The organism is Mycobacterium paraffinicum, assembly GCF_001907675.1.
Lineage (GTDB): Bacteria > Actinomycetota > Actinomycetes > Mycobacteriales > Mycobacteriaceae > Mycobacterium > Mycobacterium paraffinicum_A.
Genome location: NZ_MPNT01000001.1, coordinates 288,358 through 403,700, shown reverse-complemented (window position 1 = coordinate 403,700; position 115,343 = coordinate 288,358). Strand labels below are relative to the sequence as shown.

The window sequence follows — 115,343 nt, the reverse complement described above, 5'->3', positions numbered from 1 at the left end:
CCCGTTCGACGCGGCGATCGCTTCGGTGCGGCGCGGTCGCGCACTGCTTAGACGGCGCCTGGGACGAGCTCGGTGGGATCGGGCCCATCCGGCTGACCTGCCGTGATGCCCGCGTGTTTGCGGGCGTCGGCCAAGTCGATTGCAGCCAGGTCGATGCCTTTGGTTTCAACGGTGGTAACGACGGCCACGGCGCTCACGGCGGCGGTCGCCGCCAGGTACCAGGAGATGGGCACCGCGGACTTGTAGGTCTCGAGCAAGCGCACCGCGATGATCGGTGCCAGCGAACCGGCCACGATCGAGGTCACCTGGTAGCCCAGCGACACCCCCGAATAGCGCATCCGCGTCGGGAACATTTCGGCCATGGCCGCGGGCTGGACCGCATACATGAGGCCGTGGATGACCAGGCCGAGAGCGATCGCCGACAAGATAGCGGCACTACGGCCGCTGTTCATCATCGGGAACGCGAAGAAGCCCCAGGTGCAGGCGCTGATCGCGCCGATGAAATAGATTGGGCGCCTGCCAAATCGGTCACTGAGACGTCCGGCCAGCGGGATGACCACGAAGTGGACGGCGTGCGCCACCAGCAGCCACCACAGGATGGTCTTGGTGGCGGCGTGCACGTGGACTTTCAGATAGGTGATGGAGAAGGTGACGACGAGGTAGTACATGGTGTTCTCGCCGAGCCGCATGCCCATCGCAGTGAAAACGCCACGGGGATAACGCTTTAACACCTCGACCACGCCAACCCTGGCGGTCCTGACTCGTTCGAGCTGCCGTTGCGCTTCGTAAAAGATCGGCGCGTCCGTCACTTTGGTGCGGATGTAATAGCCGATCAGCACGACGACCGCCGACAGCCAGAAGCCAACGCGCCAGCCCCAGCTCAGGAATGCCTTGTCCGAGAGCATCGAGGTGAGGACCAATAGCACGACGGTGGCCAGCATGTTTCCGCCCGGCACGCCGGCCTGCGGCCAGCTGGCCCAGAAGCCGCGACTGGACTTCGGGCTGTGCTCGGCGACAAGCAGGACTGCGCCGCCCCACTCGCCGCCGACGGCGAAGCCCTGCGCGAACCGCAGCACCACGAGCAGCGCGGGGGCCCAGTACCCGATCTGACCGAAGGTGGGCAGGCATCCCATCGCGAACGTGGAGACGCCGACCAACAACAGGCTGAGCTGCAGCAGCTTCTTGCGGCCGTACCGGTCGCCGAGCTGACCGAAGACGATTCCACCCAGCGGGCGCGCGGCGAAGCCGACGGCGTAGGTCACGAAGGCGGCGAGGATTGCGTCGAGTTCGTTGCCACCGCCGGGGAAGAACACCTTGCTGAAGACGAGGGTCGCGGCGGTGCCGTAGAGGAAGAACTCATACCATTCAACGACCGTGCCGGCCATCGAGGCTGCGACCACGCGGCGCAGATACGCCTGGCTTTCGAACAGCTTGCCACGCAGGCCGTTACGGTCACTCATCGGTCGCCCTCCTTGGCGAGCCCACCCAGGGTGCCGACCGAGTTTGCTAGACCGCGACGATGGGTGTGCAGGCGGATGGGAGCGTACCTGGCGTGGGCGCTCGACGCACGACGTTCCGGCCGTGCCCCGCGCGCCCGCGGCGGCCGTCGGGCTGACGCGTCAAGGCAGTCACTGCGAGGCGGACAGCCGCTCGCGTGGGTGATCGGCGGTAAGGCCCGCCGTATCGCCGACGATCGCTACGGAAGTGGCGGTGCCGGGGGCGCCGACGGGGCCGGCGGCGCCGAGAGGGTCGACGGCGGCGCCAGCGTCGTGAGCGGCGTCGGCGTGGTGGTGGGCGCCTGGGTTTCGGTGCCGGCCGGCGCCGCGGTCATCGCGGTGCCCGGGTGGTGGCCGAGCCACGCCGCAGCGGCGATAGAAGCGCCGGCGACCGCGAGAAGCGCGTTGCGCTGGATTGTCCGCTTTTTCATCAGAATCTCCTGCTCGATGGTGCGATCCGTATAGCGAATTCCTCGGAACCGTTATACGGATCTCGGTGTCACAGGAGGATAACACCGGCACCGGCGCCGGCAACAGCCCACAACGCGACGAAAGCGTCGCTCGGGTGCCGGCGGTGGACGGTGTTTGTGGGCCTGCAGCTCCGCAAATGTCGGGCGATTTGGGACATGACGCGATTAGCCCACGAGGTAGCGAAGCTAATCGACGAGGCGCAAGAGTTCGCCAGAACCGGCTCCGTTGCGACACGGTCACGGATGAATACCTATCGACGCATCACTAGTCACAAGCGCCGCAGCAATCACTATCGTCACATGAGCCAACTGCGGACGTCAACGCGGTGTCCCGCCGCTCGAAAGGTGTTACATGTCGGCGATTCTTCGAAGTGTGTCGCTAACGATGGCGTCGGCGGCCGCAGTCGGACTCGTCTTCGTGATCGGGCCCGCCCCGTCGGCTTTTGCCACCCCATGCGGCGCACCGGAAGCGAACGTGGAGCCGCCAGTGGCGCCGCCGGCGATGCCCGCACCCCAGCCGGTCGTCCAACCGCCGACCGGACGCCGGCCGACGCACACCAATGACCAGGCGCCCCTGCCCAGGCTGGGCCCGCTTATCTCCCAGTTCCTCAAACCGACGACTCCAGGTCGCCAGGTCGCGCCGATGAGACCGCAGGCCGAGGTGCTCCCGCCCGGGCCCAATCCGCCCGTCCCCGGGCTGCCGCAGCCACCGAACGCCGGTCAGTTGCAGCCCAACGCCGCCCCGGTCCCGCAGCCGCAGCCGCAACCCGCCCCACCGCCGCCGTCGATCGCCGGAGCGCCGACCTCGCTCGTCGACTGGGTGACCGGCCCCGACGGCCCGAATAAGACCCTGCAGCGTTTCAGCATCTCCGGCACCGACCTCGGAATTGCCTGGGACAACGGCGATCCGATGAACCGCCAGGTTCTCATGGCATTCGGCGACACCTTCGGCTACTGCAAGGTCAAGGGCCAGCAGTGGCGCTACAACACGTTGTTCCGCAGCTCGGACCATGACCTGTCGCACGGCATCCACATCTCCGACGGCGTGCCGAACGACCGGTATTCCGGGTCGCCGGTGTGGACGACGAGCCTGTCCAAGCAGGTCGTCAACACCATTCACAAGGCCGCGCACGAGACGGGGATCATTCCGACCGCCGGCATCTCGATCGGCCGGACGCAGTACATGAGCTACATGTCCATCCGGCAGTGGGGCCGCGACGGCGAGTGGAGCACGAACTACTCGGCGATCGCCAGGTCCAATGACAATGGCCAGAACTGGGGGATCTTCCCCACCTCGATCCGCACGGCCTCCGCGGACGCCATCCCGGGAGCCGGGTTCACTCCCGGCAATGAGAACTTCCAAATGGGTGCGTTCATGAAGGGCAACGACGGTTACCTCTACCAGTTCGGCACCCCGTCGGGGCGCGGCGGCGCGGCATTCCTGTCGCGAGTGCCACCGGGGCAGTTGCCGGACCTCACCAAGTACCAGTACTGGAACGGTGACGAGGGCGGTCGCTGGGTCCCCAACAACCCGGGCGCGGCGACGCCGATCTTCCCCGGACCGGTGGGCGAGATGTCGGCCCAGTACAACAGTTATCTGAAGCAATACCTGGTGCTTTACACCAACGGCGGCAGCAACGACGTGGTCGCGCGGACCGCGCCGGCCCCGCAGGGACCGTGGAGCCCCGAGCAACCGCTCGTGTCGTCGTTCTCGATGCCCGGCGGCATCTACGCGCCGATGATCCACCCCTGGTCGTCGGGCCGGGACCTCTACTTCAACCTGTCGCTGTGGTCGGCATACGACGTGATGCTGATGCACACCGTCTTGCCCTAATCGTGACCGTGTCGCACCCCAAATAGTCGGCAAAGCAGGCGCACCCTGAAGAAAGCGGGGGCCCAGCGAGAGAGGAGATCGGCGATGATCACCTTCGAGAATCCGGCCACGTCTACCGCCAGCAAGCCGCGGCGGCCAGACATCGAGGTGCGCATCGAGGGCGTGCACCGCAGAGATGGCGCCGTCCGCCTGGGCATCCTGCTCGACGGGCGGATGGCCACATAGCCGAGCGCGTTGCGGCCGGCCGCAGGGGCCGGGGCAACATATACGCGTGAGTTGGGCGAAGCGCGAAGCGAGGGCGCTCGCGGAGACGAGTCTGACCGGCGACGCGTTGCTCGCTGAGCTCGAAGACTATGTCCGCGCGCACAATCCGCACTTGACGGACGTCCGGCTGGAACGGGCCACTCCGACCGAGGAGTACGACACGGGCGCGCAACCGCCGAGACGGTGGTACGACGTCACCTACCTGGCCGACGATGGCGAGGGATACGGGGTTCGACCGTGAGCCTTGGCGTAGGGCGGCCGGCCGTCGCGCATCGGCGGAGGTAATTCCGGGGTACCGCCTCGAGTACCTCGGCGAGCATGGGCCCGGCAATGGGTGCTGCCGGCGTCTTTGCAACCGATGCCGCTGTGGCAGTGCGGAAGTCGGAACCCCCGTATCTGTCGAGCACTGCGTAGTCCGATCGACCCACCTCGCGAATCGTCCTGCCGTGGTGTAGAGTCGCCTTCGCGACGGAACTCGGGTTCCGTTCACGTCGCGAAGTGTGGTTCCGCGTTTGCCTGCGCTGTTGCGCGGTATCGCGACGCGCCGCCGTACGTCAGGGGAAGGTAATGCTTCGACTCGTCAAGAGGGCGTGGATACCGCTGCTGTTGGTGGTCGTGATCGCGTTGGGCGGTTACGCGGTCGTTCGGATTCGCGACACGTTTGGCGCCAACGGGGCGGTGTCGTCAGGCGAGGCAAACGCCGATAACACGAAACCCTTTAATCCCAAGCACATTACGTACGAACTAACCAGCGCGACGGCCGGGACGGTGAACGTCGATTACCTGGATGAGAACGGGCAACCGCACCTCGTCGACGCGGCGCCGTTGCCGTGGTCGTACACCATTGTGACGACCCTGCCATCGATGTCGGCCAACATCGTGGCCCAAGGCGCCGCTGGGTTGAATGCGATCCGGTGCCGGGTGATCGTCGACGGTCAGGTGCGTGATGATCGCCGCAGCGACGAGTACCAGCCATTCATCTACTGCTTGGTTAAAGCCGTATGAGCACGACCCATGCGCGGCAGAGTCGACCGGTTCTCGCCCGGCTGATTCGCGTCCTGGCGCTGCCAATCGTGTTGTTCTGGGTCTTGCTGGCAGTCGGACTGGGTGTGATTTCGCCGTCGCTCGATGACGTCGCGGCCCAGCACTCGGTGCCGATGACCCCCAAAGACGCACCGGCGTTCAAATCAATGATGCAGATCGGCCGGGTGTTCCACGAATTCAGTTCGGACTCTTCGGCGATGGTGGTGTTGGAGGGGAAGGACAAGCTCGGCGACAGCGCGCACGAATTCTACGACCGGATCGTGGCGAGGCTGAAGGCCGATACCGCCCACGTGCAGCATGTCCAGGACTTCTGGGGTGACCCATTGACCGCCGCGGGTTCGCAGAGCGCGGACGGTAAGGCCGCTTACGTGCAGGTGTTCCTCGACGGTGATCAAGGGACCACGCCCAGTCACGAGTCGGTAGCCGCGGTGCGCAAAATCGTCGCCGACGTGCCCGCGCCGCCGGGCGTCAAGGCGTACGTGGCCGGCAACACGGTGCTCAACGCCGATGTCAGTGTGGTGGGGCACAAGAGCATGGCGACCATGGCGCTGGTCTCGATCGTTGTCATCCTGGCGATGCTCCTGGTGGTCTACCGCTCGGTAGGTACGACCATCCTGAGCCTGGTCGTCATCGGTATCGAACTGTTTGCCGCACAGGGAGTTACGGCTACTGCGGGCAACTTGGGCATCATTGGCCTGACCCCATATGCGGTGAGCATGGTGACCATGCTGAGCATCGCGGCGGGGACGGATTACATCATCTTTCTCCTCGGCCGCTATCACGAGGCCCGGGCCCTCGGCCAGGACCGGGAGGACGCGTTCTACACCGCGTATCAGGGCGTTTCGCACGTGATCTTGGGTTCGGGTTTGACGATCGTGGGTGCCTGCGTGTGCTTGACGGCGACCCGGCTGCCGTATTTCCAGACCATGGGGCTGCCGTGCGCGATCGCGTTGCTTGTGATCGTATTGTCGGCGCTGACCCTGGCGCCTGCTGTCCTGGCGGTGAGCTCCCGATTCGGCCTGTTCGACCCGAAAGGCAATCTCTCGACGCGAAATTGGCGCAAGGTCGGGACCGCTGTGGTGCGCTGGCCCATACCGATCCTCATCGTGACGATGATGATCGCCGTCATCGGTTTCGTCAGCTTGACGACCTACGTGCCCAACTACAACGATCAAAAGTTCACGCCCCAAGATATGTCGGCTAACGTCGCCTACGCCGCCGCCGATCGGCACTTCTCACAGGCCCGCATGAATCCCGAAATGCTCATGGTCGAAGCCGACCATGACCTGCGCGACCCGGCGGACATGCTCGTCGTCGACCGTATCGCCAAGAGCGTGTTTCATTTGCGCGGGATCGAGCGCGTGCAGACCATCACCCGCCCGCTGGGCGCCCCGATCGAGCATAGCTCGATACCGTTTCAGATCGCGATGCAGAACTCCAGCACGCTGCAGACGGCAAAGTTCATGAACGACAACATGGCTCACATGCTCGAGCAGGCCGACGAGCTAGGCAAGACGATCTCCACCATGGAACACATGTACAGCGTCATGCGCGAGTTGACCGCGACCACGCACAGCATGGTGGGGAAGACCCATGACATGGTGGACACCACCAACCAATTGCGCGACCGCATAGCCGATTTCGACGACTTCTTCCGACCCATCCGCTCCTACTTCTACTGGGAACGGCATTGCTTCGACATCCCGATCTGCTGGTCGATGCGCTCGATCTTCGATGCGCTCGACGGAATCGACGATCTCGCCGACCAGCTGGAAGGGCTCAGCGGCGATCTCGACCACCTCGATCGATTGATGCCCCAACTGCTGGCCGATTTCCCGTCGATGATCGACACGATGAAGACGATGCGCGACTACATGCTCTCGACGCATAGCACCATGGCCGGCATCCAAGCCCACATGCAAGAGGCCGCCGAAGGATCCACCCTGATGGGGCAATACTTCGACGAAGCCAAAAACGACGACTCGTTCTATCTGCCGCCGGAGGTCTTCAAAAGCCCCGACTTCGAACGCGGTCTGAAGATGTTCGTCTCGCCAGATGGCAAGGCCGTCCGGTTCATCATCACCCACCAGGGCGACCCCGCCACGGTCGACGGCATCAAACACGTCACGGGTATCAAAGACGCCGTCGCTGACGCCATCAAGGGCACCCCGCTGGAGTCCTCGAAGGTCTACGTCGCCGGGATGGCATCGATGTACAGCGACATGCAACAAGGGGTGATCGTCGACCTGCTCGTCGCGGGAATATCGGCGATGATTTTGATCTTCGGGATCATGTTGCTGATCACCCGCAGCCTGATGGCCGCATTGGTGATCGTCGGCACCGTCGCCGCCTCATTGGGCACGGCGTGCGGCCTGTCGGTCCTGCTCTGGCAAGACCTCATCGGTCTGGGTGTGCAGTGGATCGTTCTGCCGCTGTCCGTCGTGATCCTGTTGGCGGTGGGTTCGGACTACAACCTGCTCGTGGTTTCGCGGCTCAAAGAGGAAATCCACGCCGGCCTCAACACCGGAATCATTCGCGGCATGGGCGCCTCCGGGCGAGTGGTCACCGCCGCCGGCATGGTGTTCGCGTTCACCATGATGTCGATGATTGTCAGCCAGCTACGTGTGATCGGGGAACTGGGCACCACCATCGGGTTGGGTCTGTTGGTCGACACCTTGATCGTCCGCTCGTTCATGACGCCGTCGATCGCCGCAGCCCTCGGGCGCTGGTTCTGGTGGCCCCTCAACACCTTCCGCACCGAACCGGGCTCGCGCGCAACCGACGACGCGCGCACGGCTCCCATTCCGCAGCTGACAGCCCCGTGAGGCGCACCCGCCGGTCTGCCACACTGTCGACGACGAGGTCGCCAGATGACGGAGCGGGGCTCATGACAGAACCGGAATCAAAACTGCGCCAACGCACTGACGGGCGCCTGGATCGGTCCCGCGATCCCGCGATGCTCAATGCCGCCCTGGCGGCGCTGACGGAACACGGCTATCACGCCACCAACATGAACGACATCGCCGCGCGGGCGGGCGTGGGGAAGGCCGCCATCTACCGGCGCTGGGCATCGAAGGCCGCGTTGATGACCGACGCTTTGGTGTACTGGCGGCCCGATCTGCTCAGCGCCGACGTCCCCGACACAGGCAGCTTGGAAGGCGACTTGGACGCCCTCGTCGAACGCGTCAAACGCGACGACAACAACCTGGTCAGCAACGACCTGGTATTGCGAGTCGCGATGGAAGCCGCACATGAGCCCGAACTCGCCTCCGCACTTGATGACCTCTTGCTCGGCAAGGGCAAACGCACGATCTCGGCGATTCTGAAGCAGGCCGCCGATCGGCGAGAAATAGCCGACGACCGCGACTGGTCGTTAGTGGCCGATGTGCTCGTGGCCATGGGGCTGCTCCAGGTTGCCCGGGGAAAGAGCGTCGACGCCGATTTCGTCCGCCAGGTCATAGACACCGTGATCCTGCCCGCGGTCCGCGCTCCGACAAACCCATAAGGGCCGACCCCCGATCAGATCGGGCGCGCCGCCGGTCGGCGCCCGGCAAAGACACCGCCCATGAGTGGTTTGACCGCTTCTGTCAACGGCGTAGCCACCCCACGCGCCGCCGCGAGCGCAGTCGCGGCATCAAGGTCCTTCGTTGCGACGTTGATTGCGTTGGCAATACGGTCCTGTGGCACTGCAACGGGGAATGTTCGGACTTCAAGCATCTTCAACGGTTGGGCGTGTTCGGCTTCAGTCTCGCGTAGTGCCTCGAGGAAGGTGGGCAAATCAACGCCACCCGCGACCGCCAGATCGGCAGCTTCGTCGACCGCCGCCCAAGTGGCATACGTGATGAGATTGCGGGCGATCTTCGCCGTCATCCCGGCGCCGACCGGGCCACAGTGCACGATCGCTCTGGCGAAGTCTTTCAAGACGGGCAGGGCGCGCGCGACGATGTGGTCGGGACCTCCCAGTAAACCGACGAGACCGTTGTGGGCGGCCTGATCACCGGGTGTGACGCCGCAGTCCAGCAGCGCGACGTCGTGCGCCGCGCACATGGTGTGAAACTCCTTCACCGCAGCGACGGGAACCGTTGACAACACCACCACGATCGAGCCTGGCAGCGCTCCGGCAAGAATTCCTCCCGGGCCGGCGAGGGCATGGCGAGCCTGTTCTTCATCGAACACCGCGAGCAGTACCACGTCGCAGCCGCGGGCCAGCTCGGCGGCCGAAGCCTCCTGCTGCGAGATCCCCTCGATTCCGTCGGCGGCGTCAGGGCGCACATCGAAGACCAGTGGAGTGCGCCCGCTTCGCAGAAGGCTGACCACAATTCCCGTGCCGATGGCTCCCAGGCCGACCACACCAACACGCAACGCGCTGGCATCTCGTGACTGTGTCACTGGGTTCGAGAATCGCGGCGCTGACATCCGGGCCTCTCTTTCCCTCGGCCCCTGCGGTCCGACGTACAGATTTTGTACAACGTACAGATTACCGTGTACAGTGCTGCGGCCTGACTGGCGGCACGCTCGTTCGGTTGCTGATCGGTTTCGTGCCCTGCGCGATACCCCTCGGGGCCCTTCGATAGGGGCCCCGTTCAGGGTCGCTCGTCACTGTGCCGCCGAGGCGTCCAGCGAAACTCGTTGTCGCTGGTGCGATCCGGCAATCGACGCTTGGCCCGCCGTTGTTCGCCCGATCATCGGGCGCAGCACCGCCCGGACGCTAGGGATTACCACAGAGCTCGCCGAAGTACTTCCGTCGCTGAGCCGCCGCGGCTACTCTGCTGAGAACACTGTTCTCGTACAGTGAGTACACCGAATCGGAAGGGCTGCCGGTGAGCGAGTTCGACTACGTCGTCGTGGGTGGCGGGTCTGCGGGATGCGTACTGGCTGACCGGCTCAGCGTGGACCCCGGCAACAAAGTGTTGCTCCTCGAGGCTGGCGGCACCGACCGCAACCCTTTGGTGTCAATGCCGAAGGGCTTCGCATTCTTGATGAAAAACCCACGCTACGTCTGGGAATACGACGTGGAACCGTTCGGGCCGCACCGACAGCAGGAGCATTGGGTCAGGGGCAAGCTACTCGGCGGGTCGAGCTCCATTAATGGGCTGGTCTACAACAGAGGTCAGGCGGCCGACTACGACGATGTCGTCGCCCGCGGCAATCCGGGCTGGGGGTGGGACCAGATGCTGCGCGTCTTCCGGACTATCGAGGACCATAGTCTGGGCGCCTCCGCGGTTCGCGGCGCCGGCGGCCCCCTTGGTGTCAGCGTTATCAACACCCACGACGAGGTCTCCGAGGCGCTGATGGATGCCGCGACCACCCTGGGTATCAAGCGCGTCGAGGACATCAATGCCTCCGACGAGGAGCGCACCGGGTACACGGCGGCCACGATGCGAAAGGGCAAACGAGTCAACTCGGCGAAGGCGTTTCTGCACCCGGCCATGAAGCGGCCTAACCTCACGGTGCTGACTGACACAATCGCCCAGCGAATCGTCTTCGAATCCGACCGCGCCGTGGGTGTGGAGGTGAGTACGGCCAAGGGCACGCAGGAGCTTCGAGCCTCCCGCGAGGTGATCATCTCGTGCGGGAGTTTGGCAACTCCGAAGCTGTTGCAACTGTCGGGCATTGGCCCGAAAGAAGTATTGAGCGCGGCCGGCGTCGACGTCAGGGTGGACAGCCCGCGAATCGGCGAGGGATTGCGCGAGCACCGGTGCATACCGCTGCAGATGCGGCTCAAAGAGAACAAAGGCTACAACCGGTTTCTGTCCACCCCCCTTGGCCAGGCGCGCGCGGGGCTGCGCTATCTGACCACCCGCAAGGGGCCGATCGGCACCGCCGCCTACGACATGCTCACGTTCGTCCGCGCCGACGCGGCCAGCGAACGGCCCGATGCGCAAGTGCTTATGACACCTTTCTCGTTGGGTGTCGGGCCCGTTGACGGTGGCATCGAAGGCCGGGCCGGCCTATCCCTCTTGGGCTTCGTTCTGCGGCCGACCAGTGAGGGCTCGGTGCACATTCAATCGGCCGATCCCGGTCGGCCGCCGCGCGTCGAGGTCGCGTACCTCGAAACCGATTACGACAAAAGGGTATCGGTGGCAATGTTTCGGCGCATGCGGGAGATCGTTGAGCAACATCCCGTCGCCGACATGATCTTTTCCGAGATCGAACCCGGGCCCGCGGTGGACGACGACGACAGCATCCTGCGGGCGGGACTGCTCTACGGCGGTGCCGGGTATCACGCGTCCGGGGCGTGCGCGATGGGTCCGGCGGAATCCGACCCGTTGGACGCCCGCCTGCGCGTGCGCGGGGTGCCCGGGCTGCGCGTCGTCGACGTGTCCATCCTGCCGACGATGGTGGCGGGCAATCTCAACGGCCCCATCATGGCGATGGCTTGGCGCGCCGCCGAAATGATCCTGGAGGACCGATGATCGATCGACAGTTAGGACAGTTGCCATGACCGCCGTGATGCAAGGGATTCGCGTCCTCGAGGTCGCCGAGCACACCTTCGTTCCCGCGGCGTCGGCGATCCTGTCCGACTGGGGCGCGGACGTGATCAAGGTGGAACCCGCCGAGCGCGGCGACGCGATGCGAGGCATCGTGTCGACCGGCAACATGGGCCTAGACGGTGGTGCATGGCATCCGCTGCTCCAACATTCCAACCGCGGAAAGCGAAGCATCGGTTTGGATCTGAGCACGCAGGAGGGCGTCGACATCCTCTACAAGTTGGCAGCGACCTGCGACGTTTTCCTGACCAACAAGCTGCCCGCGGTTCGATCCAAACTGCGGATCGACGTCGACGACATCCGGGCCGCCAATCCCAACATCGTCTACGTCCGTGGATCAGGGTTCGGCTCGCGCGGCCCAGACGCCGATCGCGGGGGATATGACGTGTTGGGTTACTGGTGCCGCGCTGGGGTCGCCTACGGGGCCAAACCCGTTGAATTCGATTCAATTCCAGGCCAACCCGCGCCCGCGTATGGCGACTCGATCGGCGCGATGACCATCGCGGGCGGCATCTCGGCGGCGCTGCTGCATCGAGAACGCACGGGACAGCCGCCGGTTGTCGACGTGTCGCTTCTCGCCACCGGAATGTGGGCGATGGGAGCCGCCATCGCGTTGTCGCACGAGTTGAACCATCCGTGGGGCCAGTTCCCGGTCGGCACAGATGTGGGCAACCCGCTGGTGGCCACCTACCGGACATCGGACGGGCACTGGTTGCAATTGGCATGCCTGCAGGGATTCCACTACTGGCCCGAGACTTGTCGGGTGATGGGCCTGACCGAGCTGGTCGACGACGAGCGGTTCGCCGATGTCGCAAGCTTCGCCGCGAATAGCCCCGTCGCGAGGTCGATCCTCGCCGAGCGATTCGCCTCTGCGCCGCTGGCCGAGTGGAAGCAACGCCTCGGCGACTTCCGTGGCCAGTGGGCGCCGGTGCAGGATTCCATCGAGGTGACCGCCGACCCGCAGGTCATCGCCAACGGATATGTGGTTCAGGCCGAGGCCGCCTCGGGTGAGCAGCACCCGCTGGTGGCCACGCCCGTTCAGTTCGACGAGGAGCCGGCACCGACGCGGCGCGCGCCCGACTTCAATGAACACGGGGACGCGATTTTGACGGACGACCTCGGGATGGACTGGGACGACATCATTGATCTAAAGGTCAAGGGTATCGTCGCGTGACCGCCGCCGACGCGTTGGTCGACGAGCTGCGGATCCGCGGGGTGATCGAGCGCTACTGCGCGCTACTCGACAGCGGAGCGACCGGCGAACTGCTCGAATTGTTCGACGAGAGTTGTTCTTTCGCCATGATGGGACGGACCTACCGAGGCCACTCCGAGCTGGCAGCGGTGTGGGCGGGTCTGCGCCCTACCGACCGCCCTGGCACCCTGCATGCTGTCGTCAATCCCGTCATCACTGTCGACGGCGACCGGGCGAGCGCCGTGAGTGGTTGGGCGATGTTGGACCGAAGCGGTCGGGGAGGTAGGACGGTCATTGCCCTGGCGGGGCGATATCTGGATAGCTTGGCCCGCGGATCCGACGGGGTGTGGCGCTTCACCGATCGCCGAGTGCAGACCCTTGCCCGGCCGGGGGCGACAGCCGAGCAGTCCTCATAGCGGATCGTGCGCCGTCGGTGCCCCGGGGGACGTTCTCATCAAGGACGCCGCGTGTATCCGCGAGCCGCGACGGACGTTATCCGCTAGCGGAAACGTCAACTCGCTAAGCTGTGGTGTGTGAGCAAATCGGGAACCGAGGTATCGGCGTGGTTGGCGTCGGCGCCGCGGCCTGATTCGCGTTGGCGGGCGCGCTCGACGGAGCGGGCAACCGAGGATGTGCGCAAACGCGCTCAGGCCCGCAGCGACCGGTTCATGCACATCGCGCTGGAATTGCTCAGTGAGGGAGGCGCGGAAAATCTCTCCGTCCGAAAGGTCGTTGAACGATCGGGCATGTCACTGCGGTCTTTCTACCAATCGTTCAGTGGGACCGACGACCTGTTCCTGGCCATCTACGAGGAAGCCACGCTCGGCGGTCTTGAGCGGCAGCTAGCCGCGGTCGCAGAAGCGGGCACTGACCCCCTGGATCGCCTGCGGGCCTTCATGCAAGCGGAGTGGTTGGCGTCCGATCCGGCCCCGCCACTGTTGCAGCGCTCGTTGGTCAGCTTTCATCAACGGCTCAGCGAAACCCGTCCGGCCGAACTTTCGGCCTTGCTGCAGCCCCAGCACCGAGCGCTGACCGAGCTACTTGCCGCGTGCCGTGGTGCCGGGATGCACAGTCCGCCGCTGGATGATTCGACGATCGCATCGATCTTGCTGCACACGACGATGGAGATGTTGCAAGCGCGTGTGCTCGGCTTTTACGTGGGCGAGAACGTCGCGTTCGACCAGTTCTGGACCTTCTTGGAAACTGCGTTTACCCGGCCCTGAGCAGCCCGCGGCGGGCGACCAGCCGGAAAGATCTGTACGCCGTACAGCAAGCATTGCCTGAGGCTGCGGCGTCGGCTAGCCTCGCATGAGAACGGTGTTCTTCTAAATCGGATACACCGAATCGGACTGCGAGGAGAGTTTGCGGTGAATCTGGACGACATGATCTTGGTGAGCATCGATGATCACGTGATCGAACCGCCGGATATGTTCGAAGGTCACGTCCCCCAGAAGTGGGCGGACCAGGCGCCAAAGGTCGAGCGCAGCCCCGAGGGCATCGATCGCTGGGTATTCCAGGGCATCGAGACCTCGACACCGTTCGGCATGTGCGCAGTCGTCACTTGGCCCAAAGAGGAATGGGGATTCAACCCCGGCGTCTTCTCCGAGATTCGGCCCGCCTGCTACGACGTCAACCTGCGGGTGCGCGATATGGACGCCGGCGGAGTCCTCGCGTCGATGAACTTCCCCACCATGGCGGGCTTCAACGCGCGGACGTTCTGCGAGGCGGACGATAAGGACCTCGCGCTGATCATGCTGAAGGCCTACAACGACTGGCACATCGACGAGTGGTGCGGATCGCATCCGGGCCGGTTCATCCCGATCGGCATTGTGCCGATGTGGGATCCGGAATTGTGTGCGGCCGAAGTGCGGCGTCTGGCCGACAAAGGCTGCAAGGCCATCAGCTTCCTCGAGGCGCCGCACGCGTTCGGTTTCCCCAGCTTTCACAACGAGCACTGGGATCCGATGCTCACCGCGATGTCGGAGACGGGCAGTGTGCTGTGCATGCACATCGGGGCCAGTGGCGGCCTGATCACGCTGGCGCCTGACGCCCCGGTGGACCACCACATCATCCTGCCCACCCAGCTCACGCTGATGGCCTTGCAGGACATCATGTTCGGCCGTACCCTGCGCAAATTCCCGGACCTGCGTATCGCCCTTTCCGAGGGCGGCATCGGTTGGATCCCCTACTACCTCGAGAGGGCCGACCGGCACGCCAAGAATCAGCTCTGGATCGGTCAGGACTGGTCGGATCGCATGCCCAGCCAGATATTTCGCGACCAGATCCTGGCTTGCTTCATCACCGACCCCGCCGGCGTCAAGCTGCGCAACGAGATCGGCATCGACAATTTGGCGTGGGAGTGCGACTATCCGCACACCGACTCGACCTGGCCTAACGGCCCGGAGCAGTTGTTTGGTGAGTTCACGGCCGCCGGTGCTACCGACGACGAAATCAACAAGATCACACACGAAAATAGCTGTCGTTTCTTCGATTTCGACCCCTTCAAGCACACCGCGAAGAAAGACGCGACGGTGGGGGCATTACGCGCCAGGGCCACCGACGTCGACCTGTCGACGGTGAGCAAGGCCGAGTACCGGGCCCGTGCCGAGGCGGCCGGCCGGGAGACGGTGCAGGTCTGATATGACGAGTACCGTCGATCTGCCCAAGATCTCGGCCGACGCGCACGTCGACGAGCCACATGACCTCTGGTATGAGCGCCTCAGCGTGGACTTGCGTGATCACGCGCCGCGCCGCATCCTGGCCAATGACGCGGGCGGGTGGAGCCTGGTGATCAACGGCAGCCCCATCGGCTGGAACGAACTGTCGGCAGAAGAGGCAGCGGCCAAGGAGGCCGAGCGCGTGGCGGCCGCGTCACCCGACGTGCGGCTCGACATGATGCGAACCGACCACATCAACGCCGAAATCGTCTTCCCCACCATTGGGCTGTACGCCTGGGACATCGCCAATCCGCTTGCCGGACAATCGGTATGCCAGGTCTACAACGATTGGATTCGAGAGCAGATCGGTGGACATGACCGGATCAAACTCGCGGCGATGATCCCCACCTGGGATGTCGACATGGCCATCGCCGAGGTCGAACGGGTGGCTGTCGATCCGTCGGTGGGCGGGCTCCTGTTGCCGCTGGTCGGCAAGCCGGAGTGGAACTCCAAAGAGTGGGAACCGCTGTGGGGCGTCATCGCGTCGACAGGCCGGCCCGCCGTCATGCATCAGGGCAGTGGCCACGACATGATCTTCTACCGCGGATGGGGGAGCGGCACGGCGAACCTTCTCGCCACGCAATCGATGGCACCGCGCGCAGCCGCCTTGTTGAGCTGCAGCGGGATCCTGGAGCGGCATCCAGACCTGCACGCAGTCTTCGTCGAGTGCAACGGCGGCTGGATCTCGTGGGCAATGCAGACGCTGGATTACTACTACCAGGCGCACGACGAGATCGGCTGGACCAAACCGAAACTTGCCGAACTGCCCAGCCACTACATCCGCCATCAGATCCACTCGACCTTTCAGGACGATCCCGTCGCGATCACGAACCTCGCCGATACGGGCGCCGAATGCCTGTTGTGGGGCAATGACTATCCCCATCCCGAGAGCACGTACCCAGAGTCGGAAAAGATCCTCGAGAGGCTCTTCGAAGGCGTCGACATCGACAGCGCGCGGGCCATCGTCGGCGGAAATGCGCACAGGCTATTTGGCTTTGACGAAAGCGTTCTCAAGGATATCCCCTGAGTGGTCGTCCAATGAGCGCAGAGTTCTCGCTTCGCCAACAGGATTACTCGCTCAGCGAGGAGCAGGTCGCACTGCGGGATTCGTTCCGGGCCTATTTCGAAAAGACGATCCCAACGACACGGGTTCGCTCGGCCGAACCGGAGGGGTTCGACGCGGCGCTCTGGGACGAGCTTCAGGAACGCGCTGTCGTTGAGATGGCGCTACCGCAATCGGTCGGTGGCGACGGTGCCGGCCTGGTCGAACTCGTGCTCGTGCTCGAAGAGGCCGGCCGCCGCGCGGCGCCGGTGCCGCTGGCCGAGGCGTTGGCGGCGGCCCGCGCGTTGGCTCGCATCGATCCGTCATCACCGCTGCTGGCCGCAATGCGCGATCGTGGTGCGGTTGTCAGCCTCGCCCCGGGCGCGGGCGACCGTCGGCTGGCACCGGCCGGAGCGATCGCCGAGGCGGTGCTGGCGCCGCGGGGGGCCAACCTGACGCTGGTCACCGGTCCGCCGACGCCGCCCCTGCCCAACTTGGCGTGCGCTCCGCTGGGCTGGCGTGAGGTTACCGGTGGCGCACGGGTGGGTTCGGCAGACGAGTGGGACCTAGCTGAACGGGAATGGCACGTCTTGACGGCGGCCGCGCTGGTCGGGCTGGGACAGGCCGCCCTGGACCTCGGTGTGCAATACGCCAAAGAGCGCACGGCATTTGGCACCCAGATCGGAGCGTTTCAAGCCATCGCTCATCCTTTGGTCGACGCCGCCAACAGCGTGGGCGCGGCACGTCGCCTAGTGTGGCGCGCTGCCTGGTTCTGCGACCATGAACCCGAATCCGTTGGTGCGCTGGCTTTGTGTGCCGTGCTGGCCGCCGGCGACGCCGCCGAGCAAGCCGGGGCCACCGCCATCCACACCCAGGGCGGCTTCGGGTTCACCCTCGAATCCGACGTTCAGCTCTACTACCGCCGGGCCAAGGGCTGGGCGCTGGCCGCTGGCGACCGTCGCAGCCTTCTGCGACGCGTCGCCCAGTGGGCGCCGCACGCGCTAAAGGATGCTCTCGCGTGAATTTCGAAACGCTCGACCTCGACGACGACACCCTCACGTTCTGGCGGGAGGCACGTGCCTTCTTCGACGAACACGTCACCCCGGCGGTGCTGGAAGACGAACGGTTACACGGCGGCGGATTCAACGAGGGCCTGCACCTGGCAATGGGGGCGCGCGGATGGGTCGCGACGCAATGGCCGACGTCAGAGGGTGGAGCGGGCCTGGACGCGGTGCGGGCGCGCATCGTCGCCACCGAATGGGCGCGCAGCGGTGCGCCTTACATCCTGGCCTCCACGACGTTGCTACCACCGATCGCCATCCGAATGTTCGGCTCGCCGGACATCCAGGCCGAGGTGCTGCCGCGGGTGGCTGACGGCACCGTTCGCATCTGCCTGGGTTACACCGAACCGGACTGCGGATCGGATTTGGCCGCGGTGCGCACCCGCGCGGAGCGGGATGGCGACGAATGGGTTATCAACGGGCAGAAGATGTTCACCACCGGTGCCCAGTTCAGCCAGTACTGCTTTCTCCTCACGCGCACCGACCCGTCGGCCCCCATGCACAAGGGCCTGACCGTCTTCCTGCTGCCGCTGGACACTGCGGGGGTGGAGATCCGGCCGATCGGCACACTGGGCGGAGAACGCACCAATTTCGTTTACCTGCAAGATGTTCGCGTCAACGACCGGTGGCGCCTGGGCGAGGTCAACGCGGGTTGGACCGTGGTCGCCGCCCCGCTGAGCCAGGAACACGGCATCTCCGCCGACGGCAGTGACCCGACCATCGGGGGGCCGTATCTGGCCGAGTGTGAGAAGCTCATCGCGGAGTTCGTTCGTTGGGCCGCAATGCAACCGGGGCCCGCCGGTAAATCCTTGCTCGACGACGCCGCGGTCGCCGAGCGCGTCGGCGAAGCGCTCGTCAAGGTCGAGATGACCCGTTCGGCGTCGGGGCCGCCGGCTCGCATCCTGTCCTCGGATCTGCTGGTGCAGACCGCGTCGGAGTTGATCGACCTCATCGGTCCGACAGCCCTTTTGGCGCGCGGTTCGCGGGGAAGTGCCGGCGACGGTGCATTCGAAGCCGGATTCCGATTCGCGCCGGGGACTGGCATATATGGCGGATCCACCGACGTGGCCCGAAATGTGATTGCCGAGCGATTCTTGGGACTCCCCCGCAGTACACCACGAAGGAACAAAAATGAGCGAAACGACAGCCCTGTCCGCTAGCCACGACGAGCAGTCCGAGGACGCCCTAACGGAGGGCATTGCCGCCGAGGCCGTCGGCGGTGATTTCGCGGCGATGCTGGCTGTCCCCGAGCCGCAGGAAGTGTACGCAGGAATCGGATCAACGCCGATAATCGTGATGGAGGGCAATCACATTGTCGGCGCCGCCAAGAGCGTCGACGCCCTCACCCGCAGCCATGATGTGCGCGGATCGGGGGCACTGGGCAATACGCAAAGCGCCGATCGCCCGCTGATTCCGCTGGACATCGACCGGCCCGAGCACACCAAATACCGCAAACTGCTTGATCCGATCTTTTCCGCGAAGGCGATCGCGCACCTGGAGACTGACGTAAGAACGCTCGCCGACGAGCTGATCGACAAGTTCATCGAACGCGGCCACGCTGACATCTACGATGAATTCTGCGCAATCCTGCCGTCCACGATTTTCCTGCGCCTCATGGGGATTCCGCTTTCCAAACTGAACTACTTCCTGCAGAACAAAGACGACTTGCTCCGCGACATCGAAGGGGAAACCGTCGCGCAACGCGAGGCCAGGTACAAGGCGGCGGGCAAACGGTGCTACGCGTACTTCAACCAAGTTCTCGACGAACGCGAAGCGAGTGGTGAACCCGGGGACGACATCCTCGGCCGCTTCATGACGGCGGAAGTCGACGGCCACTCACTGACCCGTGAGAACATTCTCGACATTTGCTTCCTGCTGATGATCGCCGGCCTGGATACCGTCGCGGCGTCGCTCTCCTGCATCCTGTCCTGGCTCGCGCGTCACCCCGACGAGCGCCGTCAGGTGGTGGCGAACCCGCAAATGTGGCCCGACGCCATCGAAGAGTTGATGCGTTGGGAGACCCCGGTGCCGGTGGCATCGCGGACTCCGACCGTGGACATGCAAGTCGGCGAGACGACTGTCGCCGCAGGAACGCAGGTGACGGTGCTGTGGGCCGCTGCCAACCTGGATCCGGAAAAGTTCAAAGATCCTCTCACCGTGGACCTGACCCGTCGGCCCAATCCGCATTACTCGTTCGCCAGCGGATTCCACCGTTGTCTGGGTAGCCATCTCGCCCGGATGGAGCTTCGGGCAGCACTCGACCAATTCCACAAGCGTATTCCCGATTACGAGGTCACTCCGGGTTCGGCGTTGAGATACGAGGCATTTCCGGTGCGGCTGGCGCGTCCGCTGCCACTGAGTTGGGCGGTGCGTGGATGAGGCTGGAACTCGACGGCGAAGCTTGCCAGGGACATGGCCGCTGCTACAGCCTCTCGCCCGGGTTGTTCGACGCCGACGAGGAGGGGCACAGCGTCCTGCTGGTAGCCGATGTGCCGGTCGGCGAGGAGCCCTCCGCCAGGCAAGCCGTGCAGTCCTGTCCCGAGGAGGCCATCGCCCTTCATGACTGACCAGGCCAGCGCAGCTGCGCGCAGCGACGCCGCGACGCCGACATCGTCGGATCGCCGGCAGATCCGAGCCGGATTCATCGGCCTCGGGGACCAGGGCAAGGGAATGGCAGATCGGCTCATCGCGTGCGGGGTGCCCACGATCCTATGGGCACGCCGGGCGGAATCGCTTGAGCCCTATCGCGGTTCCGCGGCGTCGTTCGCGGAAACCCGGGCCGAGCTGGGGGCCAACAGCGACGTCGTCGGGATCTGTGTGGTCGACGATGCGGGGGTCCAAGACGTCGTCCTGGGCGAATCCGGGGTGCTCGCGGGCATGTCGCCGGGGTCGGTGCTCGCCATCCATTCGACAATCAGCCTAGAGGTCTGTCACCGGATCGCGCGGATCGCGGGAGAACGGGGCGTCGGGGTGATCGACGCTCCGGTCAGCGGCGGCGGGTTCGCGGCCGCCGAGGGCAAGCTCACCGTCCTCGTCGGCGGCGAGCTCGAAAACTACGAAAAATGCCGCGCCGAGCTGGAGACGTTCGGGGGTAACGTGATTCATCTCGGGCCGCTCGGCAGCGGGTTGATCGCCAAACTCGTCAACAACACGCTGCACGCCGCACACTATGCCTTGGCGCGCGACGCGATGGTTGCCGGCACTCGGTTGGGCCTGGACGAGCAGGCGCTGGGCCGCGCTTTGTCGGTGAGCAGCGGCAACAGCTTTTCGCTGAACACCGCGGTCGCTGTCGGTGGCTTCGGGGTCTTGGCTCCAATGGTCGGACCCCTGCTCCGTAAAGACATCGGAATCTTCGACCGGCTGACTGGAGAACGCGATGCCGCCACCGGCTCGCTGATCGCAGTCGCCGACGAGGCGCTGCAACTATTCGGGTATCCGCGTGAGCGGACCGAAACCGAGGAGCGGACATGACTGCACCCCAAGTGGTCTCCGATCAGCATCCGGTAGTGCAATCCAGCGCTGAGGTCAACGACCGGGCCTCGGCGCGGGCGGAGTCTCGGATGCTGATCGCCGGTCGACTTGTCGAGTCCAGCAGCGGTGAGACGTTCGACAATGTCAGCCCCGCTACCGGAAGGGTGTTGGGTGCCACGGCTGCCGGCACGGCCGCTGACATGGATGCTGCCATCGCCGCCGCACGACGCGCATTCGACGACACCCAATGGTCCACCGACGCCGCGCTGCGCCGCCGATGCTTGATGCAATTGCAGGAGGCGCTCGAGGGCGAACGGGAAGAACTTCGAGACGAACTCGTCGCCGAGGCCGGCGCGCCTGTTATGACAACCCATATCGCCCAACTGGATTGGTCCCTGGCCGATGCGCTGTGTTCGGTCATCGAACTTATGGACACCTTCCCGTGGTCTCGCGATCTACATGGTGGGGGAGTGGGCGGGGACAGCCACCACCGTGTCGTGTGGAAGGAGGCCGTCGGCGTCGTCGGCGCGATCGTCCCATGGAACTTCCCGTTCGAGATTGCCGTCAACAAGCTCGCTCAGGCTTTGGCCACCGGCAACACCGTCGTGCTCAAGCCCGACCCGAATACGCCATGGACATCGACACGGCTGGGCAGGCTCGTCGCCGAGAACACCGACATCCCGCCCGGTGTGGTGAACGTCGTCCCAACGCCTGACAACCTCGTCGCCGAGCTGATGGTCACCGACCGCCGCGTCGACCTGATCTCCTTCACCGGCTCGACCGCGGTGGGCAGGTTGATTGCCGGCAAGGCAGCCGAGTCGCTCAAACGCGTCTTTCTCGAACTCGGTGGAAAATCGGCCGCAGTGATGCTCGAGGATGCCGATATCGAGACAGTCATCCCCAACATGGCCGGGGTTTGCCTGCACGCCGGCCAGGGATGTGGAATCACTACTCGGCTGTTGGTACCGCGCACGCGCCTGGACGACGCACTCACCCGGCTCGCCGCGATGTTCGAGATGATCCCGCCCGCGGATCCCGCGCTTCCCGACACGTTGCTTGGCCCGGTGATCAATCGGCGCCAACAGCAGCGGATCCTTGGCTACGTCGACCGTGCCCGTGCCGCCGGCGCAGATATCGTCGTGGGCGGGGCGGCCCCACAGCAATTGCCCGACGTGATCGCCGGCGGGACCTTTGTTCTGCCCACAGTGGTTGCCGGCGTGGATAATTCCGCCGAGATCGCCCGCGAAGAAGTGTTCGGGCCCGTCTTGGTGGTGCTGCCCTACGGCGACGAGGACGAAGCGCTGAAGATCGCCAACGACAGCGAGTATGGGTTGTCCGGGGCAGTGTTCTCCGGTTCCAGGGAACGCGGCCTGGCGTTCGCCAGAAGAGTCCGCACCGGATCGATGTCGGTGAACGGTGGAATCTACTACGGCGGTGACGCGCCGTTCGGCGGCTATAAGGCCAGCGGCGTCGGCCGACAGAACGGACTGGAGGGATTCGAGCAGTACCTCGAGACAAAGGTCGTTGCCTATACATGAACCGCAGCAATATATGAGTGACACAGGCCTGGCCGGCGCGGGAGTTTTGGTCGTCGGTGCGTCGTCGGGGATCGGACGCGCCGTAGCGATCGCCGCGGCCGCGCGTGGCGCGCGGGTTGCCGTGGCGGCCCGGCGGACCAACTTGTTGGAAGCCCTGGCCGTCGAGTTGGGTGGCACCGCGCACCAACTCGACGTCACCAGTCCCGCATCGATATCCCGGGCGGTTGCTGAAGCCGCGGAGGCGCTCGCTGGGCTCGACGTATTGGTCTGCAGCTGTGGAGTTTTCCCGCTCGCACGAGTGGAGCATGTCGACGCGGCCACGTGGAAGGAGGCGTTCGCAGTCAACACGATTGGGCCTGCGCTGGTGCTGAGTGCTGCATTTCCCTACCTGTCGCCAGACGCGGTGATCGCGGTCGCATCGAGCGACAAGGTGGGCCGGCCGCCCGCGGCTACCGCCGCTTACTCCGCCAGCAAGGCCGCTCTCGACGAGATCCTACGGTCATGGCGTTTGGAACACCCCGACCTGCGAGTGATACGGCTTGGCATCGGGCCAACCGCTGACACCGAGCTCATGCGCGGGGCCGATCAGGATCTCGTTGTGGAGTTGACCGAGCTGTGGCGCCGCGAGGGGCGCCTGCCCGAGACGATGGCCGCCGTCAGTGACGTCGCCGAACTGGTCGTCGCGACCATTGCTACCGCGCGTTCCACCGAAACCGTTGTCGCCGAGAGCGTTCAGTTCAGACCACGGCTCGCCACGGGAACCAACCCCGACCCGACCAGGAGGGAATCGGTATGACTGACGCCGCCGCCCCGTTGACATTCGGCGACATCGACAACCGCGACGCACCGCTGGCGATCTTGGTGCACGGTTTTCCCGACACCCCGTACACCTTCCGTTACCTCGCGCCCCAGTTGGCCGAGGCCGGATTCCGCGTCGTGGCGCCATGGCTACCGGGATATACGTCGGTGGTGGATCGACCGATCAGTACGGGCACATACGTCAAGCACATCCACGCGGTGCGTGAGGAATTCGGCGGTGACACGCGAGCGCTCCTGGTGGGCCACGACTGGGGCGCGATGGCTGCCTACGGAGCAGTCGCGTCGGCTCCGCGCGCCTTCCGTCGTCTGGTCACGCTGGCGGTGCCACCGACCACCGCGCTCACCGATGTCTTCGTCTACCGCCAAATCAAGCGTTCCTTCTACATCTGGTTTATTCAACAGCCGGCAATCCCAGAAATCGCGCTACTGAAAGACGGTTTCTGGGAGGGCCTTTGGGCGGACTGGTCACCCGGATATGACGCGAGCTCAGACATCGCGATGCTGCGTGGCTATGTGACCGCCGAGACCATCGGGGGCGTGATCGCGCCCTATCGCGCCCAGTTCAATCCCGCTTTCGCCGACCCCGATGCCCTCGACGAGGCGATCGCCACCTTGACCGAGCCGCCGGTGCCGACCCTTTACCTGCACGGTGCCCAGGACGGAGCCTTGGGTGCGGAGGTGCTGACCGACGTCGAAGCGCACCTTCCTGCTCCGGGCTCGGATTGTCAAATCATCGACGGGGCAGGCCATTTCCTGCATCTCGAACAGCCCGACGTGATCTGGGCGAAGATCCGGGACTGGTTACTGGACGGTCGGGAGGCGCCGACCGCCGTAACGTCCGGTGAGGCGACCCTACGGTGATTTATACTCTGTACAAATAGGTCGCGCGGTGGGACGATCGACACTGTGTGCTGTGCGCGATTTGGTAGAGAAAGGCCGGTGAGTCGGACATGACAAAGGTGGTGTTGCGCTCCCTTCCCTTTGCTTTCGACGCCTCGGTGCCCTTCCAGTGGCAGCCGGAGAACCCTAATTTCGGCGTTTTTTGCAACTCTTTCACCTTCTTCGCGGTGCCATTCGAGCGCTACATCGTGGCCGTGGTCCGGGAATTGAGCAAACGAATCGACGACGACGAGGTTGCGGCCGAGGCCGACGTCTTCCTCAAGCAGGAGGCTCAGCATGCGAGCGCCCACCGCAAGCACATGATCGCCTTGATCGAACAGTATCCCGGCCTGGACCAGGTGTACCGCGAGACCAACCGGATGTTCGACGAGCTGCGGGCGGCGCACCCGTTGGAATACCACCTGGCCTATATCGCCAACATCGAGGCCACTTTCACGCCGCTGATGACGGTCTTCCTCGACAACCGGGATTCGCTTTTCGCCGGCGGCGACCGACGGGTGGCCTCACTGATGATGTGGCACTTCGTCGAGGAGATCGAGCATCGCAGCTCGGCGTTGATCCTGAGCCGATACCTGACCCCGAGCCCCTGGTATCGCGTCAAGCGCCTCAAGAGCATTTTCGACCATGTCAATCAAGTCATGATGGCGATCGTCCAAGGCTTCGATCACCATGTGCCGCTGGCGGACCGGGGTGGTGTTACCGCCGTGGCGGCGCTGACCAGCGGCCTGTTCGCTGGCGAACTCAAACGCAGGTTGCCCTTCGTACCCACATCAGTCGGGGCCGAAGGAGTGCCTAGCGTTTTTCACGCCGTCCCGGCGAGATCAATCGCCAAAATGATGTGGAAGCTGGCGTTGTCTCAGACGCCCAAACACGACCCGGCCACGCATCCGCTGCCGGACTGGGTGCAGCTCTGGATGGAGGAGTACGAGCGCGGCACCGACATGACAGCGTTCTTCGGCGCCCCGCCCGCGCCGAGCCCATCGATTAATCGCTGAGGAGATTGCTCGTGACTTACGACTTGATCATTCGTGGCGGCACCGTCGTCGACGGCACCGGCCGCGCGGCCCGGACCGCCGACATCGCCGTGACGGATGGCTTGATCGCCGAAGTGGGCAAGGTCGACGGCTCCGCGCGACGGACGATCGCGGCCGACGGGCTCGTCGTCACACCGGGATTCGTCGACATCCACACCCACTACGACGGCCAGGCAAGTTGGGATCCTCACTTGACCCCGTCGTGCTGGCACGGCGTGACAACCGCGATCATGGGCAACTGCGGTATCGGATTCGCCCCGGTCCATGACGACCGGCACGACTGGCTGATCGACGTGATGGAGGGCGTGGAGGATATTCCCGGCAGCGCGCTATCCGAAGGCATTCAATGGAATTGGGAAACATTCGGCGAGTTCCTCGACGCGTTGGAACGTATGCCTCGCGCCGTCGATGTCGGCGCGCAACTGCCGCACGCCGCCATCCGGGGATACGTCATGGGCGACCGCGCACACGAGGTGGCGACCGCCACCGATATTGACGCGATGCGATCCATCGTCATCGACGGCCTGAAGGCCGGCGCGCTGGGCCTTTCCTTCGGTCGCACCGCCGGGCACAAGAGCCGGTCCGGCGAACCCGTCCCAGGCACATTCTCCGAAGAGGAGGAACTCAACGCGCTGACGGCGGCGATGGCAGAAGTGGGCACCGGCGTGTTGCAAGTCGTGCCGGCCGGTGTGGGTGGGGCGCTGGGTGGCGATCAGCGGCATTCGATCGACGCCGAGATCGAGTGGATCACCCGCCTGGGACAAGATCACCGCATCCCGCTGACCTTCTTGGCCATGGTCAACGAGGACGACCCGCACGACTGGGAGACCTGGTTCGCGGCGGTGCACAAAGCCAATGCCGCAGGGGCGCAGATCCGGCCGCAGATCGCGAGCAGGGCGTTCGGCATGCTGATGGGCCACCAGTCGCGGATGAACCCGTTCCGGCACCGGCCGAGCTATCGGTCGCTCATGGATCTGCCGCTGGGCGAGCGGGTAGCGCGACTGCGTGACCCCGACCTCAAGGCGCGCATCCTCGCCGAGCCCCCCGACGACCACTTCGGCCCGTCGGCCGACGCGTCCATCGACCGCATTTTCTCGCGGTTGTATCCGCTCGGTGACCGGTTGGACTACGAGCCCGGCCCGGAGCAGAGCATTGCGGCTATTGCCCAGCGCGAGGGCCGCGATCCCTGGGAGGTGACGTACGACGTCTTGCTTGGCGCCAACGGCAAGGAATTCCTTCTGTTCCCGCTGCTGAATTACGCCGGCAACGACTACGGCCACCTGCACAACATGATGTCGGACCCGGTGACCATCCAAGGCCTGGGCGACGGAGGCGCGCACTGCGGCATCGTCTGCGACGCCAGCATGACGACCTATCTCATCTCGCACTGGGTGCGAGACCGGTCCCGGGGACCCCGGATCCCGCTGGAGACTGCCGTGCATCGGCTCACCGCCGACCCGGCCGCCTTTTACGGGCTACGCGATCGAGGCGTGCTGGCCGCGGGTAAACGCGCCGACCTCAACCTGATCGACCTGGACAATCTCGGACTCGACTATCCCGAAAAGGTATTCGACCTGCCGGCCGGGGCGGGGCGGTTGATCCAACGGTCGACCGGTTACGTCGAAACTCTGGTGCGCGGCCAGACCGTGGTCGCCGAGGGCGAACTGACCGACGCGCGGCCCGGCGGACTGGTCCGGGGCGGCCAGACCGTCGCCGCCTGAGACCACGCGGGAGCGGCGCAGGTGGAAAAGGTCGTCTACGTAGCAACCCGGAACGACGGCACCCCGGCACCGTCGGCGTCGACCATCTTGAGCAATGCGCGCGAGGTGTTCGCCGACGATCGTTATCGAGGAGTTTCGGTGCAGCTGCCCCGGCGCGACGTCGAGGAAGAGCGCGACCGAGTTCGAGGTGGCGTGCTGTCCCAGATGTCCAGTGGCGAGCCGAGTCCGGAACCCCGCCGGCTGGTGGCGCTGGTGACGCTGTGGGTCGATTCCGCCGACGAGCTCGGCCAGGCCGGCGGCTTCCTCAACGAATTCTGTGACGAGGTAACGGGATACGTCGTCACAGAGACGGTCTCCCGGTGGTGGGTGACGGCTGATGGCCCCCCTGCAGGAGGTGTGAACGCCGTGAGCCTGCTCCACCGCAATCGCACGATGACCCGCGAGCGGTTCCTGCAACACTGGGCCGAGGTGCACATGCCGATCTCGCTGCGCTATCACCCCCAGTGGCGCTACGTGCGCAACCCGGTCGTCAGGACGTTGGTCGGCGACAGTACTCGGGCGCCGGACGCGATCGCCGAGGAAGGTTTCGCAACCCCCCGCGATCTCATCGATCCAATGCGCTTCTACGGCGTAGATGATGGCACGACGGAGACATTGGAAATTAACAAGAAGATCGTTTTCGACGATGTGCCAGTGTTTCTCGACGTGGCATCGACGGCCACTTTCGTCACCCAGGAACACGTCATTCGTACCCCGTGGACACCGTACGCCATCCCGGCCGCGGAGCCGGTGGCCGGAAAGCGCCGCTGACAGTGGACTTCCAGTGGGGTGTCGAAGAAGTCGAGTTCCGAAACCAGTTGCGTCAATTCCTGGCCGACGAACTACCGGACAACTGGGGCGAGCTGTCGCAGAACGGTCCGGGCAGCGAAGCGCAGGCCAAATATTCGCGGGAGTTCTGTCGCCGCCTGGCGGAAAAGGGTTGGCTGACACCGCATTGGCCGACGGAGTTCGGCGGCGGCGGAAAGGATGCGTGGTTCCACGCCGTTTTGGGCGAAGAAATGTGGGCGATCGGGGAACCCCGCGGGCCGCAGTACATGAACGTGAACTGGATCGGGCCGGCGATTCAGCGCTACGGCAGCAAAGAACAGCAGCGGATTCACCTGCCCCCGATCTCGAGTGGCTCGGTGCTGTGGTGTCAAGGATTTTCCGAACCCGACGCCGGATCAGACCTCGCCGCGCTGCGCACCCGAGCGGTCCGCGACGGCGACGACTACGTGATCAACGGCCAGAAGCTGTGGACCAGCTATGCCAACCACGCCGACTATTGTTTCCTATTGGCCCGCACGGACGCGGAAAGTCGTGGTGCCAAGGGAATCTCGGTATTACTCGTTCCGATGGCGGCCGACGGGATCTCGGTTCGTGAAGTGCCGTCGATGGTCGGCGAGCGCTACTTTCACGAGATCTATTTCACCGATGTGCGGGTGCCGGTGAGCGCTCGGCTCGGCCCCGAGCACGACGGCTGGCAGGTCGTCACGTTCGCGCTGGCCCAAGAACGTGTCGGGGCGGCGCGCTACGCGCGGGCCGCGCGCGTGATCGATCAACTCGCCACCGAGGCCGCGGCCCGCGGTCGGCTCGACGATCCCCTGCTGCAGGTGCGGCTTGGAACAGCCCGGGCCGCCTGCGAGGCGGCCCGCGTGCTGGCCTACAAGGTCACCGACCAGCGCGCCCGTGGCGAATCCCCGACACCGGACACCAACGTCGCCCGGGTGGCCAACACTCGCGCGGACCTCGCGGTGGCCGAGCTGGCGTTGGCCGTGCACGGCGCCGACGCGCTGGAATACGGCAGCGTCGCCGACGCGAACTACCGGCTGGCCATCACCGCAGGCGTGGCCGTCGGCGCCACCGAGGTGCAGCTCGACCTCATCGCCCGGCGGTTTCTGCGGCTGGACCCCGATGCGAAGACGCGCGCATGACATACCTGCTGAACGACGATCAAAAGAATCTTCTCGACGGCCTGTCGACCATCCTGGCCCGGTTGGCGGGCCCCGAGCGGGCGATGCAGCTGGGCGTCGGCGCCCACGATGACCGGCTCTGGCAGGCGTTGACGGATGGCGGTTACCTGGGCGTCGGTCGCGAAGAGGACACCGGTCCCTTGGAGGCGGCGCTGGTCGTGGAAGCCGTCGCCGGTGCCGGCGGCCTGGTGGCGGCCGCAGCGTCGGCGCTCGTCGCGCCCGCCGTGCTCGACGACGCGATAGCGGGTCCCGTCGCACTGGCCGAATGCGACGGTTCCCCGCTGGTGCGGTTCGCGCCCGTGGCGCGCACGCTGTTGGGTATCGACGGGGATGGAGCCGTGCTCGTCACCGATATTGGCGACGGTGAAATCGACACGGTGAAAACCACCTTCGGCGTCCCCATCGGCCGCGTGCCAGATCGAATTTGGGATCGCGGCACGCGGCTGGGCGCCGGCTCTGGTGACCGCGTTCGCAATTGGTGGCGTGTCGGAGGCGCGGTGGAACAGGCCGGCGGGCTCGCCGCCGCACTGAGGCTGACCGTCGACTACGTCAACCAGCGCGAGCAGTTCGGCCACCCGATCGCCCGATTCCAGGCCGTACGCCACCGCCTGGCGGAGTGCGCCGTGCTCGTCGAGGGCACCCGCTGGCTTGCCTTGGAAGCCGCAGCGCTGGGCGCCGCGCCGGAAACGGCTGCAACAGCAGCCAGCTATGCGAACGCGGCGGCCAAGCATGTGGTCGCCGAGACCCACCAGCTGACCGGCGCGATGGGCTTCACCACGGAATACCCTTTGCACGTGTACACCACCCGGGCGCAGGGGCTGACCCTCGAACTGGGCGGGCTCGAAGCGCACAGCCGCGCGGTGGCGACGGCCCGATGGGGAGCCCTGATGTCCAGATGACCCAGTCTGCCGCATTATTGACGCGTGATGGCCCCGTCTTGACGCTGACCTGGAATCGACCCGACAAGCTCAACGCGATAGATCGCCAGGCCGAGAACGCTTTGCGCACGGCGATTTCCACCTTCGCAGACGACAGCGCCCTCCGCGTCCTGTTGATCGCAGGCCGCGGCGAATACTTCAGCGCCGGTTTCGACGTTGGCCACCGGGTCGATGACGATCAGGACCCCAGCGGGGTCAAGTTGCGTCGCCGGTATCGCGAAATTCACGATCTATTCGACCTTTTCGAACAAGTCGAGAAGCCGGTCGTGGTTGCCGCCCACGGACCGTGCCTAGGCGGGGCGCTCGAATTGGCGCTGTCGTGTGACTTCCGCCTGGCTGCAACACCGGCGCGGTTCGGACTGCCCGAGATCAAGCTGGGTGTGCTGCCGGGCAGCGGCGGAACGAGCCGCCTGACGCGCACGGTCGGGCCGGCGTGGGCGCGGTGGCTGGTGATGGCGGGAAAGGCGGTGACCGCCGAGGAGGCGTTGCGTATCGGCTTGGTCCACGCGGTGTACCCGCCGGATTTGTTCGCGGACGAGGTGGCGGATTTTGTCGCCAAATTGGCGGCGTTGCCGGGTGAGGCGGTGGGCATGGCCAAGCTGGCCATCGACCTTGCCGACCGTTTGGACCGGGCATCCGGGCGTGACCTGGAGCGGATGGCGAACACCACGCTGATGACCAGCCAAGAGCATCGCAGTCACATCGATGCGCTCAAGAAGCGCCTGTCGCAGGATGGATAACCCGCCACCGCCAGCGGTGACTCCCCGCGGAGCGCGTTGTACGCTGTATAAATGATTGTGTATCGATGCGCTCCAGCTGATTGAGAGTCCGTGACCAGGCCCGATCCTGAATCCACACCGCTGTTCATGCAGCGACGCAACACCGACGAGTATGCGCCGCGGCGATATTCGGCGGCCGACCGCAGGGTGATCAGGCACACGTCGGCGGTGCTCGACGATGCTGGCGATCGGCGCAATGTGGCATCGCAGCGGCTGGTGACCGGCCGATCCGGCACGGCAGCGGGATTGCGCGCACTCAACGAGGAATGGGGCGCGACGTTCTTCGATGTCCCGGTCGAGGCGACGCTCGACGACGCCGCGGCGGCGGAGATCTTCAGCGGCCCCGAGACGGTGATCGATGTGCAGACACACTTCCTGGCCGACCGAGGGGTGGCCAGCTCCCCCGCGATCGATTCGCTCTACCGCGCCTACATGCCGAGTTGGTGGCATGAGATGGACGATCTGCACCGCCGTGATCTCGCCGAATACGTGACCAACGTCTTCCTCGAAACCGAGAACGCTGTCGCGGTGCTCACCTCCGGGCCGGACACCCTGACCAACTTCGAAATGTCCACCGTGCGTCGCCTCGTCGACGAGATGGCCGGTCCCGGGCGCCTGCTCAACCATGCCGTCGTACACGCCGAACGGGTCGAAGAGATCGAGCAGATGGCGCAATGGAAGGAGGAATTCGACCCCGTCGGCTGGAAGGTCTACACCCCGGGACGGCTTGGCGCCGGCGGCTGGCAAGGGGGATGGATGCTCGACGACGAACGGCACGGCTTTCCGTTTCTGCAGCGCGCACGCGAACTCGACGTCAAACTCGTATGCGCGCACAAGGGAATCAGCCTGTTGGTCGACAACGGGTCGCCCCGCGACATCGGACCGGCGGCGCGGGCCTTCCCCGACCTCGACTTCGTGATCTATCACTCCGGTTATGAGTTCGCCGAGCCCGACGATCCGGGTGAGGGACCCTACAGCGACCAATCAGCACATCTGGGAGTGAACCGTTTGCTGCGGTCGGTCGAGGAGGAGGGACTGGGGCGGGGTAGCAACGTGTACGCCGAATTGGGCACGACCTGGTTCGCCATGATTCGTCGGCCCATCGAAGCCGCGCACGTGTTGGGCAAGCTCATCGCGATACTTGGTGAGGACAACGTGATATGGGGCACCGACAGCATCTGGTACGGCGGGGCTCAACCGTTGATCGACGCCTTCCGGGCATTCCAAATACCGGACGACCTCTGCGAAAAGTACGGGTACGTCCCGCTGACCGATCGGGCCAAGGGAAAGATCCTGGGCCTCAACGCCGCCCGGATCTACGGCATCGACCTACAAGCCGCGGCCCAGACAGCAGCGCGCGACGACTTGGGATGGGCGCGGGAACTGGTTGCCGAGCACCGTCGCGGCGAGATTGGAGGGTTGCGATGAGAGTCGAAATCGACGAAGACGAGTGCAGCGGTACGGGATTGTGCACCCGGGTGTGCGGTGAGGTTTTCGAGCTCAACGACGAACTGGTCTCCCACGTGCGGGTCGACGCGATTCCCGCCGAACTCGAGCACAAAGTCCAGGAAGCCGCCGACCTCTGCCCGCTTCAGGCAATTCTCATCACCGAAGGTGAGGGCTGAATGGTGAGCGATTCCCAGCCGGTGGATTACGACCTGTTCAGCGAGGACACCATGGCCGATCCGGCCTTCTACCATCGAATCGCGCGTGCGAAGTGCCCGGTGCACCGGATGGATCGCGACGGTGAGCATCCGCTCTACTCGCTGCTACGTTACGACGACGTACTCGGCCAGCTGCGCAACCCCAAGCTGTGGTCGAGCAGATGGGGGCAGTCGCCACCGTACGTCGAGGAACGGGGACTGCGCAGCGATCCGCCCGAACACACCATCTACCGCCGACTGGTCAATCCGATCTTCAAGGCGCGTCGGGTCAATGGTTTGGAGAGTCGAATCTCAGAACTCGCAAATCGGTTGGTGGACAGCATGATCGGCAAGGGACAGGGCGACCTCTACGCCGACTTCGCCGCCATCCTGCCGGTGCATGTGATGGCCGAACTCCTGGGGGTCGAGTCCGACCGCTGGGCAGATTTCCGGCGGTGGTCCACGGAGTTCGTGGCATCGCTGGGGGCGGGCGACCCGGACCGCGAAGCCGCGGCGCGGGCACCGATCTACGCCTATTTCACCGGGTTGCTCGACGAGCGCCGGGAGCTGCTGGCACGCGCTCCCGACGAGTCTCCCGACGACGTGCTTCATGTCCTGCTCACCACCGACCACCCGGACGGACGGCCGTACCGCAACGACGAAATCCTGCCGGTGACGTTGCTGCTGTTGGTCGGTGGAACCGACACCACAACCTTCACGTTGACCAACTGCATGTACCGCCTGCTCGAACACCCGTCGCTGTGGAGTCAGGTGACTGCGGATATCTCGTTGTGCGCCAACGCGATCGAGGAGAGCCTGCGGTTCGATTCACCGGTGATCGGCACCTTCCGAACCAACAACGAAGAGGTGACCATCGACGGGGTTACCATCCCGGCGGGATCGAAGGTGCGTGCGACGTTCGGCTCGGCCAACCGCGACGAAGCGGTCTGGGACGACCCCGACACCTTCCGGCTCGACCGCGATATCGACGACCAGCGGGCAAAGCACCTGGCGTTCGGCTACGGCACGCATTACTGCGTGGGCGCGCCGTTGGCCCGGCTGGAGGGCCGAGTCGCCCTGGAGACCCTCGCCAAGCGACTGCCGTCGATGTGGTTGCGTCGGCGGCCGCGCCATGTGACGGCATATCAGATCCGGGGTATGTGCGAGGTTTTGGTCGGATGGACGGAACGAGCATGACCACGGTCCGCTACGAGCTTGATGGGTGCGTCGCCAGCATCATCCTGGACCGCCCGCCGCGCAACGCTTACGACGACGAGCTGCACGATCAACTGACCGCGGCGTGGCACCGCGCGGCGCGCGACCCCGAGGCTGCCGTGGTGGTGTTGCGCGCCGAGGGTAAACACTTCTCGGCGGGCGCCGACATGGCGGCCGACCACTCGAGGCCCCGGGAGTACGGAGCGATGACGCCTCCGGAGGAGATGTCATTCATCAGCAATCTGATGAAGCCGACCATCGCGGCCGTTCAGGGCGGCTGTGTCGGGGGAGCGCAGCGGTTCGTGTTTCCGTGCGATCTGATTTTTTGCAGTGACGACGCGTTTTTCAGCGATCCATTGGTACATCTGGGAGCCGGCGGCATCCCGGCGCCGATTCACGCGTGGATGTACGGCCCGCGGCTTGCCAAGGAGATGTTGTTCTCCGGTATGCGCATGCCGGCCCAGCGTCTGCACGCGGCGGGTTTGGTGAACCGGCTGTATTCCCGAGACGAGCTGGTGCCGAGGACCTTGGAGTTCGCACAGGAGATCGGCCAGGCCAACGCAACCGCGCTCCGGCAGGCCAAGCGTTCGGTGAACATCACCATGGATATCGCCGGACAACACTACATCGCCAACCGATTCTCCGAGGTCCTCGATGCTCAGGCGGTCGCGCCGAGGCTGGGCGACGGCGGAAACGGACATCATTGAGTTCGCGGGACCACGCCACTCGAGGTTGATTAGAGTCAGCACTGCGATAGAGCAGAATGTTCTTCAGTGGTACCCGCGTCGAGGGGTCAACGAAAGGCAGAGCTGACATGCCGGGAAAGGCCGCGAAAGAGGCACCCAAAGCGGCCAAGCCGGCTGGCCGGGAGCGGACTCTGAGCCAAGCGCGCATTATCGAGGGCGCGCTGGACCTGATTGCGAAAGAAGGTGCCGCCGCACTGACGATGCGCCAACTGGCCGCGTCGCTCGGGGTCAGCCCGATGGCGGCCTACTACCACGTCGAAAACAAAGACGACTTGCTGAAACTCGTCGGTGACGCAGTGTTGGCGAAAGTTGTTGTGCCACCGCCGGAATCCGGAACCTGGGAACAGCGCCTCGAAGCGCTGGTCACCATGCAACGCCAAGCGCTGATTCGTTACCCGGGTTTGCGCGAAGCGCTCAGTGGACTGGACCTCGAGCAGCGCCGTCGCCTCGAGGACGCCGAGTACGACCTGTTGGTCGAAGCCGGGTTCTCCGCCGAGATGGTCGTCCCGGCCTTTCGGGTGCTGCTGGACTGGACGTACGGAAACGCGAGGGTGGAAAGCAGCTTGCGGGATCCGTCGTCGCGACGGCCCCCGGAGGCCTGGACCAAAGCGCAACGCGCGACCTTCGACCGCTCCAAAATGCCCGCTTTGACCGCCGACGACTACTTCACAATCGGGTTACGGACGGTGATCGCCGGCCTTCGCGCTTCCCTGGAAGCCACGCGGTTCCTGAGCGGCCTCCGACCGTTTTCGGATAATCCGGCGGTGCGCTAGCATTCGTACGGTGTACGAAAATGATCCGGGGTTGCGCGCGCCTGCCGTGATCGGCGGCGAGATGTCGGCAGAGCAGGCGCTGCTGCGAGACTCGACCGTCGGCTTCATCGACGAGGTTTGTCCATTGCCGCGATTGCGCGAGTACGCCACGGGCGCAACGCCGATGCCGCCGGACTACCTGCGCCGCGCCGCGGAATTGGGCTGGTTTTCGATGCTGGTCCCCGCCGAATACGGCGGCGGTTGCGTGTCGGACGACGGCCTGGTCGACGCGGCATTATTGGCTGAGCTGCGCGGCGCCCAAGTCCAACCGGGCCCGTTCGTTCCGATGAACGTCGTGGCGCACGCGTTGGGGCGCCGAGGCGGCGGCCACCATACCGCCGAGGTGTTGCCGGAGATCGTCTCCGGCCGGCACGTGGCCGTCTGGGCGGTGTCGGATCCGGAATCCGCCTCGGCGGGCACGGGCGGGGTCGTCGGGACCGCGGTCGACGGCGGATATCGGCTCACCGGCACCAAGGCGTTCGTGCAAGATCCGATCGACGCCGATTCGTTTCTGCTCGACGTCGTGATTGACGGAGAGCTGCGACAGGTGCTGTTGGACGCCCACGCCGGCGGCGTGACCGTACGACCGCTTGAATCGCTGGACTTTTCGCTGCGGATGGGGCGTGTGCAGCTCGACGGCGCCCAAGTCGCCGAGGCCGATTTCGTCGGCACCGCCGAGACGACGCCCGCCGACTTGAGCACACAGATCGATGTCGCGGCGGTGTTGTGCGTCGCCGAAACGGTCGGTGCGATGAATCGGCTGTTCGAGATGACGGTTCAGTACGCCAAGGATCGCATCGCATTTGGGCGCCCGATTGGATCGTTTCAGGCGGTAAAGCATCAACTAGCCGACCTGAGCCTGCTGTTGGAGATGAGCAAGGCCAGCGTGGAAGCGGCGGTCAAGGCCGTCGCCGACGCGTTGCGCGAGCAGAATGCGTCGGGCGGGGCGTCGATGATCGCCAGCACCGCCAAGGCTTTCGTCGGCGATGCCGCCAATCAAATCTCGCAGGGGTGCTTCCAGGTGTTCGGCGGGATCGGCTTCACGTGGGAACATGACCTGCATCTCTACCTCAGGAGAGCCAGTGTGAACGAGGTGCTGTACGGCACTCCCACGTGGCACCGCGAGCGCATCGTCCGGCTCGGTGGTCAATGACCGCGATGGCGACGTCGCAGCTCGACATCGACCGTTACCGGGCTCGAGCGCGCGAGTGGATCATCGCGAATCTCCAACCCGCCGTTAAGAAGACAGCGTCGGCGCGGGGGGCGGAGACCGCGGAGCACATCAGCGCCCAACGCGAGTTACAGCGGCGCCTCTATGAGGCGGGCTGGGCGGGCATCGACGTGCCCGTCGAATACGGCGGACAGGGGCTGACGTCCTCGCATGCCACGGCTTTCACCGACGAAGCGTGCGGATACCTGTTGCCGGACTTCGGCATCTTGTCGCTGGTGACCTATGGCATCGCCCTGCCCACGATTTTGGCGGCATGTTCGGAGTCGTTCAAGCGACGCCACGTCCCCCGCATCCTCGCGGGCCAGGAATTGTGGTGCCAACTGCTGTCGGAACCGGATGCCGGGTCCGATTTGGCGGGTATCCGCACCAAAGCCACCCATCGCGGTGACACCTGGATCGTGAAGGGCACCAAAGTGTGGAGCAGCGGCGCTTCCTTCGCCGACTTCGGATTGTGCATCACGCGCACCGACTGGAACGTCCCCAAACACGAGGGTCTGACGTGGGTCGCGCTGCCGCTCAAAGCGGATGGCTCGACGGTACGTCCAATCCGCGAGATCAATGGTGGCTGGGAATTCTGCGAGGTGTTCCTCGACGACGTCGTGGTCGACGTCGATGAGGTGATGGGTCAGGTGAACGGGGGGTGGGCCTTCACGCACACCATGCTGGTGTTCGAACGGGGGGCGCTTCGCGGTGAGCGCACCGAGTTGCCCACGGTGCTTGCCCAGGACCTCATCGAACTTGCTCAACAGCGAAACAGTGTGGGCGACAGTTACATCCGCCAGCTGATCGCGACGGGTCAGGTGTACGACGTGGTGCGGGCGGCGTTGGTGATCCGCTTGGAGAGGTTGATGCGCTCCGCCAGCGGCTCCGGGAATCTCGCCTCCTACCTCAAGTTGGCCAAGGGCAGCTACGATCCGCTCCGCGCGAAAATCGCCATGGAAGTGGCGGGCGGCGTCGCGGTCGCCTTCGAACCGGACAGCTTGGGCTCGGCGACTTCCACCAACTTTCTGAACGGACGCGTTCAATCGATCGCCGGCGGCAGCAACGAGATGCAGCGCAACGGAATTGCCGAGAAAATACTGGGCCTCCCCCGCGAGACGAACGTTGAGAAGGGCAAGCCGTTCCGGCAAGTCCTGGCCGACGCCCGAAAGTGGTGACATCAGTGGACTTCGACCTCGAGGGCAAGGTAGCGCTCGTTTCGGGTGCGGCACGCGGTCAAGGCTTGGCCACGGCCACCATGCTGGCGAACAGCGGCGCCAGTGTCATGCTCACCGACGTGCTCGATGAGGTGGGGGTCGCGGCCGCCGCGGGCATCGGGCCCCAGTCCCGATATCGCCATCTCGACGTCAGCGACGAGTGGGGCTGGGCAGAAGCGGTCAATGCCACGCTCGAAGAGTTCGGCCGCCTCGACGTCCTGGTGAACAACGCGGGGATCTGGCGAACCGCCTCGTTGTACGACGAGTCGGTTGCCGAGTTCGAAAAGCTGTTGCAGGTCAATCTCTTCGGCACGTTTCACGGTATGCGTACGGCGATCGACCCGATGCGGGCCGCCGGTGGCGGTGCCATCATCAACATCGCATCGACCACGGCTGTGCAGGCCGCCATCGGACACACCGCCTACGGCGCCAGCAAGTGGGCGATCCGTGGGATCACCAAGACCGCCGCGCTCGAACTAGCTCCGGACGGCATCCGGGTCAATGCGGTGCTGCCCGGAGCGATCGACACGGCGATGCTGGCCGGTAGTGACGCAATCAAGGCCATGCTGGCCACGAAGATTCCACTGGCGCGGCTGGGCCACGCCCATGAGGTGGCCGCGATGGTCGCCTTCTTGGCGTCGGACGCCGCCGCTTACATCACCGGACAAGAGTTTGTCGTCGATGGCGGCTTGACCGCAGGATCGTTCGTTCTTCGGCAGAGCTGAGTCACCCGGCGATCAGTGCCCGCAATGCGTTGATGTCGGGCTTCTGATAGGACGACAGCACCGGAATCTCATCGAGCGTCACGATTCGATCTGGCACTTTGTATTTCGCAACGCCATGCTCGGCAAACCACTCGACGCAGCGGGACCGGTCGAAGTGTTCGGCCGTGACGATGAATGCCGCGATCCGTTCGCCGTACACGTCGTCGTGGTAGCCCAGCACCACGGCCTGCCGAATCGCCGGGTGACCTTCCAGCGCGGCTTCGACTTCGCGGCTCGAGATGTTCATGCCGCCGCGAATGATCAGTCCGCTCATCCGCCCGCTGACCGACAGGAAGCCCTCGTCGTCGACCGTCCCCAGATCCCGGGTGCGCATCCACCCGTCGACGAACGTCGATGCGGTCACGTCGGCGTCGAGATAGCCGTCGCACAGCTCGGGACCGCGCAACCAGATTTCGCCGCATTCATTTGGCCCCAGGACTTTCCCACTGGCGTCGCGGATCTGCAACTCCGTGCCTGGCGCCGGACGCCCGTCGGTGCGCCAGAAACGTTCGGGGTCGTCGTCGGGGTAGGAGGTGCACGCCACCGGTGCCTCCGTCGAGCCGTAGGTCCGCTTGACCACCGCACCGAACTGTTGTGACACGTCGCGCACGTAGGACTCCGTGATCGCCGTCGCGCCGCTGGAAACGAGGCGTACCGAAGCGACTGAATCCGGCGTAAAGCCATCGGCCGCAGCGATTCCCAGCGTAAAGATCGGTGGTCCGAAGAGCATTGTGACGCCCTCATCTCGGACGAGTTGCAGGCCACGTGCGGCATTCCAGCGGGGCATGATGACTGCCTTGGCGCCCGCACCGAGGGGATGCAGCACCGCGTGAAGCAGTCCGGCCATGTGTGAAAGGGGCGCTGGCACAAGGACGGCGTCGTCGATGGAGGTGCCGTGCAGGGCAGCCAACTGTCTGGCCTTTGCGCTGAGCGACCGGTGACTGTGGATCACGGATTTCGGCACGCCGCTGGAACCGGAAGTGGTCAGCACGACCGCGGCGTCGGCGGGCCGGCACGCGGGCTCGGGGCCGGCGAGCTGAGCACCCAGGTGTGCGGTGCCGCCCGCGGGGAGCTTGACATCGGCCTGGCGGGCCAGCGCGGACTCTGGATCGGCCACCAGTAGCGCCACCCCATGCAGACGTTCGGTGACGCGGTGCGCCTCGACGGATGTCAACGACTCGTGAAACGGGACCGCCAACGCGCCCGCCCACCAGGTGGCCAGGTACAGCACGACGGCATCAGGCCCGTTGGGAAGCTGGAAAGCGACCGCGTCACCGGGCTGCACGCCCCTTTTGCGCAGCCATCCCGCGACGCGCCGAACCGCCGCGCGTAGATCGGTTGTGCTGAGGCGGATTTGGTCGCCGCAGATGAGGGAGGCGCGTTCCGGCGCCTCCTGCAGCAGGCGGCATAGGGTCTGCTCGAACCATGGGCCGCCGGGAGATTCGAACTCCGCGGCGCGGGGATGGGTGAAGGTGGCCAGCCGGCGTCGATCGATCACGGGGCCCCCAGGGAGGCCTCGGCCATCGCGGTTAGCAACTCGGCACCGCTGCCGTATTCTCGAGCTCCCGCGGGGTCGGCGATCGCGGCCGCGTGGTCCGCCAGCAGTTCGGGGCTCAGGTCGTCAGTGTCGACGACGATGCCCGGGGTCACCTGCATGATGGCTTTGCGTATTGCCTTTCCCCCCGCTAGCCAGGTCTGGCCCGATTCCTGACACTGTTCGCTGAGCAACCACAGCAGCAGGTTGCTGACCGTCTCCGGGACCATCGCCTCGGCGGTGCCCTCGGGGAACGTGTCCCCGGCGAACAGGCCGTCGGTCATCGGAGTGTGAGCGAACGGCAGCACCGCGTTGACTGTGATTCCTGCCCGCACCGATTCCTGCGACAACGCAGCGACGAATCCGATCAGCGCGGCCTTTGCGGTCGCGTATGACACGAATCCGGCATCCCCGAACAGCGCCGCCGACGAGGTGCTGACCACGATGCGCCCGTACTTCTGAGCGCGAAGATGCGGCAACGCGGCCCGGACCAGCTCGACCGCGCTCAGCGTGTTGACTTCGATCATCCGCCGAACGTGTGCATCCGACTCCCGGTGAAACGCCGTTGGCTCGGACCAGCCCGCGTTGGCGACGATGACGTCGATGCGGCCGAAGGCGGCCAGCGCCGCAGCCACGATCCGTTCGCCTGCGTCGGGTTCCTCGACCGATTCGTAGTTGGCTATCGCGATCCCACCCGATTCGTGGATGCGACCGACAACCGCATCCGCGCTGGACGGATCGCCGGCGTGGCTTCGGTTGTTGACCAACACGGCGGCCCCGCGACGGGCCAGCGCCTCGGCATGGCTGCGACCCAGTCCCTTGCCGGCGCCCGTGACGATGGCGACCCTGCCGCGAAAGTCGATCACCACCGCATCGAAACACGTTTTTGTACGCCATACAAATACTCGCTAGACTGCGCCCATGTCGGGGCAGCGGGTGCCGTCAACGCGGGTTGTCGTCCGGTGACCATGATCAGTGAGCGGTTGCGGACCGCGGTAGGGGTGTGGCGCACCGACGGTCCGCCGTCTTTTCCGATCGACCGTTCCGACATCCGCCGCTGGGCGATCGCCACGTACTGGCCGCAAGAGCCTCCTCGGCTGTATTGGGACGAGGCCTTCGCCCGCACGACGCGATGGGGCGGGATCATCGCGCCGGACGACTTCAATCCGTTCGCTTGGCCGGTCCCACGCGCTGAAGTCGGTCCGCCGCTGCACCGCGCGCTGCCGGGCGAAGCCGGCCAGCGAATGCTCAACGGTGGTGTGGAATTCGCGTTCGCCCAACCGATGCGGCCCGGCGACGTCATCACATCGCGGACTCGGGTCAAAGACCTCAACGAACGCGAGGGTCGATTTGGTCTGATGCTCTACATCCGCCTCGAGCGGGAACTGCGTAACCAGCGCGATGAGCTGGTTCGAAACCGCATCGACACCGTCATCCGGTACTGACAACCGATCGTTCGGCTGGAAAGGAGTCGTCGTGCAGGTGGGCGAGCTGTTCCATGTCGTGCACGTGGTGGACGACTTGGCTGCGGCCGAGGTCTGGTATGAGCGGATCTTCAGCCCGTGCTACATGTTTCGCGGGCACGAATCGACGCTCGACCACCGGACGGCGTCGTTGATGTTGATCGCCGATTACCCCGCCGAACCGATGGCGCCCCATCCCGGACAGGCGGGCCAACAAGGCACGATCGGCAAGTTCCGACGCCGGTTCGGGCCGCGCCTGCACTCGCTCGCCTGGTATTGCGACTCGATCGGTGAGGGATACGAACGCTTCCGGTCGTTCGGTGCACGGGTTACCGGGGACGGCGGCGCCGTGCTGAGGCAGGCGCCGACGCGGGGCGGCATCTACACCCACCCGCGGGATACATTCGGGATGATCGAGCTGATGGAGCCGCGCGTGGGGGGCCGCGGCGGCGCACCAATCGGCGACAGTCTTGGCGAATGCTACGACCCCCGGCTGGCGGGCACACATGATGCATCGTGGTGGTCGACGGATCATCCGCTAGGGATTCGCCGGACCTCCCATGTGACCGTGTTGGTCGATGACTTGGAGCGGGCAGTGGAGCTGTATGTGGGGGTGCTCGGTGGGCGAACCTTCCACGAGACGCGTGCTCCACGGGCCGCGTTCGTCGCGGTTGGTTCCGACTCGGTCGTCGAGTTGCGGCTACCGGCCGCGGGCACCGCCGAAGCCGACGCTTTGGCCCGGGAGGGCGCGATGATCTGGTCGACAACCTTTCTCGTCACCGACCTCAGCGCGGCGTGCGCGCATCTGAGTGCATCGGGAGTCCCGTTCAGCCCCGGGACGCACGCGGTGTCGATCGATCCCGGCCAGGCGTTCGGTGCGCGATACGCGCTGACCGCCGAGGTCACTCCCGGCGACCCACGTGAACCCGCCGCGTCGTGAGCGTGTCGTCGGTCGAATTCCCCCCGCGTCGGCCTGTAGTTGCCGGCGAGGAGCTTCCTGATCGGCCGACGATCGCTGAGTTGCTCCGATCCGGGGTGAAGCGCTGGGGCGAGCGGGCGCTGCTGATCCACGACGGCGTCACGCAAACCTGGACCGAGGTTGACCGGAAGTCGGCAGACTTGGCTAAAAGCCTTCTGGCATTGGGGATCACGAAAGGCAGCCGGGTCGGGCTACTCATGCCCAATAGCGCAGACTGGATCGTCGCCTTCTTGGCTGCGGCGCGCATCGGCGCGCTGGTATCGCCGATCAGCACCTTCCTGCAGGCTCCCGAATTGAGCCGTGCGCTCGCCCACGCCGACGTTCAGATCTTGATGTGCGTGGATCAGTTCCAGGGTCACGACTATCTTGCGCGACTGGACGGGTTACCGGGAATGGATTCGGCGACCGACCGAGAGCTTTACCTTCCGCAACATCCTTTCCTGCGCCGGATCCTGGTGTGGGGCAAAGGTAAGCGGTCGTGGGCGATCGGTGCGCCGGCGATGTCGGAAGCGCTGCTGTCCTGCCGAAGCGGAATCACCGACCGACTGCTGGAAGCCGCGGAGAATTCGGTCGAGCCCGCCGACCCGCTGCTGACGATCTGGACCTCGGGCACCACATCGCTGCCCAAGGGGGTCGTGCACACGCATGGTGGGGTACTGCGCTTCGTTCATGCGCTGCGGCAGATCGGACGGGCCGACGTGCTACCCGCCGAGCGCGCTTATGCGGCGATGCCGTTCTTCTGGCTCGGCGGCTTGAACACCATCCTGTTCCCGTCGCTGATCGGCGGTGGCGTGATCGTCACCACCGGCGAGCTGGCGGCGGACGCGGTCCTGGACACGATCGTCGAGCAGAAAGTGACTCGGGTGGCCGGGTGGATGGGGCCGGTGGTGGAGCTGGCCGAAACCGCTGCCGCGCGAGGCATCGACGTCTCGGGCGTGCGGGGGCTGGGGCCGCCGACGCGGCAAGACGGCACACCGATCCCCCCCGACCTGCGGGGCAATGCCCTGGGTATGACCGAAACATTCGGGCCGCACAGCGCCGAACCGGCGGGCGCCGAATTGCCCGCGGCCAAACGGGGAGCGATGGGACGAGCCGTCCCGGGCTGTGAGCGTCAAATCGTTGACCCCGCAACCGGAATCGAGCTTCCGCGAGGCGAAATCGGCGAGCTCCGGGTCCGCAGCCTGGGGATGATGCGGGGCTATTACAAGCGCGAACACAGTGACTGCTTCGACGCCGACGGGTTCTTGCGCACCGGTGACCGGTGCTCGATCGACGAGGATGGATTCCTCTTCTTCCACGGCAGGCAGACCGAGCTCATCAAGACGTCGGGTGCCAACGTGTCGCCACGCGAAGTCGAAGTCGCGCTGGAGAGCAATCCGGAGATCGCCGAGGCGATCGTGTTCGGTGTGCCGGACGCCGCCCGTGGCGAAGAGGTGGTCGCTGCGATCGTGCCTGCCGCCGGGTGCGCGGTGGATGAGGCGGTCCTTCGATCGCGGCTCAAAACCCAGCTCTCGCACTACAAGGTGCCTCGTCGGATCCGCGTTGTGGACCCGGCGGCCGTCCCGCGGACCGACTCGGGAAAGCCGCGCAAGGCCGAGCTGCGCGAAGCGCTCTTTGATTGAGCACCGCCGCTCGGCTATTGTTGTACAGCGTACGAAATCGGGATGTGGAGGGACAGTGTCGACAGATTTTGCGGCCGAGACGGCCGAGTTGTGGGCCTATGACGCGGACAATCACCTGCGCGAGGACATCGACGCCTTCCCCAAGTACATGGATCCCGGTTTTCGCGAGCGCGGATGGCGGATCGAGAAGACCGACGGCGGCAAGGATGTGCTGTGGGTGGGCGACGAGTCCTGGCCCGACTGGACCTGGGACACCGCGACGCGTCCCGGAAGCTTCCGGGAAAACCTGCTTCGACTGCGCAATGGGGAGAACATCGACCCGTTCCGTGGCGACCAGGAAACCGTGCGGGTCGAGTACCGCGACCGCGACGCTCGGCTCAAGCTCATGGACGAACAGAAGATTCAGGCCGAGTTGATCTTCAACACCCTTGCCGTCAGCCGCGGCTGGATGGTCGGGGGTGATCCCGCGCAGACCTATGCGAATCTTCGTGCGGTGAACCGGTATCTGGCCGCCGAGTGGGGCTGGGCGTATCGGGACCGCATCTACGCGGCGGCGCTGCTCGGGCTCGACGACCTCGACCTGGCGATCGCCGAGTTGGATCGGCTGCTGGCCGAGGGGGTGCGCGCGATCAACCTGGTCCCCGGCCCGGTCGGGCGGCGCTCTCCGGCCGATCCCCACTTCGACCCGTTCTGGGCGCGGGTCAACGAAGCCAATCTCCTCGTCTCGTTCCACACCACTCCCGCCTCGCACATCGCGTATCGGGAGATGTTTTCGGGGTGGTGGGAGCCGGCCGAGGCGGCGGTGCACCGCGGGGTCAGTGACACCGACTCGGCGTTCATGAGCTTTCAGATGTTCAACGAGCGCCCGATCATGGACACCGTCGTCGCCTTGATCCTGCACAACCTGTTCGGGCGCTTCCCCAACGTCCGGATCCTGTCGGTGGAAAACGGCACCTTCTGGGTGCCCTACACCGTCAAACTGCTCAACAAGAGCTACGCGATCAACCAGAACGGGTTTTGGCTGGGCGGCAAACCCGAACGCCCCTCCGAGGTGTTCAAACGCCACGTCTTCGTCACCCCCTTCCACGAGGAGAACATCCAAACCATCGTCGACGTCGTCGGCCCCGACTGCGTGCTGTTCGGCTCGGACTTCCCCCACGCCGAAGGCCTGGCTGACCCCGTCACCGACTACCTGTCCGACCTCGAAGTCACCGACCCCCTCACCATCCGCAAAATCATGCGCGACAACCTCAAAGGCCTCCTCGAAGGCACGCCCGCCGGCTAGTGACGGCAACCCGCAATGAGGCTGGATCTCAGTGAGGAGCAGGAACTGTTTCGCCAAACTGCGCGACAGTTTCTGGAATCCTCGGTGCCCCTGAGCGCTATCCGCGAAATGTGGCACTCCGACTGGGGTTTCGAGCACGATTGGTGGCGACGTGCCGCCGGGCTGGGCTGGACGTCACTGTTGGTCGACGAAGGCGCCGGCGGCGGGTGCCTGTCCGGTCAACCGGTCTGCGACGCGGCCATCGTCGCCGAAGAGATTGGCCGGATCGCGGGGCCCGGGCCGTTTCTGCCGGTGTCGGTCGCGGCGTTCGCCATCAGCGAGAGCGGAACGCCCGAACAACGCGCGAACCTGCTGCCGGGGTTGCTGGACGGCTCGGCGGTTTCCGCGTGGGCACTGGCCGAGGCCGGCGACGTGTGGCGCTGCGACGATCTAGAAACCACGGTCGCGCTCGACCCCGACGCCGTAGTGGTCAGCGGGCGCAAATGCTACGTCGAGGCGCTCGGCTCAGCCGACTGGGTGTTGGTGACCGGAAAGTCGGTGGATGGGCCAACCCAGGTGGCGGTGCCGATGGATGCCCCAGGTGTGACGGTGACCGCCGGCCGCAGCGTGGATCTGGTGCGCCGATTCGGTGCGCTTACCCTCGACAACGTCCGACTACCGTCGAGCTGTGTGGTAGGCGAAACGGGCTGCGCCGCAAAAGCTGTCGAGCGCCAGACACAGCTGGCGTTGATTCTCCAATGCGCCCAGATCAATGGCGCGGCCGGGGAGATCTTCTACAGAACGGTCGAATACGCCAAACATCGATTCGCCTTCGGTCGACCGATCGGCGCATACCAGGCGCTCAAGCACCGGTTCGCCGACATGCTGCAGCGGCTCGAATTTGCCCGTGCAATCGCCGACGCCGCCGCCGCGGCATTCGACCGCGATGACGCCGAGGCCGGTGAGCTGGCCAGGGTTGCGAAGGCCTACGTGCCGGACGCCGGCCTGGATATCATCGACGACTGCGTGCAGATCCACGGCGGTATCGGCGTGACTTGGGAGCACGATGCCCACATCTTCTCCCGCCGCGTGGCCCTGGATCGGGCCCTCTACGGGGCCCCGGAATTGCACAAGGACACCCTGGTCGACGGACTGGGTTTGGTGGCCGTGCCATGACGATTGAGTCGGTGGATGCGTTCACTGTGCGTGCTCGCGCGTGGGTCACCAACAACCTCCCCCCGCGCGGTGATCAGTCGATGACGGAACACGAACTGCAGGCACTGTTGTTCGACGCCGGCTTCGCCGGTATCGCCATGCCGAAGGCCTACGGCGGCGCCGGCCTGACGCTGCGGCACCAACAAGCGTTCTATGACGAAGCCGCGCTTGGGTACCGGGTGCCGACATTGTTCAGCGTCTCCATCGCAATCCTGGGTGTGACGCTGCTCGACACCGCCGACGACGTGCTCAAGGAGCGCCATCTCCCGAGGATCCTGCGCGGCGAAGAACGCTGGATTCAGTTGCTCTCCGAGCCGAGTGGTGGTTCCGACATGGCCGCTGCGTTGAGCCGACTCGAGCGCGACGGTGATGACTGGATTCTCAACGGAGCCAAGATGTGGAGCACAGCCGCCGCGGCTGCGGACTGGGGAATGTGCTTGGCACGCACCGACTTCTCGGTTCCCAAGCATTCGGGCCTGACCATGGTGTGTGTTCCGCTCAAGAACACGCCCGGCGTCACCATCCAACCCATCCGGCACGCCAACGGGGTACTGGCGGACTTCTGCCAGGAGTTCTTCGACGATGTCAGGATCCCGGGCGATCACGTCGTCGGTGCGGTGAACGAGGGTTGGAAGGTGGCCAAGGTCCTGATCGCCCACGAACGCCTCGCCGCAGGCGGCGCCGCTCACGGCTACGGCCTGACCGCGCGATCCGAGGGAGGTGGCGGAGCGCGCACGGCGGACCCCGCAGTGCTGGTAAAGGCGGCCCAACAGCGCCACTCGACCACCGGCCTGCGCCAAAAGATCGCGGACGCCTACATCGAGCGGCGCGTGGCGCGATTCGCCAATGAACGCATCGCCACCGGGATAAGGATCGGGGCGCTCGAGCCGGGGTGGGGTTCCATCGTCAAACTGCACATGGGGATGAACTCACCGCGGGAGTCCAAGATCGCGCTGGCCGTGCATGGTTGCGACGGCGTGGTGTGGGATGGCGACGAGCCCATCGCCGGCAATGCGGGCGAAGACTGGGTGATCAGTCGCGGGCCCGCCCTGGGCGGCGGCAGCAACGAAATGCAACGAAACCTCTTGGCCGAGCGCCTGCTCGGCCTCCCGCGCGAGCCGGCACTGGACACCAGCGTTCCCTTTTCCGAAGTGCTGAGCAACCGTCGGAAGAGCACACCAAAAGGATGACCATGTATATCAACGGCGAATGGCGATCGGCGCAGTCGGGCAAGACATTTGTCACGACCAATCCGGCGACGGGAGCCGCGCTGTCCGAGGTGGCCGACGGTGGTCGGGCTGATACCCGCAGCGCGATAGCGGCTGCCGCGGACGCGTTGCCGGCCTGGCGGGCGAGCACGGCTTACGAGCGTGCCGACATCCTCCTCGCCGCGCATCGGATCATGCTGGACCGTCAAGACGATCTTGCCGAGCTGATGACCAAGGAGCAGGGCAAGCCGTTACGGATGGCGCGCACCGAAGTCGGGTACGCGGCGGATTTCGTGTTGTGGTTCGCCGAAGAGGCCAAACGTGTGTACGGCGAAGTGATTCCATCGGCGCGAGCCGATCAACGATTCGTGGTTTTGCAGCAGCCGGTGGGGGTGTGCGCGGCCATCACGCCGTGGAACTACCCGATCTCCATGATCACCCGGAAGGTCGCTCCGGCGCTCGCCGCGGGCTGTACGTCGGTGCTCAAGCCCGCAGAGCAGACCCCGTTGTGTGCGGTAGAGACGTTCCGCGTCTTCGCCGACGCCGGGGTGCCCGCCGGCGTCGTCAACCTCGTCACCTGTTCCGATCCCGAGCCGGTCGCTGACGAGATACTTGCCGATCGGCGCGTTCGCAAAATCAGCTTCACCGGGTCGACGGAGGTCGGCAAGATGATTGCCGCGCGCGCGGGATCCACGATGAAACGCGTGTCGATGGAATTGGGCGGGCACGCACCGTTTTTGGTGTTTCCCGACGCCGACCCCGGGCATGCCGCCAAGGGTGCGGCGCTGGTGAAATTTCTCAACACCGGGCAGGCCTGCATCTGCCCGAACCGGTTCATCGTGCACCGCTCGATCGCTGAGGAATTCATCGTCACCTTGCGTGCGCGGGTGGAGAAGCTCGTTCCCGGAGATGGATTGGTCAAAGGCACCACGATTGGCCCGCTCATCGACGATGTCGCGCTGAAGAAGATGCAGCGGCAGGTCGACGATGCCGTCGACAAAGGCGCCACCTTGGTGGTGGGTGGATCACGCTTGAGCGGACCAGAATTCGACGGCGGCGCGTTCTTCGCGCCCACCATCCTGTCCGATGTCAAACCGCAGATGCTGATCTGCTCGGAGGAGACGTTCGGTCCCATCGCGCCGGTGCTGGTGTTCGACGACGAGGAGGAGGCGGTCGCGATGGCGAATGCGACGACCTACGGGTTGGCCGGGTACATCTACACCCGCGACATCAGCCGCGCGATCCGGGTGGCCGAGAAGCTCGAATTCGGAATGATCGGCATCAACGACATCAACCCGACGTCCGCGGCCGTTCCATTCGGCGGCATCAAGGAGAGCGGGCTGGGCCGCGAGGGGGCGCGCGCCGGGATCACCGAATATCTGGACACCAAAGTCCTAGGCATCGCGCTGTGACCTCATGACCGCCCTACCCGACTTCGAAGCCCTCGCCATCGGCGAGCAAATTCCGCCGTTCGTGCGCAGCACGCACTTCGAGGAATGGAACCGCTACGCCGCTGTCAACGACGAATTCATCCCGATTCACATGGATGACGAAGCCGGGCGCGCCGCCGGCAACGCCGCCGGCGCGTTCGGCATGGGCAACCTGCGGCTGGCATATCTGGTCAACATGCTGCGCGCCTGGATCGGGCCCGACGGCGAGATCCTCTCGCTGAAGGCGAAGTACCGGCAGATGAACCAGAAGGGCGACCGACTGCGCTGCACCGGGGAAATCACCGGCAAGGAGATCGTGGCCGGCCGGGCGCTGGTCCGCCTCACATTGGACGTCGTCGACCAGGACGGCAAAAGCACCACACCCGGCGAAGCCACCGTCGCCCTCGCCGGCCAGTGGCCGGACCCCGCCGGTGGTTGAGGCCATCAGGGCGCACGACCCCTTCGATTACTGGGCCCGGCTACAGCCCGATGCCGAATTCGCCGTCATGCACCACCGCGCCCAAACCTACGGTCAGGCGCTGAGCATGGTCGACCGGATGGCGGGTGCCCTGGCGCGCGACCTGGAACCCGGACAGCGGGTGGCGATCCTGTCTCGCAACTCCGTCGAGATGCTGCTGCTCTACTACGCGGCATCCAAGGCCGGCGTCGTCCCCGTGCCGCTGAACTACCGCCTCGCCACACCGGAACTCGAATACATCCTCGACGACTGCATGGCCGCTGTCGTGCTGGCGGCTCCTGACTACACCGCGCAGATCGACCAGCTCCGCGGGCGAATCCGTGCCCTGCGGCGGGCCGTCGTGGTAGGCCAAGCGGCCGAGAGCAATTGGGTGTCATGGGACGGATGGCTCGCCGACCCCATCGACGAACGGGTGGCCACGGCCCGGCGGCACGACGAGGTCATGCAGATCTACACCAGCGGCACGACCGGTCGTCCCAAAGGTGCGGTCCTGACCCAGAGCGGCCTGAGCAACCTGCTTCACCAGTGGCGAATCTGCTTCCCGTTCAACCCCAACCGCCGTCTGCTGGTGGTGGCGCCGCTCTACCACGTCGGCGGGACGTTCCATTCGATGCACGCAATCGGTCACGGCGGCTCGGTTTACCTATACGCGGATTTCGACGCCGCCGAAACGGTTCGTGCACTCGATGAAGAACAGATCGATACGGCGTTCCTGGTGCCCGCGATGATCCAGAGTTGCCTCGACGTCGAGGGGATCGAACGGCGTTCGTTCGCGTCATTTCGGTTGCTGTCGTACGGCGCCTCACCGATCAGTGAAGCGACGTTGCGGCGCGCGCTCGACGTCTGGCACTGCGACTTTGTGCAGGCTTTCGGGATGACGGAATGCCCCTGTATCACCTACCTTTCACCCGCAGACCACCGGCGCGCGCTGGCCGGGCAGCCGCAGTTGCTGGAGTCCACCGGCCGTCCGGGCCCGGGCTCCGACGTCAAAATAGTGGGGGAGGACGGGCAGGAATTACCGTCCGGTCAGGTGGGTGAGATCCTGGGCCGGGGCCCGCAGCTGATGCGTGGCTACTGGCAACTGCCAGAATCGACCGCGGCAGCCCTTGCCGGGGGCTGGATGCACACCGGTGATGCGGGCTGCATGGACGCCGAGGGATACCTGTTCGTCAAGGACCGGATCAAAGACATGATCGTTTCGGGCGCCGAGAACATATATCCGCGTGAGATCGAGGATGTCTTGACAACCCATCCGTCGGTCGCTGAGGCTGCGGTCATCGGTGTGCCCAGCGAGAAGTGGGGCGAAAGCCCGCTGGCGTTCGTGGTTCTCAAGCCCGGGTCCGAAGTCGAGGTTGACGAGCTCATCGATTTCTGCCGTGACAAACTCGCCGGGTACAAACGTCCGCGCGCCGTAGAAGTCATCAGCGAGATCCCCCGGAACCCAAGCGGCAAGATATTGAAACGCGTTTTGCGCGAACCGTATTGGCACGGCCGTAAGCGCAGTGTCTCCTAACTGGCGGCACCGGAATTGCGCAAGCCGTGGCGCGGAGGCGATCACAGGGCGTGCTATCCCCGAATCTCACACCGAGCCGGCGGCCGTGCCGTCGAGGAAGCCTTTGAGGTTGTCGCGCATGATTTTGCGGATGGTGAGGGGGTCGGCTCTCGCGGACCCTTGCGTCGGTACGGCCCTCCCGGTCCAAGTCGGGAAAGTCGTGGCTCCCGATCTCGATCCACGGGTTGCGGCACGGAAATGTCGACGACTTCCGGTGGTCGGCGAGGGCTGCGGTCGCCGCAGCGGAAACGGGCCACATCCGGCTATTTATCTATCAAGGGGAAAAATTTGCCTGCGGTCATGGGTGCAGGGGGCGGACCCATCCCGCATTTCGCAGATAAGTCCAGCCGGGTACCGACCGTTGGTTGATCACCATGATGTCGGATTGGTGCTATCCGTTTCCGATCCGGCTGGCGCCGGCCGACCTGTGCCGGTCTGGGCGCACGACTGGAAGACGATTTCACGAGTCGATTCTGTTGGTGCTTGGTGACATATCTTTCCGGCGGCGCGATGGAGGTCGCCGGGCGACGTCGCGGTGATGCCGGACGTTCAACTGGCCCGCGGCGAGCGAGTGAGCACCGAAGCGGCTCCCGTCACCCGTGGCGTTCCAGTGCGACCTCGACGTCGCTGTGCGACGCCGGTGGCGGAGGACGGCGAGGAGTCGGCAATCGACGACTCGGGCGCTGGTCGTATATTCACGGATCGGACGGGTTTTTTAATAAGCATAAGTTGGGAGGTTGGTATGGAGATCAGCGGTAAGAAGGCCGTCGTTATCGGCGGTGCGTCGGGAATGGGACGCGCCTCTGCCGAACTGCTCGCAGCGAAGGGAGCAGACGTTGCGGTGCTCGATCGAGAGAGTTCCGACGGTGCCGCCGTCGCCGATGCCCTGGGGGGTTCGTTCTACCCGGTCGACGTCGTCGATTTCGTCGGTACCGAACAGGCGCTCCAAGATGCAGTCGACGGTCTGAGCGGCGTGCATATCGTCGTGACCACGGCGGGCGGCGGCATCATCAAGCGAACCCTGACCAAATCGGGACCGCACGACCTCGAATCCTTCCAGTCCGTGATTGACCTCAATCTCGTGGCGACGTTCAACATCAGTCGGCTCGCGGCCTCCCACATGGCCAAGAACGACCCGGAAGACGAGGAGCGCGGGGTCATCATCAACACGGCATCGATCGCTGCGTTCGAAGGTCAGATTGGCCAGATCGCCTACACCGCGGCGAAGGCCGGTATCGCGGGCATGTGCCTGACCATGGCGCGAGACCTTGGGTCCCTCGGTGTGCGGGTACTGGCCATCGCCCCCAGCCTGTTTCTGACAGGGATCACGAGCGTGATCACCGAGGAGATGGCGGCGCCGCTGGTGAAGGACGCTGCCTTCCCGAAACGTATGGGCCGGCCCGAAGAATATGCCAAATTGGTGGCGGCGATCGTGGACAACCCGATGCTCAACGGTCAGTGCTTACGCCTGGACGCGGGACAGCGGTTCGCACCCAAATGAGCGGGGACGCGCGCCGGTGCCTGCCCTACAGGTCCGGAAGTGATGTCGGGAAGTTCGACTTCTCGATTCCTCCGTCCAACTGAAAAGTCGCGCTGGTGGCGTAGCAATCGCGAGTACACAGGTACACGGTCAACCGTCCCACATCCGCCACGTCACCAATGCGGCGAAGGGGGGTCAACTCGTTGAGCCTGTCCTCCCAGCCGCGCAGCGCCGCCATGCCGGACCGAAGCCCGGGCGTCATGAACGTGCCGAGCGAGATGGCGTTGACGCGGACCTTGGGTGCCAATTCCTGCGCCATCGCCCGCGTCAATGATTCCAGCCCCGCCTTGGCCACGCAGTAGGACACGAATCCGCGCACACCGAACCGCCCGACACCCGAGGAGATGTTGACGATCGACCCTCGGCCAACCTCCAACATGTGTGGCACGGCGAGCTGACTCATCATGAACGCCGAAGTGACACAACGGTCGAACGTTACCCGTAGCTGCTCGTCGGTGAGGTTCAAGAACGGAGCAAAGGCCGCACCGCCCACATTGTTGACCAGGATGTCAATCCGACCGAATCGCGCTACCGCGGTGTCGACCACGCGTTCACTGTCGGCACGCACGAGTGCATCAGCGGTCAGGGCAATGCCTTTTCCACCTGACCGTTCGATCTCCCGGACGGTTTGATCGACCTCCGAGGAGGTACGCGCGGTGGCCACCACAGACGCACCGGCCTCCGCGAGTACGCCGGCGATTCCCTTGCCCACACCGCGTCCCGCGCCAGTGACGATTGCTACTTGTCCCTCAAGGTTGAACTGCTCGAGTGCCATGGGTGTGCCTTTCAGTCACCATCGCCGTTGCGCGCCGTTCGACGTCTTCCCGAAATGCCAGCAATCAGTGCGTCTTAGTTATCGGATTGACCGAACACCCTCTCGGGTCCTCACCTGAGCTCCGAACTGGTCGCCTCGGGGACATCAGCTGTGCGGCGGAATGCGGTCAGCGGATCGTCGCACGGCCACTCGTTCGGAAAGGCGCCAGCCTGCCGGGGTTCGCACGGCGATATCCCGATAGATAGTCGTGGTAGTGGCGGCATCGGCCCGGATGCCAATTCCCTTCGACAACGCCCGAACTGTTCCGGCCTCATCCTGGGTGACGATCACATTCGTCGAGTGATGAGCGAGTGGGTGCCCCGCCTCTGCGTCTCGCCAGAACTGGGCGATCCGCTGCCACCCGATGTGAACCCCGGCGCCGAAATCGGAGACGTCGTACACAGCGTCCTCGGTAAACAGTTCGTGCGTTCTGCTGTACTTCCGGTCATCGATGATATGCCCGTACAGCGAGATCAACTCGTGGATCGCGAGTCTGTCGTCGGTGGAAAACATTGCATCCCTCAATCCAGTCACGGCACGTCGTAGGTTGGCTGATCGATCGAGGCGACGACGGCACCGACACCGAATATAGAGTAATAATTATACTCTATAAGTGGAAAGCAAACGGCTGCGCTACGTTTGCACGATGGACAATGCTGTAAAGGAGGATCTTCGGGTCGAAGCCGATTCGACGTCCGATGGAGCCTTGCTGAGCGATCCGACCGCCTGCTTCGTCCAGGATGCCTACCTGGTGCCCGCCGTGCGTAACCTCACCAACGGCGCGACGAGTCTGCCGACCGGAGATTTGGCACGGTGGCCAAGCCGGACAGGTTCGCATTGCGAGTCCAGACGAATACGGTGGCGGGAGTTTCTCAAGTGATGGTCGTGTCCACGATTGTCGGGGTGTGCGGCGTCGCGGTAGCGGTGAGCGCCTGGGCGAAGAACGGAGATCGAAAATGACGGAAATCGACCTCGACGACTACCGCTCGGCCGCCCGGCAGTGGATTGAATCCAATCTCGAACGAGCGCAACGGCATACCGCCGGGGAGCGCGGCCGTGAGAGCGAGGAGGCGGTCGCGGCCTTTCGGGAACTTCAAAACCGCCTCTTCGATGCCGGCTGGGCCGGCATCGACGTACCTACCGAATACGGCGGCCAGGGTCTGTCTGCGGCGCATGCGGCGGTCTTCGCGGAGGAGGCCCGCGATTACGTACTACCCGATCTCGGGGTGCTGACGCTGGTCACGTTTGGCATTGTTTTGCCCTCCATTCTGGCGACGTGTACGGAGTCGTTCAAACGGCGCCACATTCCCCGGATCCTTGCCGGACAGGAGTTGTGGTGCCAGCTGCTTTCCGAACCGGGGGCCGGATCCGATCTAGCCGGGATACGCACCAAGGCCACCCGGGACGGCGATCATTGGACGATCACCGGCGCCAAGATCTGGAGCAGCGGGGCGACTCACGCCGACTTCGGCGTATGCATCACTCGCACCAATTGGGACGTGCCTAAGCACGACGGTCTGACCTGGTTCGCGATGCCGCTCAAGGCGCGGGGCGTCGAGGTCCGGCCCATCCGGGAGATCAACGGTGGATGGGAGTTCTGCGAGGTATTCATGGACGACGTCACGCTCGACGCCGATGAGGTCTTGGGCGAGGTCGACAAGGGCTGGTCTTTCACCCACACGATGCTCGTCTTCGAGCGCGGCGCGCTTCGTGGCGATCGCACCGAACTCCCCGAATTACTTGCACCTGATCTGGTCGAATTGGCCAGAGTTCGCGGCAATCTCGGCGACAGCCAGGTACGGCAGCTGATCGCGACCGGACACGTGTACGACGTGGTACGTGCGGCGCTGACGATTCGCGTCGAGAAGATCATGCGTGCGGGCGCGGGTGCGGGCAACCTCGCCTCGTACGTCAAGCTGGCCAAGGGCATCTACGACCCACTCCGGGCCAGAATCGGCATGGAAATCGCCGGTGCAAGCGCTATCGCCTTCGAATCGGGGGATGCCGGCTCGGCGGCGTCGTTGAACTACCTGAATTGCCGAATCCATTCGATCTCCGGCGGAACAAATGAGATGCAGCGCAACGGGATCGCCGAACGAGTGCTCGGGTTACCCCGCGAGTTGAACGTCGAGAAGGGCAAGCCTTTCCGCCAGGTACAGGCGGACGCGCGAAAGCGGTGAGCGCGAAGTGACCGGGATGGTCGGTCAGCATCGATCGTGACCCACGGCGGACTTGACCGCCCCGGTGGCCGTCGACGGGCTTTCGCGTGAGGACATCAGTGAAGGGCGACGATGAAGACACGCCTCAATCCCGAATCTCCGTACGCGCCTGGTCCGCTACCTCCGCTTCGGGGTGCTCGAATACCCGAAGAACTTTTCGAAGTTGCTGTCGTTGATCGGTTGTGAACTGTTGCGTGCTTGCGCCGATCGAAGAGTCGCCAATCGGCGCTGGGCCCTTTCCATCGCGGCCGTGTCACTTCCAAGTCGGGTCAACTCATGTTCCAATGCCGCGATCTCTCGACGCAGCCGTTCGCCGGCTTCGCCGAAGGTCAACAGATCATGATCGTCTTCGTCGACCCTCGTCCGCTCGGGGCCGTCAGCGGGTGGACCATTGCTCTTCATCCGAAGCCCTTCGCTCGTTGTTCGCCGTTCCTCTTATTCTTTAAACTATATAGTCGAGTTGAACGAGCCGTTGACGACAGGAGCGAAATGCCTCTCCAGGATCACCACCAGATCGTGTCGGTCGACGATCACCTCGTCGAGCACCCGCGGGTCTGGCAGGACCGGCTACCGACGAAGTGGCGCGACGCCGGGCCCCGGATTGTCGAGGTGGATGGGAAGCATCTCTGGAGTTACGACGGTCAGCTGTACCCCACGATCGGGTTGAACGCGGTCGCAGGCAAACCGCCCGAGGACTGGGGCATGGACCCAGTCCGGTACGAGGACATGATCCCAGGCTGCTATGACCCGATCGCTCGCTTGGCCGATATGGACGTCGACGGCGTACAGGCGGCCCTGTGCTTCCCATCGTTCCCGGGATTTGGCGGCGGAACCTTCCACCGGGCGGCGGACCGAGATCTGGCGCTGCTCTGTGTGAAAGCGTGGAACGATTTCTACATCGACGAGTGGTGCGCCACCGCGCCCGACCGCTACATTCCGCTTGCCATTCTGCCGGTCTGGGACGCCCAGGCCACCGTCGAAGAAGCCGAACGAGTGGCGGCCAAAGGGGCCCGCACCGTTTCGTTTCCCGACAGCCCCGTTCCGCTTGGCCTGCCCTCCTTCCACTCCGACCACTGGGACCGGCTATGGCGCGTCTGCTCCGAGGCCAAAATGCCCGTCTCGTTGCATTTCGGCTCGGGGGGATACGTACCCGGATTCTCGTTCTCCTCGCTCAAACCGGTGGATGGAGACGACCTGCGGAAGCCCGATGCTCCCTTTGCGGTGGCCATTGCGTTGTTCGCCAGCAATTTGCAGTGGACCACCGTCGATTTCCTGCTGTCCGGCAAGCTGCAACAATTCCCCGAGCTGCAAATCTGCCTATCCGAAGGTGGAATCGGTTGGGTGCCATATGTTCTCGAGCGTACCGACTTTGTCTGGCAGCGGCACCGCTACTATCAGGACATCGACTTCGACACGCGCCCATCGGACCTATTCAAAAAGCACTTCTGGGGCTGCTTCATCGATGATGAGCACGGCCTGAGAAACCGGCACAGCATCGGAGTTGACCGCATCACCCTGGAGATCGACTATCCGCACAGCGACTCGAACTGGCCGAACTCGCGGAAGCGGGCCGCCGAGATCCTCGCCGAGGTCCCGGATGACGAATGCTCAATGATCGTCGAGGAAAACGCCCGTCGTATGCTCAACTTCCCCCGCGTTCCAGAAGGCTGTCCTTAGCGGGTTTCTGCGTAGCGAGCGACGGCATCGTCAGCCGTCGTCGGGGGTCGACGCCCAACGATCTTTGATCAGTTCAGCGAGGTCACGCTTGCTCACTTTGGTCGAGGCGGTCAGTGGTACTTCGTCGCGGGAGCTCAGGAAGACGATCACCTTCGGAACCTTGTACGGTGAAAGTCGTTCGCGCAGAAGTTGGTTTATCTCACCATCAGTGATCGTCGCGCCGTCCGCGCGCACCACCGCAGCCGCGACGAGCTGACCCCGACGGTCGTCCGCAAGCCCGACGACATGGGCGGCCTCGATGCCCTCGAGCGCTTCGAGTTCACGTTCGACCTCGGGCGGCGATACGTTGGCGCCAGAAGTCTTGATCATGTCGCCCATCCGACCGACGAATCTCATCCGTCCTTCGTGGCGAACCACCAGATCGCCGGTGCGGTAAAACCCAGCCTCGTCGAATACCTGCGTTCGCAGGACCTTGTTCAATCGGGTGGCGAGCGTCGGACCTCTCACCAGAATCTCGCCGGGAACGCCGTCGGCCACGTCGGCACCGTGTTCGTCAACCAGGCGGACCACAAAGCCGGGCTGGAATTCGTCGAGCGGCGCGGCGATCGGATACGGCTCAGAGGGAAACTCGGTGCCCCAGGCGTACATCCCAAATGTTTCGGTCATTCCCAGCGACGGCACCGACTTGATCCCGGGGGGCAACGCCGGCTTGACGGATCCCGGCGGCGGCTTGCCGATGATCGCCGTGTTCGAACCCCACGTGGACCGTTGCGTGCACCGGGTGACGCCGCCGGCGGCCATGGTGGGGAAGAGCGACATAACCAGTCCGCCAACCCAGAAGAACGGCAAAGTCACGTTGGTCTCGGTCGCCGTGGTGAAGCCGAACATCGCTGCGAAGTAGCCGGCTTTCGTCAGGATCGCGCGTTGGCTGAATACCGCCCCTTTGGGTTCCGCGCTCTGCCCGGAGGTATAGATGCACAATGCCTCGTCGTCGGGGTGAACTTCGCTCTCGGCGTTGTCGAGGATCCGCTCCCAGGGGGCGTCACGCCCGGCGTCGACGACCCAGGCCATGTCGCGCGCCCACTGCCGCCCCGGCTCGTCGAGAACAACCGACCGCAGGAAGGGCGCTTCCGCGAGAGCCAACTCCGGACTCATCGAGGTCAGGTCAGGAAACGCATCGCCGATGACCTGCGCGAAATCGCGGTTCAGAAAAGACTTCTGAGCGACAAGCAGATGCAGGTCCGAATGTCTCACCACGCGCGCAAGCTCAGCCGGGCGCAGGAAGGTGCTCAACGGAATGCACAGCGCGCCAATCCTGGTGACGGCCGCCCACCAGGTCACCCAATCCGTGCCGTTGCCGAACAACAGTCCGACGCGGGTTCCCTTGCCGACTCCTCGTGCGAGCAGGCCACGTGCGAGCGCGCGCGATGCGCTGTCGAGTTCGGCATAGGTTAGGGAGCTGTCTTCGGCACAGATCGCCGGGTTCGGGCCGTGACGTGACGACAGATCCCGCAACCATGCCGGAACGGTGAGTGCGTTGTCGGTGGTGCCGTCGGACATGCCTCGTCCTTCCAGTGTCCGTGTCAACTGCGGCGGAGCCGACTGCGGGTGGCGTCGGACATCCGTTCGATGGCGCCGCGCCATTCGGAGTCTCCACCTTCTTCGCCCGGCCGGGCCACCGATACACCGGTGCGACACGCGATCAACCAGGGGGCGTCGCTGCTGGCACGCCGGAACCTGTCGCGGTACCGCCCGACGAGGGTCACGTCGGCGTGCCCGTTGGCGTCGCGCCCGATCACTTGGAAGTCCGTCTCCGCCGTTGCGCGATCACCGTCGACTTCGATGATCGGATTGGAGCTGATGTGCACCGATCGGGGCTCGAGAAACAGGCTCCCTTCTTTCGGCCAAGGCGTGAGCGTGGTTTGGAAGATCCTGGAGAAGAACGCGTGGATGGCATCTCGGCCTACGATCACCTTCCCGAACACCTGGAATGTCGCGTCGGTGTCGAACAGCTCAGCGATCGCATCGAAGTCGCCGTTGTCGTTGTAGCGCATGTAGCGCTCGATCACCTCGCGGATCGCGAGCTTATCCGCCCAGAGTGCTGTGTCGGTCATCATTGACCCCTTCGTGTTGCGAAGCGCCGATACCGCTCACGCGCCAAGCCGTGATGATAGGTCAATCGTGGCCTCCTATCGGTAGATGCGGGTGGGCGGGCCGTGCACGGCCAGGACGGCTAGCAGGCGACGTCGAGTTCCAGCCGCTCGAGGCGCCGGACCAGCAGGCTGGGCAACCAGTTGCCCACGGCATCAATCTCGATCCAACTGGTGCGCTTCAGCAGCATGTCGAAGACGATCTGCGCCTCCAGGCGCGCCAACGCGGCACCGACGCACAGGTGTGCACCTTTTCCAAATGTCATGTGATTCTTGTTTCTTGGCCGATCGAGCCGGAACGTGTCGGGATCCTCGTATTGGAGCGGATCACGATTGGCCGAACCCCAGAGCAGCAGCAGATTCGACCCCGCGGGAATATCCACTCCCTGCAGAGTGGTGTCGTGCATGACGTGTCGATAGTGTCCCCGGAAAGGGGGTTCATACCGCAGGGCCTCCTCGATGAACGCCCCGAGCAGTTCGGGAGACGCTCTGAGCTGTTCTTGGGCGGCGCTGTGCGCGGCCAAGACGTGAGCGGCGCTGCCCAGCAACGACGACGTGGATTCTCCGCCGGCGCTGAACAGCGTGCCCATGATGACCTGGGCGGTGAGTCGATCGAGCTCATCCGACGCGCAGGCTGTCGCCAGATCGCCGAGCAGGTTGTCCTGAGGGTCAGCGGCGGCCAGCGTGAGGTTCTCGTCCAGATACGCCATCATCTCCAGAGCGGTAATACCCGCAGCATTGAGCTCGTCTTCTGAGAGCAACCCCTCGAGCAGCTGCGTTCCGGCGGAACCCCATCGCTCGAGTCGCCCTACGTCGTCGCTGGGGACTCCGATGAGCCGGGCAACAACCATCATCGGCAGTTTGTTGGCCACTGCGCTCATCCATTCGATGCGGCCTGCGACCAGGTTCGTGGCCCAGATGTCGTCGGCCGTGTCGCGGGCAAATCTCTCGATCGAGTGAATCCTCTTGGCTGCCAGTTGCGGAACGATCTGTTTACGGTGTGCGGCATGCGCGGGATCGTCGGCGGTCGCGAGCACGTGCGTCGGCGCCCCGAGCGGTGCCATCTGGAAGGGCACAACATCACCCTCCCGGGTGTATCGCATTGTTGCGACCAGGTTGGAGGAGAAGTCTTCCGTTCGAGCGACGGCCTCGTGGACCGCAGCCCAGGTGCACGCCGCGTAGAAGCCCGAGTCGCCAATCCGGTGCACAGGGGCAGCTGCTCGCATGCGCTCGTAAAGCGGATAGGGATTCTGTATGGCGTCGGCGTCAAACAATTCGATCGCGTCTACGTTGACCATCGTGCTCCTTATCGGCTTGACCGAGCTTTGGTGATTCACCACCGCCGCAACAGCATTGCCGTCGTACCGCTGTTGGCGGCACCGACGCCGACCGCCGCAAGCGCGGCACCATCGACCTGGCGATCGCCGGCATGGCCCCGAATTTGCAGACAGGCCTCGTGCAGATGGCCGAAACCATGCAGGCGCCCGCCAGACAACTGACCACCGCCGGTGTTGATGGGCAGCTCGCCTCCCAGCGAGATGCGTGCGGGGTCGCTGATCCACTCGCCGGATTCGCCGACGTCGCAAAAGCCGAAATCCTCGAGCCAGCACAGGACGAAGACGGCGAATCCGTCGTACAGCGAGGCGACGTCGACGTCGGTGACACCAAAATCGGTGCGGTCCCAGATCGTGGACCACCGTGAGCTGATCCGGGTGATGTCTTCTCCGGCCTCCCAGGTATGCCGATCGTGATGGGCGCAGTCAAGGGCTTCCACCGCGACGGCGGGGTGATCGAGGGCGTCGGCATGTTCGGCCCGTGAGATTACGAACGCGGTCGCTCCGTCGCAGGGAACGTCACAGTCGTACATGCAGAGCGGTTCGGAAACCATCCGTGCACCCAGATAGTCGTCGAGACTCATCGGGTCGGTGTAGATCGCCGAGGGGTTGAGCTTCGCGTGCGCGCGCTGGGTGATTGCGATGGAACCTAGTTGCTCACGCGTGAGGCCGAAGCGTTCCATCCGTGCTCGCAGTTGGAGCCCGGCCATATTGGCCGCAGTGGCGCCGAACGGCAGCTGCCATGACATCAGGCCGGTCGGCCGGCCGCCCTCCGCGCCATAGCCTTTGCGCCGTCCGCTTCCCTGCGCCGTGCCTTCCCAGATGCTGCGCCAACACAGCACGTGGTTAGCCAGCCCACCAGCGACGGCAAGCATGGCGGCGACCACCGCACCGAGTTGACCTGGGGACTCGACCCCGCCGGCGACCCAATTGGGCTTGATCCCAAGCGCATCGTGGATGTCCCTCAACGACCCGCCCGAAAAGCCCAGTCCGGCTTGCGAGGGACCGGGATAGGTCGTCAATCCGTCGATATCCGCCAGGGTCAGGCCCGCGTCCGCCACCGCGGCGATGCAGGCGTCGGCGGTGAGCTGCAAGGGCTTGCACCCCAGCCGCCTACCGATCTTCGATTGTCCGATGCCGCTTATGACGACGCGATCAGAGATGGGGTCGGACATCAGCGCTCCGGCTCGAAAACGGGGATGAAGATCTCGCCGTCTCCCGGCTCGAACACGACACGGACCGGCATCGACGTGGTGATGTCGGCGGGATCGACATTGATCAGGTTGGTGATGATGCGAACGCGGTGGTCCTCGATCGGTGTCACCAGAGCGACGATGTAGGGGGGCGTCAGGCCCGGAATCCACGGATGAATATTCACGGTCCAGGATTCGACGCGGCCGCGTCCGCTCACCGCAACGAACTCCGTCTCCCCGTGGTCGTGGGGGCAGCGGAGTGTCGGAGGATGGATCAAACGCTCGCACGACAAACACTTCTGCAGCCGCAGCACACCCTCGGCACCCGAGGTCCAGAACTGATGATTCAGCTCGTCGAGCCCGGGCAGGATCCGCATACCCGTATCAGCCACCGAGCATCGACCTCAACCGGTACGTGCCGGATATACCGGAGTCACCCATTCGCTTGCTCCTCACGCCTGATGGGAGTCGAGCACATGCGCACGAATCCTAGTTTACGCATTCATATAATAGATATACCGATATCGGCCCCTATGGCCGACATGGACCGCTGATCGGCGGCGGGCTGTAGGCGTAACAATGTGGTGTATCTTCTAACGGATGAGTGCCGGCTTGTCGCATGTGCGCGTATGTGATCTGAGTGGACAGCTCGCCGGCGCGGGCGCGACGAAAATCCTGGCGGCATTCGGGGCGCAGGTGATTCGGGTCGAAGACCCTCTCACACATGGCTTGTGGGACATCCTGCGCGGGGCCGGCCCCTTCGTCGACGACCGACGCGGGATCAACATGGGCGGTGCATTCAACAACCACAACGTCGGCAAGCAGGGTGTGACGATCAACCTTCGGACCGAGGCGGGCAAGTACCTGCTCCGTGAGCTCATCGGTGTCAGCGACGTGGTGACGGAAAACTTTTCATCCGGCGTGCTTGCCCGCCTTGGCTTCGGCTACGAGGAGATGAGAAGGGTCAATCCGGAAATCATCTATGTGTCCAACAGCGGATTTGGCCAACACGGACCCTACAAGCGTTTCAAGACGTGGGGTCCCATCGTTCAAGCCATGAGTGGTTTGACGTTCAGCTCAGGCTTGCCGGACGAGGAACCCGCCGGCTGGGGCTACTCGTACATGGATCACGTCGCCGCCTACTACATGACCGTCGCCGTCCTCGCCGCCCTACACCATCGGGAGCGAACCGGATCGGGACAATGTGTCGATCTGTCAAGCGTGCCGGCAGGCATTGCGATGTTGCCCACGGAGGTCCTCGATTGGACAGTGAACGGTCGTGCCGGGCGCATGCCCAATCGGCCGGGTGGCAACCGCGCCGACTTCGACGAGATGGCCCCACACGGCATATATCCGTGCTCTGGGGAGGATCGCTGGATCGCCATCGCGTGCCGCGACGACGCCGAATTCCGGCGATTGGGAAAAGTGCTCGATGAACCAGGCTTGGCTGCGAGGGAATTTTCGACGCTACAACAGCGGCTCGCCGCGGTGTCCGAGATCGATCGGTTGATCGGTGATCGCAGCCGAACTCGCGATGCCGACTCGCTGGCACGGGACCTTGTCGGTGCCGGGGTCCCCGCCAGCGTCGTCAAGCGTCCTCGGGAGCGCATCGACGAAGACCCGGAGATGAAGGCATGGGGCATGTTTCCGGCCGTCACCCATAAGGAGATCGGTGAAGTCCGAGTCGAAGGTTTGCCCCTGAGGATGTCGGCCTCGCCGTGGACGATGTCGGCGGGGGCGCCGTGCCTCGGCGAGCACAATCGAGAGATCTTCGGCGGCCTCCTTGGACACAGCGCCGAAGAACTCGCCGAATGGACAAGGTTGGGTGTGATCTGAGCGCACTAAACGGGCTCCGCGTCATCGAGGTCAGTGATCAGTTCACGGCCGTCGGCGGTCGAATGCTGGCCGAACTCGGCGCCGACGTCATCGTCGTGGAGCCATTGTCGGGCTCGCCACAGCGCCAACGCCCGCCGTTTGCGCGTGATGTCCCCGGGCCGAACAGCAGCCTTCGGTGGTGGGCGGGCAACGTAGGCAAGCGGGCCGTCTCATTGGACTTGGCCGACCCGGCGGCTGTGGACTCTCTGTGGGCATTGGTGCGCACCGCCGACATCGTGATCGCGGGGGACCGCGACCTTGTCGATGGCGCGATCGGGTATACCCGCGCGATCGCTGAGCATCCGGAGCTGGTATGGGTTGCGGTGACAGCTTTCGGACTTCACAGCTCTCGATCGGACCAACCTGTCACCGACCTGACGGTTCTCTCGGGTGGGGGGCCGGTATGGAGTTGTGGCTACGACGACCACTCGATCCCGCCGATTCGCGGGGCGGGGGACCAGTCGGTAAACCTCGCCGGGCTCTACAGCGTGATCGGTGCTCTGGTCGCAATCGCTCATCGCGATCAGACCGGAGAAGGCCAGCTGGTCGATGTCAACGTCAATGCGGCATGCAATGTCAGCTCGGAACATACCACCCAACATTGGCTGATCGGGGAGCAGACTTGTCTTCGACAGACCGGACGACATGCGTCCATCTACAAGAGTTCTCCTGTCCAGATCCGTTGTGCGGATGGAGTATTCGCTACCACCGGCGTGCTGCCACGCAAGCCAGAGGATTTCGCTGACCTTTACGCCTGGCTGACGGAGCTCGATCTCGTCGAGCAACTGCCCGAGGCGATCTTCCTGCAGATGGCGGCCGATCGGGACGCGCCGCTGGACCTCGCCAAGATCGGCGTCGACGATGAGACGACAGCAACGATGGCGGCCGCGCGCGACGCGGTCACGTTGATAGCATCCCGCATGCCGGCCAAGCAGTTCTTCATCGAAAGCCAGCAGCGCGGCTTTCCGGCCGGTGTGATCCTTTCGCCCGATGAGGCCTTTGAAGATCCGCACAACATCGAGCGCGGTTGCCAGATTGAGATCGCCTATCCAGAAACACAATCCGCATTCCGATACCCGGGCGCCCCATACATCTTCAGCGAGACGCCGGCATCCCCGCTACGCCGAGCACCGCACCTGGGTGAACACAACGCCCTGCTCGACGAGCTATCCGGATAGCACTAGGTCGACAACCGCTTGTCCATGCGCTGTTTCGCAATCGAGGCATGGCTTGCCTTCTCGGGTGCAAGGACGCGTCGAAGGGCTCGGCAACGCACTCCAATTGCGGTCAGATAAACGGAACCTTCCGGGTAAAAAACCTATTAGATGCATTAATATAGCGATTTATGACCTCGATCTCCGTGCTGCACCACCTGGCGGCCACGACGCTTCCCCCGCCGCGGATGTTCGTCGGCGGCAACTGGGTCGAGGGTGTTGCGGACCCGATCGCACATCAGCATCCCGCGACCGGCGAAACGGTGTTCCAGACACCCGCTGCTGATCGGTCAACCGTCGATGCCGCTGTGAGCGCGGCGCGAAAAGCGTTCGACGAGGGCCCATGGCCGCGCCTTCCCGGACGGGAGCGGGCACGGTACTTGCGTAAGATCGCCGAACTCATCCGAGCTGACACGGCAAATCTGAACGCCCTTCTGTCACTTGATAACGCGACCCCCGTTTCGTTCGTCGGCTTCTATCAGATGGGCGCCGAGTATCCCGCGGACCTCTTCGACATCCACGCGGGCTGGATCGACAAGATCACCGGTGAGACATTCCCCGCCTGGGACTCCGGGCAGCCGTTCGTGTTCACGAGTCACGAGCCCGTCGGTGTCGTAGGGATAATCACGCCGTGGAACGCTCCGATGAGTCTCTTTGCCCAGAAGGTCGCTCCGGCGCTGGCCGCGGGATGCACAATCATCGCCAAGCCATCCGAGCTGGCTCCGCTCACGAGCTTGAGACTTGCCGAGTTGGTTGCGCAGGCCGACCTGCCGCCCGGAGTGCTCAACGTGATCACCGGTCACGGCGACCCGGTGGGGGCGGCGCTGGTCGAAGATCAACGGGTGGACAAAGTCTCGTTCACCGGTAGTCGCGCTGTCGGTTCCGCAATAGCGTCTAGCGTCGGTGCGCGAATCGGTCGCGTCTCGCTGGAGCTGGGCGGCAAGAGCCCCGGGTTGATATTCCCCGACGCCGACCTTGGCATGGCGGTCGCCCTCACCGCAGGCAACGCGTTCCTTGGGTTGTCCGGCCAAGTGTGCGTCACCCAGTCCCGCGTCCTTGTCGATCGATCGGTCTACGACCAGGTGCTCGAGTATCTTGTCGGGTTTGCTTCGGGGGCATCGTTCGGGGATCCGTTCAATCCGGCAGTCTCGGGCGCCCCCATGATCAGCCGAGCTCACATGGACCGAGTGCTTGGACACATCACGCGGGCAGTCAATGACGGCGCGACGGTGGTCTCGGGAGGGGGCCGGGTGGCGGATACGCCGGAGCACGGAAACTTCGTCGCACCAACGGTTTTGGTGGACGTAGATAATTCAATGCCGGTTGCGCAAGATGAGATCTTCGGCCCCGTGGTGTGCGTCATTCCCTTCGAGGATGAAGCGCAGGCCATCCGCCTCGCAAACGACACGCAATACGGCTTGGGTGCGGCGGTCTACACCGGTGACATGGGCCGCGCGCTTCGAGTGAGCAAGGCGCTGCGGGCCGGCAATGTGGGTGTCAATACGTGGACGTTGCCTGCAAACGCACCTTTTGGCGGTATGAAGCAGTCGGGGCTGGGGCGCGAGAACGGGCGCGACGGAATCTTGGAGTACCTCGAGACGAAGACGACCTTCATGGCGTAGCGCCGCATCGGCATAGTCCAGACATCCGCGTGTCAGCCCGATCAGGAGGATTTAAATGCAACGTTTGACCGGCAAGGTAGCCCTCATCACAGGTGCTGCGCGTGGTCAAGGCCGCAGCCACGCCGTCCATCTCGCCGACGAGGGGGCCGACATCGTCGCCCTCGACATCTGCGGTGATATCGAAACGAACGGCTACCCGTTGGCGACGCGGTCGGATCTCGACGAAACGGCGAAGTTGGTCGAGAAGGCAGGCCGCCGTGTCGTCTCTGCGGTTGTCGATGTCCGGGATCGTACGGCGCTCAAGAAGGCGGTCGGCGATGCAGTGGCAGAGCTGGGCGGCCTACACGTGGTCGTGGCGAACGCCGGCATCTGTCCGCTCGGTCCCGATGTTCCTGCCGCTGGCTTCACTGACGCATTCGATGTCGACTTCGTCGGCGTGATCAATACCATCCACCTCAGTCTGGCGCATCTGGATTCCGGCGCATCGGTGATTGTCACCGGGTCGATCGCAGGACTGTTGGACATGAAAGATATGGCCAGCGGCGCGGGGCTGCAGGGCTTGGGGGGCGCCGGCTACGCACTCGCGAAGAAAATGCTGCGCGAATATACCAAGGGCTTAGCGCTCAGCTTGGGGCCGAAGCAGATCCGGGTCAACACGATCCATCCGACCAACGTGAACACCGACATGATGCACAACATGCCCATGTACCGGACCTTCCGGCCCGACCTACCGGAACCCACGCGTGAAGATGCCGAGCTGGTGTTTCCGCTGATGCAGGCGATGCCCATCCCTTACGTGGAGCCGGAAGACGTTTCACACCTCGTGGTCTATCTGGCCTCCGACGAATCGCGTTATGTGACGGGTCAACAGATCTTCGTGGATGGCGGGGCCGGCATGAAGCTGGGGTTGTAGTTCAAACACGCTCAGGTCGAAGGCGTTCCGAGTCGGTGCGATTGCCGGCGCGTTCGGCTGATCTGCTCCGTCACAGGTGAATGGGGAGGCTAGCGGGACCGCGCACAGAGTTGGTGTGCACGTATTCGACCTCGTCCTCTACGACCTCCCACGTCGGAAATCGCAAAAGGGTCTCCTCTAACGCCACCCTGGCCTCCAATCGAGCCAGCGCCGCGCCTAGACAGAAATGCGCGCCGTGCCCAAAGCTGATATGACGAAGGGCGGTTCGCCGGACATCGAAGACGTCGGGATTGTCGTACTGGCGCTCGTCGCGACCCGCCGAGCCGGTGATGAGTGCGACTCGAGCCCCCGCCGGGATGGTGGTGTCGTGGTAGGTGGCGTCTCGGATTGAGTACCGGCCCTGCACAGGCGAGGGCGCTTCGAATCGAAGAATCTCCTCGACAGCGTTACCTATCAAACTTGGATCGGACACGAGCTTCGCTCGTTCGTCCGGATATCGTGCAAGAGTGAGTGCGGCCGAACCCAGCAGGCGAGCGACGGTTTCATTACCGGCCAGATTGACCAAAGCGATGAAGACCAGGAGCTCGCCGTCGTCCAGTCGGCGCGTTTCGCGTCCGTGCTGTATCAAGTCGGCGGCCATGAGATCGCTGACGATGTCGTCGGTGGGGTCCGCGCGGCGCGCTTGCACCTGCTCGTGGTAGTAGGTCATCAGCTTCATGTGACTCTCGCGACCGTGATCGGATAGTTCCACGGTTCCCTCGTCGCGGTGAATCTGCGCGTCCGACCACTCGCGCAGGTTGTCGTGGTCTTCCTCAGGGAAGCCGAGCATGGAGCTGATCACCATGACTGGCAGCTTCATCGAGAAGTCACGGACGTAGTCGAATCCCTCCATATCCAGGAATCGGTCCAAGTACCCACGGCACAACTGCCGCACCCGGCCTTCGAGCTTTGCTACCGTGCTTCGGAAGAAGGTGCGGTTCACCATCTTCCGCATCGCGGTGTGCTCCGGCGGATCCATCATGATCATCGCCCTCGGAGGGTCCCAGGGCTCGGCGGTGATCGCATCCAGGGTGACACCGTGTTCCGATGAGAAAGTTCCCGGATCCAGGGAGGCCTCGACGACGTCCGCGAACCGGCTGAGCGCGTAGAAATCGTGCTCTTCGTTGTAGTAGACCGGCGCCTCATCGCGCAGTCGCTTCCACACTGGGAATGGATTCTTGTGCAGCGATCGGTCGAAGGGGTCCCATCGGAGAGCGGCAGAGACCATTTGACCCATCCCTTCCTCGGCGTAGCCTCACCATCTCTGGCAATCTGATAAATCATCTAACGCTATCATCGGGTTGGCGCGAGCGGACGCATCGCATCGTCCGGCGTGAGTCCGAGGTGGTCCGCTTTAGTTGCGATCCGAAGCCGTCACGATGTTGTGGAGATCAGAACCGAATGCGGTTCGGCTGGGCTGCAATCCGGTCGAGACGCAGCCTTGTGCTGCAAACCGTCTCATTGATAGGATCCCGAATCCTATCTATAATTTAGTTTCGCTGTATGAAAACTGGGGGCCAGGCCCAATGGTGAGCCGGGAAAGTAAGCACGACTTCAGCAGACCGATAGCGCAGCAGCGCAAGCGCATCTACACCGCGTGCGCTGCATGGGCCACACTCCTTGTACTGGCGTGCATCCTGTTGGTCGGCGCCGGCGTTTTCCCGTTGGAACCAACCGGCTTCATCATGACCGCATTGCTTATTCCGGCGATCTTCACACCTCCCATCGTCGCGTGGCGTGATGCTCCCGGCGAGAGTCGGACTCAACTGGAAAAGGCCTACGAATTCATCCTCGTCTGGTTTCCAATCACCGCGATTGGCAGCGAAATCGCCTGGGAGCTACCGTGGCTCGTTGGCGATCTGTTCGGGTGGATGAACTTCACCGGGAACGACCCTTGGGGCTTCTACTGGTCGTTCTACGGGTTCGCCGATACTCGCTACCTCGAGAGTGACCCATCTCTGTGGGCAATGGAGGTCGTAGCGGTGGCCGGCGGAATCAGCATGCTGGTTCAGTTCCTCCGCTTGCGGAATGCCAACGCCGATGACCGCACGCGGATCAATGCGCTGTGGTGGAGTCTGTTCACCGTGTCTCTGATGGTGGCTGTGTGCGTGATCTACTACGTCTCGGAGATTCGGTTCGGCTTAGTCCACCTACAGCAAGGCTTCTGGGGTCTGACCGTGAAGATCATCTTGGTCAACATTCCGTGGATGGTCGCACCATTGATCACCGTGCCCCTGTGCGTGAGGTTGCTTTCCTATCTGATCCGGCAAGACGCGTTGGCGTCGGTGGGTACCACTGACGATCCCGTCCGCCGAACCGCTGAAGCGAGCGCCACCTAGCGCGCATTTCAGTTAGTTGCACGATCGGATCCGCGGCGACCAGCGGAAGGCGTCGCTTTGCCCGCCAGCCCGGATTGATCGGCGATCTCGCGAGGGCTGGCGAGTCCCGACTGTCGACTGGCAGCTACCAGGCGCAAGCGCTCGCGCGGCCCTGTCGTTTGCCGGGGGCAAGCCCGGTCGTTCATTGCGCTTTTTCCTCACCCGTCGGTTGATCTTAGTCTCTCTTCGACCAAACCGGAGGGCCGAGGCGCGAGGGTTAAGGAAGGAATGAAACTGCTGTTGCCGCAACGGATCACGGCATCGATGATCTCGGTTAGGTGCTCCGCGTCCACAAGTCCACCATGCATGTACCCGTGTTCCAGCCAGAAGTTGATAGCGGTATCGGCGAGAACCGGGTCCCAGCCGCTGTTGAACTCGGTGCGTGAATCACCTTCGCCACCCGAGCTGTCCCCGACTGCGAGCCTGGTGAATCCGATCGCGGGGTGCTCGATCCGCCATGCCTCGACCAACTTATCCAGAGCCGCCTTGCTTACTGCGTAGGCCCCGAGCATGGGCCACGGAGTGCTGAACGACGCGCTCAGGGAAGACAAGTAGACGGCGGACCCCGCGCTCGCCGCGAGGTGAGGTACAGCCGCCGCTGTGACCAGCGAAGCGCCTGTCACGTTCACGGCGAACAACTTCGCCCACTGATCCGAGCTCATGTCAGAGAGCGGTGCGAGTATGCCGATGCCGCTGCTGTAGATGAGTGCGTCTAGGCCGCCGAGGTGCTCGACGGTCTCTGCAATGGCGCGCCCGCATGAATCTGCGTCGGTGACATCGCACACGGCCGTGACGGCCCCATCGCCGGCTTCAGATGCCGTCGACACCAGGCGGTCATGTCGCCGCGCCAGCAGTCCGATCTGGTGACCGCGTTTGCCGAGACCGATGGCGATGCATCGGCCGAGACCGCTAGAAGCTCCCACGACAATTACCCGCATGGTCGATCAATTCTAGCGATGAGAGTCATTGCACGACAGGACATTTGCCCGCGTAGTCCACGTGCCAGTGCTTGATGCCGTTTATCAGGCCGGCCCGCAGCCGCTCGGGCTTCGCCAACGGCGCCAGGTCGGGGATATGGTCCGCGATGGCATTGAACATCAAGTCGATCGTCATGCGAGCCAAATTGGCACCCAAGCAGTAATGCGCACCGGTGCCGCCGAAGCTGACGTGCGGGTTGGGGTCGCGCAAGATGTTGAAGGTGAAGGGATCGTCGAAGACGTCTTCGTCGAAGTTGGCCGAGCGGTAGAACATCACCACCCGCTGGCCCTTCCTGATCGTCACACCCGACAGTTCGTAGTCTTGCAACGCGGTGCGCTGGAAGGAGTTGACGGGTGTCGCCCAACGGATGACTTCGTCGGCCGCGGTGGCCGGGCGCCGCGCCTTGAACAACTCCCACTGGTCCGGAAAATCGATGAAAGCCATCATCCCCTGCGTAATGGAGTTGCGGCTGGTCTCGCTGCCCGCCACGGCCAGCAGTATCACAAAGAAGGCAAACTCGTCGTCGGTGAGCTTGTGGCCGTCGATGTCCGCCCGCAGGAGCGTTTGGATGATGTCCTCCCGCGGATTTTCGCCACGCTCCGCGGCCATCTGTAGGGCGTACATGACGATCTCGGTGGACGCGCTGATGGCGTCGTTGTCGGCGAACTCGGGGTCTTGATCGCCGGTCATCTGATTCGACCAGTGGAAGACCTTCTTCCGGTCCTCGTCGGGCACCCCGAGCAACCCGGCGATCGCTTGCAGAGGGAGTTCGCAGGCCACCTGTTCGACAAAGTCGCCCGAGCCCGCCGCCGCGGCCGCCTTCGCGATCTCCTGAGCGCGCTGGCCGAGTTCACCGCGCAGCTTCTCGATGGCGCGGGGGGTGAACGCCCTCGAGACGATCTTGCGCAGGCGGGTGTGCGTTGGTGCGTCCTGGTTTGTCATGACGAACTTGCCGCGCTCGATGGACTCCTTGACTGTGCCGGGCGCGAAGCAGGGCATCGACCCCTTCTCGAACGACGAGAACACGTCGCTGCGGATCGAGACTTCCTTGACGTCCTTGTGCTTGGTGAGCGCCCAATAGCCACCGTCATCGAAGCCCGCATCACCTAGCGGCTGCTCACACCACCAGATGGGTGCTGCTCTGCGCAGCTCTTTGAATTCTTCGATTGGCAACCGTTCGGCGTAGATCGCCGCGTCGGTGGCGTCGAACCCCGGTGGAATGTTGGGTTTTGCCATCTAACTGCTTCCCCTTGTTGATGGGCGGAACTTGCAGGTCGTTGTCATCGCGGACCGTCTGCCGGGCCAAGCCGGGCACCAGCCTTGGATGATAGGGCAATAGTGTTATCCTGTATATGTTTATACGGTAACGCTCGGACGGCATAAAGGGGTGATCCGATGACCGCGATGGCGGCGTCGGTGGCGGTGGACACCGGCAAGATCTCGGCGGACAGTCATGTCAACGAGCCGCGGGAATTGTGGAGTGAGAACCTGCCCGCGTCGATGCGTACGCAAGCTATGCGGGGGATCCAGGCTGGAGACGACGGCAACTGGTCGTTGATCCTCGAGGGTCAACACGTGGCCAAGGCCGGCGAGGACGAGGCGCATCGCCTGTTAATGCTGGACCCCAGGCACCGTTACGAGATCATGCGTCACGAGGGAGTCGCGGGGGAGTGCATATTCCCAACCATCGGACTGTATGTGTGGATGCTCGACGATCAAGCGGGCGGCGAAGCCTCATGCCGCGTCTACAACGAATTCATCTCCGACGGCCTGGGGCGCGACCCCCGTTTCAAATGCGCGGGCCTGGTTCCGGCGTGGTCTGTGGAAGGAGCGCTGGCCGAGGTCCAGTTCATCGCCGGGTCCGGCTTGGGTGCGATGATGCTGCCCACGGTCTCACGGCCCGGCCCGGGCTGGAATCACCCGCAGTGGGAGCCGCTCTGGTCGGCGATCGAGGAGACCGGCTTGCCGGTGGTGATGCATCAGGGCACCGGTCATTCGATGCAGTATCACCGTGGGCCCGGCGCCGCGGTGGCCAGTTTGTTGGCCACCCAAAGCGAAGGCCCGCGCGCCGCGGCGCTGCTGGCCACCTCGGGTGTGTTGGCAAACCATCCAAAACTGCACGTCGTATTCGTCGAATACAATGCGGCATGGCTGGGATGGGTAATGCAGACCATCGACTTCTACACGACATCGTTCCTGCGTTACGACGTCAGCCACGGCGGTAAGCCGTGGATCAATCCGGTGCTGCCGGAGCCGCCGAGCTTCTACATCCGCCGTCAGGTTCACGCGACATTTCAAGACGACCCGGTGGCGTTGCACAACATCCCGTTCACCGGGGCCGAGTCGATCTTGTGGGGTAACGACTATCCCCATGAAGAGGGCACCTACCCCCACTCGCGAGACATCGTCAAACGCCTGACGGTCGATCTCAACCTCGACCCCGACATCGCGGCCCAGGTGTTCTGCACCAATGCCGCCGAACTCTTCGGCTTTGACCAGAAACTTCTCAGTCAACCCATACCAGCCCAGTAGCCGATACGAGTGAGCGACGCCAGCCGCGCGTTGCCCCATTGGGCGGCGAAAATCTTTTCCCCGCAATCAGAGTGATGCGCCGAGCGAATTGGAGAATGGCGCCCACCGCGCCTGACGACGAAAACGGAGGCTGCCGCCAATGGGAGGCGAACCGCAGTTCGTGACCTACGAAGCGCTCGACGATGGGCGGATCGCGAGGATCTGGCTGGACCGGGCCGATGCCCACAATGCGCAGAATCGCACCCTTCTCGTCCAGCTCGACGAAGCGTTCCTTCGGGCAGAAGCCGACGATGATGTTCGCGTCATCATCCTTGCGGCGCGCGGACGCAACTTCTCCGCTGGCCACGACATGGGCACCGAAGCATCTCTGCTGGAACGTCAGCCCGGACCCGATCAACACGAGAGCTTTCGTATGCGGGGTGCGGGCGGTCGAGAAGGCGTCGAACGCCTATATCTTCAGGAGTGGCATTACTTCTTCGACAACACCCGCCGCTGGCGCGATCTCCGCAAGGTCACAATCGCCCAGGTGCAAGGGAATGCGATATCGGCTGCCTTGATGCTCATTTGGGCGTGCGACCTCATCGTCGCTTCCGATGATGCCCGATTCAGTGATGTCGTTGCGGTCAGGCTCGGCATGCCCGGCGTGGAATACTATGCCCACCCTTGGGAATTCGGACCTCGGCTGGCGAAAGAACTTCTATTGACCGGTGATTCATTGGACGCCGAGCACGCTCATCGCCTCGGGATGGTTTCCAAGGTCTTTCCGCGCGAAGATCTCGAGCAGAAGACGCTCGACTTTGCCAGGCGCATCGCGAAACTGCCGACGATGGCCGCGCTGCTGGTGAAGGATTCGGTCAATGCGGCAAGTGACGCGATGGGATTTACCGAGGCGCTCAAGCACGGGTTCCATATTCACCAACTCGGACACGCGCACTGGAGTGTCCACAACGAGAACAAATACCCCGTGGCGCTGCCGCCCGACGTTGAGGATTGGCGAACGGCCGGGCCGACCCGGGTGATCAGCCGAGACAACGTGTAGGAGTCAACGCACCGGGTACGGCGTAGCGAGCATTCGAGCTGGGAGGACCGCGGCTTTTGCGGCTTGCTACAACGTAATTGGTTGCGCCAGTGCCAGGGCGATGCTCTTTCCGAATGGGCCGTGTTCATCGAACAAGGTGGCCGCACCGGCGGCGATACCGTCGGCGCCCTGGTGGTCCTCCGATGCCAGGCCGATGAATTCGCCTTCTGGCTGGCGACTGAGTGCGACCGTGTAGTCGACGTTGATGTAGGACAGACCCTGCGTGCTCCAGTGGGTGAGGCCGTTGGTCACATCTGCCGCGAGCGCTGCCCGGGCGAAGGCCGTCAGCGCGGAGCCGTCGACCGGCGGATGTGTCTCGCGCACCCAGGCAAATTTCTGCGCCCGATTCTGGGCCCACACGATAGTCGGATCGCCGGCTTCCGTGGATTCCGAACTCGGCCCATAGCACCAAAGCTCGAACGACGGGTCTTGTCGGCCGCGCGTAGAGTGCGGATCCGGAATCGGAGGCATTCGTGCCGGCGGTGCCGCCCACACATCGCCGTCAGGTCGGTCTCCGTGCCGCAAGAACACCGAACTCGCCCTGGACACCAGCCCCCCGTCTTGAAGAAGCTCGGCATCGACGACCATGATCCGCTTGCCCCGTCGCGATATGCAGGTCCGCAGGCGAACCGGCGCCATGGCCGCTGGCCGCAGCAGATCCACCGTCAAGCGGGACGGCCGCAGCAGCGGATCGCCGCACGCTTCCTCGACCGCCCATGCAAGCAAGCCGCCTACGGTGTGACCGCTGATCGTGTCGCCCCAAGGTCCCCGCGCCACCGGTTGGGGAACGAAGTCGTCGTCATCACGAATGAAGTAGCCGGACGATTTCTCGGTCGTGCCCATGGAAGTCACCTCGAGTACCCATTGTTGAGCGGCGGTCTTGACGGTCGAGATCTGCTTGTGGCTGGCGAACAGCCGCGGCCGTTCGCCAGCGCTAGGTCCGAAACCTACTGCAGCAAGTCGACGATGGACTTAGCCGGGATGACAGAGTAGAGGTAGCGCCCAGAGGCGGCCAGGTAATTGCGCCAGTGCTTCTCGGCGCCCTCGGCATCGCCGGCCTCGATGAAATCGACGACTTTACGGTGTGTCTCGATTCCCCGGAGAAGGCGGGTGCGTCTGTCTGTGGGATTGCCGGCATCGGCCGCCGAGGTGTACATGCTCTCCACGATCTCGTGCAGCATCCCGGATAGCACGCCAAGGGTGACGTTTCCCGCAAGCTCCATGATCGTGTCATGGAAACGGACGGACGCCAGCGCGTTTTGCATCGGGCGGTCAGCCGCAGCCTCTTCCGCCGCGACCGCGGCTCGCAATGTCGTGACTATTTTCTTGGTGGGACGTTCCGCGAGCATGCGGACCGCAGCGGGTTCGAGCACCATCCGGGCCTGCTGCACATCCTCGAGCGTGGCACCCCTCATTTGGAGCAGGAGTGCGGTAAACCGGGCGCCGACAGCGGGTTCGGGCCGCTGCACTCGGGCGCCTCCATTGGAGCCACGCATCACCCTGATCAAGCCCTCGGATTCAAGGACACGGAATGCCTCACGCAGTGTGGGTCGTGACACCGAGAACTGCTCCATGAGCTCGTTCTCGTTAGGCAGAATCGCACCTTCGACCAACTCGCCGCGGACGATCTGCCGACGCAAGGTCGCCGCCACCAGGTCGGCGACCTTCGGGGCGCGGATGGGCGCGGCGCCGACAACCGCACTGCGTGACGGGGACTCCATCGTGCCAAACTCCTTATTGTGGGCATTCGAATGCCACCATCAGTGTAGCGACCGGCCATCCCGATGGGGGGGCCTGACCCGGCTCATCCTTCAGACCATATGCATGATCACAATGATCAAGTGATCACAGCTGCGGCACATCGCATCCGTGCCGGCCGGTGCCGCGTTCCGACCGCGGTCGCGGTCCCCAATCGGTAGCCGCCAAGCCCGGCGCGGGCAAGGCGCCCCGTCGATGATCTTGGGGTCGCGCTACCGGCCCGGCCAGACGGGAGCCTAGTGCATGAGATCAATACCGCTATATCATCTAGACGAAGAAAGGGGCGTTATGGCCAACGGCGACCGGCCGGCGGCGTGACCCGAAATGTCGACTGATTATCAGACCATCCAGTACGCAGCGGCTGACGGTGTCGCGACCGTCACGCTCAACCGTCCCGATCGGCTCAACGCGTTCAATCAGTTGATGTGTGAGGAAGTCCATGCTGTCTGGCAGCGGGTTCGTGACGACAACGGCATCCGGGCGGTTATTCTGCGCGCCGCCGGCGATCGGGCGTTCTGCAGCGGCGTCGACATGAAGGAGGGTGTCCCGCTATCGACGAATCCATGGCATCGGCGCGACCCCGGAGACCTACTGCGCCCCAAGGCAAATGGTGTGTTCAAGCCTATTGTGGCGGCGGTGCGTGGGATGGCCGCCGGGGGTGCCTTCTATCTGCTGGGGGAGGCCGACCTGATCATCTGCGAACCCGGTGCGCGCTTCTTCGATCCCCACGTCTCGGTCGGGCTGGCAGCCGTGCTGGAGCCGATCCTGCTCACCCGGCGATTACCGCTGGGTGAGGTGCTCAAGCTTGCACTCATGGGCAGTGACGAGAGGATGACCGCCGACCGTGCGCGCGAGCTTGGGTTGGTCGCAGAGATCGTCGAATCGGACGAACTCGAGGACCGGGCGAACAAGATTGCGATGACACTGGCCAGTCTGGACCCACTTGCCGTTCAAGGTACTGTGCGTGCCATCTGGGAGTCGCTGGATCGCGGTCGCACGGCAGCGCTTGACGCCGCTCTGCCCTACACCGTATTAGGCAACTTGAACAGCCCGATGGCTCCGCGCCCGGAGGCGTGAATCCCGATGTCAGGACCCCGAGAATTGGCCCGGCGCGTATGAGAATCGTCGAACAGCAGTCGGGAGTCGGCCTAGGGGGTAGGAAGCCGCGTCCGGTTCGGCTGGGGCACGCGTGGGACGCTAGAAAAGGTGCGACGCCAACGCGGCTGACTCCTAAAGGCAATAGACAATTCCTCCCCGCTATGTCAGCATCGTTTGGCGGCAGGCCTTCGCAAGCAATTCCGAGTTTCGCCTTGGGGTAATCGCCCCGTTAACTGCCGAAAGCCGCATTCGCGCAGCGCTTTGAACGGAGGGGCCGTTGACTCATCCAGTGAGTGTGATCACCGGCGGCGCCGGGGGTATGGGACTCGCCGCAGGCAAAATCCTCGGGCGAGACCATTCGATCGTCATCAGCGACGTTGATCAGAAGGCCCTTGACGCGGCGGCAACCCAACTCGACGCCGTCGGCATCCCATGTACGACCGTGGTGTGCGACGTTACGGACATCGAATCCGTGGCGCGATTGGTCAGCGCTGCAACAGCGCTCGGGGCAGTAAAGTCGGTCATCCATACCGCGGGCCTGAGCCCCAGCATGGCCACCCATGAGAAGATCATCAGGGTCAACGCCCTCGGTACGGTGCACGTGAACGAGGCTTTCTATGCGATCGCCGGTCCCGGCTTCGCGATCGTGAACGTCGCGTCCGTGGCTGCGAGCATTCTCCCGAACTTCCTGAATCCCGCACGAGGGTTCAAAGTCGCACTGCGCGACGAGGAAGCGTTCATGAGGAAAATGACAGCACTCTGCAAGATCATGCCGATGGGGTACGCCATCAGCAAGAATTTTGTGACGTGGTACTGCGCGTCGCAGGCGGAGCGCTTCGGCCGGCGTGGCGCAAGGATCCTCTCGGTGTCTCCAGGCAGCATCGACACCGCGATGGGCCGACTCGAGGAGAAAGCCGGATCGGGTGCCATGGTGGAGTTCGGCGCGTTGAAAAGATTCGGCCGGCCCGAGGAGGTCGCAGAAGTGCTGGCATTCTGCGCCAGCGACAAGGCCAGCTACCTCACTGGGGTCGACATTCCCTGCGACGGAGGGGTTCTCGCAACGATCAAGCTGAGAAACGTAGTGACCCTGGCCCGATTCGCGTTGGCCTAGCGGCGGAGCGCAAGACCGTCCGCCGCCTGAATCACCGAAGCTCCGGGTTGTGCCGTTTCCTCGTCGCCATGATCTTGTCGAGCCTTCCTGCCCACAACACGGGCCGCAAGACTCTCACAGTCCATGGATCAAATCGATCGGGTTCGGGCCACCATCTCAACCCGACGGTGATCTGTCGCCTTCTCCTGTGCCGGCCGAACGCCTAATCAACTGCGACAGTAGAGATTTGTCGGGTAACCGTGCGGGTGTCACCCCAGCTGTGCATCGCCATGGCATGCAGGCTGCCCAACCCACCGCAGACCATCGTGACGACATCCTCGGGATGCTGGACCAGGTGCACTCGCCCGTCCGCGCGCAATCGTCCGACGGCTTCGATCCCCATTCGATAACGCGGCGGGAACCACGAAATTGGCAAAGCCGCGGCGTCCCAAAGCAGTTGCTGAACATCGTCGATCGCCGGGACGTCACGGGCTATCAAGTCGGCCCACGTCGGATTGATGGCGAGGAAAACCTCGGAAAAGGCCGCTTGCGGGAGGAACCCGTTGGCGCCCACTTGTGCGAGTCCCTTCCCTAGCATTTCGAGCAGGGTTCGCCCGTCGTCGGCCTCCATGTCGGCGATGTTGGTCGTGCCCATCGCGCCGTAAACCGTGACAGCGTCGCCCTTCACGCCGCCTCGACGCTCGGCGAGGGGAGCCCACGGGGAACGCTCTTCCCATTCGCCGACCACTATCCCGCACACGCGCCCGGGTTGACCGAATACCGCCTGTGAAGTGACATTGATCAGCTGGCCGCCGATGTTGCGCATGATGAGGCGAACTGCACGACCGATCGCCGGCGCCGCGGCAGCGACGCCGCCGAAACACCCCGCATCGTAGGGAATTCCGTAGAAGTCTCGGCTCGGGCCGTTGACCAGGATCGCGGGCACCACTGAGCCCGTGGTGGCGTTCAAGGCTGACAGATTGAACTCAGGCTCGGCCATGGCTTCGACCGCCGCAACGATCAACGGCAACGAGTGTGCCGGCGCGCCGGCCAGGACCGCGTTGATCGCCGCCTTCTCCACGGTGCATTCCGCCCCAAGTGGCGGCAGCTCGGCTATGACCTCGTCGGGATAACGTCCACTGCGAGCGATCATCTCGCGGACTCTGGCTTCGGTTGGCGGTACCAGGGGAAGGCCATCGCCCCAACCGTTGCGGCCCGCGAATTCGGTGAAGGCTGCGACGTCGTCGTCGACTTTGTGGCGCTGGCTGGTCAGCCAGTCAAGCTCGCACCCCGAGGGTCCGCACGACCGATCGATACTGTCGCCTTGCAATGTCACGAACCTGCTCCTCGGGAAGGGTATCCAACGGATAGGGAAGCGTTTCGATGCGTAACGCCGAACGCCCTCCCCGCCGCGCGAGGGTGTGACCGAGTTCGGTGAAGTGGGCGGTGGTCGCCGCAACGGTGGGCACACCGGCGTCCGCGATTCGCAGCGCATCGTGAATGGTCCACGACGTGCATGAGCCGCAGTTGCCCAGGCCCACGATGGCCGCGTCGATGCGTTTGGAGAAGTCGTCGAGCTCGTCGAGCATCCGGACGCCTTCGTCTCCCGTCCTGCCGCGAGCGCGCCAGAAGGCGACCGTGGCGCCATCGGCTTCCAACAGCCGTGCCCATTCCTCCGCGATCCAGTCCCATGATCGCCACAGAATGTCCACGCGGATTCCCACGATGGCACCCTTGAGTGCGGACAAATCTGGTCCTGGGTCCGCGGTATCGGCCCCCAGTTCGGCGGTCGGATCCAAGACGTACACCATGGCTTCCAAAGTATCAGCTATATAAATGTATTACTACAGCGGAATCGGGGCGGGTCAGCCGACAAGGCGACGCAGCTGGGATTTGAGCACCTTGCCCATGGCGTTGCGGGGCAATCCGTCCACCACGACCACTTGTTTTGGAATCTTGAAGCCGGCGAGCGACTCCCGCGCATAGGCTCTCAGTTCGGCCTCAGTGAGCCCGCCGGCGGTAGGAACGACTGCCGCGACCACACGTTCGCCCCATTCGGCATCGGCGACTCCGAAGACGGCCACCTCGGCGACCTGGGGGTGCTTGGCCAATACATTCTCGACTTCCAGGCAGTACACATTGAGCCCACCGCTGATGATCATGTCTTTCTTGCGGTCGGCCAGGTACGTCAGTCCGTCGTCGTCGCGTCGCGCCAAGTCCCCTGTGCGGAGCCAGCCGTCGACGAGGGTCTGGGCGGTGAGCGAGGGGTGGCCCCAATAACCGGCCATGATTTGAGGCCCGCTGACGACCAGCTCCCCGATAGCGCCTTCCGCGACCGGGTTGCCGTGATCGTCGACAATCCGGACCTGCGCGAATGGAAGGGCCCGGCCCACAGACTGGAGAATCTGACTGTCGCCGTTCACCGCGCACCAGTGATCCTCTGGGCTGAGCATCAGGTAGGTGCCGTCGGTTTCGGTCATCCCGAGTCCTTGAAACAACCGAATCTGAGGGCGCACCTCGAGTGCGGTTGCCACGGTCGCGATCTCCACTGGCGCCCCGCCATAACCCAGATTGCGAAGCGCTTCGAGACTGGCGAACTGCCGATGAGCAACTACACGTCGGAGCATGATCGGTGCGAGGATCGACGTCGTGATCCCAAGACGCTGACAGGTCTGCATGAAACGGTCTGGGTCGAAATCCGGATCGACCGCGACGGTCGCACCGACGAGAAAGAATCCGGGCAGCAGATGAGCCACGATGTGGCACAAGGGCAGTGGCATCAGCACCGATTCGTGCGCTCCCAGGCCGGTGCCGAGTAGATACGATACCGCGGCCGACATCACCGATGACTGGGTGAGAACAACACCTTTGGGCTCGCCGGTCGTCCCCGAGGTGTAGAAGATCCATCCGCCGCCCGGTTCGGCCTCATTCGAGGATCCAGGCATGACCTTGGGGCCGCGGTGGATGGTCCACTCGCCGTTCTCGTCGTAGGTGATCACCTGATCGAGGACTTCGAGGTCACGTGAAAGCGATTCCGCCACCTCGTGATAGCCGGGTCCGGCGATCACGGTGGTTGCGCCGGCATCGGCCAGGATTGCGCGAAGTTCCTTTTCGTGCAATCGGTAGTTGAGCATCGTCAGCATCCGACCGGCGCAGGGCACGGCCCACAAGGCGTGGGTGTGTTCGAGAGAATTCCGGCCAAGGAGACCGATCCGCGCGCCCGGTGCGCAGGCACGCTCCACAAGCCCGACCAACGTCAGCACCGATCGGCGATACGCCGCGAACGTCTGGCTGCGCTCCCCGTCTACCAGCGCCGTCTTCGACGGAAGCCGCGCTGCCGTCGAATCGAGAACCTGGCGAAAGGTGAGCACTGCAGGCTATTCGCCGCTACCGAAGGACATGACAGCGCCGACTCGGTGGAGTTCTTCGATTCGGTGGTGCGCCACCCCCCATTCGCGAAGACCTGACCGCGATTGTGCGCCGGCTTGAGCTGGAGTGGCCGAACCAACCGTGTGTCCGTCGAATCTCGGCGCGGGTGAAGGAACCGGAGGGTCTCCCATGAACGCGTCGCGCGCCATGTTGTGCGGGTGGTCGGGAGCCTCCTTCATGGACAGTACGGGCGATAGGCATGCATCCTTTCCGTCGGCCAGCTTCTCCCATTCGTCACGCGTTCGGGTGCGAATTCGCGCGGCGAGGGCACGTCGCAGGGCGGGCCATTGGTTCTTGTCGGCCCGATCGGGCAGCTCCGCGGAGTCAAGGCCGAGGACGCCGAGCAGTTCGTCGTAGAAGTGCTGCTCGTAGGCGCCGATGGCAATGAACCGGCCGTCCTTCGTCTCATAACAGCCGTACCACGGGGCGCCTCCGTCGAAGTCGTTGGCGCCGCGTTCATCTTCCCAACTGCCGGTGGCTAATTGGCCGTGGAACATAGTCGCCATATACGAGGCGCCGTCGAGCATCGCGGCATCGATCACCCTGCCCTTGCCCGTCCGAATGCTGGACACCACGCCCGTCACGGCGCCGAACGCGGCGATATAGGCCCCACCGCCGATGTCACCGAGAAAATTGACCGGCGGCACCGGCGGCTCACCGGCAGGACCGATCATGTGTAGGACGCCCGACAGCGCGACGTAGTTGATGTCGTGACCGGCGCGGGGTGCCAGCGGGCCGGTTTGACCCCAGCCCGTCGCGCGAACGTATACCAACCGTGGGTTGGCGGCCAGGCACTCCTGCGGTCCGAGGCCCAGCCTTTCCATCGTGCCCGGTCGATACCCTTCGATCAGGACGTCAGCCGCCGACACGAGTTCAAGCAGTAGGCCTGTGGCAGAAGGGTTCTTGAGGTCGATCGCGACGGATCGCCTGCCGCGCAGGTGGGATTTGCGGGGTGGCGGATCGGCCTCCGAAGGGACGTCGGTGATGCGGTCGATCCGAAGGACGTCGGCGCCGGCGTCGGCCAGCATCATCGCGGCGAACGGCGCGGCGCCCATGCCTGCCATTTCGATGACGCGAACTCCATCCAGGGGCCCCCTCATCGGCATGGCTCACCATCGTTGTGCCGATCCCACATTTGTGTGTCGGGCGTCCGAGCCCAACTGGCGAGCAGCGCGATGTTGGTTTTGAAGGTTTCGGTTTGTGGAAGCGAATCAAGGAACTTCACGTAACGCGGCACCATATTGGGAGACATGTTTGCGAAGGCGAAGTCCACCACATCGCGCTCGGAAAATGAGCTTTCGAAGCCGTTTTGGCTATTCGTCGAGCCAACGATGAACGTCGCGACCTCATGCTCGCCATCGTCAGATGGGACACCCACCACTGCGCAGTGCGCGATCGCCGGATGGGTCATCAAAATCTGCTCAACTTCGTTCGTGGAGATGTTCTCACCTTTGCGCCGGATGGCCAGCTTCGTGCGGCCCGCGAACCACAAGAAGCCGTCGTCGTCGAGGTAGCCGAGATCGCCGGTGCGAAACCAGAGATCGCGCCATGCCTTCACGGTCGCCTCGTCGTTGTGCCAATATCCGGAAAACATCGCGCCCGCGTCGCGCGGCCGGACGGTGATCTCTCCGATCGACCCGGCCGGTAGGGCCTGCCCTGAGTTATCGACGATGACGACTTCGTCGTGGTCGCATATTCGACCGACGCTTCCCGGCTTCGCCTCGCCGAGGGCGGGGCTGCGGACGGCGACCGCGTGCAGCTCTGTCATGCCGTAGTTGCTGGCCAATCGGAGGTTGAACCGGCTTTCCAGGCGACGTTGCACGGCGGTTGACGGCATGGGCGTCACGAGCGCGAAATCGATTGTGTGGGTTGGCACGGGACGGTCTCGCAATGCCTCGTCGGCCTGCAACAGCATGGCCATGACGGCCTTGAGGCTTGTCGCGCCCGAATCGGCAATCTCCCGCCAAAAACTCTCGGCCCGGAATCGCGACGCCAATGACACCGATCCTCCCACCCACAGCATCGAAAAGCAGCACCACCAGAGTGCTGCTGCGTGAAAGAGGGGCTGTGCGGTGAAGATGCGATCGGTGTTGGTATGACCGAATGCTTCCGTGACATAGCGGGCGGCCCACATCGGCTGTGAGTGTGGGTTTATGACGCCCTTCGAGGGGCCGGTGGTGCCGGAGGTGTACATGATCGAGAACGGATCGCGGGCGCTGGGCCTGACGGGCATCGGGATCGGATCCGAACCGGCGAGCAGATCGTCGAAGTCCAGTGTGCCCTCCGCTGGATCACCAACCGTCATCACCGTCCGGCGGCCGGCGAGCAAGGGTTCACACGCTTTTGCGTTGGCCGCCGACGTGAGGATCGCGACGGGGTCCGCGTCGTCGAGGTAGTACTGCAGTTGGGTGCCCTTGGTCCCGGAATGAAGGGGAACCGCGATCGCATTGAGCGCGCCTAAGCCGAGGATGGTCCATAAATGGGCCTGACAATTTCCCAGCAGGGTGACCACTCTGTCGCCCGGTTTGACGCCCACGGACGCAAGCGCGCTGGCCGCCCGGAGGGTTTTGTCCAGTGCCTCGGCACGCGTGACGGGAGTGTTATCGAAGATGACCCACGGTGCGTCGGGCTGCTCCTCGGTGCGGGCAAGCAGCAGATCAATCACCGTATCGGACGACGACATGGGCTTAATCCGCACAATGATTTAGTCTATATGGTGGTATGACCGCATTGCGAGGGCTTCGGGTGCTTGACGGGTCGACACTGCTCTCGGCGCCGCAGATCAGCGCAATGTTAGCCGACTTCGGGGCGGAGGTAGTCAAGGTCGAACCCCCCGCGGGAGATCCGCTGCGGCAATTCGGGGGGGCTGCGGCGGACCGCACGCGGCTGTGGACGTACGTCAATCGCGGTAAGGCGACGAGACGGATCGACCTGCAGACTCCGGCCGGGCAGAGCGAGATGTGGACGTGGTTGGGCTGGGCCGACGTCGCGATATTCAACAGCTCCTTGGCGACCCTTGAACGGTGGGGGATCGGTTGGAAGGATGTGCATGCCGCGCTGCCGGATCTGGTCGTCGCCGTGGTGAGTTGCTACGGCGCAGACGGTCCGATGGCTACTGCGCAGGGGAACGGCACCCTGGCTGAGGCGTTCGGTGGACTGACCAACCTGACCGGTGAGGCGGATGGTCCGCCGATGCTTACCTCGATTCCGCTCGGCGACACGCTGACGGCAATGTCCGGTGTCATCGGGGTATTGACCGCGAGCATGGCGAAGCAACTCGGCAACGCGCGTGGACAACTCGTCGACGTTGCGATGTACGAGCCGGTACTGCAATTACTCGGCCCGGTGTTCGCCGAATGGGACGGCTTGGGTGAACCAGTGAAGCGCCGGGGAAACCGGTTGCCGGAGATCCCGTTGCGCAACCTCTACCGGTGTGCAGACGACCGTTGGATCGCGGTATCGGCGACGACGGACCGGCAGGCGCGCCGGCTGCTGGCGCTGACCGGGTTCACTGATCTCGACGGCGTTGCCACGGTTGCCGACCGCATCGCGCGAGCCGACGAGCTCGAGGACAGCGTGTGTCGATGGGCCGAGGGTCACGGGTCGGGCGACGCCTTGCGGTTGCTCGACCAGGGCCGGATCACGGCGTCGCCGGTACTGGACCTGGCCCAGATCGCCTCCCACCCTCAAGTTCTCGCGCGGCGCAGCGTCTATCCGGGTGGCGGGGCCATGAGGGTCGCCGCGGCGCCGACCCTGTCCGAGACGCCAGGCGATTCCTCGCGCGATGTCGGTGTCGTCACCGAGGTGCCCAAGCCGACGACCGAGGGTTAGTCGATGATGCGTCGGAAGCGGGCTTCCGAGACCGAGGCGATTCCACCGCCGAAATTTGATACCTCCACCCGGATGTCGACGGAGTCGTCCGTTGCGATGACAACTTCACCAATCGCGCTCAGTGGCAGAGATTTGGCGGGGGCGAAGAAATTCGTGGCGAAATCCTCGATGCGCAGGGGGGCGCCGGCGGCGGCGCTTCGACCGACCGCCATCGCGGCACCCTCGGCAAGGATCTGCAGTGGCCCGCCGTGTACGACGCGTGCCGCGCTTCCGCCGAGCGCAATTCCCTCCACGAGCCCGTCGCTGACCTCCGTGAGGTCGTATCCGCGGCCGTCTTCCCGAGCTGTCGCGCCGATCCAGGAAAGCAGATCCGGAGGCTCGTGTCGCGGAATCGTCACCTGCGTCCGTGCAAAACCCAGCGGGGTTTCGCGAGTGCTTCCCATGGTGGCGAAATGGATTGAGCCGTAGGCGACGGGGACGTCGCCTCCAGACCCGCGATAAATCCGCGCGGTGGTCATGATGGTGTTCTTCGATCGCTTGACGATGCGTCCCTTGGCGACGAGTTCTTGTTCGTTCGCCATGTCGCCTCGAAGGTGAACCTCGACCCGCACCGGCACCAGCAATGGGGCGAACCGAAACACATTGACGCCGGCGAGGTCCTGGGTGAAGACCGCCAGCGCCGACGCCCACGGTCCCGTCGCGGTCCGTAGGTCGGGCCGCAGGACCAATCGGCCCTCGGCGGTGTCGTCGCCGGTCGGTGCCGACCCGGCCCCGATGTGCTGGTAGATCTGCAGGCCATGGTCGGGGTCGGCGCCCAGTGGCATCAACGGCAGGGACAGGGGATCATCGATCGTCGTGTCGTCGGACAACTGTGCTCCTCGAGGCGACGTGGTCAGCGGCTGACCAGCTCGACGCCGTTGTCCCGCATGATGCGTCGGATGTCGGCGGGGTCCATGCCTTCGAGTTTGTTTACGAACGACGCCGGTTCGGCGAGACCTTCGGCATGCGGATAGTCCGAGCCCATCATCAACATGTCGGATCCGACCTGCGACGCCAGTCGACGCGTGTCGTCCTCGGGGAAAGGGACGACCCTGATGTGTCGGCGCGCGATCGCGGTCGGCCGTTCCTTCAGCTGCCCTCCGATCCACGGGCCCTGCCGGCCCATACCGCGCATCTTGTCGATACGGCCCATGAAGTATGGCAGCCATTCCGCGCCGTATTCGACGACAGCGACCCGAAGATCGGGAAAACGACCGAACACGTTGTCATAGATCAACGCCGACAGCGTGTCCATGATCGGGCGGTCACCGTACGTGTTGGCCCACTGCCACGCCGACTGTAACCGGGCGGCGGGATCCGGGTCCTGGCCCCATTCGGGGCCGATGAGCTTGTTATAACCGGCATCGCTGATGTGATATGTCGCAACGACTTTGGCCTCGTTCAGGCGCGCCCAAATCGGATCGAAGTATGGGTCGCCAGGGGAGCGGCCGAATCCCGAACCCGCCCGCAGCGTGACCGCCCGTGCGCCCCTTTCGATGACGAACTCGACCTCTTTGATCGCGGACTGAAGGTCGCGGAAGCTGATGTAGGGCGTCGCGTATATCCGGTCTTGGTAATTGAAGCCCCACTCGTCGTCGTACCACTGGTTGAAGGCATGGAACTGCGCATACAGCGCGTCGATGTCGTCGTACATGCCCTCGATGGTGATCGCGATGCTCGGGAACAGGAACGCACGTTCGACGCCCTGGCGGTCCATCATTTCGAGCCGGGCGTCGCGATAGATGTAGTGGTCCTCGACGGGCTGCCACTGGTAGGGAGTCTCGCCTTCGGCGCTCTTCATCGTGCGCAGCAACTCCTTCAGCGACCCTGGCTTGACGACCTCGCCGTTTGGCCCGAACGCGGCGTCCAGCAGTTTGATCTTTCGGTCGCCCACGAATGCCGCCCACACTCCGTTGTCGGTGCCGACGTGGACCGCCTGATCGGCGTAACGGGCTGGTAGATAACGCGAGAAGGTATCTTCCCGGTCGTAGATGTGCGTGTCACCGTCGAAAATCCCATAGTCGAGCAGCCCATCAACCATGTCAGCCTCCTTCAGGACAATAATATAGACATATAAGCGAATTAGCCGGTAATGCGGCGTCCCAGGCAAGGAGCCCTGATGGCGAAGACGAGGTCCGACGCACGGGCCCGGATACCGCTACCGGCGGCGATTTCCCCCCGGACGATTCCCGCCGCATTGGATCGCGCAGCGGCCAGGTGGCCCGATACGGCGGCGGTGGTGGGGAAGGCCGCGGGGAAGGTATCCTCGCTGACCTTCAGCGAGCTGTGCGCGCAGGCCGTGACGTCAGCCGCGGCCCTCCGCGGCCACGGCATCCGCCCAGGCGATCGGGTGGTATGGCTTGCCGACAACGACGATTCGGTTACCGCATTGGTCACCCATCACGCCATTCTGCGCGCGCAAGCGGTTGGGGTCCCGCTCAACCCGCGCCTTGCGGCTCCCGAGATTGCCGCGATCATCGATCGGGTTCGGCCGGCCCTCGTCCTGTCCGCCGCATTGCACGAGGACCTGACGCGGCGGGCGCTGCACATCGCAAGCAGTGACGTGGAGTGCCACCGTCTGGGGCAACTCGGGGACGGCAGCGGGGGCCTAGCACCCAGCATCGCGGTAGGTGAGGACTCGACGGCGGTCGTGTTGTTCACGTCCGGGACCACCGGGCGCCCCAAGGGGGTCGTACACACGCACGGTTCTGCCCTGGCCGCCGGGATCGGATGGGCGGACGCGTTCCGGCTGCGCCCGGGCATCGACGTGCTGCAGAGCCCGTTTCCGATCTTTTCCGGAGCCGGTCTGCACTTCAACGGTTTGTCGTGCTTGTGGACGGGGGCAACGTACGTCGTCGACGGCACCGACACTGCAGCGAGCCTGACCCTGATCGAACAGTGCCAGAGCACCGTGTACGTCGCTGTGCCGGCGATCTACCAATTCTGGTTGGAGAGCGGCCTTCTCGAGGATTCCGACCCGGCGATCCTGTCCTCACTGCGGATTCTCGATTACGGTGGTGCAAGCATGGCGCCCGCAACGATCGAGCGGCTGCGTGAGGCCATTCCCGGGGCCGGGCTGATGCAGACATATGGTCTCACCGAAGCCGGGCCTGGCGGGCTGTATCTGGCCGAAGACTATGCGCTGAGCAAGATTGGTTCCATCGGTAACCGAGCCGCCGGCGCGACCACCGAGTTCCGAGTGGTCGATGCGGAGGGCGCCGACGTCGGACCGGACTGCGAAGGTGAGCTGGTGCTGCGCGGCGCTTCGATGATGTCGGGTTACTGGGAAGACGATGACGCGACTTTCGCCGCGTACACCGCTGACGGGTGGCTGCGCTCGGGTGATCTGGTTCGACTCGACAGCGACGGGTTCGCCTACCACTGCGATCGGCTCAAGGACATCATCGTGCGCGGCGGCTACAACATCGCCTCGGCCGAAGTGGAAGCCGTGCTGATGGCCCACCCGGACGTCCTCGACGCGGCCGTGATCGCACGCGAGCATCCTCGTCTCGGTGAGGAGGTGCAAGCCATCGTCGTGTTGCGCGATGGGTCCCCGACCACGATCGAGGCTTTGCAGTCTCATTGCGCCGCGCGGCTGGCGGATTTCAAGGTCCCGCGCCACGTTCACACGATGCGGCAATTGCCGCGAAACGCAGCGGGAAAGGTGATGAAACGCGAACTGCGACGCATGTTGCTGGATTAGCAGGCGCTAGGCGGCTGCGGGCTTTCCGGCGCTGTTGCTGCAATGCTGGCCAAGAGCCGCAGCGCCGACTACCGCTGCGCGGCCGTCGACGCGAGGCCGTTGATCGGACCGATTTCGTCCTCTGTGAGGTTGAAGCACCGCATGGCGTTTCGGTAGGCGATCTTTTCCCGGTCATCGGGGCTCAGGGCGGTCAGATTCTGTTCCAGGGATTCCTGGACCTCGCTGCCGAACAGACAGGTCGGGTGCGGATAGTCGGTCTCGAACATGATGTTGTCGATCGGCAGCAGCGCGAAATCGTCGCCACGCAGATTTTCATACCACGTGTTGACGAACACCTGGCGACGAAAGACGTCGCTAGGAAGCATGTCCGCGGACAGCTCGGGCCGCACTTCCCACGGCCGGTAGCGCAGATAATGAACGTCGAGCGCTTCGAGCATGAACGGCACCCAGCTGGCGCCGCTTTCGACGATGGCGAACTTCATGTCGGGATAACGGTGCAATACCCCCGACATCAGCAAGTTGGTGGTTGCCTTGGCGTTGTCGAAGAATGACCGGACCACGTCGGTCACCGCCCGCACTCGACTGCCACCGACGGTGCGCGTCTTTTCGTCGTACATGTACTCCGCGGGATTCGCCGTCGTGCCGGCGTGGAAGGCGACGGGGCTGCCCGACGCACTGAGCGCATCCCATAACGGATCCCAGTGCCTGTCGTCGAGGTGCGGCTCGCCGTGGTATTCCGGGGTGCCCGTCATGACCCAGCCCTTGTGGCCCTTCTCGGCGCAGCGCTCCACCTCCCGCACGCAGCGGTCCAGGTCCCAGTAGGGCACCACCGCGAGGGGGATGAACCGACCGGGTTCGCGCTCGGCCCAACTCAATACGAAATCGTTGTACGCCGCGATCAGATCGAACTGGAAGTCGAGCGTCGCGCCGGCTATGCGCTGGAACGGTTCCGGCATGGTCAGGCCGAGGTTGGGGTACAAGGCGGCCATGTTGACCCCGACCTCATCCATGACCTTGACCCGCTCAGACGGATCCCACGATGACGGATGCACCTCGTCGACGAACCGCGGCGTCTCGGGGAAATCATCTTGGCGCCGGTGCGGACGATCGTCACCTGGTTCTCGGTAGAAGACGCTGAACGCCAGCGTGTTCATCACGGTGTCCCCGATGCACCAGACGTCGGCATTGATTTCCTCGTTTCGCTTGATACGAGGTATCAGCTCGCCCCACTTTGACGGCATTCTCGAGGTCCAGGTGTCCGGGGGCTCGCAGACATGGGCGTCGGCGTCGATGATCATCGCGGATAATCCTCTCGCTGTTGACAACCGATGCGAACCTGCATGCACTGAACACGTCGCCTCGATGTTGGGTCTGCTCGCGGACAGTCATAAGGTTTTAATCATTATACTGATGACGGTAACTGTAGGCCGGCTAACCGGTCAACGAGAACTCTGAGTGGACGGCGGCCTGATGCCCGATCGGATCACATGTGTGGAGATGCAGCACCTCAACATCGTCGCACCCGACTTCGAGGCGACGGTCTCGCACTTTCGCGACCTGTTCGGAGCGCAATTCGTTCTGGACTTGCCTAACACGAACTGGCACGCAGGCCTGCTCTATCTCGGCGGTGTCTTAATCGAACTGTTCGCGCCCAACGACTTCTTCCTCAACTCCCGCTACGGAGCCCACTACATCGGCGTCGAATACGAAGTGGGCGAACTCGATTCGGTTAGGCGGAACCTCACCGAACGCGACATTGGGCTCGTACGCGACATCGGCGTGGCCATCCATACCGATCCGGCCGACACCCACGGCGTCGCGTTCGAGTTCTATGCCGGCAACTTCCATCGCGACGGCGTGGTCGAGTGGCTCGAACCGCTCAGATCCGCCGAGTACTGGCGTGAGGAGCATCCGATGGGGCTGGCCGGCCTCAAGCGCTACAGCGTGGCCACGGCGCGGCACGCCGCCGCCGTCGACTTCTATCGCGACACCTTTGATGTTTGTGCTGTCTACGACGAAGAACGTCCCCACATCGGGGCAAGGGTCACCGGGCTTCAGCTGGCTGACACCGTCGTTGAGCTGATCAGCCCACTCGGGCCCGGCGTGATCGAAGATCACCTGTGTCGGCATGGTGAAGGCATCCGGTCGATCGTCCTCGCGGTCGCCGACATTGCCAAGGCCTGCGGGCATCTCGCGCGGCGCGGCGTCGTCGTCGGCCCGGGGGATCACCCAGACAGCGTTGCCCTGGCGCCCGAACACAATCGTGGCCTACTGATGGAACTCGCGAGCTGAACTTGGGTGCGGCTGGTGCCCGATCTGCGACGCGCTACTCGGGGAGCATCGAGATGGAGTCATCGACCTCTTGGCCTGACGGGGAGCCAGGCGTTACAGCCGCTCGAGCACGGCGGCGGTAGCCATCGCACCACCCGTACACATCGTGATCAATGATGTTGTCCGATCGGCCCGTTCGAGGTGATGAACGGCGCTGGTGACCAGCCGGCTGCCCGTGCAGCCGACCGGATGCCCCAGCGCGATAGCCCCCCCGTTGGGATTCAGCTTGTCCATGTCGGCGTCGTGAACACGCGCCCAGGACAGCGGCACCGATGCGAATGCCTCGTTGACCTCGTAGTGGTCGATATCGCCGAGTTTCATTGCCGCCTGGTCGAGCACCCGGGCGGTTGCTTCAACCGGACCATCCAGGAGGTAATAGGGATCGCTTCCGGTCAGGTTGTGGGCGCGAAACCTGGCGCGGGGGCGTAGCCCCAGAGCGATGGCCCGCTCGTGGCTCATCCACAACACCGCCGCGGCGCCATCGGTCAGCTGCGAGCTGGTAGCCGCGGTGTGCATCGCCCCCTCGGCGAGTGGCGCCAACGTGGCCAGCTTTTCCGCCGACGTATCCCGAATGCCCTCGTCGCGGTCGACAAGCCCGGCTGGGCTTGCCAGCGGAACTACTTCGTCGGTGTAGGCACCGTCTGCCCAGGCCCGAGCGGCCAGCTGCTGCGATCGTAGGCCGAACGCATCGAGATCGTCGCGAGTCAGCCCACGCAACTTGGCGATGCGTTCCGCCGCCTCGTATTGAGTCGGGTATTCCCACGAAGCATTGTCGGGGCGAATCGTGTGCACACCCGCCGGCTTGTTCGCGTGCAGGGCCACCCGGCTCATCGATTCGACCCCACAGGCCACACCGACGTCGATAGCCCCAGCCTCGACCATCGACGAGATCAGATGATTGGCCTGCTGGCCTGAACCGCAGGCGCAGTCGATCGTCGTGGCACCGATAGTGATGGGTAGCTCTGCAGTGAGCCAGCCGCTGCGGGTGATGTTGCCTGCCTGTTCATTGGCTGTGGTGACACAGCCCCCGATGACCTGATCGACGTCGGCCGCATCCACGCCCGTCCGCTTGAACAGCTCCGTGAAGACGGCGGCGAGGAGCTCGGCTGGGTGCAGGTGGGCCAGCCCCCGGCCCTTCTTTCCGAGGGGTGTCCGGACGGCCTCGACGATCACCGCTTTTTTCGACATCAAGCCTCCCGAATCGGGCTCAGCAACATGTACCCTGCACAATGCACCATATTCTTTAAATCATATAGCGACATCGTTTCCGGGTGTGACGAGAGGACATCGTGAGCGCCAGCGCACAAGACCTGAGTGGCCGGGTGGCCATCGTGACCGGCGCGGGGCAGGGCCTGGGCAAGGCCGAGGCCCTGCAACTCGCTCAGCTCGGCGCCACGGTGATCGTCAACGACGTTGCCCCGCGCGACGGCGGTCCGTCTCACGCGGACGCCGTGGTGCGGGAGATCACCGACGCGGGCGGGACGGCGGTCGGACACCACGCTGACGTGGGCGACTTCGAGGCGGCCAAGGGATTGATCGAGGCCGCAACGAAACAATTCGGCCGCCTCGACATTCTGGTGAACAACGCGGGCATCCTGCGCGACCGGATGATCTTCAACATGAACGCCGATGAGTGGGATGCCGTCGTGCGCGTACATCTGACCGGACACTTCAACACCACCAGGTGGGCGACCAATTACTGGCGCGCCTTGGCCAAGGAACGCGGTGAGCCCGTCGAGGCCGCGATCGTCAACACCTCCTCGGAGGCCTATCTCAACGGTTCGCCGGGTCAGCCGAATTACGCTGCGGCCAAAGGCGGCATCGTGGCGCTGACCCTCACGACGAGCCGCGGGTGCGGAAGCTTCGGCGTTCGCGCCAACGCCGTGTGTCCGCGCGCGCAGACCGACATGACCGCACCATTGTTCGGCAGCGCGGTTCCGGACGACGACGCCATGTTTCACCCGAACCAGGTCGCTCCGTTGGTCGCGTGGCTCGCTTCCCCATCAGCAAGGGGTGTGAGCGGCCACGTATTCGTAGCGTACGGCCCGATGATCGTCCAGCTCGCGCCACCGACGGTGGCCCGACGGTGGGATGCCGAGAACGGGCGGTGGAACTTCGAAGAAGTGAGCGGGGCGCTCAATGGCGCGTTCACCGAGGATACCCCAAATTACTCGGCCGAAGACGTTGTCGCACTTGCCCGTCCGACCTGGGGCAAGCTCGGCCAGCTGGGTCCCCGATAGCGCCGCCCGCGCCCGACGAAGGAGAAATGGACGTGCCGCAGCAGGGTGTACTCGAGGGCAAGGTGTCCATCGTCACCGGGGCCAGGCGCGGCATTGGTAAGGCCGAGGCCGAAGCCCTCGCGGCGCAAGGTTCCGCGGTCGTCGTCTGCGACATCGTTTACGACGAGCTCGTCGCCGTGCGCGACGCGATAACGGGCGCCGGTGGCCAGTGTGTCGCGTTGCAGTGCGACGTCAGGGAAAAGGACCAGATTCACGAGGTGGTGAATCAAACCGTGTCACATTTCGGCAAGGTCGACGTCTTGATCAACAACGCACAAGGCGCCGTCGATCCCGTCGAGTGGGAGGATCTCGACGACGAAACCATCCATACAGCACTGTATTCGGGACCAGTCGCAAGCCTGCGGTTCATGCAGGCCTGCTTCCCGTACATGAAGAAGCAGAATTGGGGTCGGATCATCAATACCGCTTCGGGCGTCTCTCGGGGCGGCGTATCGAACTTCGGACACTATGCAATGTCCAAAGGCGCGATTGCCTCACTGACTTATGCTGCGGCGACCGACTGGAGCAAGTTCGGCATCACGGTGAACGTGATCTACCCTGCCATCCTGACCGAGGGGATGAAGGCATGGATGGAGCTCAGCCCGGAGAATCGCACGATGATCGAGTCATCGTTCCCCATCGGGTATGCCGGTGATACGGAGAAGGATCTGGCGCCCGTCGTCGTCTTCCTTGCCAGCGACGCGGCCGGGTATCTCACGGGACATCCGTTCTACATTGACGGCGGTGCCGCGTACGCACCGCGATAGGTGGTCGCTTATTGCCGGCTGAGCCGGCGCTATCGCCCGGGACCGCGAGGTAGGCAACGTGACGGACAATGTGGGGCAGACGAATTCGGCAGCCTTCAACTTCACCGGTACCCGCGTGCTGGTGACGGGAGCTACCAGCGGAATCGGGCATGCCACGGCAATGGCGTTTGCGCACGCGGGCGCGGCGGTAACCGTGACGGGGCGGCGCGCTTCGGCCAGCGGCTATGACGTCGACCTTGACGGGTTCGAATACCTCCAGTGCGAATTGGGCTCGCCGGAGTCGGTGGACGCCGTCGTCGGTGCCATTGACCGGCTCGATGTCCTCGTCAACAATGCCGGCGGTGCAATGCCCGGCGGAGTGAGGGAATGGGACCCGAGCGGGTTCGCCGAAGCGGTGGCGGTGAATCTCACGGGTCCAATGAGGCTGACTGTCGGCTTACATCCCATGCTCAGGGATAGTGCAGCGGCAGGCGGGGGAGCGGTTGTCAATGTCGGCTCGATGGCGGCTTTCCGTACGACTGCACCGTTCCCGGGCTACGGCGCCGCCAAGTCGGGACTGGTGATGCTCACCATGAACCTGGCCCGCAAATGGGCGAAGGATGGCATCCGCGTCAACGCGATAGCGCCTGGTCTCACGCTGACCGCCAGATCAGCAGAGGCGATGGCCAACCCCGAACTTCTGAAAGCCGAGTTGCGGCGCATTCCGATGGGGCGAGCGGCGAACCCCGAGGACATCACCGGACCGATACTTTTTCTATGCACGGGCGCCGCGGCCTACATCACGGGCGCGACGTACGCCGTCGATGGCGGATATTTGACTTCTTGATTTGGGCTGACCGAGCCGGAACCGGCAACGACCGGATTTCGGACGGGACAATCAGTAAGATAAACTAGCGCATTCGAATGTCGAGTCGATCCGCGAGGGTGGAGGCGATCGTGAAAATCGAGCCCGGTCGCGGCATCGACCACGCAGAGGTGGTTCTGCCGCGATGAGGTTCGAACTCAGCGAGGAACAGGAGCTGTTTCGCGAGACGACGCGTCGTTTTCTGCTGAGCGAGACACCGCTGAGTGAAATTCGCGAAAAATGGCAATGGGCACAGGGGTTCGACCGCCGTTGGTGGTCCCGTGCTGCGGCGATCGGCTGGACTTCGCTGCTGGTCTCCGAGGATAGTGGCGGCGGATCCTTGTCCGGCCTGCCGGCGTGCGACGCGGCGATCGTCGCAGAGGAGGTCGGGCGGGTGGTGGGACCCGGGCCGTTCTTGCCGGTGTCTCTGACGGCATTCGCTATCGACGCGTACGGCTCAGCGGATCAGAAGGCCGATCTGTTGCCCGGGCTGCTGTCCGGTGACTCGGTGGCTACGTGGGCGTTTGCCGAGGCGGGCGATGTCTGGGAGACCTCGGCGCTGACAACGGCAATCGAGCCGGTCGGCGACTTCGTGGTGATCAACGGCCGCAAGAGCTATGTGGAAGCCCTTGGGTCCGCGGACTGGCTGTTGGTCACGGGCAGGAGTGACGCCGGGCTGTGCCAGGTCGTGGTTCCAACGGATGCGGCTGGCGTCGAGATCACACCGGGCCGCAGCATCGACATGGTGCGGCGGTTCGGCACGCTCGGCCTGGTCGACGTTCGGCTACCCGCCGACGCCGTGGTGGGTGACCTCGGCGGAGCGGCCGAGGCGGTCGACCGCATGCTGCAACTCGCGGTGATCCTGCAGTGTGCGCAGATCAACGGAGCAGCGGGCGAGCTCTTCCAGCAAACCATCGAATATGCCAAGTCCCGTTACGCCTTTGGTCGGCCGATCGGCGCGTACCAGGCCATCAAACATCGCCTCGCGGATCTGTTGCAGCGGCTGGAGTTCGCGCGTGCGATCGCCGACGCGGCCGCCTTGGCTTTCGACAAGCAGCAAGCCGATGCTCGCGAACTGGCCACGATTGCAAAGGCATACGTACCCGACGTCGGACTCGACATCGTCGACGACTGCGTGCAGATCAACGGCGGCATCGGCGTGACATGGGAACACAACGCCCATGTCTTCTCCCGGCGGGTCGCTTTGGACCGTGCTCTGTACGGTGCTCCCGAGATGCACAAGGAGGCCTTGGTCGACGGACTCGGGCTGGTGTCGAGCCGATGACTGCGCAGACTGAGAACGCAACGATGGAGAGCGTCGAAGACTTCACCCACCGCGCCAGAACCTGGGTGATCGCCAACCTTCCAGTCCTGGGGGATGATTCGCTTTCGGAGCGGGAACTGCAGGCACTACTTTTCGATGGGGGATTCGCCGGGATTGCGATGCCCAGCCAGTACGGCGGGGCCGGGCTGACGCTACGTCACCAGCAGGCGTTCTTCGACGAGGCGGCCGCCGGCCACCGCGTTCCGCGGTCTTTCTGCGTGTCCATCGCGATGCTGGGTGCGACGCTCCTCGAGACGGCCAGCGAGGTCCTGAAAAATCGCCACCTGCCCCGCATCCTGCGGGGCGACGAGCAGTGGATTCAGTTGCTCTCCGAACCAAGTGGCGGCTCCGACATGGCCGCGGCGCTGACCAGGCTCGACCGCGCCGGCGACGACTGGGTGCTCAACGGGGCCAAGATGTGGAGCACGTCGGCGACGGTGGCCGACTGGGGAATGTGTCTGGCGCGCACCGATTTCTCGGTACCCAAGCACGCGGGATTGTCCATGGTGTGCGTACCGCTGAAGAACGTCAAAGGGGTCACCATTGCGCCGATCCGGCAGGCTAATGGTGTGGAGGCGGACTTCTGCCAAGAGTTTTTCGACGACGTCCACATTCCCGCTGACCACATTGTCGGAGAGGTCAACGAAGGCTGGAAGGTGGCCAAGGCGCTGCTCGCACACGAGCGGCTCGCGGCGACGGGCGCAGCGCACGGATACGGGCTTGCCGATCGTTTCGACGGCTTGGGCAGCGCACCGAGCGCCGACCCCACCGCCTTGGTCAAGGCCGCGCAACGACGCCGTTCGACCGAAGGCCTGCGCCACCAGATAGCCGATGCCTACATCGAGCGCAAGGTTGCCAAGTTCGCAGGGGAAAGAATCGACACCGGAATCCGAATCGGCGCGCTGCAGGCGAGCTGGGGTTCGGTTGACAAGTTGCATCTCGGGATGAACGTGCCGCGCGAGTCCAAAGTCGCTCTGGCCGTGCACGGATGCGACGGCGTGATCTGGGACGGCGACGAGCCGATGGTGGGGGGCGCGGGCGAAGACTGGGTGGTGAGCCGGGGTGTGGCGTTGGGTGGCGGATCAAACGAAATGCAGCGCAATCTGATCTCTGAAGGACTGCTCGGTCTGCCCCGTGAGCCGTCGGTGGATACCCGGATCCCGTTCTCCGAGGTCCTGCGAAGCCGCCGCAGACCCGACGGCGACGCGTGAGCCGAATTGCGCTTGTCGGTCCCGGCGCGATCGGTGCGACGGTCGCGGGCATGCTGCACGCGGCGGGTCGGCCGGTGTTGCTGTGCGGTCGCACTCACCGCGACTCGATCACCGTTTGCCGGGAGGGCGCAGAGCCAATCGTGCTTCCGGGACCCGTGCACACCGACCCTCGCGATGTCGACGGCCCATTCGATGTGGTGCTGTTTGCGGTAAAAGACACGCAGAACGCCGCGGCGGGTGCGTGGTTGGCCCGGCTTTGCGACGAGCGGACGGTGGTGTGCGCGTTGCAGAACGGCATAGAACAGGCCCAGCGGGTCGGAGCGCTGTGTCCGTCGTCGCACCTGGTTCCCGCGGTCCTGTGGTTCTCATCGGAGATCGACGGCGACGGGCGAGTGCTGGTGCGCACTCCGGTGCGCGTGGTGTTGCCTGAGACAGCGGCGGGCCGGCGGCTCGCGCGTCTGATGCGGTGTCCGGGGATGACGCTCGAGACCAGCGCAGATTTCCTGTCCGAGAGCTGGCGCAAGTTGCTGGCCAATGCGCTCGCCGGTCTGATGGCCCTCTCGGGACGTCGGTCAGGCATGTTTCGCCGCGACGACATCAGCGAATTGGCGCACGGCTATATGGCCGAGTGTGCCGCCGTCGCGCGTGCCGACGGTGCCCGGCTAAGCGATGCGGATATCGCCAAGGTCGCGGGCATGTTCGCAAAGCTTCCCGAGGACCTCACCACGTCGATCCTGACCGACCGGGGGCGGGGATTGCCGTTGGAGTGGGACATCCGCAACGGAGTCATCATCCGCAAGGGCATCGAACATCGTCTGGCGACACCGATCAGTGATGTGCTGGTGCCGCTGCTAGCGGCCGCCAGCGATGGTCCGGGGTGATTCCGTCAGGATGCGCAATACCGCCGGACCTGTTCGGGATCGAAGCTGAAGCCCCATCCGGGTCGGTCGGTCACCACTGAGTTCCCGTCGCTATCCAACTGGATCCGTTCGCGGTAGATCGCCTCGAACCACGGCATGTACTCGAGGAAATAGCCGCTCGGCATCGCGGCCAGCAACGCGAGGCTCATCTCGGTGAACAGGTGCGGGGAACAAGGGGTGCAAAACGCCTCGCACAGCTGGCCGGCTTTGAGAAGCCCTGTCGGGCCACCCATCCGCTGCAGATCCGGCATAGCCACATCGACGGCGCCGGCTTGCAGTAACTCGAGAATGCCCCGATGGGTAAACACACTCTCTCCCGACGCCAGCGGGGTGTCCAGGGCCCGCCGTATCTCCGCCTCACCGGTGTGGTCGTGGCAGAGTACCGGTTCCTCGAACCATGTCAGGTTCATTCCCTCCAACATGCGGCCGATCCGAATCGCTTGTGTGACAGTCAATTGCTGGTACGCGTCCACCATCAGCGCGATGCTAGGTCCGATCGCTTCTCGAACGGCGCGGACCCGAGTGACCGTCTCGTGTGGATCGGCGGCCCCGATACGGGTCTTGACTGCGCGAAACCCCTTCGCTACCAGAGCATTTGCCTCTTGTTGCAATTCGTCGATCGTCAAGTGCTGCCACAGCCCGCCGCTGGCATACGTGGGTACCGACGCCCGGCACGCACCGATAAGGTGCGCGACATTCAGCCCTGCGGCTTTACCTCTCAAATCCCAGAGCGCCATGTCGATTGCCGCGACGCCGATGGTCGCTACGCCTTTGCCCAGGAAGTTCACGTCCTGGCCGGCCCGTGCGTTCAGCGAGCCGCTCATCAACGGGTCCAGACCGACCACGAGATCGCTCAGCTGCCGGACCATTGCATGGATCACGGTGAGGCCGCGATTGTTCAGCGTGAAGACGAGCCCCTCGCCGGTCAGGCCTTCGTCGGTGTCGATGAAGGTCAGAACGCAATCCGCCGACCGGATCGAGCCCTGACCGCCGAGGCCGATGGCTGGATCGATCGGCAGGCGCACGATCGTGGTGCGTAAACCGGTGACCTTCATGGCACCTCCCTGATATCCGACTGTCACCGCGCAAGGCAATAGTTGCATAGTTTGCATTGATATAGACCATTCCGACGTTTAGTGTGAAACGGTGATCGACCCGCAGAACCTTGTGCTGATCAGCGTTGATGACCACACCGTCGAGCCCGCCGATATGTTCCAGGGTCGGGTGCCGAGTCGGTACATCGATGATGCCCCGCGAATTGTCGAGGAGCCGGACGGCTCTTGCTACTGGGAGTATTCGGGGCTCAGACTGCCGAACATCGCTCTCAATGCCGTCGCGGGCCGCCCGAACGACGAATGGGGTTTCGAACCCTCCCGCTTCGAGGAGATGCGGGCGGGTTGCTATGACGTCGACGCGCGGGTGGATGATATGAACGCTTCGGGCGTGCTGGCGTCGTTGTGCTTTCCGTCATTTCCGATGTTCTCCGGCGCCCTATTCACCTTTCACGGTGACCGCGATGTCTCCGAAGCGATGGTCCGCGCCTATAACGACTGGCACCTGGAAGATTGGTGTGGCCGCCACCCCGACCGGTTCATACCTCTTGGAATTCTGCCGTTGTGGGATCCCATCCTGGCTGCCGGCGAAGTCCACCGCTTGGCAGAGCAGGGTTGCCATGCCGTAACCGTTCCGCAGCACATCGGTAAGTACGGCCAGCCGCCTTGGCAACATCCGCAGTGGGACTCGCTGTGGGAGGCCGTGTGCGAAGAAGGCGCCGTCGTCAACATCCACATCGGCACGGGCGGCGGGGTACCCGTACCTTCCGATATGACCAGTTACCTCGCCTGGAACGCCATGTCCGCCGTCGACACCCAGCGGTTCACCGCGGATCTGTTGTTCTCGCCGATCGTGCGGAAATTCCCGACGATCACCTTCGCTTTGTCCGAGGGCGGGATCGGCTGGATCCCGTTCCTGCTCGAGCGATTCGAGGACGTCTACTCCCGTCAGCGCGCGTGGACCGGCGACGATCTCGGCGACGGGCTGACGCCGACCGATGTCTTTCGCCGAAATTTTGTGTCCTGCTTCATCCGTGACCGCAGCGGTATTGCAAACCGCCACAGCATCGGGGTCGAGACGATCTGCTGGGAGATGGATTACCCGCACTCGGACAGCAGTTGGCCCGACGCGCCAGAACAGCTCGCCGCGCAGCTGGAAGGTTGTACACCTGACGAGGTCGAAGCGATCACATGGCGCAATGCCGCGCGGATCTACCGCTTCGACGCCGTCAGCAGATTGGGCCGGGACACCTGCACCGTCGCGGCTCTGCGCAACCGAATCACCGATATGGACTTCTCGGCACCGAAGGTCGCGGCCGGAAGGGCTCCCAAACCGGGCAAGGCCGCGCTGACCTACGGAGAGATGAAGGTGCGGATGGGGGCGGCCATCCGCGGCGGAACCGAGGATTGATTCTTTGCGGTGACGCGTTAGGTCGGCAGCGTCTCCGAGCTGAGCCGAAACACAGGAACCGACACCCCGCCCTGGTCGCGGAAGCCGACCGTGACGGTCTTGCCGATTACGACGTCGTCGACTGGTGAATCGACGACATTGGCGAAAACCCTTGGGCCCTCCTCGAGTTCGACAATCGCGATCACGTACGGTGCCTCGGCTCGCAGCGCTTGCGTGGGCGCGCGGCGCACAACCGTCCTGCTGTAGATGACGCCGCGCCCGCTCGCCGGCGTCCACGTCAATCGTGGCCCGTGACAGCGAGTGCAGAACAGCCGCGGATAGTGCTGCACGTTGGCACAGTCTTCGCAGCGCTGCAGCAGTAACTCACCGCGCGCCGTGGCGCCCCAGTAGCCCTCGGAGTCCTGGTCGGGGACCGGGCAGGGCCAGGGGTGTCGCTCGTTGTCCGAAATGCTCATTGGTCCCGTCCGAAAATGGTGGTGCAGTGCGAGGCCAGGATTCCGCCCTCGGTGTGGACGAGTGCCAGTTGCGCATCGGGCACCTGGCGGCCACCGCAGTTGCCGCGCAGCTGTGCAACGGCTTCGGTGATCTGGAACAGCGAACTCGATTTGCCCGCATGCGAATGCGAAAGCACACCGCCGTGAGTGTTGGTGGGCAATGCGCCGCCGGGCGCCGTGGCGCCCGAGGCGATGAATTCGCCGCCCTCGCCGCGACCGCAGAATCCAAGGTCCTCGAGTTGCATCGGCTGGATGAAGCTGAATGCGTCATAGACCATCGCGACATCGATGTCACTGCGGGACACGCCGGCCATCGCGAACGCGGTCTCGCCGGACGCAACCGCGCTGGTACGTCCCAGATCAGCCGCCTGCGAGACGTGCTCGAAGTCGTGCGTTTCGCCGATGCCGAGCAAGGCGATCGGCGGCCATCGAAGATCGCGCGCACGCTCGGTGGTGGTGACCAGCATCGCCGAGCCGGCATCCGAGATCGGTGCACAGTCCAGTAGATGCAGCGGGTCGGCGATCATCTTGGACTCGAGTACCTCGTCCACCGACAGAGGCGACCGATACTGGGCGGCCGGGTTCAGTGCGGCCCATTGCCGGTCGACCACCGCAGCGAGTGCCACGTGCTCGGCTGTCACACCTGTCTCGTACATGTATCGGGCTGCAAAGAGCGCGTACAGGGCGGGAATCAATGGGCCGGAGGGCGATTCGTACTGCGGGTGACCGATGGTCGCCATCGATTCGATGGTCGCCGTCTTGCCCATACCGGTGGCCAGGTTGTCGGCCTTGGCGACCAGGACATGCTTCGCCTGCCCGGTCAGCAACATGCCCGCGGCATACTGCAGAACGGCCGCCGACGTGGAGCCCCCGGTATTGAGGGTCAGACAGTGCGCGGGCGCGATACCGAGGTACTCGGCAACCATCTCAGCGTGATAGAGGAACGGTTGTACCCGGGAGTTGGCCGTGATGAAGCAGTCCACGTCGGACAGCGCTACGCCGGCGTCGCGTGCGGCCGCCACGGCGACTTCGGCATGCAACTGGACGCTCGACCGCTCAGGATGGTGCCCACCGGCGGTCTCGCCGATCCCCGCGACGGACAATGCGCCTCGAAGCCGATGTGTGCTCAACGGCGACCCTTCGTCAGTGCGGTGCGGAACTCGTCGCCTGCCAGGGCGGCAACTACGAGTTCGTTCGACGCCGCGATGTCGTCGGCGAGTGTGCGTTGCAGGCTGGCATAGACCTGTGACTTGACCGTGGCCACCGCGTTGGGTGCGCACCGCTCGGCGATGCCGGTTGCGTAGCGTTGGGCCGCTTCGAGCACATCGCCGTCGGTGTATTCGGCCAGCCCGATGCGTCCAGCCTCCCGTCCATCTACCGTGCGTCCGGACAGCAGCAGATCCAGCGCCCGATGGGTGCCGACGGATCGACTCAGCAGCCACGCCACACCGTTCTCGGCAACCAGCCCGAGTTGGGTGAACAAGAAGCGGAATTTCGTTCCGGGCCCGGCGAACCGGATGTCACAACCCATTGCCTCGACGGCCCCCGCGCCGGCGGCGGGACCGTTGACCGCGGCGATGACCGGCTTGCCAATCCCGATGAGTCTGGCGGGGGTGCTCGAGTTGAAATCGGGTTGAGCTGTGCCGCCGGCAATTCCGTCGAGTTGGGCCGTGTCGGCACCGGCGCAGAACGCATCTCCTGCGCCGGTCACGACGATCACCCGCACCGCATCGTCATCGGCGGCGGCGGCCAGTTCGGCGTTGTAGCGTTCGCGCATCGGTGGTGTGAATGCGTTGCGCCGGTGCGGACGGTTCAGGGTGATGGTGGCGACCCCGTCGCGCACATCGGTGAGGATCGTTTCGGCGGCGTCAGTCACGCGGGGGCTCCGTTGCGGGTAGGAAAAGCTTGGCGGTGGCGCGGACGTGGTCACCGAGGCGGTTGCTCCCGGTAACCCGGATCGTCAGCAGTTGGCCGACATCGTCCGCGGTCACCTCGGTGACTTCACCGCGCAACGCCAGGACGTCGCCCGGGTAGCCCGGCGCGCCGAGTTTCACGGCCAGCGAGCGGATCACCGCGCGTGGGCCGGCCCAGTCGGTCAGGTAGCGACCGACGAGACCGGAAGTGGTCATGACGTTGAGGAACACGTCCGCCGAGCCGCGTTCTCGCGCAATTCTCGCGTCGTGATGACCGGGGTAGAAATCGCGGGACGCGATCGCTCCGCCGACGATCAGCGTCGTCGTGATCGGGATGTCGAGATCTGGCAGCGCCGTGCCGGGGGCCGCTTTCGGGGGCTGCACCGCGCTCACGGTTTCACCCGCGCTTCCAGCTGTGCCCAAACCGTCGCAAGCTGCGCTGAGGCGCCGCCAAGAGTGAACTCGATATCTTTGGCGCGCAGGAAGAATCGGTGCATCGGGTAATCCATGTCGACGCCCATTCCGCCGTGGACATGCTGCGCCGTCGACGCGATGCGGTGCCCGGCTTCGGCCGCCCAGAACTTGGCGGTGGCCACCGCGAGCGTGGCATCGCCGCGGTTGCGGTCCATCGCGTCGGCGGCGTCGTACACCGTCCACCGCAGCGCTTGCAGGTCGATGTACGCGTCGGCCAGCCGATTGGCGACCGCCTGAAAGGTCGCGATTGCCCGTCCGAACTGCCGGCGTCCCGTCGTGTAGGACGCGGCGAGCTCCAAAGCCCCTTGCAGGCAACCCAGTTGCTGGGCCGACAGGTAGAGCAGCGCGTGGCGCTGCAACGCGGGCGCGGCGTCGGGATGCGTCAACGCGTCGCTCGTGTCGACCTCGACGGATTCGAGATCCACAGTCCAGCGGGTGGCGCCGGTTGTGGCTAACTCTTCGGTCAGTGAGACACCGGCCTGTCGCGGATCGACGAGGAATACCCCGGCTGTGCCGTCGGGAAGCGACGCGGTGACGAGCACGCGCGACGCGCGTTCGGCAAAGGCGACAGCCACTTTGGTCCCGTCGATGCGCCAACCGTCACGGCACTGGACCGCCGTGGTCTGGCCGTGTTCGACGGTGTCGGCGCCGGGTTCGGCAATCGCCAGCGCGAATACTTCCCGTCCGGAGGCAATTTCACGCAGGTGCGCGTCGTGTGCGGCCGGATTGCCGTAGCGGTCGAGCACCGTCATGGACACCAGCGCGCCGATCGCGGGCACGTCGAGGGCCTTCGCGCCGATGGCGACGAACAGTTGCACGGCCTCAGCCGCGCCGAGGTGGTCACCGCCTGTCGACTGGGGAGCGAAGTTGGACAGCAGACCCGACGAAATCAGTGCGTCCCACCCGGCGGTGTCGTCGCCCTCAGCCACCTGGTGCAAGACACCTGCGGCGACTTCGGCGATGACCTGTTGCGTCTCGGTGAACCGAAAATCCATGACGACTCAGTCCTTATCGGAGGGTCTGAAGCGGAACACCACGAAGCGCAGCGTGCCGACGACCTCGTCGTTCTGGTCGGTGTAGCTGACCAAGGTGGTGATGAAGAAGCCGGTGCCCAACTTCGTGGTCTTGGGTTCGGAGATCGACTCGATCACACAGTGATAAGTGAGCAGATCCCCCGGCACCAGGTAACGCACGTATTCCGCTTCGCACGCGGTCGCGACGACGCTGGGATAGCCCGCTTCGTTCAGCAGGCGGGCCAAGATCTCCTCTCCGTCGTCGTCGCTGAGTTCAGGCACGTCGAAGCGGCGGTCGTGATGGGTCCAAGACTGCAACATCGTTGGCGGGGCCACGATGTCGGCAAAACCGGCGTCGATTGCATCCTGCCGGCTGGTGTACACGGGATTGTTATCGCCCATCGCCTGACACCAGTGCCGGATCATCGGGAGGTTGACCGGGTCATCGGCGCGTCGGGGGCTGGCGCCCGTGCGTCCGACGAACGCCAGCAATTCAGCGTGCAGTCGGGTGATGTCTGTTTCGGCCGTCACCGCGGCACCCGAGGCGTGTGCAGCGCGCCGGCGGCGATGATCTCGCGCTGGACTTCATTGGTTCCGCCGCCGAACGTGTTGATGACAGCGCGCCGGTAGGCCCATTCCAGGTCTCCGCGCAGTTGCTGTAGTCGCCCCTCGCGGACGGTGGCCAGCGCGCCAAGGACTTCCATCAGCAGGCGGTACACCTCGATGACTGTTTCGGTGCCATACACCTTCGCCACCGACGCGTCGGCGGCACTGAGTTCGCCTCGGCCGATCTTCCAGCTGAGCTCGGCGTTGATCAGATGCAGAGGGGAGAGCAATGCGTGGCAGCGGGCCAGCGCCGATTGCACCCAGGGCAGGTCGGCGCGCCGCGAGCCTCGTGGGCCCGCCGGAGTCAGCGCCCAGCGGGTGACCTCGTCGAGCAGTGTAAAGGCCAGTCCGTTGAACGCGGCGAGCGCAAGACGCTCGTGGTTCAGTTGCGCCGTGATCAGCTTCCACCCCGTATTGAGCCCGCCGACCAGGTCGCGGTCGGGCACGGTGACGCCGTCGTAGTACGTGGCGAATGTGCTGTAACCCGCGATGGTGCGGATCTCGGTGGCACGAAAACCTGGGGTGCGGGTGTCGACGACGAAGATAGAGATTCCGCGGTGTTTGGGGGCTTCGGGGTCGGTCCGGGCGGCCAGCCACACGAATTCGGCGGTGCCGCCCCGGCTGGTCCACATCTTGGCGCCGTCGACCACCCAGTGATCGCCCTCTCGGACAGCGCGCGTACGCAGCGACGCGAGATCCGTGCCCGCGTCGGCTTCGCTGTATCCCACGGCGAAGTCGATCTCGCCCGCGAGGATTCCGGGCAGATAGGCGTTCTTCTGCTCCTCGGTACCGAACTCCATCAACGTCGGCGCCACCGTATTGAGGGCGACGAAAGGTACCGGCACTCTTGCGCGTTGGGCTTCGTCGTAAAAGATGTACTGGTCGATGGCGTCTCGGCCCTGGCCGCCGTACTCGATTGGCCAGCCGATCCCCAACAGCCCGCGTTTACCGAGCTCTCGGATGACGCCCTTATAACAGGGGCCGCCGTGCACCTCATTCTCGAGTTCGTGGCGAAGCGCGGGTTTCATCAGATCGGCGAAGTAAGCCCGCAGCTCTTTGCGCAATGCCGTCTGCTCGGCGTTGTAGGTCAGGTCCATCAGCGGCCGTCGGTCCTTCGCTCGACCGTCACTTCTGCGGCCATGTCGCGTACGCAGTCAGGCCTTCCAAGGCGAGCCCGTGGCCGAGTCCGTCGGCGAGCTTGCGGCGCAAATCGTTGACGAGCGCGGCGCGCGTGCACCGCAGCGCGACCTCGTGCTGGCCGGCCAACATGCGAGCGTGCTCCCATGCCCGGTCCATGAGATCCACCTCCGGCAGCACCTCGTTGACCACCCCAAGGTGGAGTGCCTCAACGGCGTCGATTTTCTGTGCTGTCAGCAGAAAGTAGCGGGCCCGGTTGGGTCCGAGCAGCGCCGGCCAGACCACGTGTACGCCATCACCGGGAACGGTCCCGTACCGGAAGTGTGGCGCATCCTGGAAATAGGCGGTGTCCGCTGCCAGGGTGATGTCGCTGAGCACGGCGAGCTCTGCGTGCACCGTGGCAGGCCCGTTGACAGCCCCTATCACGGGTACCGGGATTGCCAGAAGCGCGGTCAGGAGCCGGATTCCGTCGGAATGGATGCGATCCCACTTTTCGGGCGTCATCGGCCCGACCCAGGAATTGTCCAGTGCTCGCAGAAAGGTGTTACCGCTGCCGGTGAGAATCACGACCTTGTTGTCGCGATCGGCGCCGACGTCGCCGAAGCAGTGACCGAGTTCTTGGTGAGGTCCGGCGCCCCATACCAGCGGCCCGCCATCGGTGTGTAGTCGGAGCTCGATGATCCCCCCGTCTCGGCGCATCGCCACATGCCGATAGAGCCGGGAGTATTCGGCGAACGTTCGGTTCATGAACTGTTCAACGTGACGACGATGACCGTGTGTGGGGCCTCTTCGCGAGCGACGACGAAGGTCTCACGTACCCGGTCTTCCAAGCCAACAGACGGCGGATCCAACACCGACGCTGCTCCTTCCGGTCCTTCCGAGTCGTGCGGGGGGTGCGTGGGCAGGATCCGCACACCGACTACTCTATATCATAGGCTTAATCATCTAACCTATTAAGTGGATGCCGCGGGCGGCAGCTGCTGAGGAGCGACGCAATGGGTGGGCATGGATGCCCGGGTCCGGTCAGTGCACGGCGGCCGGCCGAACTCCGAGAGAGGGCCGGCGCGGCAATATGATCTCTTTAAAACAATATGTCGGATGGGGCAGCATCCGTGCGGTGCCAGTTTTCGAGGAGCGAGATTGAGTACTGACGTTCAACTGGAGCAGCGCCCGCTTCGGGACGCCGCTCGGAAGTTTCTCGATCACCACGCATCGTCGGAGAAGGTGCACGAGATCGCCTCGGACACAGCGGCGCTCGACCGCACCTTCTGGACCGCGGCCAGTGAACTGGGTTGGACGTCGTTGCTCGTTCCCGAGGAATCGGGTGGCGGCAGCGTCAGCGGCCTGCCGTTCGCCGATGTCGCAGTGCTCGCTGAGGAGTCTGGACGCCACATCGCACCGGGGCCGTTGGGTCCGAGCAATGTGGTGGCCTTCGTCCTGGCGCACGACGTCTGCCAAGCCGACACTCTGGCGGCTGTCCTCAACGGAAGTGCAGTCGCGGCTTGGGCATTGTCGGACGGTGGTGGCTGGGAACCGTCGAGCGTGACCGCACGAGCGGAACGGAGCAAGGACGGCTATGCGATCACTGGTGTTAAACACTTCGTCGAGGGAGCGCCCGACGCCGACACCTTCCTCGTCACCGCCCGAGCGCCGGATGGGCTGGCGCAATTCGTGGTTGACAAGTCGGCTCCCGGTGTCAGCGTCTCACCCATGCGGGGTCTCGACCCTCTGCGCACCTTCGGCACGGTCGAATTCGTGTCGACCCCGGTCAAAACGTGCGCGCGCGTTCACGGAGCTTCCGCCGGGGATGAGATGGCGGAACTCGCATTCTGTGCGGCGATTGCCATCCAGGCGGCCGAAACCGCGTCCCTGATGCGCCGCGTCTTGGAGATGACGATCGAATGGGTCGGCCAGCGATACGCCTTCGGACGGGTGATCGGGTCCTACCAGGCTCTCAAGCACCGACTCGCTGAACACCTTCTTGCGGTCGAGTGCGCTGCGGGGATATCGGCCGCGCTCGCCGAGGCGATGGATGCCCGTTCGAGTAACTTCTCGGAGCTGGCCAGCACGGCCAAGGCCTATATCGGTGACGCCGCCGTCAATCTTGTGTCAGATGCCATTCAGATGCACGGGGGCATGGGCATGACATGGGAACACGATCTGCATCTGCATCTGCGGCGTGCGTCGACGAACCGCGTGATCTACGGTTCGCCGTCCGAACACCGAGAACGGCTTTGCAAGCTGGCTGGGTTCTGACGGGCATCGAGATGAGCGATCACATGACGAACTCGGGTGAAGATGTCGCTGTTCGAGAATCGGTAGAAGCGTTCCGTAGCCGCGTCAGGCAGTGGTTACCGGGCCATCTGCCGAAGGCGGGCGAGCACTCGCGTCGCGAGGAATCTATCGAGACGCTGACGGCGCGGCACCGCGAACTTCAGGGCCGCCTCTGGGAAGCCGGGCTCGCCGGCATCCGCTATCCGCGCCAATACGGTGGCCTTGGTTTGACCGAGAAGCACCAAGAAGCGTTCTTCGCCGAGGCGGCGGGGTACGAATTGCCACTGGCATTCGCGGTGACGCATGGGATCGTGCTTCCGACGATCATGGACTTCGGCACCGAGGAGCAGTGTGCACGGTATGTGCGCGCGGCGTTGCGAGGCGATGAACTTGCCACGCAACTTCTTTCCGAACCGAGCGGCGGGTCGGACATGGCAGGCGCGCTGACCCGAGCAACGCGCGACGGTGACGAATTCGTGGTGAACGGTGCCAAGATCTGGAGCAGCTCGGCCCACCTCTGCGAATACGGGTTGCTGCTCGCGCGTACCGACCCCGACGTGCCGAAGCACCGAGGCCTCTCGATGCTTATCGTGGCTCTTGACGCCCCGGGCGTGACGGTCAATCCGATCCGCCTCGGCAACGGGACCAGCGAATTCTGCGAAGAGTTTTTCGACGACGTGCGGATTTCCGCAGCCAACCTGGTGGGTGAGCTCAACGATGGCTGGGCAGTGGCTTCGCGGATGCTTTTCCATGAGCGCACGATGCTGGGAGACAACGGAATGAATGACTCCCGGCTCAGCCCCGCAGGGGGCACCCAGGACGTCGTCGATCCGCTGGTGGCTCTCGCGCAGCGGTACGGCGTCACGTCTGACCCGTTGGTCCGCCAAGCGCTGGGCGAGGCGCTGATGATGGCGAATCTGAAGCAACCCGCCATTGAGCATGTGAGCGAAGGTCTGCGCTCGGGTAGGTTCCCGGGGGCGGGTGCCAGCCTGCTCAAATTGTTCGGATCCAAGACGGGCTTTCGCCGATTGGAGTTAGGCATGCTGATCGCCGGCGAGCGCGGCGTTGTTTGGGATGAGTCCGAACCGGATCCGATCGGCGTCCAGTGGCTTCATGCGCGGGCCTACACGCTGGCGGGCGGTACGACTGAGATGCAGCTCAACCAGATCGCCGAGCGGGTTCTTGGCTTACCGCGCGACCCGGCGCCAGATTTCCGCGACGTGCCATTTTCCGATCTCCCGCACAACTGAACCATGGCCGAGCAACCAGCGACCGACCCCGATGTCACCGCGGCAAGACCGTCTCTGAACCGGCTGCTCAATCCCGCGACCATCGCTTTCGTCGGCATCGGTGAGGGCTCGCGCTGGGCGCATGCGGTCCAGCATTCGCTTAACAGCGGCGCCGAATGCTACTTCGTTCATCACAAGGCGGACAAAGCGTTTGGGCGGCGCACCTTCCGTGTGCTTTCGGAAATCGAGCAACCCATTGATGTCGTGTTCAGCGCGCTCGGCGCCGAGCGCACTGTCGATCTGGTCGAGCAGGCCGCCGCTGCGCGTGCCGGCGGATTAGTGACGTGCGCGGGTGGATTTGCCGAACTGGGCGACGAGGGCGCGCGTTTGCAACGGCGGATGGTCGACGCCGCGCTCGCGGGTGGCCTCCCGGTGGTGGGCCCCAACGGTATTGGGCTGATCAACGTTCGGCGGCAGCTGCATCTGAGCATGCTGCCCATCTTTCGGCGCCGCGCGGGAGGGCTTTCGGCCGCAACCCACAGCGGTGCGATGATCGAGGCGATGGCGGCCGCCGCGGCCCGAACCGGCGGCGTCGGTTTCAACCTCCTCGTCTCCGCCGGTAACGAACCCGTGACCGATATCGCCGACTACCTGGATTACTTCGCGCGCGATGAGCACACGCGCGTGATTGCGTTGGCGATCGAAAAGATTCGGCGGCCCGAAGCGTTTTTTGACGCTGCCAGACGATGCCTGGAGGCGGGCAAACCGGTGGTGGCCATCAAGCTGGGGCGCAGCGAACGGACGCAGCGGATGGCGGCGTCACACACCGGGACGTTGACCGGTGATGCGTGGGTATACGACATCGCCTTCAAACAGGCGGGCATCCTTCCGGCGGAGGACATCGACGATCTGATCGACCGCGTTCAGTTCCTCGAACAACTACCGCGGAGGCGATGGTCGCCGGTGCGTGGACTCGGAATCCTCACGATGACCGGAGGGTTCGCCCAATTGGCGAGCGACCTTGCTGAGGTTGAGGGCTTAAGTGTTCCTGAGGTTGATCGGCTACAACCGTTCGTGAGCGAGAACATTCCCGGTGGCGTGGTCACGAACCCCTTGGATGCGACCGGCTTCGTCGGTGTGATCGACGGTTTGTGGCGCAAGGTCCTGTCCGAGTATTCCTCGGCGCCGGAATTCGACGCCTTGCTCTACAACAGCCAGTACGCGGAATGGACCCAGTCGGACTTCACAGATCAAGAGTTCGCCGAATTCGGCGCGGTGAGCGACAAACCATTCATCATCGCGCCGCTGGCGGGGCACGCCGGCGCGTGGCTGGACCGGTATCGCGAGCAGGAGATCGGAGTCGGCAACGGTCTGCGTGGCTGCCTGCGCGGCTTGCAGACCATGGGGGCGTTCATGCGGCTGCGCCCTGGGCTGTGCGTTCGCCCGCCTTCCGATATTTCCGCGGTGGCCCGCCCAGATGGACCTTTCCTCGAGGCTGGGGACGATTTGATGTTGTCGTTCGCGACGACCATGGATCTCCTCAATTCTGCCGGAATCCCCACTGCGCCATACCATTTAATCGCCGCGAATGATGAGGTTTCCCTGCCTCCCTTCCCGGGGCCGTACGTCGTGAAGTTAGCCGACGTAGCTCACCGAACTGAACACAACGCGGTCCGTCTGAACGTTGCTGCGGAGGGTTTGTCGGCCGCTGTCGACGACTTGAGGGCCATTTCCGCTGCCGCAGGATTGCCGCCACTGGCCGCCGTCCAACCGATGGTTGCCGGTCGTGGCGAGGCCTTCATCGGCATCAGGGGCTCTAGCGAATTGGGACCGCTAGTCGTTTTCGGCCTGGGTGGGGTCTTCGTGGAGGTGTTGCGGCGAATCGGCGGGCGGATCGCGCCGTTAACGCAAGCGGACGCTGCCGATCTCATCGACGAGTTCAGCAACACCGGCGTGCTCGATGGACACCGAGGGGCACCGCCGTGGGATCGTGGCGCGCTTGGCGACATCCTGGTAGCAGCCTCGTGCCTTGCGGCTGGGGGACGTTCGTGGATCGAATCGATAGATATCAACCCGCTGATCGTTACCACGGACGGGTTCTTGGCGGTCGACGGATTGTGTTTCGTCCACCCCGGGTGATCGCACTTGGCGGGGCGACAACCCCACGTCGGGGATGACGCCGCCACGGCTAAAGCGACGGGCCGATCGCTCGGCAGCGGTGACAGGCCTTCGTTCAACGATCGAAGTACCGGGTCGCCCGGTCAGGAGGGGATGCGCTCTACTTCGACGGGCACCGCGGTGACGCTGGGCTGGCCGGTCAGCAGGTCAGGCACAGGGTTGGTCAAACGATTGACATTCTGGCTGTGCCATCCATGCGCGATCCAAACGGTCTCTCGGGCCATCGACGGATCGACGAGCACCTCGCCGGTGACCTCGCCGCGCCCCGTATAAATACGCACGCGATCTCCGGTCTGGATTGTTCGTTCGCGCGCCACGTCGGCGCTGATCCGGATACGAGGAGCTCCTTCCCCGAGTGCTATCCCGTAGTGCGAGCTGTTCACACTTTCGATCGTGCGACCGCTCACCAAGCGAGGTCCGGCAACGTCAGTGCGCTGCACGAGGCCGGGCAGGCGGTCAGTCAGCACTCGTGGCGCGAGCCTCCACATCCCGCCTGGGAGCGCCTTCTCGTGAAACCATCCGTATCGGAAATCGACGTCGCGCCCGTCGATGCCTGCTTCGAAGACCGCCTCGGCGTCTTCGCAGGTGAGGCGGGTAACGGCATACATTAGTTCTCTGTCTGTCACCGTCTCGGGGTCGACACCGGGGATGACCGACAAGATCTGGAAACCCATGCGAGAACCCAACTCTGAAAGAAGTTGCCACACGTGTCGACGTTGCGCGCCGGGTTCCACGATCGCGGTCGAGACGTAGGCCCGTTCGAACCCGTGCTGCGGGAGGAAGCGCATGTCGTTACGTTCGGTCAGCCACGTGCACGGGACGACGTGCGTGGCGATCTCGGTGAGGTCCCACTCGAGGACGTCAACGACGACGAGCACCTCGAGGGTGGAAAGGGCCGCGAGAAGACGTTCCGCCTCCGGCGCGGCCCCCACCGGATCGGCACCCACGACTATCAGTGCACGAATGTTTCCAGCCTCGATCTCGTCGACCATCGCGACGGACGGTCGCTCGGTGAAGATCTCGCCGAGTTCGGGGCGACTGGCCGGGCCAGGGCCCGTGGAGCCGCCTTCGGGCGCATGGCCCTCCCATTTCGGTCCGTCCATCATCGCGCTGTTCCCGGGTAGGAAACGCATTCCGCCCTTGCGGTCCAGCGAGCCGGTGAGGATGCCCACCACCCAGATGAGCCAGTACGTCACCACTGCGTCCGGTGAGAAGGAAATCCCGGTTCCTGGCAGGAACGAAACCTTGCCGTGCCGCTTGATAGCCGCGAGCAGATCGAGTAAGTCGTGTTCCTCGAGACCCGTTCGTTGCGTCGCCACCCCGAGATCGAAAGGAGCAAGCGCGGTGCGCAGACGCTCCACATCGTCGGCATCGCAGGCTGTTTCGAGCTCATCGGCGTCGAAGCCGTCCCGAAGGAGTTCACGCGCGAGCCAGGCGAAGATGAACACGTCCGATCCCGGCCGGGGCGCCAGGTGCCGATTCGCCATCCGCGCGGTGCGCGTGGCTCGTGGATCGATGGCCCACACCTCACCGCCGCGCTTACGGAACGCGCGGACCCGGTCGTTGAAGTTGGTGGCCGGGGTTCCGACATAGCCGCCGGAAACCGAGGGGTTCTGTCCGACGACGACCGTCAATGTCGCGGCAGGCTCATCGGGGGTCCAGACCGGCACGGCCTGAGTGAAGCCGGTTACCAACTCGGCGGCCCGCATCAGTGGCGCGACATCGAGCGTCAGTGCGCTGTAAAGGGACTTCGTACCGATCATCCCGAAGAAGGTGTGCATCGCGAACAACTCGTTGACGGAGAAGGTCCCGGTGCCAGAGAACTTCGCGATGCTGTCGGCGCCGTACTCGTCCCTCAGTCGTTGCAACTTGGTTGCCAGGTCGTCGAGAAAGTCGGTCCATTCGACCTCGACACCGTCGATCCGCGGCCGATCGATCCGGTGCGCGGCATGATGCACCTGGGGGATATTGCGCCCCTTCTTGCAGCTATAACCATGCGAGGCCGGATGATCGCGATCGGCAACGACTTTGGTGATCCGATCGCCCTCGACGGTCGCGTACATTCCACAGCAGGATGCGCAGAGAAAGCAGTTGAATCGCACCTGTTGAGGCGCGGTCGCCCTCTCATCTGTCATGCGGGTCACCCTCGACGTGGGTACTAAAAATCCGCGGCGGTCACGAGTGGGCGTCCACTAGATGGGCCGGGT

At 64.3% G+C, this 115,343-nt stretch carries 106 protein-coding genes (1 of these 106 running past the window's edge); 69 read left to right on the top strand and 37 right to left on the bottom strand.

Annotated features, from left to right (window positions below; genetic code table 11):
• Positions 1-47: 47 nt before the first annotated feature.
• Both BRW65_RS01880 and BRW65_RS31130 read right to left on the bottom strand, forming a co-directional pair.
• Positions 48-1,460 (bottom strand): MFS transporter, encoded by a 1,413-nt coding sequence (locus tag BRW65_RS01880; protein WP_073870585.1) that lies wholly within the window; start codon positions 1,458-1,460, stop codon positions 48-50.
• A 236-nt stretch (positions 1,461-1,696) separates the two neighbouring features.
• Positions 1,697-1,927, bottom strand: a complete 231-nt coding sequence (locus BRW65_RS31130; RefSeq protein ID WP_139272817.1) for a hypothetical protein — start codon at positions 1,925-1,927, stop codon at positions 1,697-1,699.
• Between the two features lie 391 nt (positions 1,928-2,318).
• Between BRW65_RS31130 and BRW65_RS01870 the strand changes: the two genes are divergently transcribed.
• The 6 genes from BRW65_RS01870 to BRW65_RS01850 all read left to right on the top strand — a co-directional run bounded on the left by BRW65_RS01870 (position 2,319) and on the right by BRW65_RS01850 (position 8,613).
• Positions 2,319-3,800, top strand: a complete 1,482-nt coding sequence (locus BRW65_RS01870; protein ID WP_073870579.1) for a DUF4185 domain-containing protein — start codon at positions 2,319-2,321, stop codon at positions 3,798-3,800.
• A gap of 84 nt (positions 3,801-3,884) precedes the next feature.
• Positions 3,885-4,025, top strand: a complete 141-nt coding sequence (locus tag BRW65_RS31610; protein WP_167373983.1) for a hypothetical protein — start codon at positions 3,885-3,887, stop codon at positions 4,023-4,025.
• Between the two features lie 46 nt (positions 4,026-4,071).
• On the top strand, positions 4,072-4,305 hold the full coding sequence (locus tag BRW65_RS01865; protein ID WP_073870576.1) for a hypothetical protein: 234 nt from the start codon (positions 4,072-4,074) through the stop codon (positions 4,303-4,305).
• A 326-nt stretch (positions 4,306-4,631) separates the two neighbouring features.
• Positions 4,632-5,069 carry an MmpS family transport accessory protein gene (locus BRW65_RS01860; RefSeq protein WP_208611739.1) on the top strand — a complete coding sequence of 146 codons (438 nt, stop codon included), beginning with the start codon at positions 4,632-4,634 and terminating at the stop codon, positions 5,067-5,069.
• Positions 5,066-7,933 (top strand): RND family transporter, encoded by a 2,868-nt coding sequence (locus BRW65_RS01855; RefSeq protein ID WP_073870573.1) that lies wholly within the window; start codon positions 5,066-5,068, stop codon positions 7,931-7,933. The genes BRW65_RS01860 and BRW65_RS01855 overlap by 4 nt, the downstream gene beginning before the upstream one ends.
• Before the next feature lie 62 nt (positions 7,934-7,995).
• A complete protein-coding gene (locus BRW65_RS01850) occupies positions 7,996-8,613 on the top strand; it encodes a TetR/AcrR family transcriptional regulator (RefSeq protein ID WP_073870570.1) in 618 nt (205 codons plus the stop codon).
• Between the two features lie 14 nt (positions 8,614-8,627).
• Here the strand turns inward: BRW65_RS01850 and BRW65_RS01845 are convergent, their stop codons facing one another.
• Complete coding sequence (locus tag BRW65_RS01845) at positions 8,628-9,524, bottom strand: NAD(P)-dependent oxidoreductase (RefSeq protein WP_073870568.1); 897 nt, start codon at positions 9,522-9,524, stop codon at positions 8,628-8,630.
• Between the two features lie 404 nt (positions 9,525-9,928).
• On the opposite strand from BRW65_RS01845, the gene BRW65_RS01840 reads away from it, so the two are divergent.
• The 28 genes from BRW65_RS01840 to BRW65_RS01705 all read left to right on the top strand — a co-directional run bounded on the left by BRW65_RS01840 (position 9,929) and on the right by BRW65_RS01705 (position 38,391).
• Positions 9,929-11,524 carry a GMC family oxidoreductase gene (locus BRW65_RS01840; RefSeq protein ID WP_073870565.1) on the top strand — a complete coding sequence of 532 codons (1,596 nt, stop codon included), beginning with the start codon at positions 9,929-9,931 and terminating at the stop codon, positions 11,522-11,524.
• Between the two features lie 25 nt (positions 11,525-11,549).
• Positions 11,550-12,773 carry a CaiB/BaiF CoA transferase family protein gene (locus BRW65_RS01835; RefSeq protein WP_073870562.1) on the top strand — a complete coding sequence of 408 codons (1,224 nt, stop codon included), beginning with the start codon at positions 11,550-11,552 and terminating at the stop codon, positions 12,771-12,773.
• Positions 12,770-13,207: a nuclear transport factor 2 family protein gene (locus BRW65_RS01830; RefSeq protein ID WP_073870559.1), complete on the top strand. Its 438-nt coding sequence runs from the start codon at positions 12,770-12,772 to the stop codon at positions 13,205-13,207. Before BRW65_RS01835 ends, BRW65_RS01830 begins: the two co-directional genes overlap by 4 nt.
• A gap of 252 nt (positions 13,208-13,459) precedes the next feature.
• Positions 13,460-14,014: a TetR/AcrR family transcriptional regulator gene (locus BRW65_RS01825; protein ID WP_139272816.1), complete on the top strand. Its 555-nt coding sequence runs from the start codon at positions 13,460-13,462 to the stop codon at positions 14,012-14,014.
• A 144-nt stretch (positions 14,015-14,158) separates the two neighbouring features.
• Positions 14,159-15,430, top strand: coding sequence for an amidohydrolase family protein (locus BRW65_RS01820; RefSeq protein ID WP_073870553.1), 1,272 nt, complete (start codon positions 14,159-14,161; stop codon positions 15,428-15,430).
• A gap of 148 nt (positions 15,431-15,578) precedes the next feature.
• Positions 15,579-16,535 (top strand): amidohydrolase family protein, encoded by a 957-nt coding sequence (locus tag BRW65_RS01815; RefSeq protein WP_167373981.1) that lies wholly within the window; start codon positions 15,579-15,581, stop codon positions 16,533-16,535.
• A gap of 11 nt (positions 16,536-16,546) precedes the next feature.
• Positions 16,547-17,572 carry an acyl-CoA dehydrogenase gene (locus tag BRW65_RS01810; RefSeq protein ID WP_073870547.1) on the top strand — a complete coding sequence of 342 codons (1,026 nt, stop codon included), beginning with the start codon at positions 16,547-16,549 and terminating at the stop codon, positions 17,570-17,572.
• The gene (locus tag BRW65_RS01805) at positions 17,569-18,771 is read left to right on the top strand and encodes an acyl-CoA dehydrogenase family protein (protein ID WP_073870544.1); all 1,203 of its coding nucleotides are present in this window, start codon (positions 17,569-17,571) and stop codon (positions 18,769-18,771) included. Before BRW65_RS01810 ends, BRW65_RS01805 begins: the two co-directional genes overlap by 4 nt.
• Positions 18,692-19,990, top strand: coding sequence for a cytochrome P450 (locus tag BRW65_RS01800; protein WP_139272815.1), 1,299 nt, complete (start codon positions 18,692-18,694; stop codon positions 19,988-19,990). Before BRW65_RS01805 ends, BRW65_RS01800 begins: the two co-directional genes overlap by 80 nt.
• Positions 19,987-20,178 carry a ferredoxin gene (locus tag BRW65_RS01795; RefSeq protein ID WP_073870541.1) on the top strand — a complete coding sequence of 64 codons (192 nt, stop codon included), beginning with the start codon at positions 19,987-19,989 and terminating at the stop codon, positions 20,176-20,178. Before BRW65_RS01800 ends, BRW65_RS01795 begins: the two co-directional genes overlap by 4 nt.
• On the top strand, positions 20,171-21,082 hold the full coding sequence (locus tag BRW65_RS01790; RefSeq protein WP_167373980.1) for an NAD(P)-dependent oxidoreductase: 912 nt from the start codon (positions 20,171-20,173) through the stop codon (positions 21,080-21,082). Before BRW65_RS01795 ends, BRW65_RS01790 begins: the two co-directional genes overlap by 8 nt.
• Positions 21,079-22,620 (top strand): aldehyde dehydrogenase family protein, encoded by a 1,542-nt coding sequence (locus BRW65_RS01785; RefSeq protein WP_073870538.1) that lies wholly within the window; start codon positions 21,079-21,081, stop codon positions 22,618-22,620. The genes BRW65_RS01790 and BRW65_RS01785 overlap by 4 nt, the downstream gene beginning before the upstream one ends.
• A 13-nt stretch (positions 22,621-22,633) precedes the next feature.
• Positions 22,634-23,416: an SDR family oxidoreductase gene (locus BRW65_RS01780; protein ID WP_073870535.1), complete on the top strand. Its 783-nt coding sequence runs from the start codon at positions 22,634-22,636 to the stop codon at positions 23,414-23,416.
• Positions 23,413-24,300 carry an alpha/beta fold hydrolase gene (locus BRW65_RS01775; protein WP_073870532.1) on the top strand — a complete coding sequence of 296 codons (888 nt, stop codon included), beginning with the start codon at positions 23,413-23,415 and terminating at the stop codon, positions 24,298-24,300. Before BRW65_RS01780 ends, BRW65_RS01775 begins: the two co-directional genes overlap by 4 nt.
• Before the next feature lie 89 nt (positions 24,301-24,389).
• A complete protein-coding gene (locus tag BRW65_RS01770) occupies positions 24,390-25,334 on the top strand; it encodes a metal-dependent hydrolase (RefSeq protein ID WP_073870529.1) in 945 nt (314 codons plus the stop codon).
• An 11-nt stretch (positions 25,335-25,345) separates the two neighbouring features.
• Positions 25,346-27,094 carry an N-acyl-D-amino-acid deacylase family protein gene (locus tag BRW65_RS01765; protein WP_073870526.1) on the top strand — a complete coding sequence of 583 codons (1,749 nt, stop codon included), beginning with the start codon at positions 25,346-25,348 and terminating at the stop codon, positions 27,092-27,094.
• A 21-nt stretch (positions 27,095-27,115) separates the two neighbouring features.
• A complete protein-coding gene (locus tag BRW65_RS01760; protein WP_073870524.1) occupies positions 27,116-27,904 on the top strand; it encodes an EthD domain-containing protein in 789 nt (262 codons plus the stop codon).
• Entirely contained in the window at positions 27,850-29,067 is a 1,218-nt protein-coding gene (locus BRW65_RS01755; RefSeq protein WP_244167956.1) for an acyl-CoA dehydrogenase family protein, read from the top strand. Before BRW65_RS01760 ends, BRW65_RS01755 begins: the two co-directional genes overlap by 55 nt.
• Positions 29,064-30,005 (top strand): acyl-CoA dehydrogenase family protein, encoded by a 942-nt coding sequence (locus BRW65_RS01750; RefSeq protein WP_073870523.1) that lies wholly within the window; start codon positions 29,064-29,066, stop codon positions 30,003-30,005. Before BRW65_RS01755 ends, BRW65_RS01750 begins: the two co-directional genes overlap by 4 nt.
• On the top strand, positions 30,002-30,784 hold the full coding sequence (locus BRW65_RS01745; protein WP_073870521.1) for an enoyl-CoA hydratase/isomerase family protein: 783 nt from the start codon (positions 30,002-30,004) through the stop codon (positions 30,782-30,784). The genes BRW65_RS01750 and BRW65_RS01745 overlap by 4 nt, the downstream gene beginning before the upstream one ends.
• Before the next feature lie 90 nt (positions 30,785-30,874).
• A complete protein-coding gene (locus BRW65_RS01740; protein ID WP_073870518.1) occupies positions 30,875-32,251 on the top strand; it encodes an amidohydrolase family protein in 1,377 nt (458 codons plus the stop codon).
• Complete coding sequence (locus tag BRW65_RS01735; protein ID WP_073870516.1) at positions 32,248-32,448, top strand: ferredoxin; 201 nt, start codon at positions 32,248-32,250, stop codon at positions 32,446-32,448. The genes BRW65_RS01740 and BRW65_RS01735 overlap by 4 nt, the downstream gene beginning before the upstream one ends.
• Positions 32,449-33,663, top strand: coding sequence for a cytochrome P450 (locus BRW65_RS01730; RefSeq protein ID WP_073870513.1), 1,215 nt, complete (start codon positions 32,449-32,451; stop codon positions 33,661-33,663). It abuts the gene before it with no gap.
• The gene (locus tag BRW65_RS01725; protein WP_084187659.1) at positions 33,645-34,388 is read left to right on the top strand and encodes an enoyl-CoA hydratase-related protein; all 744 of its coding nucleotides are present in this window, start codon (positions 33,645-33,647) and stop codon (positions 34,386-34,388) included. Before BRW65_RS01730 ends, BRW65_RS01725 begins: the two co-directional genes overlap by 19 nt.
• A gap of 107 nt (positions 34,389-34,495) precedes the next feature.
• Positions 34,496-35,200, top strand: coding sequence for a TetR/AcrR family transcriptional regulator (locus tag BRW65_RS01720; protein WP_073870507.1), 705 nt, complete (start codon positions 34,496-34,498; stop codon positions 35,198-35,200).
• Between the two features lie 10 nt (positions 35,201-35,210).
• Positions 35,211-36,392, top strand: coding sequence for an acyl-CoA dehydrogenase family protein (locus BRW65_RS01715; RefSeq protein WP_084187657.1), 1,182 nt, complete (start codon positions 35,211-35,213; stop codon positions 36,390-36,392).
• A 5-nt stretch (positions 36,393-36,397) separates the two neighbouring features.
• Complete coding sequence (locus BRW65_RS01710) at positions 36,398-37,627, top strand: acyl-CoA dehydrogenase family protein (RefSeq protein ID WP_073870978.1); 1,230 nt, start codon at positions 36,398-36,400, stop codon at positions 37,625-37,627.
• A 5-nt stretch (positions 37,628-37,632) separates the two neighbouring features.
• On the top strand, positions 37,633-38,391 hold the full coding sequence (locus BRW65_RS01705; RefSeq protein WP_073870504.1) for an SDR family NAD(P)-dependent oxidoreductase: 759 nt from the start codon (positions 37,633-37,635) through the stop codon (positions 38,389-38,391).
• 1 nt (position 38,392) lies between these two features.
• Here BRW65_RS01705 and BRW65_RS01700 read toward each other — a convergent pair whose 3' ends face one another.
• Together BRW65_RS01700 and BRW65_RS01695 are read right to left on the bottom strand one after the other, a co-directional pair.
• Positions 38,393-39,928, bottom strand: a complete 1,536-nt coding sequence (locus tag BRW65_RS01700; protein ID WP_073870501.1) for a class I adenylate-forming enzyme family protein — start codon at positions 39,926-39,928, stop codon at positions 38,393-38,395.
• Positions 39,925-40,830: an SDR family NAD(P)-dependent oxidoreductase gene (locus BRW65_RS01695; protein ID WP_167373979.1), complete on the bottom strand. Its 906-nt coding sequence runs from the start codon at positions 40,828-40,830 to the stop codon at positions 39,925-39,927. Before BRW65_RS01695 ends, BRW65_RS01700 begins: the two co-directional genes overlap by 4 nt.
• Positions 40,831-40,932: 102 nt before the next feature.
• On the opposite strand from BRW65_RS01695, the gene BRW65_RS01690 reads away from it, so the two are divergent.
• The 10 genes from BRW65_RS01690 to BRW65_RS01645 all read left to right on the top strand — a co-directional run bounded on the left by BRW65_RS01690 (position 40,933) and on the right by BRW65_RS01645 (position 52,676).
• The gene (locus tag BRW65_RS01690) at positions 40,933-41,409 is read left to right on the top strand and encodes an FAS1-like dehydratase domain-containing protein (RefSeq protein WP_073870976.1); all 477 of its coding nucleotides are present in this window, start codon (positions 40,933-40,935) and stop codon (positions 41,407-41,409) included.
• 31 nt (positions 41,410-41,440) lie between these two features.
• Positions 41,441-42,367, top strand: coding sequence for a VOC family protein (locus BRW65_RS01685; protein WP_073870495.1), 927 nt, complete (start codon positions 41,441-41,443; stop codon positions 42,365-42,367).
• Complete coding sequence (locus BRW65_RS01680; protein WP_084187655.1) at positions 42,364-44,028, top strand: class I adenylate-forming enzyme family protein; 1,665 nt, start codon at positions 42,364-42,366, stop codon at positions 44,026-44,028. Before BRW65_RS01685 ends, BRW65_RS01680 begins: the two co-directional genes overlap by 4 nt.
• Before the next feature lie 55 nt (positions 44,029-44,083).
• On the top strand, positions 44,084-45,313 hold the full coding sequence (locus BRW65_RS01675) for an amidohydrolase family protein (RefSeq protein ID WP_167373978.1): 1,230 nt from the start codon (positions 44,084-44,086) through the stop codon (positions 45,311-45,313).
• A gap of 15 nt (positions 45,314-45,328) precedes the next feature.
• Complete coding sequence (locus BRW65_RS01670) at positions 45,329-46,468, top strand: acyl-CoA dehydrogenase family protein (RefSeq protein WP_073870489.1); 1,140 nt, start codon at positions 45,329-45,331, stop codon at positions 46,466-46,468.
• Positions 46,465-47,697 (top strand): acyl-CoA dehydrogenase family protein, encoded by a 1,233-nt coding sequence (locus BRW65_RS01665; protein WP_073870486.1) that lies wholly within the window; start codon positions 46,465-46,467, stop codon positions 47,695-47,697. The genes BRW65_RS01670 and BRW65_RS01665 overlap by 4 nt, the downstream gene beginning before the upstream one ends.
• Complete coding sequence (locus tag BRW65_RS01660) at positions 47,694-49,127, top strand: NAD-dependent succinate-semialdehyde dehydrogenase (RefSeq protein WP_244167955.1); 1,434 nt, start codon at positions 47,694-47,696, stop codon at positions 49,125-49,127. The genes BRW65_RS01665 and BRW65_RS01660 overlap by 4 nt, the downstream gene beginning before the upstream one ends.
• Positions 49,128-49,131: 4 nt before the next feature.
• Positions 49,132-49,584: a MaoC/PaaZ C-terminal domain-containing protein gene (locus BRW65_RS01655; RefSeq protein WP_073870480.1), complete on the top strand. Its 453-nt coding sequence runs from the start codon at positions 49,132-49,134 to the stop codon at positions 49,582-49,584.
• On the top strand, positions 49,577-51,136 hold the full coding sequence (locus BRW65_RS01650; RefSeq protein WP_073870477.1) for a long-chain-fatty-acid--CoA ligase: 1,560 nt from the start codon (positions 49,577-49,579) through the stop codon (positions 51,134-51,136). The genes BRW65_RS01655 and BRW65_RS01650 overlap by 8 nt, the downstream gene beginning before the upstream one ends.
• Before the next feature lie 781 nt (positions 51,137-51,917).
• On the top strand, positions 51,918-52,676 hold the full coding sequence (locus tag BRW65_RS01645) for an SDR family NAD(P)-dependent oxidoreductase (protein WP_073870474.1): 759 nt from the start codon (positions 51,918-51,920) through the stop codon (positions 52,674-52,676).
• Between the two features lie 25 nt (positions 52,677-52,701).
• Here the strand turns inward: BRW65_RS01645 and BRW65_RS01640 are convergent, their stop codons facing one another.
• Positions 52,702-53,490 carry an SDR family NAD(P)-dependent oxidoreductase gene (locus BRW65_RS01640; protein ID WP_073870471.1) on the bottom strand — a complete coding sequence of 263 codons (789 nt, stop codon included), beginning with the start codon at positions 53,488-53,490 and terminating at the stop codon, positions 52,702-52,704.
• A 144-nt stretch (positions 53,491-53,634) separates the two neighbouring features.
• Positions 53,635-54,042, bottom strand: a complete 408-nt coding sequence (locus BRW65_RS01635; protein ID WP_073870468.1) for a nuclear transport factor 2 family protein — start codon at positions 54,040-54,042, stop codon at positions 53,635-53,637.
• A gap of 100 nt (positions 54,043-54,142) precedes the next feature.
• Here BRW65_RS01635 and BRW65_RS31125 point away from each other — a divergent pair, with 100 nt between their 5' ends.
• From BRW65_RS31125 to BRW65_RS01620, 3 genes are all read left to right on the top strand, one after another.
• On the top strand, positions 54,143-54,409 hold the full coding sequence (locus BRW65_RS31125; RefSeq protein ID WP_139272813.1) for a hypothetical protein: 267 nt from the start codon (positions 54,143-54,145) through the stop codon (positions 54,407-54,409).
• A gap of 76 nt (positions 54,410-54,485) precedes the next feature.
• Positions 54,486-55,709: an acyl-CoA dehydrogenase family protein gene (locus BRW65_RS01630; protein ID WP_073870466.1), complete on the top strand. Its 1,224-nt coding sequence runs from the start codon at positions 54,486-54,488 to the stop codon at positions 55,707-55,709.
• A gap of 528 nt (positions 55,710-56,237) precedes the next feature.
• Complete coding sequence (locus tag BRW65_RS01620) at positions 56,238-57,425, top strand: amidohydrolase family protein (protein ID WP_073870460.1); 1,188 nt, start codon at positions 56,238-56,240, stop codon at positions 57,423-57,425.
• Between the two features lie 30 nt (positions 57,426-57,455).
• On the opposite strand, the gene BRW65_RS01615 is transcribed toward BRW65_RS01620, so the two are convergent.
• The 5 genes from BRW65_RS01615 to BRW65_RS01595 form a co-directional block, all read right to left on the bottom strand.
• Positions 57,456-58,985, bottom strand: coding sequence for a class I adenylate-forming enzyme family protein (locus BRW65_RS01615; RefSeq protein ID WP_073870457.1), 1,530 nt, complete (start codon positions 58,983-58,985; stop codon positions 57,456-57,458).
• Positions 58,986-59,008: 23 nt separating this feature from the next.
• Positions 59,009-59,539 carry a nuclear transport factor 2 family protein gene (locus tag BRW65_RS01610; RefSeq protein ID WP_167373977.1) on the bottom strand — a complete coding sequence of 177 codons (531 nt, stop codon included), beginning with the start codon at positions 59,537-59,539 and terminating at the stop codon, positions 59,009-59,011.
• Between the two features lie 119 nt (positions 59,540-59,658).
• A complete protein-coding gene (locus BRW65_RS01605; RefSeq protein ID WP_073870451.1) occupies positions 59,659-60,873 on the bottom strand; it encodes a cytochrome P450 in 1,215 nt (404 codons plus the stop codon).
• 35 nt (positions 60,874-60,908) lie between these two features.
• The gene (locus BRW65_RS01600) at positions 60,909-62,084 is read right to left on the bottom strand and encodes a thiolase family protein (RefSeq protein ID WP_073870448.1); all 1,176 of its coding nucleotides are present in this window, start codon (positions 62,082-62,084) and stop codon (positions 60,909-60,911) included.
• A complete protein-coding gene (locus BRW65_RS01595) occupies positions 62,084-62,494 on the bottom strand; it encodes a Zn-ribbon domain-containing OB-fold protein (RefSeq protein WP_244167954.1) in 411 nt (136 codons plus the stop codon). The genes BRW65_RS01600 and BRW65_RS01595 overlap by 1 nt, the downstream gene beginning before the upstream one ends.
• 208 nt (positions 62,495-62,702) lie before the next feature.
• On the opposite strand from BRW65_RS01595, the gene BRW65_RS01590 reads away from it, so the two are divergent.
• From BRW65_RS01590 to BRW65_RS01575, 4 genes are all read left to right on the top strand, one after another.
• Positions 62,703-63,938 carry a CaiB/BaiF CoA transferase family protein gene (locus BRW65_RS01590; protein WP_073870442.1) on the top strand — a complete coding sequence of 412 codons (1,236 nt, stop codon included), beginning with the start codon at positions 62,703-62,705 and terminating at the stop codon, positions 63,936-63,938.
• Complete coding sequence (locus tag BRW65_RS01585) at positions 63,914-65,155, top strand: CoA transferase (RefSeq protein ID WP_073870439.1); 1,242 nt, start codon at positions 63,914-63,916, stop codon at positions 65,153-65,155. Before BRW65_RS01590 ends, BRW65_RS01585 begins: the two co-directional genes overlap by 25 nt.
• Positions 65,156-65,322: 167 nt before the next feature.
• Positions 65,323-66,813 (top strand): aldehyde dehydrogenase family protein, encoded by a 1,491-nt coding sequence (locus BRW65_RS01580; protein WP_073870436.1) that lies wholly within the window; start codon positions 65,323-65,325, stop codon positions 66,811-66,813.
• A gap of 55 nt (positions 66,814-66,868) precedes the next feature.
• Positions 66,869-67,726 (top strand): mycofactocin-coupled SDR family oxidoreductase, encoded by an 858-nt coding sequence (locus BRW65_RS01575; protein WP_073870433.1) that lies wholly within the window; start codon positions 66,869-66,871, stop codon positions 67,724-67,726.
• Positions 67,727-67,796: 70 nt separating this feature from the next.
• Here the strand turns inward: BRW65_RS01575 and BRW65_RS01570 are convergent, their stop codons facing one another.
• A complete protein-coding gene (locus BRW65_RS01570) occupies positions 67,797-68,753 on the bottom strand; it encodes a cytochrome P450 (protein WP_244167952.1) in 957 nt (318 codons plus the stop codon).
• A gap of 538 nt (positions 68,754-69,291) precedes the next feature.
• On the opposite strand from BRW65_RS01570, the gene BRW65_RS01565 reads away from it, so the two are divergent.
• The gene (locus tag BRW65_RS01565; RefSeq protein ID WP_073870430.1) at positions 69,292-70,104 is read left to right on the top strand and encodes a hypothetical protein; all 813 of its coding nucleotides are present in this window, start codon (positions 69,292-69,294) and stop codon (positions 70,102-70,104) included.
• A 197-nt stretch (positions 70,105-70,301) separates the two neighbouring features.
• On the opposite strand, the gene BRW65_RS01560 is transcribed toward BRW65_RS01565, so the two are convergent.
• Positions 70,302-71,081: an SDR family oxidoreductase gene (locus BRW65_RS01560; RefSeq protein WP_073870428.1), complete on the bottom strand. Its 780-nt coding sequence runs from the start codon at positions 71,079-71,081 to the stop codon at positions 70,302-70,304.
• A gap of 25 nt (positions 71,082-71,106) precedes the next feature.
• Positions 71,107-72,357 (bottom strand): cytochrome P450, encoded by a 1,251-nt coding sequence (locus BRW65_RS01555; protein WP_073870425.1) that lies wholly within the window; start codon positions 72,355-72,357, stop codon positions 71,107-71,109.
• Between the two features lie 159 nt (positions 72,358-72,516).
• Here BRW65_RS01555 and BRW65_RS01550 point away from each other — a divergent pair, with 159 nt between their 5' ends.
• Positions 72,517-73,653 (top strand): amidohydrolase family protein, encoded by a 1,137-nt coding sequence (locus BRW65_RS01550; RefSeq protein ID WP_073870422.1) that lies wholly within the window; start codon positions 72,517-72,519, stop codon positions 73,651-73,653.
• 139 nt (positions 73,654-73,792) lie between these two features.
• Positions 73,793-74,692: an enoyl-CoA hydratase gene (locus tag BRW65_RS01545; protein WP_073870419.1), complete on the top strand. Its 900-nt coding sequence runs from the start codon at positions 73,793-73,795 to the stop codon at positions 74,690-74,692.
• Between the two features lie 66 nt (positions 74,693-74,758).
• Here BRW65_RS01545 and BRW65_RS01540 read toward each other — a convergent pair whose 3' ends face one another.
• Together BRW65_RS01540 and BRW65_RS01535 are read right to left on the bottom strand one after the other, a co-directional pair.
• Complete coding sequence (locus tag BRW65_RS01540; protein WP_073870416.1) at positions 74,759-75,574, bottom strand: acyl-CoA thioesterase domain-containing protein; 816 nt, start codon at positions 75,572-75,574, stop codon at positions 74,759-74,761.
• Between the two features lie 104 nt (positions 75,575-75,678).
• Entirely contained in the window at positions 75,679-76,452 is a 774-nt protein-coding gene (locus BRW65_RS01535; protein ID WP_073870413.1) for a FadR/GntR family transcriptional regulator, read from the bottom strand.
• A 361-nt stretch (positions 76,453-76,813) separates the two neighbouring features.
• Between BRW65_RS01535 and BRW65_RS01530 the strand changes: the two genes are divergently transcribed.
• On the top strand, positions 76,814-77,566 hold the full coding sequence (locus tag BRW65_RS01530) for an enoyl-CoA hydratase/isomerase family protein (protein WP_073870410.1): 753 nt from the start codon (positions 76,814-76,816) through the stop codon (positions 77,564-77,566).
• A gap of 310 nt (positions 77,567-77,876) precedes the next feature.
• On the top strand, positions 77,877-78,698 hold the full coding sequence (locus BRW65_RS01525; protein WP_073870407.1) for an SDR family oxidoreductase: 822 nt from the start codon (positions 77,877-77,879) through the stop codon (positions 78,696-78,698).
• Positions 78,699-78,900: 202 nt separating this feature from the next.
• On the opposite strand, the gene BRW65_RS01520 is transcribed toward BRW65_RS01525, so the two are convergent.
• The 5 genes from BRW65_RS01520 to BRW65_RS01500 all read right to left on the bottom strand — a co-directional run bounded on the left by BRW65_RS01520 (position 78,901) and on the right by BRW65_RS01500 (position 84,789).
• Positions 78,901-79,758 (bottom strand): hypothetical protein, encoded by an 858-nt coding sequence (locus BRW65_RS01520; protein WP_208611737.1) that lies wholly within the window; start codon positions 79,756-79,758, stop codon positions 78,901-78,903.
• A gap of 196 nt (positions 79,759-79,954) precedes the next feature.
• Positions 79,955-80,488 (bottom strand): UGSC family (seleno)protein, encoded by a 534-nt coding sequence (locus BRW65_RS01515; RefSeq protein WP_073870404.1) that lies wholly within the window; start codon positions 80,486-80,488, stop codon positions 79,955-79,957.
• A 54-nt stretch (positions 80,489-80,542) separates the two neighbouring features.
• Positions 80,543-82,048 (bottom strand): class I adenylate-forming enzyme family protein, encoded by a 1,506-nt coding sequence (locus BRW65_RS01510; RefSeq protein WP_073870401.1) that lies wholly within the window; start codon positions 82,046-82,048, stop codon positions 80,543-80,545.
• Between the two features lie 6 nt (positions 82,049-82,054).
• Positions 82,055-83,212 carry a CaiB/BaiF CoA transferase family protein gene (locus BRW65_RS01505; protein WP_244167951.1) on the bottom strand — a complete coding sequence of 386 codons (1,158 nt, stop codon included), beginning with the start codon at positions 83,210-83,212 and terminating at the stop codon, positions 82,055-82,057.
• A complete protein-coding gene (locus BRW65_RS01500) occupies positions 83,203-84,789 on the bottom strand; it encodes an AMP-binding protein (protein ID WP_073870398.1) in 1,587 nt (528 codons plus the stop codon). Before BRW65_RS01500 ends, BRW65_RS01505 begins: the two co-directional genes overlap by 10 nt.
• Before the next feature lie 38 nt (positions 84,790-84,827).
• Between BRW65_RS01500 and BRW65_RS01495 the strand changes: the two genes are divergently transcribed.
• Positions 84,828-85,937 (top strand): CaiB/BaiF CoA transferase family protein, encoded by a 1,110-nt coding sequence (locus tag BRW65_RS01495; protein ID WP_073870395.1) that lies wholly within the window; start codon positions 84,828-84,830, stop codon positions 85,935-85,937.
• Here the strand turns inward: BRW65_RS01495 and BRW65_RS01490 are convergent.
• Both BRW65_RS01490 and BRW65_RS01485 read right to left on the bottom strand, forming a co-directional pair.
• Positions 85,934-86,806, bottom strand: a complete 873-nt coding sequence (locus BRW65_RS01490; RefSeq protein ID WP_073870392.1) for a hypothetical protein — start codon at positions 86,804-86,806, stop codon at positions 85,934-85,936. The two genes, BRW65_RS01495 and BRW65_RS01490, sit on opposite strands and share 4 nt — an antisense overlap.
• A gap of 23 nt (positions 86,807-86,829) precedes the next feature.
• The gene (locus BRW65_RS01485) at positions 86,830-88,017 is read right to left on the bottom strand and encodes an amidohydrolase family protein (protein ID WP_073870389.1); all 1,188 of its coding nucleotides are present in this window, start codon (positions 88,015-88,017) and stop codon (positions 86,830-86,832) included.
• A 78-nt stretch (positions 88,018-88,095) separates the two neighbouring features.
• Between BRW65_RS01485 and BRW65_RS01480 the strand changes: the two genes are divergently transcribed.
• Positions 88,096-89,679 carry a class I adenylate-forming enzyme family protein gene (locus BRW65_RS01480; protein WP_167373976.1) on the top strand — a complete coding sequence of 528 codons (1,584 nt, stop codon included), beginning with the start codon at positions 88,096-88,098 and terminating at the stop codon, positions 89,677-89,679.
• Positions 89,680-89,747: 68 nt separating this feature from the next.
• Here the strand turns inward: BRW65_RS01480 and BRW65_RS01475 are convergent, their stop codons facing one another.
• Complete coding sequence (locus BRW65_RS01475; protein ID WP_073870383.1) at positions 89,748-90,977, bottom strand: amidohydrolase family protein; 1,230 nt, start codon at positions 90,975-90,977, stop codon at positions 89,748-89,750.
• A gap of 172 nt (positions 90,978-91,149) precedes the next feature.
• On the opposite strand from BRW65_RS01475, the gene BRW65_RS01470 reads away from it, so the two are divergent.
• Positions 91,150-91,971, top strand: coding sequence for a VOC family protein (locus BRW65_RS01470; protein WP_139272811.1), 822 nt, complete (start codon positions 91,150-91,152; stop codon positions 91,969-91,971).
• A 93-nt stretch (positions 91,972-92,064) separates the two neighbouring features.
• On the opposite strand, the gene BRW65_RS01465 is transcribed toward BRW65_RS01470, so the two are convergent.
• Positions 92,065-93,198 (bottom strand): steroid 3-ketoacyl-CoA thiolase, encoded by a 1,134-nt coding sequence (locus BRW65_RS01465; protein WP_073870378.1) that lies wholly within the window; start codon positions 93,196-93,198, stop codon positions 92,065-92,067.
• A 101-nt stretch (positions 93,199-93,299) separates the two neighbouring features.
• Here BRW65_RS01465 and BRW65_RS01460 point away from each other — a divergent pair, with 101 nt between their 5' ends.
• From BRW65_RS01460 to BRW65_RS01435, 6 genes are all read left to right on the top strand, one after another.
• The gene (locus BRW65_RS01460; RefSeq protein ID WP_073870375.1) at positions 93,300-94,250 is read left to right on the top strand and encodes an SDR family NAD(P)-dependent oxidoreductase; all 951 of its coding nucleotides are present in this window, start codon (positions 93,300-93,302) and stop codon (positions 94,248-94,250) included.
• A gap of 26 nt (positions 94,251-94,276) precedes the next feature.
• Positions 94,277-95,056, top strand: coding sequence for an SDR family NAD(P)-dependent oxidoreductase (locus tag BRW65_RS01455; protein WP_073870372.1), 780 nt, complete (start codon positions 94,277-94,279; stop codon positions 95,054-95,056).
• Between the two features lie 58 nt (positions 95,057-95,114).
• Positions 95,115-95,882 carry an SDR family NAD(P)-dependent oxidoreductase gene (locus BRW65_RS01450; RefSeq protein ID WP_244167950.1) on the top strand — a complete coding sequence of 256 codons (768 nt, stop codon included), beginning with the start codon at positions 95,115-95,117 and terminating at the stop codon, positions 95,880-95,882.
• A 163-nt stretch (positions 95,883-96,045) separates the two neighbouring features.
• The gene (locus BRW65_RS01445) at positions 96,046-97,185 is read left to right on the top strand and encodes an acyl-CoA dehydrogenase family protein (protein ID WP_073870370.1); all 1,140 of its coding nucleotides are present in this window, start codon (positions 96,046-96,048) and stop codon (positions 97,183-97,185) included.
• On the top strand, positions 97,182-98,435 hold the full coding sequence (locus BRW65_RS01440) for an acyl-CoA dehydrogenase family protein (RefSeq protein WP_073870367.1): 1,254 nt from the start codon (positions 97,182-97,184) through the stop codon (positions 98,433-98,435). Before BRW65_RS01445 ends, BRW65_RS01440 begins: the two co-directional genes overlap by 4 nt.
• On the top strand, positions 98,432-99,316 hold the full coding sequence (locus tag BRW65_RS01435; protein WP_073870365.1) for an oxidoreductase: 885 nt from the start codon (positions 98,432-98,434) through the stop codon (positions 99,314-99,316). Before BRW65_RS01440 ends, BRW65_RS01435 begins: the two co-directional genes overlap by 4 nt.
• 5 nt (positions 99,317-99,321) lie before the next feature.
• Here the strand turns inward: BRW65_RS01435 and BRW65_RS01430 are convergent, their stop codons facing one another.
• Entirely contained in the window at positions 99,322-100,410 is a 1,089-nt protein-coding gene (locus BRW65_RS01430) for a mandelate racemase/muconate lactonizing enzyme family protein (protein WP_073870362.1), read from the bottom strand.
• 91 nt (positions 100,411-100,501) lie between these two features.
• On the opposite strand from BRW65_RS01430, the gene BRW65_RS01425 reads away from it, so the two are divergent.
• Positions 100,502-101,818 carry an amidohydrolase family protein gene (locus BRW65_RS01425; protein ID WP_084187649.1) on the top strand — a complete coding sequence of 439 codons (1,317 nt, stop codon included), beginning with the start codon at positions 100,502-100,504 and terminating at the stop codon, positions 101,816-101,818.
• Positions 101,819-101,835: 17 nt separating this feature from the next.
• Here BRW65_RS01425 and BRW65_RS01420 read toward each other — a convergent pair whose 3' ends face one another.
• The 8 genes from BRW65_RS01420 to BRW65_RS01385 are packed head-to-tail and all read right to left on the bottom strand — an operon-like array spanning position 101,836 to position 108,202.
• Positions 101,836-102,273 (bottom strand): Zn-ribbon domain-containing OB-fold protein, encoded by a 438-nt coding sequence (locus BRW65_RS01420; protein ID WP_084187648.1) that lies wholly within the window; start codon positions 102,271-102,273, stop codon positions 101,836-101,838.
• A complete protein-coding gene (locus tag BRW65_RS01415) occupies positions 102,270-103,442 on the bottom strand; it encodes a thiolase C-terminal domain-containing protein (RefSeq protein ID WP_073870359.1) in 1,173 nt (390 codons plus the stop codon). The genes BRW65_RS01420 and BRW65_RS01415 overlap by 4 nt, the downstream gene beginning before the upstream one ends.
• Complete coding sequence (locus tag BRW65_RS01410; RefSeq protein ID WP_167373975.1) at positions 103,439-104,188, bottom strand: enoyl-CoA hydratase-related protein; 750 nt, start codon at positions 104,186-104,188, stop codon at positions 103,439-103,441. The genes BRW65_RS01415 and BRW65_RS01410 overlap by 4 nt, the downstream gene beginning before the upstream one ends.
• A complete protein-coding gene (locus tag BRW65_RS01405) occupies positions 104,181-104,618 on the bottom strand; it encodes a MaoC/PaaZ C-terminal domain-containing protein (RefSeq protein WP_208611736.1) in 438 nt (145 codons plus the stop codon). Before BRW65_RS01405 ends, BRW65_RS01410 begins: the two co-directional genes overlap by 8 nt.
• Entirely contained in the window at positions 104,615-105,694 is a 1,080-nt protein-coding gene (locus BRW65_RS01400; RefSeq protein WP_073870355.1) for an acyl-CoA dehydrogenase family protein, read from the bottom strand. The genes BRW65_RS01405 and BRW65_RS01400 overlap by 4 nt, the downstream gene beginning before the upstream one ends.
• A 6-nt stretch (positions 105,695-105,700) precedes the next feature.
• Positions 105,701-106,243, bottom strand: coding sequence for an FAS1-like dehydratase domain-containing protein (locus tag BRW65_RS01395; protein ID WP_073870352.1), 543 nt, complete (start codon positions 106,241-106,243; stop codon positions 105,701-105,703).
• Entirely contained in the window at positions 106,240-107,415 is a 1,176-nt protein-coding gene (locus BRW65_RS01390) for an acyl-CoA dehydrogenase family protein (RefSeq protein ID WP_073870348.1), read from the bottom strand. The genes BRW65_RS01395 and BRW65_RS01390 overlap by 4 nt, the downstream gene beginning before the upstream one ends.
• A gap of 28 nt (positions 107,416-107,443) precedes the next feature.
• Entirely contained in the window at positions 107,444-108,202 is a 759-nt protein-coding gene (locus BRW65_RS01385) for an enoyl-CoA hydratase/isomerase family protein (protein ID WP_073870345.1), read from the bottom strand.
• Positions 108,203-108,460: 258 nt separating this feature from the next.
• Here BRW65_RS01385 and BRW65_RS01380 point away from each other — a divergent pair, with 258 nt between their 5' ends.
• Genes BRW65_RS01380 through BRW65_RS01370 form a run of 3 tightly spaced genes read left to right on the top strand, consistent with a single transcriptional unit; the run spans position 108,461 to position 113,097 of the window.
• Complete coding sequence (locus tag BRW65_RS01380) at positions 108,461-109,711, top strand: acyl-CoA dehydrogenase family protein (protein WP_084187645.1); 1,251 nt, start codon at positions 108,461-108,463, stop codon at positions 109,709-109,711.
• An 11-nt stretch (positions 109,712-109,722) separates the two neighbouring features.
• Entirely contained in the window at positions 109,723-110,979 is a 1,257-nt protein-coding gene (locus tag BRW65_RS01375) for an acyl-CoA dehydrogenase family protein (RefSeq protein ID WP_073870339.1), read from the top strand.
• 3 nt (positions 110,980-110,982) lie between these two features.
• A complete protein-coding gene (locus BRW65_RS01370; protein WP_073870336.1) occupies positions 110,983-113,097 on the top strand; it encodes an acetate--CoA ligase family protein in 2,115 nt (704 codons plus the stop codon).
• 122 nt (positions 113,098-113,219) lie between these two features.
• Here BRW65_RS01370 and BRW65_RS01365 read toward each other — a convergent pair whose 3' ends face one another.
• Both BRW65_RS01365 and BRW65_RS01360 read right to left on the bottom strand, forming a co-directional pair.
• A complete protein-coding gene (locus tag BRW65_RS01365) occupies positions 113,220-115,271 on the bottom strand; it encodes a molybdopterin-containing oxidoreductase family protein (RefSeq protein ID WP_084187643.1) in 2,052 nt (683 codons plus the stop codon).
• Between the two features lie 40 nt (positions 115,272-115,311).
• Positions 115,312-115,343, bottom strand: the 3' portion of a protein-coding gene (locus tag BRW65_RS01360) for a cytochrome P450 (RefSeq protein ID WP_244167949.1). 1,309 nt of this gene lie beyond the right edge of the window; 32 of the gene's 1,341 nt are visible here — the last part of the coding sequence; its start codon lies off the right edge, out of view; it ends in the stop codon at positions 115,312-115,314.

Bases quoted from the DNA above. Each gene is read 5' to 3' on its own strand.
- BRW65_RS01880 (WP_073870585.1), bottom strand. From the start codon at position 1,460: ATGAGTGACCGTAACGGCCTGCGTGGCAAGCTGTTCGAAAGCCAGGCG.
- BRW65_RS31130 (WP_139272817.1), bottom strand. From the start codon at position 1,927: ATGAAAAAGCGGACAATCCAGCGCAACGCGCTTCTCGCGGTCGCCGGC.
- BRW65_RS01870 (WP_073870579.1), top strand. From the start codon at position 2,319: ATGTCGGCGATTCTTCGAAGTGTGTCGCTAACGATGGCGTCGGCGGCC.
- BRW65_RS31610 (WP_167373983.1), top strand. From the start codon at position 3,885: ATGATCACCTTCGAGAATCCGGCCACGTCTACCGCCAGCAAGCCGCGG.
- BRW65_RS01860 (WP_208611739.1), top strand. From the start codon at position 4,632: ATGCTTCGACTCGTCAAGAGGGCGTGGATACCGCTGCTGTTGGTGGTC.
- BRW65_RS01855 (WP_073870573.1), top strand. From the start codon at position 5,066: ATGAGCACGACCCATGCGCGGCAGAGTCGACCGGTTCTCGCCCGGCTG.
- BRW65_RS01850 (WP_073870570.1), top strand. From the start codon at position 7,996: ATGACAGAACCGGAATCAAAACTGCGCCAACGCACTGACGGGCGCCTG.
- BRW65_RS01845 (WP_073870568.1), bottom strand. From the start codon at position 9,524: ATGTCAGCGCCGCGATTCTCGAACCCAGTGACACAGTCACGAGATGCC.
- BRW65_RS01835 (WP_073870562.1), top strand. From the start codon at position 11,550: ATGACCGCCGTGATGCAAGGGATTCGCGTCCTCGAGGTCGCCGAGCAC.
- BRW65_RS01825 (WP_139272816.1), top strand. From the start codon at position 13,460: ATGCACATCGCGCTGGAATTGCTCAGTGAGGGAGGCGCGGAAAATCTC.
- BRW65_RS01810 (WP_073870547.1), top strand. From the start codon at position 16,547: ATGAGCGCAGAGTTCTCGCTTCGCCAACAGGATTACTCGCTCAGCGAG.
- BRW65_RS01795 (WP_073870541.1), top strand. From the start codon at position 19,987: ATGAGGCTGGAACTCGACGGCGAAGCTTGCCAGGGACATGGCCGCTGC.
- BRW65_RS01790 (WP_167373980.1), top strand. From the start codon at position 20,171: ATGACTGACCAGGCCAGCGCAGCTGCGCGCAGCGACGCCGCGACGCCG.
- BRW65_RS01785 (WP_073870538.1), top strand. From the start codon at position 21,079: ATGACTGCACCCCAAGTGGTCTCCGATCAGCATCCGGTAGTGCAATCC.
- BRW65_RS01780 (WP_073870535.1), top strand. From the start codon at position 22,634: ATGAGTGACACAGGCCTGGCCGGCGCGGGAGTTTTGGTCGTCGGTGCG.
- BRW65_RS01775 (WP_073870532.1), top strand. From the start codon at position 23,413: ATGACTGACGCCGCCGCCCCGTTGACATTCGGCGACATCGACAACCGC.
- BRW65_RS01770 (WP_073870529.1), top strand. From the start codon at position 24,390: ATGACAAAGGTGGTGTTGCGCTCCCTTCCCTTTGCTTTCGACGCCTCG.
- BRW65_RS01750 (WP_073870523.1), top strand. From the start codon at position 29,064: ATGACATACCTGCTGAACGACGATCAAAAGAATCTTCTCGACGGCCTG.
- BRW65_RS01745 (WP_073870521.1), top strand. From the start codon at position 30,002: ATGACCCAGTCTGCCGCATTATTGACGCGTGATGGCCCCGTCTTGACG.
- BRW65_RS01735 (WP_073870516.1), top strand. From the start codon at position 32,248: ATGAGAGTCGAAATCGACGAAGACGAGTGCAGCGGTACGGGATTGTGC.
- BRW65_RS01730 (WP_073870513.1), top strand. From the start codon at position 32,449: ATGGTGAGCGATTCCCAGCCGGTGGATTACGACCTGTTCAGCGAGGAC.
- BRW65_RS01725 (WP_084187659.1), top strand. From the start codon at position 33,645: ATGGACGGAACGAGCATGACCACGGTCCGCTACGAGCTTGATGGGTGC.
- BRW65_RS01720 (WP_073870507.1), top strand. From the start codon at position 34,496: ATGCCGGGAAAGGCCGCGAAAGAGGCACCCAAAGCGGCCAAGCCGGCT.
- BRW65_RS01710 (WP_073870978.1), top strand. From the start codon at position 36,398: ATGGCGACGTCGCAGCTCGACATCGACCGTTACCGGGCTCGAGCGCGC.
- BRW65_RS01690 (WP_073870976.1), top strand. From the start codon at position 40,933: ATGATCAGTGAGCGGTTGCGGACCGCGGTAGGGGTGTGGCGCACCGAC.
- BRW65_RS01670 (WP_073870489.1), top strand. From the start codon at position 45,329: ATGAGGCTGGATCTCAGTGAGGAGCAGGAACTGTTTCGCCAAACTGCG.
- BRW65_RS01665 (WP_073870486.1), top strand. From the start codon at position 46,465: ATGACGATTGAGTCGGTGGATGCGTTCACTGTGCGTGCTCGCGCGTGG.
- BRW65_RS01660 (WP_244167955.1), top strand. From the start codon at position 47,694: ATGACCATGTATATCAACGGCGAATGGCGATCGGCGCAGTCGGGCAAG.
- BRW65_RS01655 (WP_073870480.1), top strand. From the start codon at position 49,132: ATGACCGCCCTACCCGACTTCGAAGCCCTCGCCATCGGCGAGCAAATT.
- BRW65_RS01645 (WP_073870474.1), top strand. From the start codon at position 51,918: ATGGAGATCAGCGGTAAGAAGGCCGTCGTTATCGGCGGTGCGTCGGGA.
- BRW65_RS01640 (WP_073870471.1), bottom strand. From the start codon at position 53,490: ATGGCACTCGAGCAGTTCAACCTTGAGGGACAAGTAGCAATCGTCACT.
- BRW65_RS01635 (WP_073870468.1), bottom strand. From the start codon at position 54,042: ATGTTTTCCACCGACGACAGACTCGCGATCCACGAGTTGATCTCGCTG.
- BRW65_RS01630 (WP_073870466.1), top strand. From the start codon at position 54,486: ATGACGGAAATCGACCTCGACGACTACCGCTCGGCCGCCCGGCAGTGG.
- BRW65_RS01620 (WP_073870460.1), top strand. From the start codon at position 56,238: ATGCCTCTCCAGGATCACCACCAGATCGTGTCGGTCGACGATCACCTC.
- BRW65_RS01615 (WP_073870457.1), bottom strand. From the start codon at position 58,985: ATGTCCGACGGCACCACCGACAACGCACTCACCGTTCCGGCATGGTTG.
- BRW65_RS01610 (WP_167373977.1), bottom strand. From the start codon at position 59,539: ATGACCGACACAGCACTCTGGGCGGATAAGCTCGCGATCCGCGAGGTG.
- BRW65_RS01605 (WP_073870451.1), bottom strand. From the start codon at position 60,873: ATGGTCAACGTAGACGCGATCGAATTGTTTGACGCCGACGCCATACAG.
- BRW65_RS01600 (WP_073870448.1), bottom strand. From the start codon at position 62,084: ATGTCCGACCCCATCTCTGATCGCGTCGTCATAAGCGGCATCGGACAA.
- BRW65_RS01590 (WP_073870442.1), top strand. From the start codon at position 62,703: ATGAGTGCCGGCTTGTCGCATGTGCGCGTATGTGATCTGAGTGGACAG.
- BRW65_RS01585 (WP_073870439.1), top strand. From the start codon at position 63,914: ATGGACAAGGTTGGGTGTGATCTGAGCGCACTAAACGGGCTCCGCGTC.
- BRW65_RS01580 (WP_073870436.1), top strand. From the start codon at position 65,323: ATGACCTCGATCTCCGTGCTGCACCACCTGGCGGCCACGACGCTTCCC.
- BRW65_RS01575 (WP_073870433.1), top strand. From the start codon at position 66,869: ATGCAACGTTTGACCGGCAAGGTAGCCCTCATCACAGGTGCTGCGCGT.
- BRW65_RS01570 (WP_244167952.1), bottom strand. From the start codon at position 68,753: ATGATCATGATGGATCCGCCGGAGCACACCGCGATGCGGAAGATGGTG.
- BRW65_RS01565 (WP_073870430.1), top strand. From the start codon at position 69,292: ATGGTGAGCCGGGAAAGTAAGCACGACTTCAGCAGACCGATAGCGCAG.
- BRW65_RS01560 (WP_073870428.1), bottom strand. From the start codon at position 71,081: ATGCGGGTAATTGTCGTGGGAGCTTCTAGCGGTCTCGGCCGATGCATC.
- BRW65_RS01555 (WP_073870425.1), bottom strand. From the start codon at position 72,357: ATGGCAAAACCCAACATTCCACCGGGGTTCGACGCCACCGACGCGGCG.
- BRW65_RS01550 (WP_073870422.1), top strand. From the start codon at position 72,517: ATGACCGCGATGGCGGCGTCGGTGGCGGTGGACACCGGCAAGATCTCG.
- BRW65_RS01545 (WP_073870419.1), top strand. From the start codon at position 73,793: ATGGGAGGCGAACCGCAGTTCGTGACCTACGAAGCGCTCGACGATGGG.
- BRW65_RS01540 (WP_073870416.1), bottom strand. From the start codon at position 75,574: ATGGGCACGACCGAGAAATCGTCCGGCTACTTCATTCGTGATGACGAC.
- BRW65_RS01535 (WP_073870413.1), bottom strand. From the start codon at position 76,452: ATGGAGTCCCCGTCACGCAGTGCGGTTGTCGGCGCCGCGCCCATCCGC.
- BRW65_RS01530 (WP_073870410.1), top strand. From the start codon at position 76,814: ATGTCGACTGATTATCAGACCATCCAGTACGCAGCGGCTGACGGTGTC.
- BRW65_RS01515 (WP_073870404.1), bottom strand. From the start codon at position 80,488: ATGGTGTACGTCTTGGATCCGACCGCCGAACTGGGGGCCGATACCGCG.
- BRW65_RS01505 (WP_244167951.1), bottom strand. From the start codon at position 83,212: ATGCCGATGAGGGGGCCCCTGGATGGAGTTCGCGTCATCGAAATGGCA.
- BRW65_RS01500 (WP_073870398.1), bottom strand. From the start codon at position 84,789: ATGTCGTCGTCCGATACGGTGATTGATCTGCTGCTTGCCCGCACCGAG.
- BRW65_RS01495 (WP_073870395.1), top strand. From the start codon at position 84,828: ATGACCGCATTGCGAGGGCTTCGGGTGCTTGACGGGTCGACACTGCTC.
- BRW65_RS01485 (WP_073870389.1), bottom strand. From the start codon at position 88,017: ATGGTTGATGGGCTGCTCGACTATGGGATTTTCGACGGTGACACGCAC.
- BRW65_RS01480 (WP_167373976.1), top strand. From the start codon at position 88,096: ATGGCGAAGACGAGGTCCGACGCACGGGCCCGGATACCGCTACCGGCG.
- BRW65_RS01475 (WP_073870383.1), bottom strand. From the start codon at position 90,977: ATGATCATCGACGCCGACGCCCATGTCTGCGAGCCCCCGGACACCTGG.
- BRW65_RS01470 (WP_139272811.1), top strand. From the start codon at position 91,150: ATGCCCGATCGGATCACATGTGTGGAGATGCAGCACCTCAACATCGTC.
- BRW65_RS01465 (WP_073870378.1), bottom strand. From the start codon at position 93,198: ATGTCGAAAAAAGCGGTGATCGTCGAGGCCGTCCGGACACCCCTCGGA.
- BRW65_RS01455 (WP_073870372.1), top strand. From the start codon at position 94,277: ATGGACGTGCCGCAGCAGGGTGTACTCGAGGGCAAGGTGTCCATCGTC.
- BRW65_RS01445 (WP_073870370.1), top strand. From the start codon at position 96,046: ATGAGGTTCGAACTCAGCGAGGAACAGGAGCTGTTTCGCGAGACGACG.
- BRW65_RS01440 (WP_073870367.1), top strand. From the start codon at position 97,182: ATGACTGCGCAGACTGAGAACGCAACGATGGAGAGCGTCGAAGACTTC.
- BRW65_RS01430 (WP_073870362.1), bottom strand. From the start codon at position 100,410: ATGAAGGTCACCGGTTTACGCACCACGATCGTGCGCCTGCCGATCGAT.
- BRW65_RS01420 (WP_084187648.1), bottom strand. From the start codon at position 102,273: ATGAGCATTTCGGACAACGAGCGACACCCCTGGCCCTGCCCGGTCCCC.
- BRW65_RS01400 (WP_073870355.1), bottom strand. From the start codon at position 105,694: ATGGATTTTCGGTTCACCGAGACGCAACAGGTCATCGCCGAAGTCGCC.
- BRW65_RS01390 (WP_073870348.1), bottom strand. From the start codon at position 107,415: ATGGACCTGACCTACAACGCCGAGCAGACGGCATTGCGCAAAGAGCTG.
- BRW65_RS01385 (WP_073870345.1), bottom strand. From the start codon at position 108,202: ATGAACCGAACGTTCGCCGAATACTCCCGGCTCTATCGGCATGTGGCG.
- BRW65_RS01380 (WP_084187645.1), top strand. From the start codon at position 108,461: ATGGATGCCCGGGTCCGGTCAGTGCACGGCGGCCGGCCGAACTCCGAG.
- BRW65_RS01375 (WP_073870339.1), top strand. From the start codon at position 109,723: ATGAGCGATCACATGACGAACTCGGGTGAAGATGTCGCTGTTCGAGAA.
- BRW65_RS01370 (WP_073870336.1), top strand. From the start codon at position 110,983: ATGGCCGAGCAACCAGCGACCGACCCCGATGTCACCGCGGCAAGACCG.
- BRW65_RS01365 (WP_084187643.1), bottom strand. From the start codon at position 115,271: ATGACAGATGAGAGGGCGACCGCGCCTCAACAGGTGCGATTCAACTGC.